The organism is Micromonospora sp. KC606 (assembly GCF_004348675.1).
Lineage (GTDB): Bacteria > Actinomycetota > Actinomycetes > Mycobacteriales > Micromonosporaceae > Micromonospora.
In genome coordinates, this window is sequence record NZ_SMKN01000006.1 from 1 (window position 1) to 88,292 (window position 88,292).

66 protein-coding genes are annotated in these 88,292 nt (G+C 72.0%); 41 read left to right on the top strand and 25 right to left on the bottom strand.

Translation table 11 applies throughout. The annotated features are described in order from the left end of the window. Nucleotides 1–75 precede the first annotated feature (75 nt). The 3 genes from E1193_RS02625 to E1193_RS02635 all read left to right on the top strand — a co-directional run bounded on the left by E1193_RS02625 (nucleotide 76) and on the right by E1193_RS02635 (nucleotide 2,540). Nucleotides 76–1,503, top strand: coding sequence for a condensation domain-containing protein (locus E1193_RS02625; protein ID WP_165945607.1), 1,428 nt, complete (start codon nucleotides 76–78; stop codon nucleotides 1,501–1,503). A gap of 172 nt (nucleotides 1,504–1,675) precedes the next feature. Beyond that, nucleotides 1,676–2,086: a spore-associated protein A gene (locus E1193_RS02630; RefSeq protein WP_207922525.1), complete on the top strand. Its 411-nt coding sequence runs from the start codon at nucleotides 1,676–1,678 to the stop codon at nucleotides 2,084–2,086. Between the two features lie 40 nt (nucleotides 2,087–2,126). After that, entirely contained in the window at nucleotides 2,127–2,540 is a 414-nt protein-coding gene (locus E1193_RS02635; RefSeq protein WP_132179848.1) for a spore-associated protein A, read from the top strand. Nucleotides 2,541–2,686: 146 nt separating this feature from the next. Here the strand turns inward: E1193_RS02635 and E1193_RS02640 are convergent, their stop codons facing one another. The 3 genes from E1193_RS02640 to E1193_RS02650 form a co-directional block, all read right to left on the bottom strand. Then, a complete protein-coding gene (locus tag E1193_RS02640) occupies nucleotides 2,687–3,517 on the bottom strand; it encodes an NBR1-Ig-like domain-containing protein (RefSeq protein WP_207922526.1) in 831 nt (276 codons plus the stop codon). Nucleotides 3,518–3,866: 349 nt separating this feature from the next. Next, complete coding sequence (locus E1193_RS02645) at nucleotides 3,867–6,815, bottom strand: glycoside hydrolase family 2 TIM barrel-domain containing protein (RefSeq protein WP_207922527.1); 2,949 nt, start codon at nucleotides 6,813–6,815, stop codon at nucleotides 3,867–3,869. Nucleotides 6,816–6,914: 99 nt separating this feature from the next. Beyond that, a complete protein-coding gene (locus E1193_RS02650; protein ID WP_132179852.1) occupies nucleotides 6,915–7,877 on the bottom strand; it encodes a hypothetical protein in 963 nt (320 codons plus the stop codon). Between the two features lie 263 nt (nucleotides 7,878–8,140). Here E1193_RS02650 and E1193_RS02655 point away from each other — a divergent pair, with 263 nt between their 5' ends. From E1193_RS02655 to E1193_RS02675, 5 genes are all read left to right on the top strand, one after another. Beyond that, nucleotides 8,141–9,646: an alpha-L-arabinofuranosidase C-terminal domain-containing protein gene (locus E1193_RS02655; RefSeq protein ID WP_132179854.1), complete on the top strand. Its 1,506-nt coding sequence runs from the start codon at nucleotides 8,141–8,143 to the stop codon at nucleotides 9,644–9,646. 114 nt (nucleotides 9,647–9,760) lie between these two features. After that, nucleotides 9,761–11,524 carry a hypothetical protein gene (locus E1193_RS31685; protein ID WP_165945608.1) on the top strand — a complete coding sequence of 588 codons (1,764 nt, stop codon included), beginning with the start codon at nucleotides 9,761–9,763 and terminating at the stop codon, nucleotides 11,522–11,524. Between the two features lie 167 nt (nucleotides 11,525–11,691). Then, nucleotides 11,692–12,987: an extracellular solute-binding protein gene (locus tag E1193_RS02665; protein ID WP_132179856.1), complete on the top strand. Its 1,296-nt coding sequence runs from the start codon at nucleotides 11,692–11,694 to the stop codon at nucleotides 12,985–12,987. Between the two features lie 103 nt (nucleotides 12,988–13,090). Next, nucleotides 13,091–14,056, top strand: coding sequence for a sugar ABC transporter permease (locus E1193_RS02670; protein WP_165945609.1), 966 nt, complete (start codon nucleotides 13,091–13,093; stop codon nucleotides 14,054–14,056). Between the two features lies 1 nt (nucleotide 14,057). Beyond that, nucleotides 14,058–14,942 (top strand): carbohydrate ABC transporter permease, encoded by an 885-nt coding sequence (locus E1193_RS02675; RefSeq protein ID WP_132179858.1) that lies wholly within the window; start codon nucleotides 14,058–14,060, stop codon nucleotides 14,940–14,942. 23 nt (nucleotides 14,943–14,965) lie between these two features. On the opposite strand, the gene E1193_RS02680 is transcribed toward E1193_RS02675, so the two are convergent. After that, nucleotides 14,966–15,703: a GntR family transcriptional regulator gene (locus E1193_RS02680; protein ID WP_132179860.1), complete on the bottom strand. Its 738-nt coding sequence runs from the start codon at nucleotides 15,701–15,703 to the stop codon at nucleotides 14,966–14,968. A gap of 197 nt (nucleotides 15,704–15,900) precedes the next feature. Here E1193_RS02680 and iolC point away from each other — a divergent pair, with 197 nt between their 5' ends. The 10 genes from iolC to E1193_RS02730 all read left to right on the top strand — a co-directional run bounded on the left by iolC (nucleotide 15,901) and on the right by E1193_RS02730 (nucleotide 31,511). Further along, nucleotides 15,901–16,848 (top strand): 5-dehydro-2-deoxygluconokinase, encoded by a 948-nt coding sequence (gene iolC, locus E1193_RS02685; protein WP_132179862.1) that lies wholly within the window; start codon nucleotides 15,901–15,903, stop codon nucleotides 16,846–16,848. Continuing rightward, nucleotides 16,841–17,743, top strand: coding sequence for a deoxyribose-phosphate aldolase (locus E1193_RS02690; RefSeq protein ID WP_132179864.1), 903 nt, complete (start codon nucleotides 16,841–16,843; stop codon nucleotides 17,741–17,743). The genes iolC and E1193_RS02690 overlap by 8 nt, the downstream gene beginning before the upstream one ends. After that, nucleotides 17,740–18,576, top strand: a complete 837-nt coding sequence (iolB, locus tag E1193_RS02695) for a 5-deoxy-glucuronate isomerase (RefSeq protein ID WP_132179866.1) — start codon at nucleotides 17,740–17,742, stop codon at nucleotides 18,574–18,576. Before E1193_RS02690 ends, iolB begins: the two co-directional genes overlap by 4 nt. Further along, complete coding sequence (gene iolD / locus E1193_RS02700) at nucleotides 18,573–20,438, top strand: 3D-(3,5/4)-trihydroxycyclohexane-1,2-dione acylhydrolase (decyclizing) (protein ID WP_132179868.1); 1,866 nt, start codon at nucleotides 18,573–18,575, stop codon at nucleotides 20,436–20,438. The genes iolB and iolD overlap by 4 nt, the downstream gene beginning before the upstream one ends. Then, on the top strand, nucleotides 20,435–21,931 hold the full coding sequence (locus tag E1193_RS02705; protein ID WP_132179870.1) for a CoA-acylating methylmalonate-semialdehyde dehydrogenase: 1,497 nt from the start codon (nucleotides 20,435–20,437) through the stop codon (nucleotides 21,929–21,931). The genes iolD and E1193_RS02705 overlap by 4 nt, the downstream gene beginning before the upstream one ends. A 77-nt stretch (nucleotides 21,932–22,008) precedes the next feature. After that, complete coding sequence (locus tag E1193_RS02710) at nucleotides 22,009–22,908, top strand: TIM barrel protein (protein ID WP_132179872.1); 900 nt, start codon at nucleotides 22,009–22,011, stop codon at nucleotides 22,906–22,908. Next, complete coding sequence (locus E1193_RS02715) at nucleotides 22,905–23,990, top strand: Gfo/Idh/MocA family oxidoreductase (RefSeq protein WP_165945606.1); 1,086 nt, start codon at nucleotides 22,905–22,907, stop codon at nucleotides 23,988–23,990. Before E1193_RS02710 ends, E1193_RS02715 begins: the two co-directional genes overlap by 4 nt. A 65-nt stretch (nucleotides 23,991–24,055) precedes the next feature. Further along, on the top strand, nucleotides 24,056–25,954 hold the full coding sequence (locus E1193_RS02720) for a phosphatase PAP2 family protein (RefSeq protein ID WP_132179876.1): 1,899 nt from the start codon (nucleotides 24,056–24,058) through the stop codon (nucleotides 25,952–25,954). 26 nt (nucleotides 25,955–25,980) lie between these two features. Continuing rightward, nucleotides 25,981–27,120 carry a Gfo/Idh/MocA family oxidoreductase gene (locus E1193_RS02725; protein ID WP_165945610.1) on the top strand — a complete coding sequence of 380 codons (1,140 nt, stop codon included), beginning with the start codon at nucleotides 25,981–25,983 and terminating at the stop codon, nucleotides 27,118–27,120. Between the two features lie 29 nt (nucleotides 27,121–27,149). After that, a complete protein-coding gene (locus E1193_RS02730) occupies nucleotides 27,150–31,511 on the top strand; it encodes a glycoside hydrolase family 38 C-terminal domain-containing protein (protein WP_132179880.1) in 4,362 nt (1,453 codons plus the stop codon). A gap of 33 nt (nucleotides 31,512–31,544) precedes the next feature. On the opposite strand, the gene E1193_RS02735 is transcribed toward E1193_RS02730, so the two are convergent. The 8 genes from E1193_RS02735 to E1193_RS02770 form a co-directional block, all read right to left on the bottom strand. Next, a complete protein-coding gene (locus E1193_RS02735; protein ID WP_132179882.1) occupies nucleotides 31,545–31,997 on the bottom strand; it encodes a MerR family transcriptional regulator in 453 nt (150 codons plus the stop codon). Then, nucleotides 31,997–33,496 (bottom strand): SulP family inorganic anion transporter, encoded by a 1,500-nt coding sequence (locus E1193_RS02740; protein ID WP_132179884.1) that lies wholly within the window; start codon nucleotides 33,494–33,496, stop codon nucleotides 31,997–31,999. Before E1193_RS02740 ends, E1193_RS02735 begins: the two co-directional genes overlap by 1 nt. A gap of 361 nt (nucleotides 33,497–33,857) precedes the next feature. Continuing rightward, nucleotides 33,858–36,044: a glycogen debranching N-terminal domain-containing protein gene (locus tag E1193_RS02745; protein WP_132179886.1), complete on the bottom strand. Its 2,187-nt coding sequence runs from the start codon at nucleotides 36,042–36,044 to the stop codon at nucleotides 33,858–33,860. Between the two features lie 4 nt (nucleotides 36,045–36,048). Continuing rightward, nucleotides 36,049–37,056 carry an SDR family oxidoreductase gene (locus E1193_RS02750; protein ID WP_132179888.1) on the bottom strand — a complete coding sequence of 336 codons (1,008 nt, stop codon included), beginning with the start codon at nucleotides 37,054–37,056 and terminating at the stop codon, nucleotides 36,049–36,051. A 312-nt stretch (nucleotides 37,057–37,368) separates the two neighbouring features. Continuing rightward, entirely contained in the window at nucleotides 37,369–38,205 is an 837-nt protein-coding gene (locus tag E1193_RS02755; RefSeq protein WP_132179890.1) for a carbohydrate ABC transporter permease, read from the bottom strand. After that, complete coding sequence (locus tag E1193_RS02760; protein ID WP_243707243.1) at nucleotides 38,202–39,182, bottom strand: sugar ABC transporter permease; 981 nt, start codon at nucleotides 39,180–39,182, stop codon at nucleotides 38,202–38,204. The genes E1193_RS02755 and E1193_RS02760 overlap by 4 nt, the downstream gene beginning before the upstream one ends. Nucleotides 39,183–39,223: 41 nt before the next feature. Beyond that, entirely contained in the window at nucleotides 39,224–40,456 is a 1,233-nt protein-coding gene (locus E1193_RS02765; protein WP_132179892.1) for an extracellular solute-binding protein, read from the bottom strand. A gap of 13 nt (nucleotides 40,457–40,469) precedes the next feature. Continuing rightward, nucleotides 40,470–41,561 (bottom strand): substrate-binding domain-containing protein, encoded by a 1,092-nt coding sequence (locus E1193_RS02770; protein ID WP_243707244.1) that lies wholly within the window; start codon nucleotides 41,559–41,561, stop codon nucleotides 40,470–40,472. Between the two features lie 63 nt (nucleotides 41,562–41,624). On the opposite strand from E1193_RS02770, the gene E1193_RS02775 reads away from it, so the two are divergent. Continuing rightward, complete coding sequence (locus E1193_RS02775; RefSeq protein ID WP_243707245.1) at nucleotides 41,625–43,745, top strand: glycogen debranching N-terminal domain-containing protein; 2,121 nt, start codon at nucleotides 41,625–41,627, stop codon at nucleotides 43,743–43,745. A gap of 103 nt (nucleotides 43,746–43,848) precedes the next feature. On the opposite strand, the gene E1193_RS31690 is transcribed toward E1193_RS02775, so the two are convergent. From E1193_RS31690 to E1193_RS02795, 3 genes are all read right to left on the bottom strand, one after another. After that, a complete protein-coding gene (locus E1193_RS31690; protein ID WP_207922528.1) occupies nucleotides 43,849–44,256 on the bottom strand; it encodes a hypothetical protein in 408 nt (135 codons plus the stop codon). A gap of 318 nt (nucleotides 44,257–44,574) precedes the next feature. Then, nucleotides 44,575–45,453: a sulfotransferase domain-containing protein gene (locus E1193_RS02790; protein ID WP_132179898.1), complete on the bottom strand. Its 879-nt coding sequence runs from the start codon at nucleotides 45,451–45,453 to the stop codon at nucleotides 44,575–44,577. A 141-nt stretch (nucleotides 45,454–45,594) separates the two neighbouring features. Continuing rightward, nucleotides 45,595–46,755 carry an MFS transporter gene (locus E1193_RS02795; RefSeq protein ID WP_243707246.1) on the bottom strand — a complete coding sequence of 387 codons (1,161 nt, stop codon included), beginning with the start codon at nucleotides 46,753–46,755 and terminating at the stop codon, nucleotides 45,595–45,597. A 1,084-nt stretch (nucleotides 46,756–47,839) separates the two neighbouring features. Here E1193_RS02795 and E1193_RS02805 point away from each other — a divergent pair. From E1193_RS02805 to E1193_RS02815, 3 genes are all read left to right on the top strand, one after another. Continuing rightward, nucleotides 47,840–49,444: a cellulase family glycosylhydrolase gene (locus E1193_RS02805; RefSeq protein WP_132179902.1), complete on the top strand. Its 1,605-nt coding sequence runs from the start codon at nucleotides 47,840–47,842 to the stop codon at nucleotides 49,442–49,444. Between the two features lie 512 nt (nucleotides 49,445–49,956). After that, complete coding sequence (locus E1193_RS02810; RefSeq protein ID WP_207922529.1) at nucleotides 49,957–51,507, top strand: family 43 glycosylhydrolase; 1,551 nt, start codon at nucleotides 49,957–49,959, stop codon at nucleotides 51,505–51,507. Between the two features lie 263 nt (nucleotides 51,508–51,770). Next, nucleotides 51,771–52,016, top strand: a complete 246-nt coding sequence (locus tag E1193_RS02815; protein ID WP_132179904.1) for a hypothetical protein — start codon at nucleotides 51,771–51,773, stop codon at nucleotides 52,014–52,016. Between the two features lie 20 nt (nucleotides 52,017–52,036). Here E1193_RS02815 and E1193_RS02820 read toward each other — a convergent pair whose 3' ends face one another. The 3 genes from E1193_RS02820 to E1193_RS02830 all read right to left on the bottom strand — a co-directional run bounded on the left by E1193_RS02820 (nucleotide 52,037) and on the right by E1193_RS02830 (nucleotide 54,339). Beyond that, a complete protein-coding gene (locus E1193_RS02820) occupies nucleotides 52,037–53,053 on the bottom strand; it encodes a TerC/Alx family metal homeostasis membrane protein (protein ID WP_132179906.1) in 1,017 nt (338 codons plus the stop codon). A 300-nt stretch (nucleotides 53,054–53,353) separates the two neighbouring features. Then, nucleotides 53,354–53,551 (bottom strand): DUF397 domain-containing protein, encoded by a 198-nt coding sequence (locus E1193_RS02825; protein ID WP_132179908.1) that lies wholly within the window; start codon nucleotides 53,549–53,551, stop codon nucleotides 53,354–53,356. Continuing rightward, nucleotides 53,539–54,339 (bottom strand): helix-turn-helix transcriptional regulator, encoded by an 801-nt coding sequence (locus E1193_RS02830; protein ID WP_165945614.1) that lies wholly within the window; start codon nucleotides 54,337–54,339, stop codon nucleotides 53,539–53,541. Before E1193_RS02830 ends, E1193_RS02825 begins: the two co-directional genes overlap by 13 nt. Nucleotides 54,340–54,747: 408 nt before the next feature. Here E1193_RS02830 and E1193_RS02835 point away from each other — a divergent pair, with 408 nt between their 5' ends. Beyond that, a complete protein-coding gene (locus tag E1193_RS02835) occupies nucleotides 54,748–55,023 on the top strand; it encodes a hypothetical protein (RefSeq protein ID WP_132179910.1) in 276 nt (91 codons plus the stop codon). Then, on the top strand, nucleotides 55,020–55,256 hold the full coding sequence (locus E1193_RS02840; protein ID WP_132179912.1) for a flavin reductase: 237 nt from the start codon (nucleotides 55,020–55,022) through the stop codon (nucleotides 55,254–55,256). Before E1193_RS02835 ends, E1193_RS02840 begins: the two co-directional genes overlap by 4 nt. 64 nt (nucleotides 55,257–55,320) lie before the next feature. Here the strand turns inward: E1193_RS02840 and E1193_RS02845 are convergent, their stop codons facing one another. Both E1193_RS02845 and E1193_RS02850 read right to left on the bottom strand, forming a co-directional pair. Then, complete coding sequence (locus tag E1193_RS02845; RefSeq protein ID WP_132179914.1) at nucleotides 55,321–57,087, bottom strand: ABC transporter permease subunit; 1,767 nt, start codon at nucleotides 57,085–57,087, stop codon at nucleotides 55,321–55,323. Between the two features lie 3 nt (nucleotides 57,088–57,090). Then, on the bottom strand, nucleotides 57,091–58,614 hold the full coding sequence (locus E1193_RS02850; protein ID WP_132179916.1) for an ABC transporter substrate-binding protein: 1,524 nt from the start codon (nucleotides 58,612–58,614) through the stop codon (nucleotides 57,091–57,093). A gap of 235 nt (nucleotides 58,615–58,849) precedes the next feature. On the opposite strand from E1193_RS02850, the gene E1193_RS02855 reads away from it, so the two are divergent. Both E1193_RS02855 and E1193_RS02860 read left to right on the top strand, forming a co-directional pair. Continuing rightward, complete coding sequence (locus tag E1193_RS02855) at nucleotides 58,850–60,340, top strand: ABC transporter substrate-binding protein (protein ID WP_132179918.1); 1,491 nt, start codon at nucleotides 58,850–58,852, stop codon at nucleotides 60,338–60,340. Further along, complete coding sequence (locus tag E1193_RS02860) at nucleotides 60,337–62,070, top strand: ABC transporter permease subunit (protein WP_132179920.1); 1,734 nt, start codon at nucleotides 60,337–60,339, stop codon at nucleotides 62,068–62,070. Before E1193_RS02855 ends, E1193_RS02860 begins: the two co-directional genes overlap by 4 nt. Nucleotides 62,071–62,077: 7 nt before the next feature. Here the strand turns inward: E1193_RS02860 and E1193_RS02865 are convergent, their stop codons facing one another. Beyond that, nucleotides 62,078–63,112 (bottom strand): LacI family DNA-binding transcriptional regulator, encoded by a 1,035-nt coding sequence (locus tag E1193_RS02865; protein ID WP_243707247.1) that lies wholly within the window; start codon nucleotides 63,110–63,112, stop codon nucleotides 62,078–62,080. A 278-nt stretch (nucleotides 63,113–63,390) separates the two neighbouring features. Between E1193_RS02865 and galT the strand changes: the two genes are divergently transcribed. Both galT and E1193_RS02875 read left to right on the top strand, forming a co-directional pair. Further along, nucleotides 63,391–66,825: a galactose-1-phosphate uridylyltransferase gene (gene galT, locus E1193_RS33920; RefSeq protein ID WP_347877008.1), complete on the top strand. Its 3,435-nt coding sequence runs from the start codon at nucleotides 63,391–63,393 to the stop codon at nucleotides 66,823–66,825. A 61-nt stretch (nucleotides 66,826–66,886) separates the two neighbouring features. Beyond that, complete coding sequence (locus tag E1193_RS02875; RefSeq protein ID WP_243707248.1) at nucleotides 66,887–68,356, top strand: FAD-dependent monooxygenase; 1,470 nt, start codon at nucleotides 66,887–66,889, stop codon at nucleotides 68,354–68,356. Nucleotides 68,357–68,372: 16 nt separating this feature from the next. Here the strand turns inward: E1193_RS02875 and E1193_RS02880 are convergent, their stop codons facing one another. Continuing rightward, on the bottom strand, nucleotides 68,373–69,395 hold the full coding sequence (locus E1193_RS02880; protein WP_132179924.1) for a LacI family DNA-binding transcriptional regulator: 1,023 nt from the start codon (nucleotides 69,393–69,395) through the stop codon (nucleotides 68,373–68,375). A 265-nt stretch (nucleotides 69,396–69,660) separates the two neighbouring features. Between E1193_RS02880 and E1193_RS02885 the strand changes: the two genes are divergently transcribed. From E1193_RS02885 to E1193_RS02935, 11 genes are all read left to right on the top strand, one after another. Next, entirely contained in the window at nucleotides 69,661–71,184 is a 1,524-nt protein-coding gene (locus tag E1193_RS02885; protein ID WP_132179926.1) for a sugar ABC transporter ATP-binding protein, read from the top strand. Beyond that, the gene (locus tag E1193_RS02890) at nucleotides 71,181–72,242 is read left to right on the top strand and encodes an ABC transporter permease (RefSeq protein ID WP_132179928.1); all 1,062 of its coding nucleotides are present in this window, start codon (nucleotides 71,181–71,183) and stop codon (nucleotides 72,240–72,242) included. The genes E1193_RS02885 and E1193_RS02890 overlap by 4 nt, the downstream gene beginning before the upstream one ends. After that, entirely contained in the window at nucleotides 72,232–73,293 is a 1,062-nt protein-coding gene (locus E1193_RS02895; protein ID WP_132179930.1) for an ABC transporter permease, read from the top strand. The genes E1193_RS02890 and E1193_RS02895 overlap by 11 nt, the downstream gene beginning before the upstream one ends. Nucleotides 73,294–73,328: 35 nt before the next feature. After that, on the top strand, nucleotides 73,329–74,408 hold the full coding sequence (gene rhaS / locus E1193_RS02900; RefSeq protein WP_132179932.1) for a rhamnose ABC transporter substrate-binding protein: 1,080 nt from the start codon (nucleotides 73,329–73,331) through the stop codon (nucleotides 74,406–74,408). Nucleotides 74,409–74,470: 62 nt separating this feature from the next. Then, the gene (locus tag E1193_RS02905; RefSeq protein ID WP_132179934.1) at nucleotides 74,471–74,827 is read left to right on the top strand and encodes an L-rhamnose mutarotase; all 357 of its coding nucleotides are present in this window, start codon (nucleotides 74,471–74,473) and stop codon (nucleotides 74,825–74,827) included. Beyond that, nucleotides 74,824–76,005, top strand: a complete 1,182-nt coding sequence (rhaI, locus tag E1193_RS02910) for an L-rhamnose isomerase (RefSeq protein WP_132179936.1) — start codon at nucleotides 74,824–74,826, stop codon at nucleotides 76,003–76,005. Before E1193_RS02905 ends, rhaI begins: the two co-directional genes overlap by 4 nt. Before the next feature lie 26 nt (nucleotides 76,006–76,031). Further along, on the top strand, nucleotides 76,032–78,074 hold the full coding sequence (locus E1193_RS02915) for a bifunctional aldolase/short-chain dehydrogenase (protein ID WP_243707249.1): 2,043 nt from the start codon (nucleotides 76,032–76,034) through the stop codon (nucleotides 78,072–78,074). A 62-nt stretch (nucleotides 78,075–78,136) separates the two neighbouring features. Then, nucleotides 78,137–79,657 carry a rhamnulokinase family protein gene (locus E1193_RS02920; protein ID WP_243707250.1) on the top strand — a complete coding sequence of 507 codons (1,521 nt, stop codon included), beginning with the start codon at nucleotides 78,137–78,139 and terminating at the stop codon, nucleotides 79,655–79,657. Further along, nucleotides 79,657–80,451 (top strand): (Fe-S)-binding protein, encoded by a 795-nt coding sequence (locus E1193_RS02925; protein ID WP_132179938.1) that lies wholly within the window; start codon nucleotides 79,657–79,659, stop codon nucleotides 80,449–80,451. Before E1193_RS02920 ends, E1193_RS02925 begins: the two co-directional genes overlap by 1 nt. Then, nucleotides 80,448–81,878 (top strand): lactate utilization protein B, encoded by a 1,431-nt coding sequence (locus E1193_RS02930; RefSeq protein WP_132179940.1) that lies wholly within the window; start codon nucleotides 80,448–80,450, stop codon nucleotides 81,876–81,878. Before E1193_RS02925 ends, E1193_RS02930 begins: the two co-directional genes overlap by 4 nt. Next, complete coding sequence (locus E1193_RS02935; protein ID WP_165945613.1) at nucleotides 81,875–82,477, top strand: LUD domain-containing protein; 603 nt, start codon at nucleotides 81,875–81,877, stop codon at nucleotides 82,475–82,477. The genes E1193_RS02930 and E1193_RS02935 overlap by 4 nt, the downstream gene beginning before the upstream one ends. Before the next feature lie 258 nt (nucleotides 82,478–82,735). Here the strand turns inward: E1193_RS02935 and E1193_RS02940 are convergent, their stop codons facing one another. From E1193_RS02940 to E1193_RS02950, 3 genes are all read right to left on the bottom strand, one after another. Continuing rightward, nucleotides 82,736–83,854: a Vms1/Ankzf1 family peptidyl-tRNA hydrolase gene (locus E1193_RS02940; protein ID WP_132179944.1), complete on the bottom strand. Its 1,119-nt coding sequence runs from the start codon at nucleotides 83,852–83,854 to the stop codon at nucleotides 82,736–82,738. A gap of 135 nt (nucleotides 83,855–83,989) precedes the next feature. After that, nucleotides 83,990–84,247 carry a hypothetical protein gene (locus tag E1193_RS02945; RefSeq protein WP_132179946.1) on the bottom strand — a complete coding sequence of 86 codons (258 nt, stop codon included), beginning with the start codon at nucleotides 84,245–84,247 and terminating at the stop codon, nucleotides 83,990–83,992. 293 nt (nucleotides 84,248–84,540) lie between these two features. After that, on the bottom strand, nucleotides 84,541–85,794 hold the full coding sequence (locus tag E1193_RS02950; protein WP_243707251.1) for an MFS transporter: 1,254 nt from the start codon (nucleotides 85,792–85,794) through the stop codon (nucleotides 84,541–84,543). 442 nt (nucleotides 85,795–86,236) lie between these two features. Between E1193_RS02950 and E1193_RS02955 the strand changes: the two genes are divergently transcribed. After that, complete coding sequence (locus E1193_RS02955) at nucleotides 86,237–87,025, top strand: hypothetical protein (protein WP_132179948.1); 789 nt, start codon at nucleotides 86,237–86,239, stop codon at nucleotides 87,023–87,025. Then, a partial coding sequence (locus tag E1193_RS02960; protein ID WP_132179950.1) for a CocE/NonD family hydrolase occupies nucleotides 87,022–88,292 on the top strand: 1,271 nt, incomplete at its 3' end. The genes E1193_RS02955 and E1193_RS02960, both read left to right, overlap by 4 nt.

The following is an 88,292-nucleotide window of genomic DNA, read 5'->3' on the forward strand; positions in this document are numbered from 1 at the left end:
GAGCTGGGCAGCTGCGTCGGGACGGCACGTGAAGGGCGGGGGCGCCGTATGGGATCGCCGGACAGGGTTGGCGCGGTGCCGCCGTCACCGATGGAGCACACCCGGCTCGGCGTCTGGTTCGCGGGCGCTCCCGCGCCGCCCGCACCGCTCACCTGGGGTCAGCAGGCGCTGTGGGCGGCGATCCGACGTCGCGGTCGCGAGCAGGCCCTGATGAGTCTGCGGCGGGTCGTCGCGACGCCTCGCCGGGGCCCGACCGACCTCGCGAATGTCCTGCGCGCGATCGGGGCCCTGGTGGGCCGGAACAGCTCCCTGCGGACCCGGATCCAGGTGGTCGACGGCGACCTGTGCCAGGTCGTCGCCGCGGCTGGCGAGTTGCCCGTCCTGGTGGCCGAAGCGGCGTCCGAGGATGACGCGACGGTGCGGCACGACACGGCGGCGGTGGCCGCGAAGGTCGCCGACCACCTGGCCGACACCCCGTTCGACCACTCCCGGGAGTGGCCTCAGCGGGTCGCGCTGGTTCGTGTCGGTGACCGGATCAGTCACGTCGTCGTCGTGTTCAGCCATGTCACCGTCGACTTCGAGGCCGTCGAGACACTGCTCCGCCAGCTGCGGCTGCTGCTGCTCCGCGGTGCCGTCGACACCCCGGCCGGGCCGCAGTCGGTCGACGTCGCCCGCCGGGAACGGGACGTCGACCGGCGGCGGTCGACGCGGGCCGTGGCCTACTGGGTACGCGGTTTCGCCCGGTTGCCGCCGCAGACACTGCCGTGGGTCGCCCCACCGGCGACGCCCCGGTTCCGGCGGACGGTGCTGGTCTCGCAGGCGGCGGCGACCGCCGTCCGGCTGGCCGCCGCACGCTGCCGCGCCACCAGTTCCACCGTGCTGGTCGCGGCCATCGCGGCGGTGCTGTCCCGGTGGTCCGGCACCGACGTCTGCGGTCTTCACTCGATGGCCAACAACCGGGCCGTCGACGGCTACGCCGACGCCATCGCCAAGCTCAACCAGGTCGGCCTGGTGGTGGTCGACTCGACCGGCCGGCCGAGCTTCGACGACCTGCTGCGCAGGGTATGGCGGGCGGCGCTGGAGGCGTACCGGCACTCCTACTACGACCCGACGGAGTTGCGTCGCGCGTTCGAGGCGGCGGGGCTGCCGTACGAGGACGCCGTCAGCCCGCACTGTTTCGTCAACGATGTCCGGCTCGCCGCCGACACCGACCCGTTCGCCCGGACGGTCGACGAGGCGCAGGTCCGGGCCGCGATGGCCGGCACGTCCGTCACGCCCGCCGAGAGCCTCGACCACTTCACGTGGCGGTTGCGCGTAGAGATCACCGACCAGGCTCGGGGCCTCGGCATCGCTGTTACCGGGGACACCAGCCATCTGCCGCCACCGTACGCCGAACGGTTTCTGCGCGACATCGAACGGCTGCTCGTCGAGGCGGCCTTCCGCGACCTGCCCTGGCCCTGGCTGCCGTGTCCGCCGGAGGAGGAGCAGGTGGCCCGTGGTTGAGCTGCCGCCGTCGGCGCTGTCCCCGGTGCCGCGTCCCCGGTGGCCGCTCACCTGGGGATCATTTCTCCGAAAAATCCACTGGAGCATCACTGGACGCAGATCGCTTGGTGCCGGCCGGCGCGGGATGCCAGCGTCATGCGCAACCACCCACAGCAGAGAGGGAGCACTCTTCGTGCGCATTTCGCAGAAGATCGCCGCGCTGGGACTCGCATCGGCCGCCGCGACCGCGGGAGCCCTGGTCAACGCCGCACCCGCACAGGCGGCGCTCTACGGCGGGCAGTGCGGCTCCGGCTACGGCGTCGTCAACCTGATCGACCTGCCCGACCTCCGGGGCACGGTGTACCTGACCTACAGCTCGTCCACCGGGAAGAACTGCGTCGTCACCCTGCGGGAGAAGCCGGGGACCGCCACGCTCATGGAGGCGTACCTGCGCCGGTCCGGCACCTCCTCCTGGGTCAAGGACAGCGGCAACTACACGACCTACGCCGGGCCGGTCTACGTGTCGGCAGCGGGCTCGTGCGTCGACTGGGGCGGCACCATCGGGACGGCCTCCAGGACCCGTACCGCCACCAACTGTGGCTGACCCGACCGACCCGACCGACAGCAAGCACCGGAGGAAACACATGAAGCTCATCAAGACCGCCGCCGTAACCGCCACCTGCACCGCCACCATGGTGGCCGGAGCGCTGGCCGTGGCGTCCCCGGCGTACGCGGCGACCTACGGGGGCGAGTGCGGGTCCGGCTACGGCGTCGTGAACTCCGCCGCGATCGGTTCCAAGGGAACGGTGTTCCTCACCTACAACTCCTCCACCGGCAGGAACTGCGTGATCGCCAAGCGGAACAGCGCCGGTTCGGCCGTGCTGATCGAGGCGGGGCTGGGCATCAGCCCGGTCGGCACCCACTGGCCGGCCTACGACGGCGGCTACTACACGTCCTATGCCGGTCCGATCTACCTGTCCGCCGCGGACAAGTGCGTGGACTGGATGGGCCGGATCAGCGGCACCGAGGGCGGCAAGCGCCGCACCAACTGCGGCTGACCCGTCTCCGACGCCCCGGGTGAGCCCGGCTCCGGCGAAATGTGCGGGCCGCACCGGCGCGGGAGCGGGGCAGTACCGGCGGAGCCCTGTTGGTGCGATGTCGCACCGACAGGGCTCCGCCGCCTCGAACGGGGGCGGCGCGGACGCTACGAGCTACCGACCTGCACGTCCAGGAAGACCGGACGTTTGAGCGGGAACAGCGTCCGCCCCTGCTCGTCGGCCATCTTCCAGTAGATCTTGCAGGTCCCGGGAGCGTTGGGGGTCCGGACGGCTACCGCGATGTCCACGACCTCACCCGGCCGGGTCTGGGGGATGGGCACCGCCTGCGGCGTCTGGCAGGGGTCGGCGTTGACCCGCGCCAGGAAGCGGTTGGCCCAGACCACCGTGCCCGTGTTGCGGATCCGCCAGATTTTCGTGAACGAGGAGTTCGGCGGCACCAGAGTCCCGTCGGGGTAGGTGATGTCGCCTTCGAACTGGGAGTCGTCCCGGTCCGACGTGACGGAGACAGCCGCTGGCACGCCGGCATCGCCACTGGCCGTCCGCCGGTGGCCCACGACGAACACGACGGCGCCGGTGAGGACAGCCAGGGCCCCGGCCACGACGGCGACGAGGTGCCGGTGACCCCGCAGCCGGATTGTCCCGAGCTCCGTTGTTCCGGGCGGCTCCGGCATCGTCCCGACCGCCGGTACCGCGTCAGCCGCCGGGGAACTGCCCGTCAGGTTCCGCGCGACCTTGACCCGGGTCCAGCGCTGCCGCCACTCCTTCTCGACGGCCACCGGATCGTGGCCCAGCCGGTCGACGGCGAGGACTCGGACGAATTCCCATGTCGTCTCCCAGCTGGGCAGACTCCGGCCCTGGGCGGCGGCGGCCAGCGACGACCTCGAGGCGGCCGCGCCCAGGTGTACGGACATCTCCTCGTACGACGGATCGCCTGCCTCCTGCTTCAACCGCCAGAGGCGGTCGGCGAACGCGCCCACCGGGCCCGAATCAGGATCGGGAGGTGTCGGCCGTCGCCCCCGCCGCCGAGGCACCCGATGCTGACCCTGCGCTTCTTTCTCCACTTTCTCCACCTTCGGCCGAACCGACCACGCACGCGTGACCGCGCAATTGGCGCAAGCGTCACCATATCGGTGTGGACGGCCGGCCCTTCCACAGTGGATCACCTGCCCCGGGGCTCGCCCACTGTCCCGCCGGTCGAGTCGGCACCCTCCGGGGGACCGCCGGTCTGTTGGCGACCGGCGGTCCCCCGACCCCGCGCACGGGGAAAAGCGGCGGCGGGGACGTCCCGCCGCCCGCGATGAGCGGGCAGGCAGCACGCCTGCCCGCTCATCGCAGGTGATCGACCTGCTGGAGGATCACGTGCAGTTGCTGCGTGGCGGGCGCCAGCCGGTACCCCGGCAGGACGCCCGGCCCGCACGAGGCGGTGCCGACTCCGCTGGCGGCCGCGTCCACCGAGATCCAGGTCTCGGTCGCCGCCGGCAGCTCGTGGTCGTGCCTGGTGGCGGCGACCACGGCCCGGGACCAGGGGCGGACGGTCAGCGGCAGACCAGCCCCGCGTACCCGTAGCGCCCGAGCCCCCAGGTCCACCGTCGCGTCATCCACGCGGCGCGCCCCGTGCTCCTGGGGGCGGACGGTCCGCACCGCGTAGTCGTCCCGACCGGCGACGAACGAGCCGTAGCGGGCCGCCTGACCGGTGTCCGGATACTGCGGGCCCGGTCCCCAGCCGGTCCAGCGCACCCCCGCCGTCGGCTCGGCGAGGCGCAGGTCGATTCCGGCCCGGCCCCAGTCACACGGCCACGTGCCGTAGGGAGCGAGGGTGAGGTCGAGCGCCAGGGAGGTGCCATCGCTCGTCCAGCGCCAGGTCACGTCGACCCCGGCGTCGAGCACCGGGGGCCCGGACCTCGTCCGCACGACGAACGCGGACCCGTCCTCGGATACCTCGAGCAGGCGGGTGCGCAGGTCGTCCAGGCGGGCCGCGGCCCACCGGTCGGCGACGGACGGCAGCTCCGGCTCCTCCCAGGCGACGCCTCGATCGTTCTCGGTCGGCGCCCGCCACAGGCTCACCGCCACGTCGTGCAGGTCGAGGGCGCCGAGCCGTACGGGCATGCCGGTGCGCTCGTCGAACGAGGCGGGCCCCAGCTGGACCAGGCCGTCGCCGGTCCGTCGCGGCGCGACGCGGTGGGCCTCGAGCGCGGCGACCGGACGGGCCGCGATGTGCTGGGTCCAGGCGACCACGTGGCCGTCGGCGCATCCGTCGCCGGCCGTCCGCCGGCGCAGCAGCACGGTCACGGTGGCAGCCAGGGCCGACGGCGGCAGCCGAAGCGGGACGACGGCGCTGGTGCCTGCGGGCACCTCGGGCAACGTGACAGGCGTGGCTGCCCCGTGCCCGACGCCGTCGGTCGTCCAGACCGCCTCCAGGTGCGACAGGTCCAGGCTGTGATAGCGGTTGACCACCGTGAGCGTCGACAGGTCCGGGGCCAGTTCCAGGCCCACGGGAGAGAACACCCGCGCCAGGTCAGCCAGGGCGGGCCCCGGTGACCGATCGGCGTGGACCAGGCCGTCCACCACGAAGCTGCCGTCGTGCACCCGCTCGCCGAAGTCGCCCCCGTACAGCTGCACGGGCCGCCCGCCGTCGGTGGTTCCGCCGTCGAGGGCATGCTCCACCCATTCCCAGACGAATCCGCCGGCCAGGCGCGGGTACCGGTGGAACAGGTCCTGGTACTCGCTGAGGCCGCCCGGACCGTTGCCCATGGCGTGCGCGTACTCGCACAGCAGGAACGGCAGTCGACGCCGGTGCTGCTCGTCGGGGTCGGTGAAGGTCTCGGCGGGCGGCTCGGTGGCGATCGCCGCCACCTCGTCGACGGACGCGTACATCCGCGAGTACACGTCCACGTGGCGGGAACGGAGGTCGCCCTCGTAGTGCACCAGGCGGTCGGGGTCGCGGTCCCGCGTCCACTGGGCGATCGCGTCGAGGTTCGCGCCGGTGCCGGCCTCGTTGCCCAGCGACCACACCAGGACGCTGGGGTGGTTCTTGTCCCGTTCCACCGTCCGCCGCATCCGGTCCCGGTAGGCCGGCAACCACTGCGGGTCGTCGCTCGGGTTGCCCCGCCAGCCCACCAGCACGAAGCCGTGGGTCTCCAGGTCGTTCTCCAGGATGACGTAGAACCCGAGTTCGTCGGCCAGGTCGAGGAAGTCCGCCTGCGGTGGGTAGTGCGACGTCCGTACGGCGTTGATGTGGTGCTGCTTCATCAGCAGCAACTCGGCCCGGGCCGTCGTCAGGTCCACGACCCGGCCCCGGCGGGGGTCGTGCTCGTGTCGGTTCACGCCCTTCAGCAGCAGCGGGGTGCCGTTCAGCAGGAGCGTGGCGTCCTCGACGGCGACGGTACGGAAGCCGATGCGCAGGTCAACGGTCTCGGTCGGGGTGCGCACCTGCGCGTCGTGCAGCACGGGCGTCTCGGCGGTCCACGGCGCGACCGACGGCACGTGATGCTCCACGCCGACGGCGACCTCGTGCAGACCGAACGCCGGCACACTGATCGTCGCCGGCGCCTCGGCGCCCTCCTCGAGCTCCACGTCGATCCGCAGCGTTCCCGAGCCGTCACGGTGGTCGTAACCCGCGTGGACGAAGACGTCCCGCACCCCGCCGTGCGGGCGGGCCAGAAGCGTGACGCCGCGGAAGATGCCGGGCATCCACCACATGTCCTGGTCCTCGAGGTAGCTGTGGGCGGACCACTGCGCCAGGCGAACCGCCAGCACGTTGGTTCCCGGCCGGAGTACGCCCGTGCACGGCAGCTCCGTGGTGAGGCGGCTACCGCGCAGCGTGCCCAGTTCCACACCGTTCAGCCACACCGTCGCCGCGCCGTCGACGCCCTCGAACCGCAGCACCGAGGGGTGGGCGAGCACCTCGGGCGAGGCCACCAGCTCCAGCCGGTGGTCGGCGACGGGATTGTCGTCCGGTGGGAACGGCGGGTCAACGGGGAACGGGTAGGCGACGTTCGCGTAGATGGGAGAACCGTGTCCCTGCAACGGAAGGTGCCCGGGCACCGCCAGCGGGGACCAGTCCGCGGGGTCGAGTCGTGCATCGACCTGCTGCCAGCCGTCGTCGGCGACGTGGCGCGGTGACGGGCGCAGCCGCACCTGCCACGTGCCGTCGAGCACCTGCCGGGGAGCGTCGGAGTGCAGGTGCGCACGCGGCGGCAGGGCCCCGCGCCCGGGCATCGGGGACGCGAGGTCGGCGGGCAGCGGGATCGACGAGGGGGTTGTCCGAGGGGTCACGGTGAGCATGCTCCTTGTTCGTCGGGGCGTGATGCGGGGTGCGGGCGGTGGCCGTGGCGTCCCGGCGGCGGGTGCGGTGTGGGTGAACGGGCCGGCGGCTCACAGCGCGGCGGCGAGGACGAGGGCACCGTCGACCGGGGGAGCGGTGAGCACGCGGAGGGTCAGGTCCGGCGCGTGTACGCGCAGGCGCCCCCGCACCCGGGTCTGCAGCAGGGGCTGTGCGGTGAGCACTCCGCCGGCGCCGACGACGACCGACCCCCGCGCGCCGCGACGCCGGACGGCCGCCAGGTTGCGGGCCAGGACGTCCGCTGCCTCCTCGACGACCGCGAGGGCCACCGGCGAACCCCGGTGCAGCGCGTCGAACACCAGCTCCGCGTGCCGCCCCCAGGAGTAGACGTCCTCCCCGGAGACCGCCAGCGCCAGGTCCGCCGGCGTGCGTGCGCCGTACGCCGCGCAGAGCAGCGCCACCGCCGGGTCGGCGGTGGCCGCGTCGGGGCCGTCCTCGTCGGCCATCCGCAGCCCTCTCCGCACGGTCTCCCGGACCAGGGCGGGGGCGCTTCCGTGGTCGGCGAGCAGGGCACCGTACCCGTCGGCGGTGATGGCCGTTCCCTGGTCGTCGGTCCCGATGGCGATCGCGCCGGTGCCGACGATGAGCTGGAGGCAGTGCTCCAGCCCGGCGGCCGGACCCAGCAGCTCCGCGTCGTTGACGACGCGAACCGTGCCCGGCAGGCGGCTGGTCAGCTCGGTGGCGGCGATGACGCGCTGCTCGGCCGTGTCGAGGTCGTGCAGACCGACGACGACCCGGGTGTGGCGGTGCCCGGGGGACACGTCGCCGACGAGGGCGGCGAGGCGGTCGAAGTTCGCAGGGTCGGAGAACATCGGCCCCCGGCGCCAGTCGGCGGAGGGGACCACCACGTCGTGCCGCCGCCGGTCGGGGCCGACGACGGCCAGGTGCGTCTTGGTGCCGCCCACGTCGACGCCGACGAGCGAGAGGCTGGCAGGGTCACGTCGCGCCCGGGGGGTGGGGGGCACGGTGGCGACCTCGGGGAGGTCTTCGGACACGGCAGCGGGAACCCTTCGTGCGATGGACCATCAGTCTCGCCGACGCCGGCCATCGACGTGACAGGGCCCCGACGACGATGCGCACGGACCAGAGACACGACCACGCCGCAGCGGTGTGCTCTGGTGGGCAGGTTCCGAGCGGAGCCGCTGGCCCGCCGTTTCGACCAGCTGTGATCCCGATCATCCCGCTGGTCGTGTTGTCGCCGCTCGCCCCGCCCTACATCATGGGCTCCGACCTGAATCCCGGCCTAAGGACTGCCGCCATGGCCCGTGCGCACCTCACCCTCAACCCGGCCTTCACGATCGGACCGGTCCGCCGGCGACTGTTCGGCGGGTTCGTCGAACACCTCGGCCGCCACGTGTACGACGGCATCCACGAGCCTGGACACCCGAGCGCCGGCCCTGACGGTTTCCGGCGGGACGTCATCGAGCTGGTCAGGGAGCTCGGCGTGACGACGGTCCGATATCCGGGTGGCAACTTCGTGTCCGGCTACCACTGGGAGGACGGCGTGGGCCCGGTGGCCGAGCGTCCCCGCCGGCTCGACCTGGCGTGGCACTCCACCGAGACGAACGAGGTCGGTCTGCACGAGTTCCAGGACTGGCTCGATCAGGTGGGCAGCGAACTCATGCTGGCGGTGAACCTCGGCACCCGGGGGCCGAAGGAGGCCCTCGAACTCGTCGAGTACGCGAACGTCCCGGCGGGCACCGCGCGTACCGCGCAGCGTGCCGCCAACGGCAGGCAGGAGCCGTTCGGCATCACCATGTGGTGTCTCGGCAACGAGATGGACGGCCCCTGGCAGCTCGGGCACCGCAACGCCGAGGACTACGGCAAGCTCGCGTCGATGACCGCGAAGGCGATGCGCCAGGTGGACCCGCGCCTGGAACTGGTGGTGTGCGGATCGTCGTCGCGGAGCATGCCGACGTTCGGCGAGTGGGAGCGGATCGTCCTGGAGCACACGTACGAGGACGTCGACTACATCTCGTGCCACGCCTACTACGAGGAGCGGGAGGGTGATCTCGCGAGTTTTCTCGCGTCGGGTGTCGACATGGACGCGTTCATCGAGGCGGTCGTGGCGACCGTCGACCACGTGCGGGCGCTCAAGCGCTCGGACAAGCGCATCGACATCTCGTTCGACGAGTGGAACGTCTGGTACCTCAGCAGGTGGGCGGAGCAGGCCCGCACCTTCACCATCGACGACTGGCCGGTGGCGCCGCGCCTGCTGGAGGACGTGTACTCGGTCGCGGACGCGGTGACTCTCGGCGGTCTGCTCATCTCGCTCGTCAACCACGCCGACCGGGTCGCGTCGGCCAGCCTCGCGCAGCTCGTCAACGTCATCGCGCCGATCATGACCGAGCCCGGCGGGCCGGCCTGGCGGCAGACGACGTTCTTCCCGTTCTCGGAGACCTCGCGGGCGGCGCGGGGGACCGCGCTCCAGGTCGCCCTCGACGCCGACACGACGACCACGGCGAGGTTCGGCGCCGTACCCGTGGTCGCGGCAGCCGCGACCTCCGACGGTGCCTCGGTGTCGGTGTTCCTGCAGAACCGGCACACGACGGAGGCGACCTCGGTGACGGTCGACCTGAGCGCGTTCGGGCCGCGCCGCACGGTCTCGGCCCGCGGCGTCTGGGACGAGGACGTCTACGCCGTGAACGACCTGCGCGACACCGAGCGGGTGGGGCTCCGGACGAACGACACCGTCGCCCTCTCCGACGGCGTGCTCACCATCGAGCTGCCCCCGGTGTCGTGGACCGCGGTGACGGTCGCGTGACATCGAGGTTGCCCACCTGGGTAGCGTTCCCCGCGCACCACCGCACCCAGGAAGATCGTTTGAGGGGGCTCCGATGACGCGGACGACCTGCCAACCCGGATCGAGGCGCGCCCGGTGACGGCGCAGCTCGACGTCACGTTCGTCACCCGGGTGCGCGCCGCCCTGGCCGAGCAGGTCCGCTCGGTGGTGCGGGAGGCCGAGGGTGACGCGTGGCGGGACCTCCAGCACCGCCACCTCGCTGAGCGGATCAAGGCGCTGGTGGCGGCGACGCACCCGGTGAACGACCCCGACGGGTCGTGGGCCGGAGTCGGCCTGCTCGATCACGCCCTGCGGCTCGCGTTGCGGCTGGCGGAGCTGCAGGGCCCGAGCGGCCTGTTCACGGGCGGGGACAACGTCGACTCCCCGCCCGACTCCGCCTTCAGCGTCAACGACCTCGCCGACGCGCTCCTGCTGCTGCGCGCCGCCTCCCCGAACGACGACCGGGCCCTCGCGGCGGTGCTGGAACGACTGCTGGCCGCCGCTGTCCCGGCGTTGACCAGCGGCGGGGTCCACACGCCGAACCACCGCTGGGAACTCTCCGCCGCCCTCGCCCGGCTGTTCCTGGTGGCACCGCGGCCGGCGCTGGCCGAGCGGGTCGACCAGTGGCTGGCCGAGGGCGTCGACATCGACGGCGACGGGCTCTACTCCGAGCGCAGCGCCAACTACGCGGCGCACGTGTCCAATCCGTCCCTGCTCGTCCTCGCCGAGGTCTTCGACCGCCCGAGCCTGGTCGACATCGTCGAACGCAACCTGGACGCCACCCTGGATCTGCTCCTGCCGGACGGGTCGGTGGAGACCGTGATGTCCCGCCGGCAGGACCAGCACCGGCCGATGCCGCTGGCCGTCTTCCTGCTTCCGCTGCGCCGGGTGGCGCTGCTGCGGGGCCGTGGTGACCTGGCCTGGGCGGCGGGCCTCGCGCTGGAACAGGGGATCGCCTCGCCGGCGGACGCGGCCGCGCGGTTGGTGCTGGATCCCGACATCGCGCGGGTGCTGCCCGCGCCGGTCGAGCCGCGGCGGCCACGCCAGCGGGTGTTCGCCGCCACCGGCCTGCTGGTGGACCACCGTCCTGCCGCCACGACCGTGCTCTTCGGCGGCACGGACTATCCGCGCCACGGGCGGATTCGTTCCGGGCTGGCGAACTCGCCGACGTTCCTTCGCCTGTTCGCCGGGGCGGCTGTCTTGGAGAGCGTCCGTCTTTCGCGTACTTTCTTCGGTAAGGGGCCGTTTCGTGCCGATGGTCTGCGCATCGAGCGGGGCCGGCCGGGGGAGACGACCGTGACCCTGGCGGAGACCGTGACCGCGGCCTACTACCAGCCGCTGGCGCACCAGGACCGTGACCCGGGCGGGGACTACCGGCTCGGCGACGAGGGCCGGTTCAGCGCGGCGATGGACTTCGACCGGCGTGTCCGGGACGACATCACCCTGCACACCGCGGTCCGCGCACGGCTCACGGCGGCCGGGGTCGAGTTGACGATCGACCTGACCGGCGCCGTGGTGGACTGGGCGCTCGAGCTGGCGTTCCGGCCCGGGGGCACGCTGACCGGGGCCCACCCGCTCGGTGAGCGCAGGTGGCAACTGGACGCGGCCGCCGGCGCCGAGGCGGCACCGGCCGCCGCCAGTTACCGGTGCGGCGACGACGTGATCAGGGTCGAGCTGGCCGAGACGTCGGACGGGCAGGGCAACGCGCTGCCGGCCGCCAGCTGCGCGCCGGCGTACGAGCCCGGCGAGGAGTACCGGTTCCTCGGGGGCACGGATGCCGCGACCGGGACGCGGCTGTACGTGGCGGGGCGGGTGCCGGCCCGCGTCCGGATGCTCGTCAACGCCGACAGGTTGCCCTGAGACGGGGCTCGGTGTCGCGGGCGACGGCAAGTTGTTATGCCGATGTGACGTGCGTATGTCAGGACAATAGAGCAACTGTCGAGAGCTGTATGTCCTGCCATTGACGGGTAAGCGCTTGCCCGTTAACGTCCGTCGCCACCAGGGCGCTGATCATCAGGGAGACGAAGATGAATATTTCGATAACGGCCGGGAGAGGACTGCGGCGCTGGCGGTGGCTGTCGCTGGGCGTCGCCATGACGGTCGCCCTCACCGCCTGCGGCTCGGACACCGACAGCGGCGGTTCGGGCGCCAAGAAGATCACCTTCTGGCTGTCGACCTCGGCGCAGCTCCAGGGCTACAACGACCTCGCCAAGGAGTTCGAGGCCAAGGAGGGGGTGAAGGTCGAGATTGTCAACGTCCCCTACGACGGGTACCAGGAGAAGCTGCGCCAGTCCGCGCAGGCCAACTCCCTGCCCGACGTCGCCAGCGTGCCCCAGCTGGAAACCCTCTGGATCAACCAGCTCCAGGACCTGAGCGCGACCGCGAACAACGATACTAACAAGATCCGCAAGGACCTGGTCACCGAGCAGGACGGCAAGGTTCTCGCCATCCCGTCGGACCTCACCGCGGCCGGCCTGTTCATCAACAAGAGCCTGTTCGACAAGGCCAAGGTCACCTACCCGACCGACCCGGCGCAGACCTGGACCTGGGACGAGTTCCTCGCGGCGGCGACGAAGGTCCGCACCGCGACCGGCGCCAAGTACGACCTGGTCTACGACAACTCCCCGGCGCGCATCCGGGCCTTCATCTACACCCACGGCGGCAAGGGCTTCCAGCTCGGCTCGGACGGCAAGTACGCCACCCCGGACGCCGCGACGGTGCAGGCGCTGACGAAGTTCAAGTCGATGAACGACGACAAGGTCATGCCGAAGTCGGTGTGGACCTCCGGCGCCGACCCGAACGCCCTGTTCAAGAGCGGCCAGGTTGTCGCCTACTACTCCGGCGTGTGGCAGGTCGCAGACTTCGCCGAGAGCATCACCAACTTCGAGTGGGCCAGCGCGCCGACTCCGGCCCAGCCGGTGCACGCCACCGACATCAACCTCGGTGGCAAGGTGGTCGCCTTCAACAACGGCGACGCCGCGGCGCCGGCCAAGAAGTGGGTGGACTTCATCTTCCAGCGGGACAACTACACCAAGCTGGCCGCGGCCAACGGCTACCTGCCCGTCGAGTCCGGCCTCACCGTGACCTACCCGTTCAAGAAGCAGGCCGCGCTGGACGCGTTCGCGCTCTACACCAAGGAGATCGAACTCGCCGACCCGATCTCCTCCTCGGGCCAGGCCGCCCAGACCACGCTCATCCTTGACGGCAAGGCGATCCAGAAGGACCCGACCAAGGACGAGATGGCGAAGTTCGTCAACGGCGAGCAGGACGTCCAGAAGACCGTCGACAACATCGTGAACGGCCTCAACGAGCAACTGAGCTGAAGCCTCGTCGCGGGATCCGCCGGCATCGTCCGATGCCGGCGGTCACCGCACGTCGGCTCAGTTGGTCGGACTTCGCGTGAGCGCTCAGTCAAAGGAGAGCACCATGGTGGACAGCATCCACCCGCCGGCCGAGGCGCCGGGCATCGACGTGCGGCGAGGGCCGGAGCCGATGCGGCCGCGCCAGCGGGGTTGGCGCCTGCGCGGCCGGAACCGCTACGTCGGAGCACCCCTGGTGCTCATCTCGATCAACCTCCTGCTGTTCGTCACGTTCTTCGTCTGGCCGGCCGTCACCGGGCTGATCTACTCGTTCACCAGCTACACCGGGGTCGGCACGGCGCCCTACGTCGGGCTGGACAACTACCAGCGGCTGCTGCAAGACGAGGCGTTCTACGCCGCCCTGATCCGTACGCTGATCTTCACCGCGTGCGCGGTGCCGCTGACGGTCCTCCTCTCCCTGGGCACCGCCGTCCTGCTCGTCACTTCGTACACCAAGGGCAAGTCGCTGGCGCGGGTGGTCTTCTTCCTGCCGTGGCTGATCTCGCCGATCATCGCCGGTGTCATCTGGCGCTGGATGTTCGGCGAGAACTTCGGGCTGGTGAACTACCTCATCGTCTCGCTGGGCGGCGAGGAGGTGCCCTGGCAGTCCAACGCGAACCTGTCGCTGATCGTCGTCATCGTCGCCGCGGCGTGGAGCTACACGGCGTTCAACATGCTGCTGTTCGTCGCGGCGCTGAAGAACGTGCCGACCGTGTACTACGAGGCGGCGTCGCTGGACGGCGCGGGCTCGTGGGCCAAGTTCCGCAACATCACGCTGCCCGCGATCGCGCCGACCACCTTCATCGTGGTGCTGCTGAGCGTCCTGCACTTCATGAAGGAGTACGCGCTGATCCGGGCGCTCAACGAGGGCGGCCCCGGCACCGCGAACAACCTGCTCGTCCAGTACATCTTCAAGATGGGCTTCGAGCGGGCCCAGGTCGGCTATGCGAGCGCGGCCTCGTTCGTGCTCATGCTGATTCTCATGATCGTCGCGGTCGTGCAGCTCCGCATGAACCGTCGGAAGGAGTCCTGACATGGCTCTCACCACCAGCACGCCGCGCCCGCCGGCCCTGCGCCGCGGCAAGCGGCCCGCCGCACCGGGCGAGCTGTCGAAGAAGGTCTGGGCGACCGCCGTCATGTGGCTCCTGGTCGTCGTGTACGGCTTCCCCGTGCTGTGGTTCCTGCTCAGCTCGTTCAAGCCCGCCGGCGAGCTGTTCTCCTATCCGCTGACGCTCCTGCCGAAGAACCCGACCATCGAGGGCTTCACCCAGGCCTGGACGAGCTTCGACTTCGCCCAGTACTTCCTCAACACGCTGATCGTCGCGGTCGCGGCCACCGTCCTCACCATCGTGGTCAGCGCCGCCTGCGGGTACGCCCTGGCGAAGTACCACAGTTGGTGGGTGAAGGCGTTCATGATCTGCGTCCTGGCGACCACGATGCTGCCGGCGGAGGTCATCCTCTCGCCGTTGTTCCTCGTCGTGCGCGACCTGGGCCTGTACAACAGCCTCTCGGCGGTCGTGGTGCCGGCGGTGATCACCGCGACCGGCACCTTCATGTTCCGGCAGTTCTTCCTCACCGTCCCGAACGACCTGCTGGAAGCGGCCCGGATCGACGGCTCGGGCGAACTGTCGACGTTCATCAGGATCATGCTGCCGCTGTCCCGGCCCATCATGCTGACGCTGGCCATCTTCTCGTTCCAGTGGCGTTGGAACGACTACATCTGGCCGCTCGTGGTCCTCAACGACCCCAACAAGTTCACCCTGCAGATCGGCGTCGCGACCATCGTGGGCGCGGACAACGTCAATTGGTCGGTCCTGCTGGGCGCCTCGGTCCTGTCGATGATCCCGCTCGTCGCCATCTACCTGCTGCTCCAGAAGTACGTGATGAACGCCGACATCAACGCCGGGCTCAAGGACTGACCCGTGACCGGCGGGGCACCCGGTCAACGGTTGTAGACGGTGACCTCGATCGCGTAGTGGTCGGCCCGGTACAGGTGGTCGGCGTACTCGACCGCGCGCCCTTCGGCGTCGAACGCGGTGCGCTGCATGCTGATCAGGGGGGCGTTGTGCCCGGTGTCCAGCAGCCGGGCCTGGGTGGCGCTCGCGGACCGTGCGGTGATCTTCTGCCGGGCCACCGTCGGGCGGCCGTTGCGCTCCCCGAGCAGCTTGTAGAGGCCCTCGTCGGCCAGCTCGGCGGCGGTGATGTCGTCGAACCGGGCGGGTAACCAGTTGCGCAGGATGGCCAGCGGCACGCCGTCGGCCAGTCGTAGCCGCTCGCAGTGCAGCAGCCGGTCGCCGTCCGGCACGCCGAGTTCCCGGGCGGCGTGCCGGTCGAGGCAGGCGGGGTCGAAGCGCAGCACCTGGGTGCGCGGCTGCCGCCCGGCCGCGGCCAGGTCCTCGTGCAGGCTGGTCAGGGCCACCCGCCGGCGCACCGGAGTGTCGTTGACCCGGGTGCCGACCCCCCGCTTGCGGGTGAGCATCCCGTTGACGACCAGTTCCTCGATGGCCCGGCGCATGGTCGGTCGGGACACGTTGAGCGACGCGGCCAACTCGATCTCGTTGGGCAGCAGTTCGCCGGGGACCAGGTCGCCCGCTTCCACGGCCTCCGTCAGGCGGCGGGAGATCTGGAAGTACAGCGGGACGGGGCTGTGTCTGTTGATGGGGATGCGGGGGATGGGCATGAGCGTCACCTTCCCGACCGGGCTGACAATCGACGCACTTTGTCATCTACTTCGGAAGAATGTCAAGACAAACTCTTGACTTGCCTCGTCGTCAGGGCCGAAGCTGCTCGAACACGCGCCGCGGCCCTCGGCCGCAACCGCTGCCACGACCCCGGCGCACCCTGTGTGACCTGTGAAAGAACCTCCTGGGGAGTCCGATGGAACGCTTCGACGTCATCTCGATGGGCCGGGTGGGGGTGGACCTCTATCCCCTCCAGGTGGGCGTCAGCCTGCCGAACGTATCGACGTTCGGCAAGTTCCTCGGCGGCAGCGCCACCAACGTCGCGGTCGCGGCGGCGCGGCACGGCCGGCGGGCGGCGGTGATCACCAGGACGGGTCGGGACCCGTTCGGCGAGTTCGTCCAGCGCGCCGTGGCCGAACTGGGCGTCGACAACCGTTACGTGACCAGCGTCCCCGGACTGCCCACGCCGGTCACCTTCTGCGAGATCTTCCCGCCGGACCACTTCCCGCTCTACTTCTACCGGGAACCGAAGGCCCCCGACCTGGTCATCGAACCCGACGAACTGGACACCGTGGCGATCGCCGAGGCGGGCGTGTTCTGGTCCACCGTGACCGGCCTGTCGCAGGAACCCAGCCGCACCGCGCACCACGTCGCCTGGGCTGCCCGCGAGCGGCGCCCGCTGACCGTGCTCGACCTGGACTACCGGCCGATGTTCTGGGCGTCGGCCGAGGCCGCCCGCGCCCAGATCCGGCAGGCGCTCCCGCACGTCACCGTGGCCGTGGGCAACCAGGAGGAGTGCGCGGTCGCGGTGGGCGAGACGGACCCGGACCGGGCCGCCCGGGCGCTGCTGGACGCCGGCGTGGAACTGGCGGTGGTGAAGCAGGGCCCTCGGGGTGTGCTGGCCCGCACCCGGCACGAGTCGGTCGAGGTGCCACCCACCCCCGTCGACGTGGTCAACGGACTCGGCGCCGGCGACGGGTTCGGCGGCGCCCTCTGCCACGGCCTGCTCGCCGGCTGGCCGTTGGAGCAGACCCTGCGCTTCGCCAACGCGGCCGGCGCCATCGTCGCCTCCCGGCTGGAGTGCTCGACCGCGATGCCGACCACTGCCGAGGTGGAGGAACTGTTGGGAGTGCGACATGGCTGACGACCTGGACTTCACCGAGCTGCGCCGGCTGCGCGCCACCCGACCGGAGGTCGTCCGGGAGGCCGCCGCCGCCCGCATCCGGCGGCCGTTGCTCGGCCCGGACGGCCGGCTGATGCTGGTCGCGGCGGACCACCCCGCGCGCGGTGCGCTCGGCGTCCGTGGCGACGGCGCCGCCATGGCCGACCGGTACGACCTGCTGCGCCGGCTGTCCACCGCGCTGCGGCGCCCGGGTGTCGACGGCGTGGTGGGCACCGCCGACGTCCTGGAGGACCTGCTGCTGCTCGGCGAACTGGACGACAAGGTGGCCATCGGTTCGATGAACCGCGGCGGCCTGCAGGGCGCGGTCTTCGAGCTGGACGACCGGTTCACCGGGTACGACGCGGCCGGGCTGGCGGCGATGGGATTCGACGGTGGCAAGATGCTCACCCGGATCGACCTTGACGACAACGCGACCGTGAGCACCCTGGAGGCCAGTGCCAACGCCGTCTCCGAGCTGGCCGCGCACCAGCTCATCGCCATGGTCGAGCCCTTCCTGTCCCGGCGCGACTCCAACGGTCGGGTGGTCAACGACCTGAGCCCCGCGGCGGTGGCCCGGTCGGTCGCGATCGCCAGCGGCCTCGGCGGCACCAGCGCGTACACCTGGCTGAAACTGCCGGTCGTCGCGGACATGGCAGCGGTGATGGCGGCCACCACGCTGCCGGCACTGCTGCTCGGCGGCGACCCGGTGGAGTACCCGGAGGAGACCTACGCCCGGTGGCGTTGCGCCCTCGCCGTGCCCGGGGTGCGTGGCCTGGTGGTCGGCCGCGCCCTGCTCTACCCGCCCGACGGTGACGTGGCCGCCGCGGTCGACGCCGCGGTCGGCCTGGTGCGCGCCGACGCGGAGGTCGCCGCATGACGCGTGAGGTGACGCCGGAGAGCGCCGGCTGGGGGTACTCCGGTCTGCGCGTCGTCGACCTGCCGCCCGGCGGGACGTTCCACTGGGACACCGGCGAGGACGAGGTGGTGGTGGTGCCGCTGGCCGGGTCCGCCACCGTGACCGCGGACGGCGACCGCGCGGACCTCGCCGGCCGGGAAAGCGTCTTCGCCGGCCCCACCGACGTCGCGTACGTCCCCCGGGACAGCAGCCTGACCCTGACCGGCACGCCGGGCGGCCGGTTCGCGTTGGCCACCGCCCGGGCCCGACGTCGGCTGCCGTTCCGCCACGTGCCGCTCGCGCAGGTGCGGGTGGAGCTGCGCGGAGCCGGTTCCTGCTCCCGCCAGGTGAACAACTTCGCCACCCCGGACGTGCTGGAAGCCGACCGCCTCATCGCCTGCGAGGTGCTCACCCCCGGCGGCAACTGGTCGTCGTACCCGCCGCACAAGCACGACGAGGAGCGTCCGGGCGAGTCGGTGCTGGAGGAGATCTACTACTACGAGGTGGCCGGCGGCGGGATGGGCTACCAACGGGTGTACGGCACCGACGAGCGTCCGATCGACATCCTGCGCGAGGTCCGCAGCGGCGACGTGGTGCTGATCCCGCACGGCTGGCACGGCCCGTCGATGGCCGCGCCCGGCTACGACCTCTACTACCTCAACGTGATGGCCGGGCCCGGCGCCCGGTCCTGGCTCATCTGCGACGACCCGGCCCATGCCTGGGTCCGCGACACCTGGGCCGAGCAGGCGATCGACCCACGACTTCCCTTCACCCCGGAGGGCGGTTCCCCAGCGGTGGACGGAGGAGGACGATGAGGCTCACCGTCGGCCAGGCGATCGTGCGGTTCCTGGCCGCCCAACGTACCGAACGCGACGGCGTCGAGCACCGGCTCTTCGAGGGCTGCTTCGGCATCTTCGGCCACGGCAACGTCGCCGGCCTCGGGCAGGCGCTGCTGGAGGCGGAACTCGCCACACCCGGCGCGCTGCCGTACCGGCAGGCCCGCAACGAGCAGGGCATGGTGCACGCCGCCGCGGGTTTCGCCCGGATGCGCAACCGGCTCGCCACCCTGGCGTGCACCGCGTCCATCGGGCCCGGTGCGACGAACATGGTCACCGGTGCCGCCCTGGCCACCGTGAACCGGCTGCCCGTGCTGCTGCTGCCCGGCGACGTGTTCGCCACCCGGGTGGCCAACCCGGTCCTGCAGGAACTCGAGGACCCGCGCGGCGGTGACATCAGCGTCAACGACACCTTCCGCCCGGTGTCGCGCTTCTTCGACCGGGTCTGGCGGCCCGAGCAGCTCCCGGCGGCCCTGCTCGGCGCCGTGCGGGTGCTGACCGACCCGGCCGAGACCGGGGCGGCCACCATCGCCCTGCCGCAGGATGTCCAGGCCGAGGCGTACGACTGGCCGGAGGAGCTGTTCGCCACGCGGGTCTGGCACGTGCCCCGCCCGGTGCCCGAGCCGGCCGCCCTGTCCCGCGCCGTCGAGGTGCTGCGTGGCGCCCGGCGACCGCTGATCGTCGCCGGTGGCGGGGTGATCTACGCCGAGGCCACCGAGGTGCTGCGCCGCTTCGCCGAGGCGACCGGGATTCCGGTGGCGGAAACCCAGGCGGGCAAGGGCGCGCTGCGCCACGACCACCCGCTGTCCGTCGGCGCGATCGGCGCCACCGGCACCACCGCCGCCAACGCCCTTGCCCGCGAGGCCGACGTCGTGCTCGGCATCGGCACCCGGTACAGCGACTTCACCACCGCCTCCCGTAGCGCCTTCGGCGCACCAGGGGTCCGCTTCGTCAACGTGAACATCGCCGCGTTCGACGCCGCAAAGCACTCGGGAGTCGCGCTGGTGGCCGACGCCCGGGCCGCGCTGGAGGCGCTGACCGAGGCGCTGTCCGGGTACCGCACGGACGCCGCGTGGCAGGAGACGGCCGGTCGCCTGGCGGCGGAGTGGGACGCCGTCGTGGACCGCGCCTACCACCTCGGTCACGGCCCGCTGCCGGCCCAGTCGGAGATCATCGGGGCGGTCAACGACTGCGCCGACGATCGCGACGTGGTCGTCTGCGCCGCCGGGTCGATGCCCGGTGACCTGCACAAACTGTGGCGAGCCCGGGATCCGAAGAGCTACCACGTCGAGTACGGCTACTCCTGCATGGGCTACGAGATCGCCGGCGGCCTCGGGGTTCGGCTGGCCGCCCCGGACCGGGACGTGTTCGTGCTGGTGGGCGACGGGTCCTACCTGATGATGGCGCAGGAGCTGGTCACCGCCGTGCAGGAGCACGTGAAACTGATCGTGGTGTTGGTGCAGAACCACGGCTTCGCGTCGATCGGCCGGCTCTCGGAGTCGGTGGGCGCCCAGCGGTTCGGCACCGCCTACCGCTACCGCGGCGACGAGGGCCGACTCGACGGCGACGTCCTCCCGGTCGACCTGGCGGCCAACGCGGCCAGCCTCGGGGCCGACGTGCGGCGGGTCACCACGGTGGCCGAGCTGCGGGACGCGCTGGCGAAGGCCAAGGCGACCGACCGGGTGACGGTGATCCACGTCGACGCCGACCCGACGGTCGACGCGCCGTCGAGCGACGCGTGGTGGGACGTCCCGGTCGCCGAGGTGTCGGACCTGGACACCGTGAGATCCGCGCGGACCGCGTACGTGGCGGCCAAGAGGGCGCAGAGGAGCTACCTGTGAGGACCATCCAGCACTGGATCGACGGCGCGGCGACGGCGGGACTGTCCCACCGCACCGCCCCGGTGTTCAACCCGGCGACCGGCGCGCCACAGGCCGAGGTCCTGCTCGCCGAGGAAACCGACGTGCGGACCGCGGTCGCCGCGGCGGCCAGGGCGTTCGAGGACTGGCAGGACGCCTCGCTGTCCCGCCGCACCGGCATCCTGTTCGCCTTCCGGCAACTCATGTACGACCACCTGGACGAGCTGGCGGGCATCGTCTCCGACGAGCACGGCAAGGTGCTGGCCGACGCCCGTGGCGAGGTGCAGCGCGGGCTGGAGGTGGTGGAGTTCGCGTGCGGCATCCCGCAGCTGCTCAAGGGCGACTACTCCGACCAGGTCTCCGGCGGGGTGGACTCGTTCACCTTCCGGCAGCCGCTGGGGGTCGTCGCCGGGATCACCCCGTTCAACTTCCCGGTGATGGTGCCGAGCTGGATGCACCCGGTCGCCATCGCGTGCGGCAACACCTTCGTGCTCAAGCCCAGCGAGCGGGACCCGTCGGCGTCGCTGCTGATCGCGCGGCTGTGGGCGGAGGCCGGACTGCCCGACGGCGTCTTCAACGTGGTGCACGGCGACAAGGTGGCGGTGGACGCGCTGCTCGACGCGCCGCAGGTGGCCGCCGTGTCGTTCGTGGGCTCCACGCCCATCGCCCGGTACATCCACAGCCGGGCGTCCGCCGGCGGCAAGCGGGTGCAGGCCCTCGGCGGGGCGAAGAACCACGCGGTCGTGCTGGAGGACGCCGACCTGGAGTTCGCCGCCAACCACCTGACCGCGGCGGCCTTCGGCTCCGCCGGTCAACGGTGCATGGCCATCTCCGTCGCGATCGCGGTGGGTGCCGCCGGTGACCGCCTCGTCGAGGTGCTGCGCCGCAAAGCCGCGCAGGTCCGGGTCGGTCCCGGCCGGGACGACAGCAGCGAGATGGGCCCGGTGGTCACCCGGGAGGCGCGCGACCGCATCATCGGCTACATCGACTCCGGTGAGGCGCAGGGCGCCACCCTGGCGGTGGACGGGCGGGACCTGACCGTTCCCGGGCACGAGGACGGCTTCTTCGTCGGCCCCACCGTGCTCGACCACGTCACCGTCGACATGGACGCCTACCGGGACGAGATCTTCGGTCCGGTCGTGGTGGTCGTCCGCGTCGACACCCTCGACGAGGCGATCGCGCTGATCAACGCCAACCCGTACGGCAACGGCACGGCCATCTTCACGGCCAGCGGCGAGGCGGCCCGACGGTTCCAACGGGCGGTCACCGTCGGCATGGTCGGCATCAACGTCCCGATTCCGGTGCCGATGGCCTACCACTCCTTCGGCGGGTGGAAGGACTCGCTGTTCGGCGAGTCGCACGTCCACGGGCCGGAGGGCGTGCGGTTCTACACCCGCTCCAAGGTGGTCACCGCCCGCTGGCCACACGTGGAGCACCCGGTCGTGGCGAGTCTCCAGTTCCCGACGGCCAGCTGACGGCGTACAACGGCACCCCCACCCCGCCTCCGGCGGGCACCCCTTCCGCGACGCGGACCCCTCAAGGAGACGACGGTATGACGAACTTCGCCGACCGGATCGGCGGCGCGCCCATCTCGTGGGGCGTGTGCGAGGCCCCGGGCTGGGGCGTCGAGCTGCCCGCCGAGCGGGTCCTCGCCGAGATGGCCCAGCTCGGTTTCCGGGCCACCGAACTCGGGCCGACCGGCTACCTCGGCGCCGCGCCCGCCGACGTGCGGGAGACACTGCGGGCCAACGACCTGCTCCTGATCGGTGGATTCCTGCCCGTCCCGATGCACGTGGCGACCGACGCCGACCTCGACGAGGCGGCCGCTGCCATGGACACCCTGGCAGCTGGCGGCTCCGAGGTCGTCGTGCTCGCCGCGCGGTCGACCGACGGCAGCTACGACCGCAAGGTCCGCCTCACCGACGCGGAGTGGGACGCGCTGTTCGCCACGCTCGACCGGTTGCAGGCGATGGCTCGCGAGCGCGGTCTGACCCCGACGCTGCACCCGCACGTGGGCACGGCGGTGGAGGACCGTGCCTCGGTGCTGCGGCTGGTCGAGCGCAGCGACATCCTGCTCTGTCTGGACACCGGGCATCTGCTGATCGGCGGGATGCAGCCCGCGGAGCTGATCGGGCTGGCCGCCGACCGGATCGCCCACGTGCATCTCAAGGACGTGAACGCGCGGGTGGCCGCGGCCGTGGCGGCGGGGGAGACGAGTTATCTCGCGGCCGTCCGCGCCGGTCTCTACACGCCATTGGGGGACGGGGACCTCGACATCGCGGCCATCGTCGGCGACCTCGAGGCGGCCGGGTACGGCGGATGGTACGTGCTGGAGCAGGACGCGGCCCTGTCCGCGCCGCCGGAGGCGGGCGCCGGCCCGGTGCACGACGTGCGGCGCAGCCTGGACTTCCTGGTCGCGGTCGGCGGCGAGCTGCCCGGGGTGGCACGGTGAGCCGGGCCGGTTGGGCCGGGCACTCGCCGGCGGTCGAGGTATCGACGGCGCGGCCGTGGCACACCCGGCCGGTCACGGTCGGGTTGGTCGGCGCCGGTGTCATGGGCGCCGACCACGCCCGGCTGCTCAGCGGCTCGGTCTCCGGCGCACGGGTCGGCGGGGTCTGCGACGTCGACGAGGCACGGGCCCGCCAGGTGGCGGGGGCGACCGGGGCCCGGCTGCTGTCCGACCCGTTCGCGCTGATCGCCGACGACGACATCGACGCCGTGCTGGTCGCCTCGTCGGACCCGACCCACGAGGCGTACGTGCTGGCCGCCATCGCCCTGGGCAAGCCGGTGCTCTGCGAGAAGCCGCTCGCCCCGACGGTGGACGGCTGCCAGCGGATCGTCGACGCCGAGACCGCGTTCGGCAGCCGGCTGGTGACCGTGGGCTTCATGCGGCGCTACGACCCCGGCTACCTGGAGCTGAAGCGGGCGCTGGACGACGGCGAGATCGGCGCGCCACTGGTGCTGCACTGCGTGCACCGCAACCCGACCAACACCCCCGGCCAACCGAGCGCCGCCGTGATCACCAACTCGGCCGTGCACGAGCTGGACGTCAGTCGATGGCTGCTGGGCGAGGAGGTCGTCGAGGCGACGGTGCACACGCCTCGGCGGGCAGCGGCAGCAGGCGGCACGGCCGATCCCCAGTTGCTGGTCCTGCGTACCGCCTCGGGAGTGCTGGTGGACGTCGAGGTCTTCGTCAACGCGGGATACGGCTACGAGGTGCGGTGCGAGCTGGTCGGCGAGGCGGGGACGGTGGAGCTGGACCGGCCCTCGGCGACCGTGCAGCGGCGCGGTGGGGTCATCGCCAGGCCGCTGGCGACGGACTGGCGGCCCCGGTTCGCCGAGGCGTACCGGCGTGAGTTGCAGGACTGGGTGGACGGCGTACGGCTGGCGGCGCCGCCGGCGGTCTCGCCCGCCGCGACGGCCTGGGACGGCTTCGCCGCCACCTACCTTGCGCAGGCCTGCGTCCGGGCGCTCGAAACCGGGGCACCGGCCACGGTCGATCTTCCGGCCCGCCCCAAGCTGTACGAGCCGTAACCGGCGCGCGGAATCCGCACCGGCCCCCACTGTGCGACCCCCGATCCCACTGGAGTGATCAGCTGATGCCCGAGCCCGTCATCGCGCCCCGCCCCCACCCGGTGAGCCGCCGGAGCCTGCTGCGCCACACCGCCGCCCTGTCCGCCGGACTGCTCGGCGGGCCGGCGGTCCTGTCCTGGCTCGCCGATCCCGCGGTGGCCGACGCGGCGAAGGCGTTCGTCGACGACTACCGGAGCAACACCACCGCCAACCTCACCGCCGACACCAACGCCGCCGTGCGCATCCTCTCGGGCGTGCAGCGGCTGTGGCAGACCGGCGCCACCTGGGACACCGGCGTGCCGGTGGCGCCCGAGGTGCTGCGGGCCAACATGCGCTACTGCGCGGCCGTGACCGCCGCCCGCACCGAGGCGCAGGCCGCCCGGGCGTTCATCTGCGACCGCCAGCACCAGAGCTACGCGGTGATCGCCGGTCTCGGTGTGCTCGCCGACGTGTACAGGGCCGGGGCGCTGGCGGTCACCAGCATCACCGAGGCGCCGACCGGCACCCCGGCGACCACGATCAGCGACGCGGTGCCGCCGGACGCGCCGCCCGGCGCCGCGATCGGCGCCGGCTCGCCCACCTCGGCGCTGGGCGCGGTCGTCACGCTGGTGAACACCGTGCGCGGCCCGTTCGCCTCGAGCAACCCCAGCAAGTTCGCCGTGCAGTATCCGCGCCCCTGGCGGATGACCGAGGACAGCGAGGTCATCGACACCGGCGCGGTCGACGACCTCGGCTACCCGGTCTACCGCACCGACGTCACCGTGGCGGCGCAGCTGCTGCGCCAGCGCAGCCGTACCCCGGCCGACGACGGCGGTTTCCCCAGCGGGCACACCAACGCCCTGCACCTTGCCGCGCTCGCGTTCGCCTACGCCGTACCGGAACGCTTCCAGGAGCTCGTCACCTGCGCGTTCGACCTGTCCGACACCCGGATCACCGCCGGGATGCACTCGCCGGTGGACGTCGTGGGCGGGCGGGTCCTGGCCACCGCGCTGGCCGCCGCGGCCCTCAACGACCCGGCCAACGCCGAGCTCAAGGCGACCGCCCGGGAACAGGCCGCCGCGTACCTGCGGGAGCGGACCGGCACCACCGCCGACACCCTCCTCGCGTACGCGCACCGCGCCGACAGCATCGTCGACCCGTACGCCGACCGGGCGGCGAACGAGCGGCTGGTGACCCCGAAGCTGACCTACATCCTGCCCCGGCAGGGCCGCGACGAGCCGCTGACCGTCCCCAAGGGCGCGGAGGTCCTGCTCGAGACCCGCCAGCCCTACCTGTCCGCCGAGCAGCGGCGGGCGGTGCTGCGGACCACCGCGCTGCCGGCCGGCTACGCGCTGCTCGACGGGCCCGAGCAGTGGGGCCGGCTCAACCTGTTCGCCGCGGCCGACGGCTACGGCGCGTTCGAGGACGACGTCGAGGTCACCCTCGACGCGGCGCGGGGCGGTTTCCACGCGGCCGACACCTGGCGCAACGACATCGGCGGCCCGGGCGGGCTCACCCTGCGCGGCACCGGCACCCTCGGCCTGACCGGCAAGAACCGCTTCCGGGGTGGCGTCCGGGTGCTGGGCGGCGCCCTGGCCGCCGGCTCGCCGGGCGCTCTCGGCGCCGGCGACGTCGAGGTCCGCGCGGCAACGCTGCGGCTGGCCCAGGCCACCGTGCTGCACGGCGGCTACCGCCAGCGCGGCGGGGTTCTCGCCGTTGCGGGCTGCCAGGGTGGGCGGGCGGCGCTGACCGTCGCCGGAACGGCCGAGATCGGCCGGGGCAGCACCCTGGAGCTGACCGTGGAGGCCGGCGCGCACCTCGTCCCGGTGCTGCGCGCCCGCCGGGTGGTGGGCCGCTTCGACACCATCACGGTGCGCACCCCCGGATACCGCGCCGAGCCGGTCTACACCCGCAACGCCCTGCTCGTCCGCGTGCGGCGCGGCTGACCCGCGACGGCCTTCGGAAAATGGTGATGACACCCGGACGCGCCGACCAGCCCACCGTCGTGCTGGTCGGCGCGCACGGCTACGGCCGCGGTCACCTGGACCGCCTGGCGCGCCTGCACGCGGCCGGGCGGCTGCGCCTGGTCGGGGTGGCCGACCCGCAGCCGCTGGACGCCGCGCAACGCGCGCTGTGCGGCGCCGCCGTCCACCACCGCGACGCGGCCGCGCTCATCGCCACCGTCGCACCGGATCTGGTCGTGATCGCCACACCGGTACACACCCATGTGGACCTCGCGCTGCTGGCCCTGCGCGCCGGGGCGCACGTCCTGCTGGAGAAACCACCGGCGCCCACCCTCGACGGCTTCGCCCAGCTGCTCGCGGCCCAGCGCGACACCGGCCGGGTCTGCCAGGTCGGTTTCCAGGCGTTCGGCTCCGCCGCCTTCGGCGAACTCGCCCGGCAGATCCGCGCCGGCGTGCTGGGCCAGGTGCGCCACATCGGGGTGACCGGGCTGTGGTGGCGCGCCGACGACTACTGGTCACGGTCGGCGTGGGCCGGCCGGCGGTGGCTGCACGGCCGTCCGGTCAACGACGGCGCCCTGACCAACCCGTTCGCGCACGGCGTCGCCCTGGCGCTGCGGCTGGACGGCTCCGGCGGCGACCAGCCGATCGGCGAGGTCGAACTGGACACCTACCGGACCCGCGCCGTCGAGGCCCACGACACCGCCAGCGCCCGCGTCCGCACCGCCCTCGGCACCCCCGTCACCATGGCCGTCACGCTCTGCGCGGAGCAACCCGTCGAGCCCGTCATCGAGGTGTTCGGCAGCGCCGGCACCGCCGTGCTGCACTACACCGAGGACCGGTTGTGCACCCCGGCCGGCGAGAACACGTACCCCCGGACGGAACTGCTGGAGAACCTGCTCGACCATCTCGCCGACCCGGGCGTCCCGCTGCTGGTCCCGCTGGCGCACACCCTGGGCTTCACCCAGGTCGCCGAGGCGGTCCACCGCGGCCCGGCGCCGGTGCCGGTCGCGCAGGAGTCCCTGGCCGACCTGCCGGCGCTGACCCGCCGGGCGGCGGCGACCGGCCGGCTGTACCGCGAGCTCGGCGTGGGGTGGGCCCGCGCCGAGCCCTTCCGGTGGACCCCGCCGCCGCATCCGCCCACCCGGTGACCGCGATCGGCGACGACGAAGGACAGCACATGCGAATCAGCCAGATCGAGGGCACCGACCTGTTCCTCGGGCCCGAAGACGCGCCACGGCAGGTGGTCCGGGTCACCCTCACCGCCGACAGCCCGAGCCCACCGGCCCGGGTACGCGTCGAGGGGCCCACCGTGCGCACCCCGGAACCGGCCGTCACCCCACCGCTGGCCCCCGGAGAACCGGTGACGGTCGAGGTCGGCGTGCACGTCGCCGCCCCGGCCCCGGAAGGCTCCCGGCACCGGGTCACGGCGGTGGCGGAGACCGCGACCGCGCGGGTCACCGCCGGCGGCGATCTGCGTGCCGCCGCCACCGGCTGGACCGTGTGGATGGTCTCGCACTTCCACTACGACCCGGTCTGGTGGAACACCCAGCGCGGATTCACCGAACTCTGGCAGCAGTTGCCCGACGTGCCGGGTGCCGACCGGCTGCGACCGCCGTTCGTCCGGACCGCCTTCGACCTGGTCCGTGCCCACCTCGACGCCGCCCGCCACGACGACGACTACCGGTTCGTCCTGGCCGAGATCGACTACCTTCAGCCGTACTGGAACGTCTTCGTCGACGACCGCGCGGACCTGCGCCGGATGCTGCGCGACGGCCGCATCGAGCTGGTCGGCGGCATGTACAACGAACCGAACACCAACCTGACGCACCCCGAGTCGACCATCCGCAACACCGTCCACGGCATCGGCTACCAGCGAGACGTGCTGGGTGGCGACCCGCGTAGCGCCTGGATGCTCGACGTGTTCGGCCACGACCCGTCCTTCCCGGGCCTGATGGCCGACGCCGGCCTCACCTCCAGTGTGTGGGCGCGCGGCCCGTTCCACCAGGTCGGGGCCAAGCGGCACACCGGCGACATCACCCGCATGCAGTTCCCCAGCGAGTTCGAGTGGGTGTCGCCCACCGGCCGTGGACTGCTCACCGCCTACCTGGCCAACCACTACGTGGCCGGCTGGGACATGGAACGCAAGGAGACCCTCGACGAGGCGATGGCCGAGGCGTACGCGCAGTACCGCGAACTGCGCAAGGTGGCCGCCACCCGCAACGTGCTGCTCCCGGTCGGCCATGACCACAACATCCCGTCCCGGTGGTGCACCGAGATTCACCGCGCCTGGCCACGGCGCTACCAGTGGCCCCGGTTCCGGATGGGTCTGCCCCGCGACTTCTTCGCCGCCGTCCGCGCCGAACTGGCCGGTGGCCCCCGTCCCGGCGGCCGGCCGGTGTCGTCGCAGACCCGGGACATGAACCCGGTCTACACCGGCAAGGACGTCTCCTACATCGACACCAAGCAGGCGCAACGCGCCGCCGAGACGCTGCTGCTGGACGCCGAACGCCTCGCCACCCTGGCCATGCTGCTCGGCGACCGCTACCCGAGCGAGGCGCTGGACAAGGCCTGGCGGCTGCTCGCCTACGGCGCCCACCACGACGCCGTCACCGGCACCGAGTCCGACCAGGTCTACCTCGATCTGCTGGCCGGCTGGCGGGAGGCGCACGAGCTGGCCGACGCCGCCTGGCGCCGTGCTGCCGCCGCGCTCGCGGACCATGCGGACACCACCGGCGACGGCCGCGCCCTGCTGGTGGTCAACTCGCTGTCCTGGGCCCGGGGCGGGATCACCCGGGTCCGGCTGCGCTATCCCGCACCCGGCCCGTCCGGGGTCGCCGTCCGCGACGACGACGGCACAGCGCTGCCCGCGGTGGCCGAGGGCGTCACCCGCCACGACGACGGCGGCATCGCCGAGATCGATCTGTCGATCCCGGCCCGCGACGTGCCGGCGTTGGGCTACCGGGTGCTCCGCGTGGCCGACGCCGGGACCGCACGACCGGTCACCGGCTGGACGGCCACAGCCGGCTCCCGCTCCATCAACAACGCCGTCTTCGAGGTCGACGCCGACCCGCGCCGAGGCGGTGCCCTCTGTCGGATCCTCGACCGCCGCACCGGACGGGAGCTGCTGCGCCCGGACGGGCTCGGCGGCGAGCTGGTCGTGCAGGACGAGTACCCCGAGCACCCCCACCACGGGGAAGGCCCCTGGCACCTGCTGCCGACCGGGCCGGGTCGCGGCTTCGACGGCGACCCCGCGGAGGTACGGGTCGAGCACAGCGCGGCCGGCAGCCGGCTGGTCAGCGTCTGCGCCTTCGACGACCTGCGGGTGACCCGCGAGGTCGTCCTCTGGCACGACACCGACCGGATCGACTTCCGCACCCACGTCGACGGGTCCATCGGCCGGGACCGGCTGCTCCGTGTCCGCTTCGACCTCGCCCTGCCCGGCGCCCTGCCCGTCGCGGAGGTCGGGTTCGCGGCCATCGGCCGTCCCTTCGGCTTCCCCGAGGCCGACACCGCGCAGCAGCTCTGGACCCTCGACAATCCCGCACACACCTGGGCCGGTCTGTCCTCGACCGCCCGGATCCGGCTGCACGACGCTGACGGCGGCGTCCACCAGCACGCCATCGGTGTCGCCGAACTCGTCGCCGACGACGACCCCGAGCACAGCGGCCCGGTACGTGGGCTGCTCACCGCGCTGGCCCGGCAGGGCGTCACCGCCAGCCGCACCTACCCGGACGGACCGCGTTACGGGGCCCTCGACGCCGACTCGAACCTGCCCGACGTGCGCATCGTGCTCGGGGCGCACACCTCGTTCGCCGAGGCCGTCCTCACCGCGGCCGGCGACGCCTACCGCGCCGTGCTGGCCGCGACCGGGCGGGTGTTCGTCCCGGCTGCCCGCCCCCGCTCGCAGGTCTGGGTGCCTGGCGCGGACCTGCGCGCCCCGCGTGACCTGCCGGTGCTCATCGTCGCCGCCGCCGATCTCGGCCGGGCCGTCGGCTCCCTCGCCGAGGATCTCGACGACGCGACGATCGAGGTGCGTCAACCGGCCCAACTGGCCGGCGTCGACGATCCGCTCACCGACTACTCCGTGGCGCTGGTCAATCACGGCACGCCCAGCTATGTGGCCCGCCACGACGGCACGCTCTACCTGTCGCTGATGCGGGCCTGCACCGGCTGGCCGAGCGGAGTCTGGATCGACGGACCCCGTCGGGGGACACCCGACGACGCCGGGTTCGCCCTGCAACACTGGAGCCACACCTTCCGGTACAGCCTCCTCGCCGGCCCTGGTGACTGGCGGCGGGCCGGCTTCGTGCGCGCCGCGCAGGAGCTGAACCACCGGCTGCGGGCCGAGAGCGTGCCGGCGACACCCGGCCCGCTGCCCCGGGTGGCAAGCCTGGGGTCGGTCGAGCCCGGCACCGTCATCCTCTCCGCGCTCAAGCCACGCGGCAACCCGGTCGCCGCCGGCCAGCCCGGCGCCGTCGACCCCGCCAACGGAGTCACCCTGCGCGTCTACGAGTCGTCCGGAACTGCGGTGCCGGCCCGGATCCGGCTGCACGGCGGGCTGTGCGCCCCGGCCGTCACCGACGTGGTCGAACAGGGCCCGGCGGTGTCGGCGGAGCAGCCGCCGGTCGCCACCGACGGCGACGACCTGACCGTCGACCTGGACGCCACCGACGTGGTCACCCTGGCGGCGCTGCCGGCGCGTTCCCTGTCGGCCCGTCGGGACCTGGCCGCGCACGGCCAACCGGTCACCGAGGTGGTCCAGCCCGTGTTCACCCGCTACTGGTTGCACAACAAGGGGCCCGCGCCGGTGGGCAATCTTCCCGTCAGCGTGCACGTGCACCCCACAACGGCCCTGCTGCCGGGCCCCGGGGCGACGGCCGCGCTCCGGGTCACCGTGGGCTCCGCGACTGTCGCCGCGGCCGGGTCGGTCGACCTCGACGTCCCCGCGGGCCTTGCGGTCACCCCGGCCGGTCCGCACCGGTACGCCCTGGAAGCCGGGGAGTTCCAGCACGTCGATCTTCGTGTCACCGCGCCCGGAGCCGCGCCCGGACGGCACTTTCTGGCCGCGCAGATCCGTGACGGGCTGGGTCAGGTCCTCGAGGATGTCCTGACCGTCACGGTGGGCGCTGAGTCCGAGAACCCTGCCCCGGCGGGGGAGCCGTCAGCCGACATCGACGCGGTGCTCGAACCGGCCGAGGTGGCGGTGGCGCCCGGGGCCGGTGCGCGCCTCACCCTGCGGTTGCGCAACGGCGCCGCCGGTGCGGTCCGTGGCGAAGCCCAGCTGCTCAGCCCGTACGGCACCTGGGGCGGACCCGACGACGAGCTGTCGACGGTCCCGTGGACCCAGGGGTTCGTGCTGCCCCCGGGAGGCACCGGCACGCTCGACTTCACGGTGAGCGCACCGGCCGGCGCCCGGCCCGGGGGAACGTGGTGGGCCCTGGCCAGGATCACCAGCTTCGGGCAGGTCTGGTACACCCCGACCGTGTCGGTGACCGTAGTCCCGCCGGCCGCACCACCCGACCCCGCCGGCAAGCCCTGAGCTGACTCCTGCGGCACGCCCGGGGCCATCCGGTCAGGCCGGGTCGTCCCGGGTGTGCTGGTGGAGGTGGTGCCGCAGGGTGTCGGCGAAGCCCTCGGCGGTGGCGAGCTGTTCGCGTAGCGCGTCCACCCGGGCGGTGGCGTCGGTGTGGAACATGCCGAGCCGGTCGCGCAGGGCGGCCCGTTCGCCGTCGCCGGCGGTGGGTAGGGCGTCGAGGACGCCGAGCAGGTCGCGCATCTCGTCGAGGGTGAACCCGAGGGGTTTCATCCGTTTGACGACGGCGAGCCGGTCGAGGTCGGGTTCGGTGTAGAGGCGGAATCCGCCGTCGCTGCGCGCGGACGGGACGATCAGGCCGGCGTCCTCGTAGTGGCGGATGGTGCGGATGCTCAGGCCGACCCGGTCGGCGGCCTCGCCGATCTGCATGAGTCGCCCGACGGCCGGTCCGCTGGTGTGCTGCGGCCCGGCGCCACGCACGGCGTCTGACATCAGTGGCCGCCGCTGAGGGTGCCGGCGAGGGTGCCGTGGATGGCGGCGCTGGGCTTGTTCAACTCGACGATCTCGACGGTCTTGCCGCGCGCGGCGTACTTGGTGGTGATCGCGTCGAGTGCGGCGACGGACGAGGCGTCCCAGACGTGGGCGTGGGACATGTCGATGATCACGTGCTGCGGGTCGTTCGCGTAGTCGAACTGGTGGACGAGGTCGTTGCTGGAGGCGAAGAACAGTTCGCCGTGCACGGAGTAGATGCGGGTGCCGCCGTCGGGGTCCAGCACGCTGGTGACCTCCACCAGGTGCGCGACCCGGCGGGCGAAGATCACCATGGCGGTGAGCACGCCGGCGATGACGCCGATGGCGAGGTTGTGGGTGGCGAGCACGGCGCCGACGGTGGTGACCATGACGAGGGTCTCGCCCAGTGGCATCCGCCTGAGGGTGGCGGGGGCGACGGAGTGCCAATCGAACGTCGACACCGCAACGATGATCATCACGGCGACCAGGGCGGCCATCGGGATCGTGGCGACCACGTCACCGAGACTGACGACCAGGATCAGCAGGAACACGCCGGACAGGAAGGTCGACAGGCGGGTCCGGGCGCCGGATGCCTTCACGTTGATCATCGTCTGGCCGATCATGGCGCAGCCGCCCATGCCGCCGAAGAAACCGGTGACGATGTTGGCCACGCCCTGGCCCCAGGACTCGCGGGTCTTGCTGGAGTGGGTGTCGGTGATGTCGTCGACGAGCTTGGCGGTCATCAGTGATTCCATCAGCCCGACCAGCGCGATGCCGAGGGCGTAGGGGGCGATGAGGATGAGGGTGTCCGTGGTCCAGGGGATCTGGGGCAGGCCGAGGGTCGGCAGGCTGTCGGGCAGTTTCCCCTGGTCGCCGACGGTGGGCACGGTCACGCTGGCGGCGACGGTGATGACGGTCAGCACGACGATCGCCACCAGGGGAGCCGGCACGACGTTGGTGAGCCGGGGGAGTCCGACCATGATCGCCAGGGCCAGGGCGGCGAGCGGGTAGACCAGCCACGGCACGCCGAGCAGGTGGGGGACCTGCGCGGCGAAGATCAGGATGGCCAGGGCGTTGACGAAGCCGACCATCACGCTGCGCGGGATGAACCGCATCAGCTTCGCCACCCCGAGCACCGCGAGGAGCACCTGGATGACCCCGCCGAGGATCACCGCCGCGACGAGGTAGTCCAGCCCGTGCTCCTTGGCCAGCGGCGCGACGACCAAAGCGATCGCGCCGGTCGCGGCGGAGATCATCGCCGGTCGGCCTCCGCAGATCGCGATCACCACGGCCATGGTGAACGAGGCGAACAGCCCGACGCGGGGGTCCACCCCGGCCAGGATCGAGAAGCTGATCGCCTCGGGAATCAGGGCCAGGGCGACGACCAGACCGGCGAGCACCTCGGTGCGGAACACCTTCGGCGACAGCCAGGACGGGCGGGACAGACGCGGCCGAGTGACCGCGGACAGCACAGAAGACATACAGCCGTTTCCGCTCAGGGCGTGCGCGCCGGGCGCACACACGAAGCCGTGTGCCCGCTCGGGGACACGGCACCATTGGACGTGCAGATCAAGACCGGCCGGAGGGCTCCGAACCGCTCTTTCGGGCGCCATCGCCCGGGCGAAGACCACGAGGGCCGTAGCCGCACCTCGACGACCTGCGCCCAACCTACCCTCCGGTGAGGGTAGGGTTCGTCCATCGTGATGATCATCACCGGTGTGGGTCGGAGTGTGGCAGGTGCCCGTCAGGGTGCGGGTCGCGGCATCGGCCCAAGACGCCGGTACCGGCGACGAGCTGCTGGCGCGAGGGCCCGGTCACCGGGGCGGGCACCGGTCCGGCTGGTCACCGGGTCAGCAGCCGCTCCATACCCTGGGCGACGCGGGCGCGGGGGTCGCGCAGGGACGGGGTCTGCCGCACGAACAGGTGGCCCCGCCGTACCCGGTGGCGCCAGTGGGTGCGGTCCCGCTGCCGCCAGACGTGCAGGTCGACCACGGCGTCGCCCACGCGAAGCCCCCGCAGGCGCAGGTCGGGCAGCCAGTCGGGCAGGTGGGGGTCGAGCAGCAGCAGGTGGGCGGGGGCGAACGGGCGCAGGCTGAGCATCGCCTGGATCATCAGGACCACCGCGCTGGCCGACCAGGACTGCGGGGCGTTGGCCTGCGGGTAGACGCCCGGGTGTGGATGCTCGGCGTCGCGGGCCAGCCCACCGACGGCCTCCGGCACGCGGTGGGCGGTGAACAACTCGGCGAGGTCGAAGAAACCACGGGCGAGGTCGTGCAGTTGCGGCCAGCAGCCGTAACGGCTGAAGCCGGCGGCGATGCTCGCCTGTTCGACGGCCCAGACGCTGCCGAGGTGGTAGCTGAACGGGTGGTAGGCCGGGTTGTCGGTGCTCAGGGTGCGGATGCCCCAGCCGGAGAACATGTCGGGTCGCATGAGCCGCCGCGCCACCCGCTGCCCCTGCTCCGAGGTGGCGACGGCGGTGAGCAGCAGGTGCCCGGCATTGCTCGACACGACCCGCAGCAGCTGGCCGTCCGGGCCCAGCCCGAGGGCGTACACGTCGAGGTCGTCGAGCCACAAACGCTGGTTGACCCGCTGACGCAGGCGGGCGGCCTGGGCCAGCAGCCGGCGGGCCTGGACGCGGTCGCCGGCGGCGACGAGGACGGAGATGATGTTGCGCAGCGCGGCGTACCAGTAGCCCTGCAGCTCGCAGGTGACGATCGGGTCCTTCTGTTGGCGACCGTCGGCGTCGACGATGGCGTCGGGGGCGTCCTTCCAGCCCTGGTGGCGCACCCCCCGTGGTGAGCGTTGCCGGTATTCGAGCAGCCCGTCGCGGTCGAGGTCGCCGTAACGGTCCAGCCAGGTCAGGGCACGTCGGGCCGCGGGGAGCAGCTCCAGCGCCGTGGCGGTGTCACCGGTCCACGCGTGGTACTGCCCCAGCATCGCCACGTAGTCCACCGGCGTGGCGTAGTCGCCGTAGTACCGGTCGAACGGGTTCTCGCCGAGCGCGGAGGAGGGCGGGTCACCGGCTTGGTGGATCATGGCGCCGGGTTCCTCGTCGCGCCAGTCGTCGATCCGGGTGCCCTGGAGTACGGCGTTGGCCCGTAGCGCGTCGCGCAGCGGGCCGCGCAGGGCGAGCAGGGCCTGCCATCCGGTGGTCAACGTGTCGCGGCCGAAGAACTGGTCGTACAACGGGACGCCGGCGATCAGCGCCGACGGTCCGCCTGGCTGGCCGAGGGGCAGGCTGGCCAGATCCTCGATCGCGGTGTCCCAGGTCCGCTGCACACCGGGGTCGCTGACGCGCACCTCGGGTGGTTCCTCGCCGAGGCGTTCGGCGACGACGTCGGCCAGCGGGCCCATGGTGAACCGCCCGGGGCCGGGAGCGCACTCGTGGCCGTCCAGGATCGCGGCCACGGTGATCTCGACCCGGCGGCGACCGCGTCCGGGCACCGACAGCGACACCCGCAGGGCGTCGCCGTCCCAGTCGCAGACCGCCTCGGTCTCCACCCGCACCCGCACGGCTCGCCCCAGGTGGGGATGGTCGAGGCGCAGCCGCACCTGCCGACGCCGTGGCTGCCATTCGACGACGGTACGGCCGAGGCGTTGCGGGCTGCCGGCGTCGGCTTCGGCGGTGCCGGTGAAGTCCGCCGCGAGGTGTAGTCCGAGGGTCAGCGGCCGGTCGGCGTGGGTGTGGTTGACGAGGTCGGCGCGCAGCCGCAGGCCGCCGTCGAGGAACGCCGCGAGTTCGAGGTGCACGCCGCTGGCCTCGCGGTAGACCTCGGTCCCGTGCCGGGCCTCGGCCTCGGCGTCGGGCGCTTCGGCGTAGGCCAGCAGGGCGTCGTGGCCGACCTCGCTGACCGCGAACGGCAGCACGGGGTGCCCGTCGACGCTCCAGGTGAGCCGGGACAGCAGCCGGCTGTTGTGGACGTACAGGCCCTCGGCGCCCTCACCGGTCACCAGCCCGAGCGGGTTGGTGACCAGCATCGTTGTTTCGCGGTAGACGAACCGCTGGTGGGGGCGGGTGCGTAGCGCCACGGTGTCACCGCCCTCGACGCCGCAGGGCGGCCACGGCGAGCAGCGCGGCACCGGCCGCCAGGGCACGCAGACGGTGGGGGTGGTGTTCGAGGAGGGTCGTGTAGAGGCTGGTGGACTTGGCGCGCTGCCCGAACGCGCCGTCGGTGCTGCCGGGGCCGACACTCGCGGTGAACAGGTTGTCGGCACCGTCGTCGGGGCGGTCGGAGTGCTGTTTGTCCACGATCCTGCCGGCGGTGAGCAGGATGGTGCCGGCCAGGCGGGGTGCGGCCCGGTGCACCAGCTCGAGCAGTTTCGCGCCGCCGCCGACCACCACCCGAGGCTGCGGGTGGGCGATGGCGTGCAGCACCGCCTCGGCGACCACCCGAGGTTGATAGACCGGCGGTATCGGTTGTGGCAGCACCCCGAGTCTCGACCGGGCGTGCTGGAACAGTGGGGTGTTGATCGACGACGGCAGCAGCGTGCTGACGGTGATCGGGCTGCCGTCGTGGCGCAGCTCCAGGCGCAGCGACTCGGCGAAGCCGAGGACGCCGTGCTTGGCGGCCACGTACGCCGCCTGGAGCGGCACCGCCTGCACCGACAGGGCGCTGGCCACGTTGACGATGCCGCCCTCGCCCTGGGCACGCATCTGGTCGAGGGCGGCTCTCATCCCGTACACCTGCCCGAGCAGGGTCACCTGGATGGCCCGGGTGATCTCCTCGGGCGCCAGCTGGTGGACCCGGCCGTAGAGGGAGGTGGCCGCACAGTTGACCCAGGTGTCGATCCGCCCGAACCGACCGACGGCCGTGGTGGCGAGGCGGCGCACCTGCTCCCACTCGGCGACGTCGGTCGGGCACACCAGGGCGGTGCCACCGAGGCGTGTCACCTCGTCGTGCAGTGTGTGCAGCGCCGGGGCGTTCCGGGCGGCCAGCACCACCGTGGCGTGCTGCTCGGCCAGCAGCAGCGCGGTCTCCCGCCCGACCCCGGACGACGCGCCGGTGACGACCACGACCTGCTCGGACAGTGAGCGGGGCACAAGGCGCTCCCTTCCTGGGCCGGCACAGGTGCCGAATGCCTGTGCGATGGGTGCTGCCACCGGTCTCAGGTCGTCCGGTTCCTCCTCGTGGGGCCGGCTGTCCGCCGGGTGACTTCCCCGCTGCCGGTCGGGCACACCAGCGAGCCGGACGATCTGGGTGACAATCAGCCGGGGGAGGGGGAACCGGTGCCGGTGAGGCGCGGCCGGGCCGGATTCATCCACGGTCGCGGCAGATCTCGGTCTCCGGCGCGGCGGAAGCCACGAAATGCCGCAAGCCGCCTTGTTCTTCCCCGGCACCGCCTGCGCACCGCTCTAGCCTTTGTCGGCTCCCTCCGTCGCGCCTCGGACGAAGTAGCGTTGGAACACCACGAAGATGATCGCTACGGGGATCGTGGCGAGCAGCGCCGCGCCGAGCTTGAGCGGATACTGCGTGCCGGACCCGAGCGAGCCGCTGACCAGGTCGGCGAGACCGCGCGGGAGCGTGAAGAGGTTCGGGTTCTGCACGGCGACGAGGGTGTGTGTGAACTCGTTCCAGGAGCCCTGGAACGACAGGATCGTGAGCGTGATCAGGGCCGGTCGGGCCATCGGCAGCACGACCGACCAGTACCTGCGGAAAACGCCGGCCCCGTCGATTCGCGCCGCCTCCTCGATGCTGACGGGCACCGATTCGAAGAACTGCTTCATGATGAACACGCCGGCCGCGTCCGCGATGAGCGGTAGGATCAGCGCGGTGTAGCTGTCATAGATGCCGAGTTGGTTGAGCACCAGGAATTTCGGGATGAGCAGCACCACGCCGGGCACGGCCAGCAGGGCGATGATGCTGGCGAAGATGGCCTGCCGGCCGGGGAAGCGCAGGCGGGCCAGTGCGTAGCCGGCCATCGAGTCGAGGAGCACCCGCCCTGCGGTGATCACCACGGCTACCAGGACGGAGTTGCCCAGCCAGATCGGGAAGCTGGTGCCCTCGAAGATCCGCTCGAACCCGTCCAGCGAGACGGAATCGGGTATCGGTGAGAGCGGACTGGCCGCCGCGTCGGACTCGGTCTTGAACGAGTTGCCGATCTGGATCACGAAGGGATACAGGAAGACCAGCGCGAAAAAGACCAGGATCGCGTACCCGACGAAGGTGTTCACCAGCGCGCGAGGTCTCATGAGGGCCTCCTTTCCCGCAGGATCCAGCGCTGGAACAGCGTCATCGCCACGATGATCAAAAACAGGACGAACGAGATCGCGGCGCCGGAGCCGTACTCGAACTCCCGGAAAGCCGTGCGGTATGACAGGAAGGCCGGCGTCAGCGTGGTCTTGGCCGGGTTGCCCTGGCTCATCACGTAGATCTGGTCGAAGACCTGCCAGGTGCCGATCAGCCCGAGCGTGAGGACGAGGAAGAAGGTCGGACGCAGCTGGGGCAGCGTGACGTAGCGCAGGTGCTGCCACCGGTTCGCGCCGTCGATCAGGCTCGCTTCGTCCAGTTGCTTCGGCAGGTTCTGCAGGGCGGCGAGGAACATCAGCATGAAGGTCCCCGACGTGGTCCAGATGACCAGCGCGATGATGGCGCACATGGCCACGCTCGGCCCGGACAGCCAATCCCACCAGGTCAGCCCGAACGGGCCTACGCTGTCGTGGGCGGCTGGCGCGGTGTCCACGCCGACCGCGCCGAGCAGCACGTGCACCACGCCGCGGGAGTCGGCGAACCATTGCGGACCATCGATGCCGAAGGCGCCGAGCAGGCTGTTGACGGCACCGGAGTTGGCGAACATGAAGAGGAAGACCACGCTGATCGCCACCGAGCTGGTGACCGAGGGGAAATAGAACGCGGTCCGGAAGAACACCTTCCCCTTGAGCATCCGCTTGTCGATCACGAGCGCGAGGGCGAGCGCGAGCGCGGTCTGCGCCGGTACGACGAGCAGGACGAAGTACAGGTTGTTGCGGATGCTCGTCATGAAGTCCTGGCGGGCCAGCCCGTCCTCCGTGAAGAGCCGGGTGTAGTTGTCCGTCCCGACGAACGGGACGTCGCCGGTGAACGGGCTGCCCTGGCCGTTCCAGCCGGTCAGGCTGACCCACAGGGCCATCAGGATCGGTAGCAGCAGGAACACCCCGAGGATCAGCACGACCGGGGCGACGAAGAGCAAGCCGGCTCGTCCTTCGCCGCCCCTGACGGCACTGCGACTGCTCACTGGCCGAGGACCGACTCGGTGTTCTTCTGCACCCGCGCCAGCAGCGCCTTGGGGTCGCCGTTGGCGAGGCCCTGCAGGCCGGTGTCGAAGTCGCCCAGGACGCTGTCCATCTTGGGTGCGTTGACTGGGCCGTGGGCGTACGCGGCTCCGTCGATGAACGGCTTGTCGGCGGGGAACAGTTGGATGTACTGGGCGCTGGCGGACTGCCGGGACGGCATGACGCCGAACGCCTTGGCGGCCGTCATCTGCTGGTCCACGGTGGTCATGGCCTCGACGAACTTGATCGCCTGGTCCTTGTACCTGCTCTTGGCCGAGATGCCCCAGCATTGCGTGAACGACAGCGTGCCCTGTGCCTTGGGACCGGCGGGCAGCGGGTGCACCGTGTACTTGATGTTCGGGTAGTCGGCCTGCAACGCTCCCTTGATCCAGTTGCCCTCGATGGTCATCGCCGTCTTGCCCTTGCCGAACGCCTCGCCGGACCAACCCGCGTCGAGCTGCTTGGGGTACTGGGCCAGCCCCTGCTTGAGCAGGCTCTGGACGTACTGCAGCGCCTGGAGGTTCTCCGGGGTGTCGGCGGTGGCCTGCTTGCCGTCCGGGCTGATGATCCAGCCACCGGCCTGCACCATGAACGCGCCGATCCGGTCGCGGGTGTCACCGAGCGCGAGCGGCACGATGCCTGCCGACTTGATCTTCTGGGAGACTGCGGTGAGCTGGTCCCAGGTGGTCGGCACGTCGCCGTCGCTCAGGCCCGCCTTGGTCCACAGGTCGGTGTTGATCTGCAGGGCGAGGGTGGAGAAGTCCTTGGGCGCGCAGTAGAACTTCCCGTCGTAGGTGAACGGGGTGCGCAGGCTCTGGTAGAAGTCGTCCGGGTTGCTGAGCTTGTCGCCGTACGGCTCCAGTGCCCCGACCTTGGCGTAGTCGGCGAACCGGAAGGCGTCGACGTAGAACACGTCGGGTGCGCTGTCGCCGGCGAACGCCTGGCCGAGCTGCTGAGCGATGTCCTGCGCCGGTGTCACGGTCGCGGTGTTGCCGGAGGAACTGGCCCAGTCCGCGGCGGCGTCCTGCACGGCCTTGGTCTCGGCCTGCCCGGACGAGGCGATGAGGATCTGCAGGGAGGCGGGCCCGGTCTGCTGACCCGCGTCCGCGGAGTCGTCGAAGCCGCCGCCGCAGGCCGTGGAAGCAAGCAGCGCACCGGCCGCCACGGCGGCGAGGGCTGTTCTACGTATCATTTTCGGTCTCTCCTTATGCTGATTCGCGGATTACGAGGGTGGGTTGGAGGAGTACGGGCTCCGGCGTGATGCCCCCGTCGAGCACGCCGGTGAGAAGGTCCATGCACCGGGCCGCGGCCTCGGTGAGCGGCTGCGCGACGCTGGTGAGGCCCAGTACGCCTGCAACGGGGGTGTCGTCGAAGCCGATGACGGCGACGCCGGTCCCGCGTGTGGCGGCGAACGCTCCCGCGGCCAGCGAGTCACTGGCGCACACGAGCGCGGTGGGCGCATCCGGTATCGAGAGGAGGTCGCGGGCGGCGGCCTCGCCCTCGGCTACGTCGTCTGCGGTGAAACGCGATAAATCGGCGAATTCCGGCCCGACGGTGCTGGCCCAGCCGGCACGGCGGTCATCGCCCACCGCGTTGCCGGGCGGCCACCCGAGGAATCCGATCCGCTCGTGGCCGATGTCCAGCAGCCGCCGCGTGGCTGCCGCGGTGCCGGCGGCGCCGTCCACATCCACCCACGGATGGCTCTCAGGTGCGCCCCACGGCCGGCCGAACGTCACGAACGGCACGCCCCGCTCGGCCAGCCATGACGTGCGAATGTCGCCGTGGTGCGTGTCGGTCAGCACGAAGGCGTCCAGGTCGTACGCCGCGAGCAGGTCGGCGTAGGTGGCGACCTCGGCGTCGTCGTCGGCCGCCGCGTAGAGCATCACGCGGTAGCCGACCGAGGCGGCCGCGACGGTCAACCCGTGCAGGAAACGGTCGAGCACCAGGCTGTTGATGCCGTCGCGGGTGGGCTCGATTCGCACGGCCAACGTCTGCGACCGGCCGGTGCGCACCTGACGCGCCGCCTGGTTGGCCCGGTAGCCGAGCTCCTCGATCGCCCGGCGTACCCGCTCCCTGGTTTCTTCGCGGACCAGATGAGGGGTGTTCAGGACGTTCGAGACGGTCTGCCGGGACACCTGCGCACGGCGGGCCACCGTAATGATCGTCACGTTGTCAGCCATTACAACTTTTACTACCTTCCGAGGTCTTGAACGTTCAAAGTCGCTCGTGCGATGATTGGATCGTTCAAGTTGTGTGATTGTTTCGACACTGTGCCCCCCTCCGGCGCCGACTGTCAAGAGGTGACTTTCTTCACCGAAGGCCGCGGGACCGCGCCGGTCAGACCAGCAGGAGCCCCCACCGTGCCCAATCCGCCAAACGTTGAGAGCGTCGCGCCGCAATCGTCAGCATCGCAGCCGTCGATACCGCAACGGCGCCTTCAACCGCTGCTGCACGACCTTGTCACGACGACGTCGGCGCCGACGACCGCGCTCAGCGCGGCGGACGGGCAAATCGGCGCCGGGGGCGTTCAGGGCGTTTTCCACGCCGATGCCCGTGTGCTCGCGCGGGCGGTCCTGTTGGTCGACGGCCGGGAGCCCGAGCCCATCGGGTACACGCCGGCGGGACCCGGCGCCAGCCGCTTCGTCTCCCTCGCACGGTGGCTCGGCGACCCCACGCCGGACCCGACCGTGCGGATCGACCGGCTCCGGCGGGTGATTCCCGGCGGGATGGACGAGAAAATCGTGATCACGTCGACAGCCGACGTGCCGGTCCGCGCCACGGTCACCCTGGACGTCGCCTGCGACCTGGTGCCGATCGAGGTGGTGAAGTCCGGCGACTCGGCCGCGCTGCTACCGCCCCTTAACGGACTGACGTGGACCGCGGCTGGCACCACCGTGACGGTGACCGGCGATGGCACCATCGTCGAAACCGGTCTGCGGTGGACCGTGGACCTGCCCACACGCGGCAGCGCCACACTGCACTGGCAGCTACGGATCCACGATTTCCGGGCCGTCGTCGCCGCGCCGAGCGGGCCGGTCGAGTGGTCCCGCCCCGAGGTGACCGCCGACGACCACCGCCTCGTACGCCTGCTGGACCAGTCCCTCGACGACCTGTCGACGCTGAGGCTGACCGACGGTGAAGACACCTTCCTCGGTGCCGGCGTGCCATGGTTTCTCACGCTCTTCGGCCGCGACAGCATCTGGGCCGCCCGCATGCTGCTACCCATCGGCACCGACCTGGCCGCGGGTACGTTGCGGGTGCTCGCTCGCCGGCAGGGACGGCGGGTCGACGACCGCTCGGGCGAGGCCCCCGGCAAGATCATGCACGAGCAGCGCCGGGGCGAGTTCCGCGTCGAGAGTGACGGGGACGACCTCGCCCTGCCCGCCGCGTACTACGGCACGGTGGACGCCACTGCCCTCTGGGTGAGCCTGCTGCACGACGCCTGGCGGTGGGGCATGCCGGCTGACGAGGTGGCCGCGCTGCTGCCCTCCCTGGAGGCGGCGCTCAACTGGCTCGCCGGCCACACCGGCTTCCTGCGCTACATCGACACGACCGGTCGCGGGCTGGCCAACCAGGGATGGAAGGACTCCGGCGACGCGGTGCGCTTCCGCGACGGCCGCCGCGCCGAGCCGCCGATCGCGCTGGCCGAGGTGCAGGGTTACGCATACCAGGCCGCCGTGCACGGCGCCGCGCTGCTGGACGCGTTCGACCGGCCGGGCGGCGAGCGGTGGCGCGAGTACGCCGAGCGGCTCGCCGTGCGGTTCCGCGCCCAGTTCTGGGTAGACGGCCCACAGGGGCCATATCCGGCGCTGGCCGTCGACGGCCACGGCCGTCCGGTCGACGCGCTGACCAGCAACATCGGACATCTCCTCGGCACCGGCCTGCTGTCCGCACAGGAGTCCGCAGCCGTGGCCGAGGCGCTGTCCTCCCCGGCCATGTCGAGCGGGTACGGGTTGCGCACCATGTCGGCACAGGACGCCGGATACAGCCCGCTGTCCTACCACTGCGGGTCGATCTGGGCGCACGACACTGCCATCGCGATCGCCGGGCTGGCAAAAACCGGGTTCGGGGCCGCCGCCGCGCGCCTGGCCGACGGCATGCTGGCCGCCGGCGAGGCCTTCGACTACCAGATGCCCGAACTGCACAGCGGCGACGACCGCGCCGAGGTGAGCCGGCCCATGCCGTACCCGGCGGCCTGCCGGCCCCAGGCGTGGTCGGCCGCCGCCGCCGTGGCCATCCTCCAATCCGCGCTGGGCCTCTACCCCGACGTGCCCGCGGGCCACGTCACGCTGCGCCCCGGCGTCCCCCTTGGCGCGATCACCGCGGGCGGCCTACGGATCGCAGGCATCGACGTCACAGCGAGCGTCGACGCCTCGGGCAATGCCAGGGTCCTATCCCTGCCCGACACGATCCGCATCGCTGAGCACACACACGTACCAGCGCAACGCCGTGCGGCCAGCGACGCCGTGGGTCATCGCTAAGGAGTCGCGAGAAGCTGATCCACCCGCCGCCAGACAAGCGCCCGGGCAGGCCGACCACTGTGCCTACAGCGGCCACCTGGCCACGTGTTGACTGGCAAGCTCGTCATCGTCCTGGCGCCCTGTCCTGTGGATTTAGGTAGCCAACCCGACCATTCCGCGCCTCGATTTCGAGGGCCGCGTCTTCCAGCAACCTGGCGAGGCGGTCCGGGTTCGCGAGCGCGGTGATGTGGCCGGCCCTGGGCAGGCGGACGACCCGGCCGTCCCGGCACGCGGCAAGGAAGGTCGGCTCGGCCGCGCGGAACGGGTCACGGTCGCCGTTGACGAGCCACACCATTCCCGGGTACGCGCGCAGGGCAGCGATCGGGTCGTGCCCGGCGATGGCGCGCACGACGTCGGGCATCGTCTGGCAGTTGAAGCCACCGGCGAGGTACCGCTGGTGGCCGTCCAAGGCGGCGCTCGTCGCCGAGGCCCTCATCGAGGCCCGCGCTCTCAAGATCACCGTGCCCGACACCGGCAGTTTCGAAGGTGACCTCATCTGGCAGCGTGCAGTGTTTCGCGGACTGCCCACCGACTCAACTTTCACCAGCGGCGTCGTCCGCACCCTTCTCCACGGCATCAGCCGAACCGCTACCACGAGACAGTGGACGAACGGAAGTTAGTCCGGCCGTGCTCGGCCACGGGCCCGTGGCTCGCCAGACGCGGAGAGCCCTGAGCTTACGGCGGTTGCCGCAGCTACCGCCTCGGTGGGAGGGGTGCGACGCGCGGCCCGGGCGTGCGCCGCGGCCCAGATCGTCCGGCGAGGGCTGCGGTCGGATGGCGGGGCGACGCCTCAGGTGACAACCGACCCGCGATGGACCCACTCGGCCAGGTCCGGTGCGAAAAGTTCGCGGACGCGCGTTTCGTAGCGTCGCAGGTCGTCCTGGTCGAGCAGGTCGCGCCACTGGCCGCTGGTGCCTCGATGGAAGAAGCGGTGCGGATCGCGCCACAGGGGAAGCTCCGGCGCCAGGTCGTGCGCCCGGGCGCGCATCGCCTCGAAGCTCGCGGCGTTCAGCAGTTCCGGCCACCGCTGCTCGGGGATTTCGATGCCGAGGCGCGCCGCGAGCCCGCGCATCTGCCCTTCCAGATCGGTCTTCATCTCGCCGTAGTGGAGCAACAGGACATTCGGCTCGTCCCTCACCTGCCAGAATGTGGACAGGTGATGGCACAGCGCCGAAAGACCGACCAGCGTTCCGTCGTTGTCGATCCACGACCAGAACCGGTCGCGCGCGGACTCCGACCGCTCCGGCAAGCCGGTGGGCGTCGACGGGTCAAGGTCGTCCATCCCCACCGCGGCCGCACGCATGGCCATGGCCACATCGAGATCGGCGTTGTCGATGTGGTTGTCCCAGGAGATCGCGACGTCTCGCGGGTCGCGGGCCACGCAGATGTAGGTGACCCGGTCATCGAAGGGCAGGCCGTCCAGGGGTGTGTGGGTCTTCATGAAGCGCCGATGCGGCTGTTTTTCCAGGTCGGCCAACACATCGTCGAGGCGATGGGTCAGAGCGTCCGGCCAGGGTGAGATGGCGTCCAGGGGGCGGGGAAGTTCGGTCGTCTGGAAAATCAGCAGAGCGCAGATCATTTGCGTCCACGTCGTGCCGCATTTCGGTGGTGTGGAAATCACGATATCTCCGGCACGAAACGGTACGTGGTCCCATCGCTCGGTGTCCATCAGTATCGTCCGATACCTCGTCACGGATGGCCGCACCTGCACCTCGCCTCGACGCTGTGAATCATCAACAGCTAGGAATGTAGCGACGCTCCTGTTCGCCGACAAGGAGCCGATTCCGCCAGGGCGTCTCGGATCGAGAACTCACCGCCACGGTGGTCGCCTGTCTACCGCAACCGCGCGCACGGGTTCGGCAAGGCTGGATGGCCTCGCCGCGACCAGCGCGACGAGCAGGGCGGGGATCGAGCCGTACACCATGAGCACCGACGGTGACGTCGCGTCGACCACGACGCCGCCGAGCACCGCCCCGAGCGCGATGGTGGCCTGGAACGACGACGTGAACAGCACGGACGCGGCCTCGGTCGGGCAAGTGGTCGACGCCGCGAACCAGGACTGCGAGCAGACTGGCACGGCCCCGTAGGCGAGGCCCCATACGGCGAGCAGTACAACCGCTCCGATCGTTGCGGTGCCGAGCGCGGGCAGCAGCCCGGTGGCGCAGGCGAGCGCGACGGTGCTGGCAATCAGGGTGGCTCGCAGGTGAAGCCGCACGGTCGCGCCGGCGATGAAGTTGCCCACGACGCCGGCGATGCCGTAGACGAGCAGGAACGGGGTGACCGAGCCGACGCCGGTTACGTGCTGCAGGAACGGGGTCACGTAGGTGTACGTGCCGAAGTGCGCGGTCACGGTGAGGACCGTCAGGATCAGTGCGGCGCGGCCGGTGCGACTACGCACCAGATCTACCAACGCGGCGAGCCGGACCGGTTGGGCGGCGGGCAGCGGCGGTAGCACCGCGACCAGCGCCAGCAGCACGACCACGGTGAGCGCGCCGAGCACGATGAATGCGGTGCGCCAGCCACCGAACTGGGCGATGAAGGTTCCGGCCGGAACGCCGAGGACCGATCCCAGCGGTACGGCCGAAAAGATCACCGCGGTTGCCACACCGACGCGTTCGCGTCGCACCAGCCGTGGGGCGAGGCCCGCGCCGATCGACCAGAAGCCACCGATCACGACGCCGACGAGTGCCCGGGACGCCACCATCACGGGGTAGGACGTCGCGGTGGCAGCGACGATGTTCGCCACGGCCAGCAGCAGGATCAGCCCGCACAGCAACATCCGCCGGTCGAGCCGGCCGACGGCCACAGTGACGGTCGGCGCCGACACGGCCGCCAGCACGCCCGGCATGGTCATCGTCAGACCAGCGACACCGTCAGAGACGCCGAACGTGGACCCGATCGAGGTCAACAGGCCGATCGGCAGGATCTCGGCGGTGACGATGACGAAGATGCCCAATGCCACCGAGACCACGGCCGACCAACCGAGGAGAGGCGATCTGCTGACGGCCTGATGCGCGGTGGTGGTCGAAATGGAATGAGTCGGCATTCGTTGAGCCAACAGCGATCGACGGGCGACTGCTGGCGGCTTTCAGCCGCGAACGCAGGCGGGAGTCGCCTGTCGCGGTCGGGGCCGCGCCTGTCGCGGTCGGGGCCGCGCAGCTCGGCCAGCGACCAGCAGGAGGCTGCGGCCGTACGGTACCGGCCGGTGCGTGCGCCGGCGTGGTCGAAGTCGCCGGCCGGGGTGACGCGACCAGCCAATCCAGCCCGGTGGCCGCAGCAGGCGACGTGTCCGCCCCGGCCGCATGCCCCGGGTGGAGGAGGCGGTACTCCTGCGGCGGGCTCGCCACCAGCGCCACCCCGGACGTGGTTCTGCGCCGGACGCCGGGCCAACCACGATGAGTCGGCCACCGCCGTCCCTCGTCAGCCCGTCGAGCACGGCGGTGAAGGTCGACCATCCCTTGTTACCCAATGCATTGATGTCTATGATTCAGTCACCCCTGAACCTCATCTCCGAGAAACGCTCGGGGGGACATTGTCGAAGCGCTTCGGCAACTCAGTGTAACGATCGGCCAGACCCGTCGACCGTCTCCTTCGCATGCCCGCACGCGGTCGGCAGACATCGGCCTCGGACAGAAAGGCGCTGCGACGCAATATTCCGAGCCACCGTTCAGCTGTCGCTGCTGCCGCTGGTCGCGGCTGCGCCGGTGGCCACACTGAGCGCCGGCCCCGCGTATGCCGCGCTTCGGCGGTCGTGCGACGGATGAGGGTCGGTTGGTCCAAAGGTGGCTGCACCGTCCACGGCGACGTGTGCGGCAGGGGCGGTCCCGTAACCAATCATCTCGGCAACTTCCATGGCGACTGGGATGTGGGCCGACCAACCGGCCGCGATGAGGATCAGCTCGTACGCCAACGCTGCTGACTCGCGGAGCTTCGTCGGGAGGTGTTCTCGTTCGCCCGGAACGGCAGCACACGATCGGGCAGTGTCGACACATGCGTGATCAGCCAAGTGAATCTAGTTGCTCCAACGCCTTAGGGCTGGAAGAGAGGAGATACCTATGGGTTCAGAAGTGAGGAAGGTCGGGCTCACTTTCCTTGCCGCTATGTTGGCGTTCGCCGGATCTGTATCCGGCGTGACGAGTCCGGCATCGGCCGACGTCTCGGCTCAGCTGAACGCTTCGCAGCTTGTTGCCGACATGGGTGCGGGCTGGAACCTGGGAAACTCGCTGGAAGCCAACGTCAACGGAGTTCCCAGTGAAACGGCATGGAACAACCCGGTCGTGACGCAGGCTCTTGTCGACAGGGTGAAGGCGGCGGGATTCAAAACGATCCGTATCCCGGTCTCCTACCTGGGGCACATAGGTTCCGGCCCGAATTACACGATTAATTCTTCCTGGTTGAACAGAATCCAGGAAGTCGTCAACTACGCCTACAACCGAGGCCTGTACGTGCTGATCAACATGCATGGAGACGGCTACAAAACTGTCTCCGGCTCCTGGCTGATCTGCGACTCGTCCTCTCAGGCGACGATCAGGGACAAGTATCAGAAGGTCTGGCAACAGATCGCGACCAGGTTCCAGAGTTACAACGAGCGCCTGATCTTCGAGTCCATGAACGAGAACTTCGACGGGCAGTACGGTCGTCCGACCCAACCGTGCTACTCGAACATCAACGCCTACAACCAGATCTTCGTGGACACCGTGAGAAGAACTGGCGGAAACAACAGTTCAAGATGGCTGCTCGTCCCCGGGTGGAACACAAACATCGAATACACCGCCGGCAACTACGGATTCGTGCTTCCGACGGACCAGTACCGATCTCCCTCCATTCCCGGCAATGAGCGGCGGATCATGATCTCCGTCCATTACTACGACCCGTGGGACTTCACGGGAACGGAGGACGGCACCATCACGCAATGGGGGCGGGCCGCGACCAATCCGTCAAAGAGGTCGACCTGGGGGCAGGAAGACTATCTGGACGAGCAGTTGAAGAAGATGTACGACACCTTCGTCTTGCGAGGGTATCCGGTATTCGTCGGTGAGTACGGTTCGATCGACAAGACGTCGTTCGACTCATCGAACAACAGGTATCGTGCGGACTTCGCGCGTACCCTGGTGGCCACTGCCAAGAAGTACGGAGCAGCCACCGCTTACTGGGATAACGGCGTAAATGGGCGCTACGGGTTCGGGCTGTTCAACCGGAGCTCTGCCACGGTGACCCAGCAGAGCATTATCGATGCCATCATGAGCGCCGTCGGCAGCGGCCCAGGCCAACAGCGGTACGAGGCGGAAACCGCGCCCGCCGTGTGCCAGGGCACAGTCGACTCCAACCACGCTGGCTTCTCCGGCTCCGGGTTCTGCAACGGCAACGGCGCTGTCGGCGCCTACGCCCAGTTCACGGTGAACGCGTCCGCGGCCGGCCCGGCCACGGTCGGGATTCGGTTCGCCAACGGCACGGCCAGCGCACGGCCGGCGAACCTGATCGTCAATGGAACCACGCTGTCGACGGTCTCGTTCGAGTCCACCAGCACGTGGACAGGCTGGACCACCAAGTCTCTGGCGGTTCCGCTGAACGCCGGTACCAATACCATCCGACTGGATCCGACCACGACAGCCGGACTAGCCAACATCGACCGCCTCGACGTCGCTGTGGCCTCCGCCTGACGTTCAAGCTCTCACGAGGGTGTTCACGTAAGCGATGGGAACGCTCTCGGGCCGTGAACACATGTAAGGAACATCGGCCCGTGAGGTGAGATGGAACACGCCAGCTACCGACGCCAGCACGGTCTGGGCCTTCGAGCCCAGGTGATCCGCGAATAACGAGAGCAACCCGGGCCGGCCATCGCGATGGTCGGCCCGGGGCATGCCGTGTGGTCGGCTGCCTGGGGCTACTGGTCGCGGCGGCACCTGCCGTCCATCCACGATCGCAGGGATGGCCTGGACGGCGGACGCGGCTGAGGGTGGCCGGGTCCGCCGCCGGCTCCGACCAACGCTGTGGTCAAGCGGAGGAGGCGGGTCGCGACCGCTTGTTCGGCGCGGCTCATCGCTGGCGGCGGTTGTGGCGAGGGTGGGACGGTTGCGAGCTTGAACCCGGGACGGGATCGCCTTTAGTGTGAACGATAACAGTTATGGCCGCCAATATTGAGGTTGATTGACCCCTACCGAAAGGGCCTGACATGTCCCGAACCCGCTCTCGGGTCTGGCTCGCCGCGGTGACGACGCTGTTCATGGCGCTGGCCGTCGGCGTCGCGCAGCCGGCCTCCGCCGCCCAGCCGGCGTTCGCCGCGCCGGGCCAGCCGGCATCCGCCGCGCAGCAGGCGTTCGCCGCGCCAGGCCAGCCGTACACCAACCCGATCAAATCGCAGAAAGGGGCCGACCCGTGGGTGGTGTGGCACGAGGGCAGCTACTACCTGATCACGACGACGTTCACCAACAAGCTGCTGATGCGTAGGTCGCCCACCCTGGCTGGCCTGGCGACCGCGCCGAGCGTGCAGGTCTGGGAGGACACCACGTCCTCACGCGGGACGAACTTCTGGGCCCCTGAGCTCCACTTCATCGACAACCGGTGGTACCTGTACTACTCCGGCGCCCGGGTCGGCGCCGCCTGCTGCGACACGCAGCGCACCCACGTTCTGGAGAGCGCCGGTACGGACCCGATGGGGCCGTACACCCACAAGAACATGCTCGCCGGCTCGAACCTCACCCCCGGACCCGGCTGGCTGATCGACGCCAGTCCGATGCGGCTCAACGGCTCGCTCTACCTGCTCGGTAGCGGGTTCATCGGCGGCAGTGCGCAGAGCCTGGTGATCGCGCCGATGAGCAACCCGTACACGCTCGCGAGCAACACGTTCAGCATCATCTCGCGCCCCACCCACGCCTGGGAGCGGTCCAGCGACCCGGTCAACGAGGGTCCGGTGGCGCTGCAGCGCGACGGTAGGACGTTCATCGTCTTCTCCGCCAGCCAGTGCCAAACCCCCGACTACAAACTGGGCATGCTGACCTACGCCGGTGGCGATCCGCTGTCGGCCTCATCGTGGACCAAGACAGCCAACCCGATCTTCCAGCGCAACGACGCGAACCGCGTGTACGGGCCCGGCCACAACGGCTTCTTCACCTCGCCGGACGGCACGGAGAGCTGGATCGTCTACCACGCCAACTCCTCCTCCAACGGTGGTTGTGGCAACGGGCGCACCACCCGGGCGCAGAAGTTCACCTGGAACGCGGACGGCACGCCGAACCTGGGCACGCCGGTGGCGACCGGAGTGAGCCTGAACGGGCCAGCCGGCGAGACGGCGACCACCCCGACGGCGTACCGGATCGTCAACCGCAACAGCGGCAAGTGCCTGGACGTCTCGGGCGGCGGCACGGCCGACGGCGCGGACGTCATCCAGTGGACCTGCCACAACGGCACGAACCAGCGGTGGCGGTTCGAGGATCTGGGCGACGACAACAGCCGGCTGGTCAACGTCGGCAGCGGCAAGGTGCTCGACGTCAACGCCTGCGGCTCCGCCGACGGCGCCAACATCCAACAATGGTCGTGGTCGAACAACAACTGCCAGAAGTTCCGTCCGGTCGTCGCCGATCAGGGCGGCTGGGTGCGGCTGGTGAACCTCAACAGCGGCAAGGTCGCCGAGGTGGCCAACTGCGGCACCGCGGACGGGGCCGACGTACGCCAGTGGAGCCGGATGAACAGCAACTGCCAGCAGTGGCAACTGCAGCCGGTGTAGGGCATGTGTGGGCGTGCCGTCCTCGCGACGACCGCCGCCTGATGACACGCTGATCCCGCAACGGGGCTCGCGAAGGTCCGAATCTTGGTTGGGCCACCCGAGCCCCGTTGCGTCTGGTCGGCCCGGCCACGGCAACAGCCCGCTCCTGGGCATCGGCCGCCACCTGCGGCGACAGGCCCCGTCTGCGGACCGCGCGCGGTGTGGGATTGTGGCGGCGCTCGAACGGTGGTATCGACGATCCATGACCGCTGGCGAGCCGTTCGGTGACCCAGCGGGGCAATCCGATCACCGCACTGGAATGGACGATCCGCTGTGCCGCGCTGTTTCCGTCTTTCCCCCATTCCGCCACGGGGCCTGCGCCGTGGAACCTTGCGCAGCTCACCGACAAACTCGGATGGCACGCGCTCCACGCCGCCGGGCAGCGGGTGACGGGCGAGGCGACGCCCGCGCCCGTGGTCGATGCCATCCGCGCCATCCAGAACAGGGGCAACCAGGCACCGGACGAATAGTGGCCGGGGCCGTCACGCTTCTACTGCCGTTCGGTGACGACCTCCGTCGAGCCCGGCGCCGCGTTACGGGTCGCGCGCAGGCTGGTGATCGTGACGGTGACCAGGACACCGACGATGACCAGGAGTGAGACCTCGGTGGGGATCTCCGGCACCCCGGACCAGATGCCGTGCGCCCAGTGCAGGCCGAGCTTGACGCCGATGAAGGCCAGGATGACGGCCAGGCCGTAGCTGAGGTGCACCAGCCGGCTCAGCGCCGCGTGCAGCACGAAGTACAGCGCCCGCAGGCCGAGCAGCGCGAAGGCGTTGGTGGCGAAGACGAGGTACGGGTCCTCGGTGATGCCGTAGACGGCGGGCACCGAGTCGATGGCGAAGACCACGTCGGTGGCGAGGATCGCGACCACCACGAGCGCCAGCGGGGTGAGCGTCCGTCGACCGTCGACCCGCACGACCATCTTCGTGCCGTGGTACTCGTGGACCACCGGCATGACGCGACGCAGCAGGCGCACCGAGCGCATGCCGCCGATGTCCACCGTCTGCTCGCGCCCGGTGACCGCGTCGCGCAGCAGCTTGGCCGCGGTGAACAGCAGGATCAACGCGAAGATCAGGAAGGCGAAGTCGAGGGTCTGCAACGCCGCGTGGCCCAGGGCGATGAAGACGCCACGCAGCACCAGCGCGCCGGTGATCCCGAACAGCAGCACCCGCTGGGCGAGCACGCTCGGCACCGCGAAGGCGGCCAGCAGCAGCATGAAGACGAAGAGGTTGTCGACCGACAGCGACTTCTCGACCAGATAACCGGTGAGGTAGTCGAAGCCCCGTTCCGAGCCGAACTCGAACCAGACCCAGGCGCCGAAGGTCAGCGGCAGCGCCACGTAGAAGGCCGACCAGCCCAGCGCCTCTTTCAGCGACACCTCGTGCGGGCGGCGGGTGACCGCGAAGTCGAGCACCAGCAGGGCGATCACACCGGCGATGGTCACCGCCCAGAGCGACGGCGTACCCACCGACCCCGGGCCGGCAGCGGCAGACGACAGTTCGGGCATGAGTCCTCCTCGAACACCTGTCACATTGTTCGAGGTCTCCTTCACCCACGTGTCGTGGGCAACCACCCGAGGCGCACTCCGGGTGCGCCGTACTGACCGGCATGGCTCGTGGGAAGTACTCCCCTCGCACTGACAAGGTTAGGGCAGCCAGACTCCGCCCGCTCTGGTCCGGGCACTGAACGACGCCGGTGCTGCGGGTGACCGTGGCCGTTGAGCCAACGGTTGCCATGCACAACGCTCGGCCGGGATACCCCATCGAGCGCCTCGCTCAGCTCCTCGCCGTCGCCGACTTCGTGCTGATCAGGCCAGGTCGGTTACCCGGGCGACGAAGGTCCGCCAGGACTGGCGGGAGAAGGCCAGCACCGGCCCGGCTCCGACGTCCTTTGAGTCGCGGACGTAGACCGCCGCCGAGAGGTTGTCGGCGACCTCCACACAGGTGCCGCCGTTGGTGGACGAGCGGGACGACTTCCGCCAGTGAGCACCCGTCAGGTTGTCCATGTCTTCGCCACTTCCTTGAGTACGTCGAGTGTCTGGCCGAGCGGGAGGGCTTCGCCCCGGACCGCGTCCCACGACAGTCCCAGATGAGCGATCGAGTCGGGCTGCCCTACGGTCTGCGATTTTAGCTGGTGGTCCGCGCACCCGGCGCGTGATCCGTCGGGCATGTCGGCCAGGATGAACGCCCCGGCGAGACCTGAGTAGATGCCAGCGGACAGCGGCACGATGTGCAACTGGATATGGGGCTGCTCCGCGCAGGTCAGCAGGTGCTCGATCTGCTCGGCCATCACGTCGGGGCCGCCGCAGGCCCGCCGCACGACCATCTCGTCCAAAACCACGAAGAGCTGTGGGCCGGGGTCGCGAGCGAGGACCGACTGCCGTTCCAGCCGTGCCGCGACACGCTGGTCAAGCTCCGAGACCGGCACCCGCGCCGCGCGGAACGTCGCCCGCGCGTACGCCTCGGTCTGTAGCAGGCCCGGCACGAAGGCGTGTTCGTACCAGCGCAGCGCCGTTGCTTCCCGCTCGATCTCCATCCACTCGCGCAGCCAGACCGGCGCGGCGTCGGCCTTGACCAGCTCGTTCCAGAGCGTCGTGAAGTACTCACCGGTGTGTAACGCGGTGTCAACGGCGGTCAGGTAGGGCAGGGTCGGCGGCTTCGTTCCGGTCTCGATGGCGCTCACCTGAGAGTCCGAGCAGAAGACCAGCTCGCCGAGCTGCGCCTGAGTCAGCCCGGCGGTCGTGCGGCGTCGCCTCAACTCGCGCAGCAGAAACTCAGACGGCGAGATTCCCACGGTTTCCACAACCTTCCACGGTGCTCCGCACGGTTCCGCGTTGGCCCGCATCCGAGGGCTGCGTTCCGTGATCACGCGGTAACTATTCCGAACCTGTTGGGTCCGCGTCCAGGGTGGAAGAACAAGCGGCGCGAGCCGGTGGAGGCATCCGAAGCCCGCCGGTCGCGCTGTCGGGGGCCGTCCATGGACGACGCAGACCGGGGTGGCCCCATCCACACCTTCGACGGATTGGGGAAGCTCCGTGCCCGACAAACCGGACCCGAGGCCCGCGCCGCAGGACGATCCGCCGGCCCGGCCGATCGTCCCGGGACCGATCGGCCCGCTGATCCCGCCGTGGCGTGGCCCTGGTCGGGTGACGAACGTCGTTCCCGCGGCTCGCTGGGCCGCCGGCCGCAACCGGGGGCAGGCGTGACGGACCGGACGATCACCGCCGGTGACGTGCTCCGGCTGGCCCGCGAGGCGTCGCCGCAGTTCGCCACACCGATCCGCGTCCGGGTGATCCGGGTGCTCGACTGGCCGACCTACCACGGCTGGCGCTGGATCGACGCGTACGAGTTGAACCGGGCGGGCGACGCGACCCGCCGGCGGACGCTGTACGTCCGCGTCGAGGGCGTCCGCCGGCTGACCGTGCCGGCGACGCGAGCCCGCCGCCGGCCGCAGCATTGGGCGGCGGTCACGGCATGACCGCCCACACGCCGCTGCGCCCGACCTGGCTGTGCCGGGTCGACGCCCACCCGTGGCCGTGCGGCGCGGCGAAACTCGCGCTCCTCGACCACTACCGCGAGCACCCTGCCGAACTGGTCGCCCACCTCGACGCCCTGCGGGAAACGGCCCACCACGACCTGACCGACCTCGACGGCGGCCGCGAGCCGAACCTCACCGACCGCTTCGTGACCTGGGCACGCACCCGGTCCTGACCCCTCCCGGCCGCGCCCGCGAGCCGGCTGCGCCTTCGCGCGGACGCCGACGAGGACGAAACTGCTACCCGGGCAGCGACGCGCGGCGTCCCGAGGCCACCCCGGACACGGCGAGCACGGAGAGCAGGACGAGCGCGCAGGCCGGACCGAGCACCGTCCAGGGCGCCAGTTCCGCGTACGGCTGGTTCTCCAGCAGCAGGCGGCCCCACTCCGGGGTGGGTGGCTGCTCGCCCAGGCCGAGGAAGCCGAGCGAGGCCAGCACGAGAATGGTGGTGGGCAGGCGTAGCAGGGCGTTGCGCAGAACGGCGGGCAGCACCGCCGGCAGCAGGTGGCGGCGCAGCAGATGTGCCGGGCCGGCGCCGAACGCGATCGACGCGTGCAGGTGACCGCTCGCCCGTTCCTGCTCCAGCAGCGCCGCCGCCTGGGCGGCGTACGGGGTCCAGGCGACCAGGCACACCGCCCCGGCTGCACCCCACACCGACGGTCCGGTGACCGCGGTCGTCAGCAGCCCGACCAGCACGGCCGGCAGGGTCGACATCACCTCGGTCAGGCCGGCGCTCACCTTTCCCGCCGTGGCGAGCAGCAGCCCGACGACGATGCTGACCACCGTCACCGCGACGGCCACGCCCGTCGTGCGCACCGCGCCGTGGCCCAGTCGGGCCAGCAGGTCACGACCGAGCGCGTCCGTGCCCAACGGGTGCGCGGCCGAGGGGGACAGCAGGCGGGCCGCCGTGTCCACGTGCAGCGGGTCGCGCAGCAGCCCGGCCACGACCAGCGTGAACAGGGCCAGCGCGCAGAATCCGGCGGCCCGGCGGGCGGCGCGTGAGCGCGGCAGGGCCGGTGGGTGCAGGGCGGGCAGCGCTCCGTCCCGCAGGGCGGGGCCGAGCAGGGCGCGGCGCACGGCCTGGATGAGCAGGCCGGCGGCGACGCCGAGCAGGACGAGGACCAGGGTCGCGGTCTGCAGCGGCGGGAGGTCCTGCGCCACGGCGGCGTCCAGGGCGAGCCGGCCGAGCCCCGGAATGTTGAAGATCTTCTCCACCGCGACCGCGCCGCCGACCAGGGCGACGACGGTGGGCAGGAGTTGGGGGAGCACCCCGGCCAGCGTGCGACGCAGCGCATGTCGGGCGAGGTAGCCGGGCGGGAACCCGCAGCCGTGCCAGGTCCGTACCCATGTCTCGTTGAGGGTGGCGGGCAGCGACTGGTCGAGCAGGCCGCCAATCATCGCCCCGGACGGCACACCGAGGGCGAGCGCCGGCAGCACCATCGACCCCGGTCCCTCCCAGCCGCTGGACGGGAACCAACCCAGCCACACCCCGAACAGGGTGGCGAGCAGCGAGGCGAGGAGAAACTTGGGCAGCGCGGCGACCGCGGCGGCCCCGGTGCCCGCCCGGCCCCGCCGCAGCCGCCGCCGGGATCCGAGGTACAGGGTCCGGGCGCTGATCAGCGCGGCCACCGCGATGGTGACCACGAGCGCGCCGAGCATCAACGTGACGGAAACCCCCAGCGCGGTCGTCACCTGTGGCAGGACCGGTTCACCCGAGACCCAGGAGACACCCGCGTCGCCGCGCGGCAGCCCAGCCAGCCAGGTCGCGAGATGCCTGACCGGCCCGGCGTCCAGGCCCAGTTGCTCCCGTACGGCAGCCAGCTGCGCCGGGGTGGGGTCCTGGTCGGCGGAGCGGGCCCGCAGCACCGTCAGCGCCGGGTCGGTTCCCGACAGCCAGGGCAGCAGGGCGACCGCCGCCAGCAGGGTGGTCCCGGCGACGACGCGGCCGACACCCGCCCGCCACCGGGCGGAGCGGGCGTCGGCGCCAGTCGACGGGGCGTTGCTCATCCGCTACTTCAGGCGGGTGTCGACGTCGATCAGCGAGCGTTCGCGGGGGTCGAGAAGCACACCCTCGACGTCGGCGCTGATGCCCTGCACGACTTTTTCGTGAACCAGCGGCACGACGGCGTCGGTGCGTAGGATCTCCGCCTCGGCCCGCATGATCAACTGCTGCCGCTTCGCGGTGTCGCCTTCCTTCGCGGCCGACGCGATGGCCTGGTCGACCCTGGTGTCCTTCAGGCGGGCGATGTTGTAGACGCCGTTGCTCGTGAAGTCGCTGGCCAGGAACGCGACCGCGTCTCCGGTGTCGAGGAGCGTCACGCGGGAGAAGACGAGCGCGTCGTACCGGCCCGCGAGCAGGTCGGCCTCCATCTGCGTGTACTCGCGCACGTCCTGCCGCACCGTGAACCCGGCCTTCTCCAACTGCTGCTGGAGGACGGTCGCGGCCTCGGGCAGTTCGGCCCGGTTGGTGTACGTGGCCAGGCGTACCGTCCGGCCGTTGGTCAACGATCTGACCTGCGCGGGAGTCGCGGCCTTCGCTCGGCCGGTCACCTCGACCCGCTTGTCGGCCGCCCAGGCGACAGCCGGCCCGAACAGGCCCTGCGCGGGGTCGGCGTACCCGCCGAAGACCGAGTCGACGAGGGCGGAACCATCCACCGCCTCGCGGGCCGCCGCGCGCAGCGAGGGGTCGGCGAAGACGCCGCCGGCGGTGTTGAGGACCAGGCTGTCGGTCCGCACCGAGGGCACCTCGTGGCGGGTGTCGGGGTCCAGTAGTTTCGCCTGCGAGGTGGGGATCCACTCGGCGATGTCGACCTCGCCGGAGCGCAGGGCGTTGGCGCGCGCGGTGCCGTCGGCGATCCAGGTCACGTCGATGCCGGACGCCTTGGCCCGGCCGCCCCAGTAGCCGTCGAAACGGTTCAGGGTGGCTCCGGTCTTCCCGGTGAGCTTGGTGATCACGAAGGGGCCGGTTCCGGTGCCGACCGGGCTGACGGTTCCGTCCGCCGCGTACGCCTTGGCGGAGAGGATGGCCAGCGCGGGGCTGGCGAGCCGCAGCGGGAGCACCGGGTCGGGGGTCTTCGTGCTGATCGTGACGGTGTCGGCGTCCTCGGCCTTGGCGGTCAATGTCACGTCGCTGAGCACGCGGGGCTTGGTCTTGGCCGCGTTGGCGTGGTCGAGGGCGTTGACGACGGACTCGGCGGTGACCTCGCTGCCGTCCTGGAAGGTGGCCTTACGCAGTTCGAAGACCCAGGTGGTGGCGTTGGTCTGGGCCCAGGAACTCGCCAGCGCCGGCGCGGCGGCTCCGTCCCCGCCCAGTGCGGTGAGGCCTTCGGCCACGGAGAGCTTGCTCAGCACGGTGGCGTCGTTGCTGTACGGGGAGAGGGCCTGCACCGGTGGCACCGCGAGGGCGACCCGCAGGCGGCCGGCCGGGCCGGCTCCCGCGCCCGGGGACGAGCCATCCTCGCCCGAGGCGAAACAGCCGGCCAGCAGCGGGGTGACGGCGATCGCCGTGAGGAGGGAACGGAAGGTCGTGCGCATGGTGGGGGAGCTTATAAGGATAGCCTTACCAAAGCCTCCGCACGTGAGTGACATCTCAACCTGCCGTCGGTGGTGAGGGCGGCTTCGCATCGATCACCGCCTGTGGCTGCGGTCACCGCCGGCGCGGGCGTGCGTGCGCGACGGCAGGCGAGGGCGTGGCTGGTCCGATGTGAGCGGGCTTACAGCCGGAACCCCTTGGATGCGAATGAAAACCGATCTCAATAAGCTGCCCGCCATGATTGCTGCACCAGCCGTCCGACGCGCCGGCCTTGTCGCGTCCGTGTTCGTCCTCCTGTTGCCCACCGGCTGCTCCGGCGGGAGTGCCGCCGGCGAGAACGGCGGCGACCGGCTGCGGGTGGCGATGCTCCAGCCACCTCGTTCCGGGCTGTCGCCGTTCAGCGACGACGCCTTCAAGCTCTCCCGCCTGGGCATCGCCGAAACGCTGGTCAGCCTCGACGAGGGCGGCGCACCGCAGCCGGCGCTGGCCACCGCGTGGTCGCAGGTCGACCGCACCACCTGGCGGTTCACCCTGCGGGAGGCGGTGCGGTTCCACGACGGCACGACCCTGGACGCGGCCCGGGTCGTCGACGTGCTGCGGCGGGCCGCCGCGACCAAGCCGAAGCCGCGCATCCTGGACGGGGTCGAGCTGTCCGCCGAAGCGGAGCAAGGGGCGGTCGTCGTCCGGACCGCCGTGCCCGATCCACTGCTGCCGCAGCGGCTGTCCAGCCCGCAGCTGTCGATCCTGGCCGCGGCGGCGTACCAGGCAGACGCGGTGAACCCGGTCCGGACCGGGACCGGCCCGTTCGTGCTGACCCGGCTGACCGGCACGCAGGGCGCGACGCTGGACCGGTACGACGGGTACTGGGGTGGCCCCGCCGCCGCATCCGGCATCGACGTCTCGTTCGTGCCTGACGGCACCGCCCGGGCCGCCGCGCTGCGCACCGGCGCCGCCGACATCGTCGAGGCCGTGCCGGCGTCGCAGCTGGCGGTGCTGGACAAGCAGCTGTACCGCACCGTGTCGATGCCCCGCACCAACACGCTCTACCTGAACAGTCGCACCGGCGCGTTCGCCGACCCCGCCGTCCGGGCCGCGGCCCGCGCAGCCGTCCAGCGCGACCCGCTGGTCGCCGGCGTGTACGAAGGGAACGCCGACACCGCCCGCGGCCTGCTCGGGCCGGCGGTGCCGTGGGCCGCGCAGCGGCCGGCACGCACCGAACGGCCGGCCGGATCCGCGACCGGCAAGAAGATCGTGCTGGCCACCTTCAGCGACCGCCCGGAACTGCCCGAGGTCGCCGCGACGGTCGCCCAGCAGCTCGAAGCGGTCGGCTTCGTGGTCCAGCAGGTGGTGCGCGAGTACGCCCACATCGAGGCCGACGCGCTGGCCGGGCGGTTCGACGCGTTCATTCTCTCCCGCGCCACCATGCTCGACTCCGGTGACCCGGTCGCGTACCTCGCCAGCGACTTCACCTGCGACGGCGGCTTCAACATCGCGCAACTCTGCGACCCGGCGGTGGACCAGGCGATCGGGGCGGCCTCGGTGGAGGGCGACCTGACCAGGCGGCGGGCCCTCATCCTCGCCGCCGAGAGGGCGGTGCTGGAGACGGACGCCGCGGTACCGATGCTGCACGAGCGGGTGGCGCAGGGCAACGCCCCGGGAGTGGTCGACGCACGGTTCGACCCGCGGGAGCGGTTGCTCGTCGGCCTGAAGACCCGCCGAACCGGATGAGCCGCGCCAACGGCCTGCTCCTGGCCACGTGCTCGCGGCTGGTCGCGCTGCTCGCCCTCCTCGCCCTGGTCGGTGCGTTGCCGTGGTTGTCCGGGCGTGACCCGGCCCGCAGCATACTGCGCGCCCAGTACGGCGAGAGCGTTCCCGACCCGGCCGCCTTGGCCGCGATCCGGGAGAAGCTGCGGCTCGACGACGGGCCACTGGTGCTGTTCGGCAGATGGCTGGCCGGCGTGCTCCGTGGCGACCTCGGCACGTCCTGGGTGACCGGCACGCCGGTGGCGCCCACCGTCTGGTCGGCGCTCGGCGTGTCGCTGACCCTGATGGGCGCGGCCCTGGCGGTGGCGCTGGTCGTCGCCGCGCTGCTGGTGCTGCGCGGGCTGTGGCGCGGGCGTACCACCCGGCGCGGTGGCGCGCTGGGCGCGGCGCTCACGTCGATCCCCGAGTTTCTCCTCGGAATCGCGTTGCTGCTGGTCGTGGCGGTGTGGCTGGAGTGGGCGGACCCGTACGGCTGGTCCGCTGCACACCATGCGGTGCTGCCGGCGCTCGCGCTCGGGATCCCGGCCGGTGGGCTGCTCGGCCGGTTGGCCGACGACGCGATCCCGGGTGCCTTCCGGGAGCCGTGGGTGCGTACCTGGGCCACCGGTGGGCTGCCCCGGCGCACCATCGCGTACGGGGTGCTGCGCCGCAGCCTGCCGGCACTGTTTCCGCAGTTCACGATCGTCGTGGTGGGCCTGACCGGCGGCGCGGTCCTGGTCGAGGTGCTGTTCGCCATCCCCGGCCTGGGCCGGCTCGCGCTCGGCGCCGCGGCGGCCCAGGACCTGCCGGCGGTCCAGGGCGCGGTGCTCGCCCTGGCCGTGCTCGCCGCGGCGGTGAGTGTCCTCGCCGCCGTGGCGCAGCGGCTGGCCGTGGGGCCGGCGCTGGACGCCGCCGGGCTCCAGCCGCCACCGCCGGACCCCGGGCCGCGGGTCCGCCGGGTCTGGCTGGTTCCCGGCGTCCTCGGGGGAGTGCTGCTGGCGGTGGTGCTGGCCGGGCTGCTGCGTGATCCGACCCATGTGGACACCGGGCTACGGCTCGCCGCGCCGTCGTGGGACGCCGCGCTGGGCCGCGACGCGCTCGGCCGCGATCTGCTCGCCCGGCTCGGGCACGGCGCCCTGCGTACCGTGGGCGTCGCCGTCGCGGTCAGCGCTGTCGCGTTCGCGCTGGGGGTGGCGGCCGGCCTGCTGCCCCGGCTGACGCAGGGCGCGGCCGAGCTGGTCAACGCGGTGCCGCCGGTGCTGGTCGGGCTGATCACCGCGGCGGCGTTCGGCCCGAGCACCGGTGGGGCGGCGGTGGCGGTGGCGGCGACCGCGTGGGCGCCGCTCGCCCTGCACGTGGCCGCCCTCGTCCGCGAGGAGCTGGCCAGCGGGTACGTGCAGGCGTGCTGGTTGCTGGGGGCGAGTCGGATCCGGGTGCTCGCCGTCCACGTGCTGCCCGGTGTGCTGCCACCGGTGATCCGGCACGCGCTGCTGCGCCTCCCCGGCGTCGCGCTGGCCATCGCCTCGCTCGGTTTCGTCGGCCTCGGCACCCAACCGCCCACGCCCGAGTGGGGCCGCATCCTCGCCGAGGCGATGCCGTACGTGGAGCGCGCCCCGTGGGCGGCGCTCTCCGGGGCGGCGGCACTCGCGCTGCTCGGCGCCCTGTCGATCACCGCGTCGACCGCCCTCGGCGTCGCCCGGGCGCACCGTCGTTGAGGCGCCTCTAGGCAGGGGAGGATCTGCGGACGACGAGCGTCGTGGGCACGGTGATGGACAGCGGGTTCCGCCCGGCGGTGATGTCGGCGAGCAGCCGGACCATCTCCTCGCTGATCCGCTCCAGCGGCTGGCGCACCGTGGTCAGTGGCGGGTCGAGCGTGGCGGCCAGCCCGGAGTCGTCGAAACCGACGACGCGCACGTCGCGGGGCACGTGGCGGCCGGCCTCGCGCAGCACCGGGAGAGCCCCGGCGGCAAGGGCGTCGGAGGCGGCGAAGACCGCGTCGAGGTCGGCGGCCCGGTCCAGCAGGGCGCGCATGGCCGTCTCGCCGCCTTCCCGGCTCCAGTCGGCGTGCGCGATCCGGGCCGGCTCCACCGCGAGCCCGTGCGCGGTCAGCGCGTCGGTGTAGCCGTGCAGCCGGTCCACTCCGCCGGAGGTGTCCTGCGGGCCGGTGATCGTGGCGATCCGCCGGCACCCGGCGGCGAGCAGGTGTTCGACCGCGGACCGCGCGCCCGATCGGTCGTCCGCCGCCACCGAGCTGATCACCTGCTCGTAGCCGAGCACCCGGCCGCAGGCCACGATCGGCACCTCGGCGCGCACCAGCTGGCCGAGCAGTGGGTCGCCGGAGTGCGGGGAGACCAGCAGCACGCCGTCGACGTGGCCGCCGGACAGGTACGACACGGCCCTGTCGCGTTCCGTGGCGGTCGCCGCGATCATCAGGATCAGCGTCTGCTCCCGCGCGGAGAGGGCCTGGGCGACGCCGCGCAGCAACACGGCGAAGTTCGAATCCTCGAAGAGCAGGTGCTGCGGTTCGGTGAGCAGGAAGGCGATCGATCCCGACCTGCCGGTGGCCAGGGACCGCGCGTGCGGGTTGGCGGTGTAGCCGGTGCGGGCGATCGCGTCGCGCACCAGCCGGACCGCCTCGGGGCTCACCCAGTCGTGGCCGTTGAGGACGCGGGAGACCGTGGCGTACGAGACCCCCGCCACCCGAGCGACGTCGCGGATGGTGGGCCGCTTACGCCCAGGCCCGGACGGGTTCGGCACGGGCGTGATCATACTCTGCGTCGTTCCGTCACGCCGTGACCGCGCTGGCGGCCACCGGTGGCAATGGTCCTTCGTGGTCGGGCTGACCGGTACGAGGACCGGCCGAGGCCCGCGCCCGTCCGGGACGGGGCGCCGGAGCGGAACATGTAACCGGTTACAGTGAGGGCGCAGGGGCGGGTGCCATGACCTAGATTCCCTCCCGTCAGGCGCCTGTGTCCCGGGCCTCTCAGGGGCACCGTGGCCTGTGACCGATTACAGTCGAAGTACCCGGAGGGCTGATGACCACCGATCCGCTGCCGTGGCCCGATCCGCTCTCCGTGCGCCATCACCCCTGGGTGGCCCCGTCACGCCGACCCCGGATGAGCAACGACGAGGACGCCCGCCCCGGGCTGTCGCTGACCAACCGGTACCTGACGCGCGACGGCGCACCCGTCATCCCCGTCTCCGGCGAGCTGCACTACAGTCGCGTGCCTCGGCACCGCTGGGCCGAACGCCTCCGGCAGATGCGCGCGGGCGGAATCACCGTGGTGGCCACCTACGCCTTCTGGATGCACCACGTCGAACACCGCGGCGCTCCACGTTTCGACGGCAACCTCGACGTGGCCGCCTTCGTCGACCTCTGCGCCGAGGCCGGCCTCGACGTGGTCCTGCGGATCGGCCCCTGGTGCCACGGGGAGGTACGCAACGGCGGCTTCCCCGACTGGGTCCAGCGGGCCCCGGTACGGCACCGCACCGACGACCCCGGCTACCTGGAACTGGTCCGGGCATGGTGGGGTCAGCTCGCCGCCGCCCTGGCCGGCCGCTGCTCACCGGCGGGCACGGTGCTCGGCATCCAGTTGGAGAACGAGCTGTACGACCAGCCGGGGCACCTGATCACGCTCAAGCGGCTGGCCCGCGAGGCCGGGCTGTCCGCGCCGCTGTGGACGGCGACCGCCTGGGGCGGCGCCGACCTGCCCGAGGCCGAGGTGCTGCCCCTGTTCGGCGGCTACGGCGACGGCTTCTGGGTGGACGCCGACGCCCCCTGGGACCCCACCTTCCGGGACCACTACTTCTTCTCCCACGTCTGGGACGACCCCGGCATCGGCGCCGACGTGCGCCGTGCGCAGGAGACCGGCCCGGCGCACGCCCCGGCGCGCACCCCCTCGCCGCTGTTCCCGGCCGCGACCTGCGAGCTGGGCGGTGGCATGGCCACCGCCTACCACCGGCGCCCGCGCCCCACGGCACTCGACATCGCCGCCATCGCCCACTGCAAGATCGGCAACGGGTCGGCCTGGCAGGGCTACTACATGTACGCCGGCGGCACCAACCCGCCCGGCGAGAGCGGGATGCAGGAGTCACACGAGACGGGCTACCCCAACGACATGCCGCGCCTGGGGTACGACTTCCACGCCCCGATCGGCGAGGCCGGCACCCTCGCCCCCAGCCATGCCGAGCTCCGGCGCCAGCACGCCTTCCTGGCCGCCTTCGGGCCACGACTCGCCGAGATGCCCTCCAGCCTGCCGGACGTCCGGCCGTCCGGCGTGACGGACGACCGGACGCTGCGGTGGGCGCTGCGCAGCGACGGCCGCAGCGGCTTCCTCTTCGTCGCCTGGCACCAACCACACTGTCCGCTGCCCGCCTACCACGGCGCCCGCTTCCGGATCACCCTCGACGACACCGAGCTGGTGCTGCCGTCGCGCCCGGTGGACATCCCCGCCGGTACGCTGGCCCGCTGGCCGATCAACCTCACCGCCGGCGGCGTGCGCCTCGCCTGGGCCACCGCCTCGGCGTTGACCCTGCTGCCCGGCGCGGTACCGACGCTGGTGCTGGTGGCCGACGCGGGCATCGAAGCCGAGCTGGCCGTCGAGGACGGCGGCGTACGGGTCCGGCAGGTCGCGCCCGGCCTGTCCCCGGTGCGGCTCACCACCGACGCGGGCGTCCTGGACGTGCTGGTCCTGCCGGCCGAGACCGCCGGCTCGACCTGGGTCTGCGAGGACGGGGGACGGCGGCTGCTGCTCAGCGACGACGAACTGCGGTGGGGACCGGACGGCCGGGTCACGGTCAGGGCGACCGGAACCCCCCGCGTGCAGGCGTACGACCCGCACGCGCGTGCCTTCACCGAGCTGGCGATCCCGTCGGGGCCGGCGCCCGGCGCCGTGGACGCCGCCGTCGAACCCCGCCGCGCGGCGGCCGCGACGGTCCCGGTCACCTACGGCAAGCACGACGGCCGTGAGTCGGCGCCGACGCCCGAGGTGTTCGACGACCTCGCCGCCGTCTACCGGCTCGGCCTGCCGGACTGGGCGGCCGACCCGACGCACGACGCGCTGCTGGAGATCGACTGGGCCGGGGACGTCGGGCAGCTGCGCGTCGACGGGCGTCCGGTCACCGACCGGTTCTGGGACGGTTCCCGCTGGATCGTCAACCTCCACGACGCCGGCTACCGCGACGGCGGCGAGGTGACGCTGCACCTGCTTCCGCTGGCGGCCGGTTCCCCGGTGTCGCTGCCGCCCGCCGCCCGCGACCGCCTGGTCGGCACCGGCAGCCAGCTGCTCGCCGTCGACCGGGTGCGTGTGGTCGGGCACCTTACGACCGCGGAACCGGAGCGGGTCCACCGGGTCCGCAAGACGGTGCGGTGGATGGCCGACGGCCGGGAGATCATCTACTTCGACGACACCGAGCCGTACCTCGGCGGCGGTGCGGTCCGAACGGCGGCCGACACCCGGGCGTTGCCACCCGCCGACGAGGTGGTGCGGGGCGCCTCCCAGATCCGGTACGACCCGCTGACCGGCGAGTGGATCGCCATGGCGTCGCACCGTAACGACCGCACCTTCCTGCCCGCCGCCGACCAGGACCCGCTGGCGCCGACGGTGCCGGGCGGTTTTCCCACGGAGGTCGCCGAACCCACGTACGACGTGGTGGTCTTCGAGAACCGGTTCCCGTCCTTCTCTCCTCGGGTCGGCGGCGAACCCGGCCTGCTGGACGGGGATCCACTCTGGCCGGTACGCCCCGCGAACGGCCGCACCGAGGTGGTCTGCTTCTCGGCGGCGCCGGAGGGCTCGTTCGGGTCGCTCAGCCCGCACCGGGCCCGCACCGTGATCGAGGCGTGGGCGGACCGGACCGAGGAACTGGGCCGCCTGCCCGGCGTCGAGCACGTCTTCGTCTTCGAGAACCGGGGGCGGGAGATCGGCGTGACGCTGCCGCACCCGCACGGGCAGATCTACGCGTTCCCGTTCCTGCCGCCGAAGGTGGCCCGGATGCTCGAGATGGCCGCAAGGCACCGGGAGGCCACCGGCGGCGTTCTCTTCCGCGACGTGCTCGACGCCGAGCGCCGCGCCGGCACCCGGGTGGTCCTGACCTCCGCGCACTGGACCGCGTACGTGCCAGCGGCTGCCCGCTGGCCGGTCGAGGTGCACCTGGCGCCGCACCGGGACGTCCGCGACCTGCCCGAACTGACCGGGCCCGAACGCGACGACCTGGCCCGGATCTACCTGAACGTACTGGGCCGGCTGGACCGGTACTTTCCGGGGCCGGAGCCGCTGCCGTACATCGCCGGCGTCCACCAGGCGCCGACCCGCACCGGACGTGATCTGTTCCGCCTGCACCTGCAGGTGTTCTCGATCATGCGGGCGCCGCAGCGGCTGAAGTACCTGGCCGGGGTCGAGTCGGCGATGGGCGCCTGGATCAGCGACACCACGCCCGAGCGCATCGCGGCCCGGCTGCGCGAGGTGGGTTGACCCGGCTGGCCCGGCCGGGGGTCCGGTCGCGACCGGCCATTGTGCGACGATCGTCTCCGTCATGCCGAGCGGCCCCGTCGGCAGGTCTGCCCCGGCGTACGGTCGCCGGCGGGTCGGCGAGGAGCCCCGTACCTCGTACCTCTTGGAGAGCAGGATGTCCCTCTCCCCGGCTCGGGTCTTCGCCGCGCTGAACGCGGTGCCACCGCCCGAGCAGGCGTCCCCGGTCATGGGCAGAGCCGTCGTGATCGGCGGCAGTGTCGCCGGGTTGCTGGCCGCCCGGGTGTTGTCCGACCACGCGGAGCGCGTCGTCGTCATCGACCGGGACGACCTGCGGGTCACCGGCGTGCGGCCCGGCGTGCCACAGGGAACGCAACTGCACGCGCTGCTGCCCGGCGGCCTGCTCCACCTCGAGCGGCTGTTCCCCGGCTTTCGGGAGCGAGCCCTGGCCCGAGGGGCGGTCGAGGCGCCGCCCGAGGCCCGGCGCAGCTACCTCGACGGCCGCCTGAAGGTCGTCGTGCCCGGGGACGCGGACAGCCTGTCGGGCAGCCGGCCCCTCCTGGAAGGGCTGATCCGTCAGCAGGTGCTGCGCCTGCCCAACGTCACGACGGTCACCGCCCGCGCCACGGGCCTCGTGTTCGACGACGGCGGAGCCGCCGGGGTCCGCTGCGACGTCGACGGGGTGCCCGGAATCGAGAGCGCCGACTTCGTGGTCGACGCGATGGGACGTTCGAGCAGGCTGTCCGACTGGCTGGAGCGTGGCGGTTGGGACCGGCCCGCCGCCCGGCGGATGACCGTGCGCCTCAACTACGCGACGGCCCTGTTCCGACGCCGGGAACCCAACCCGGAGTTCCCGGTGGTCCTGGCACTGCACAGTCCGGGCGGGTCGTCGGACGTGGCCGGCGCCGCGTTCTTCGCCGTCGAGGATGGCCGGTGGATGGCCATGATGGCCGGTTACGGGGACAACCGCCCGGGGCGGACCGCCGAGGACTTCGTACGCCGGTTGCGCGACCAGTTCCCGCCGGAGTTCGGCGACGTCGCCGGCGACGAGATGCTCGGTGAGGTCCAGACGTACCACCACGCCGACAGCCGGCGGCGGGACTTCCATGCGCTGAAGCGCTTTCCGGCCCGGCTCGTCAGCGTCGGCGACGCGGTGGCGTCGTTCAACCCGGTCTACGGGCAGGGGATGACGGCGGCGGCCCTGCACGCGGCCTGCCTGTCGACGCACCTGCGTTCCCGCCCGGCCCTGGGCGTGCCCGCGCGCCGGTTCCTCGACCTGCAGCAGGTCGTGGTCGAGGCCGCCTGGTCGACCTCGACCTCCGCGGATCTGGCGCTGCCGCATGTCGACGGGCCCTACCCGCGCGGCTACCGGCTGTCCAGCTGGGTCAGCAGGCAGATCATCACGGCCACCGTCACGGACGTGACGGTGGCGCGGCGGTTCAACGACGTGGTCTCCATGTGTGCACACCCGAGCTCGTTGGCCACACCCGGCGTGGTACTGGCTGCCCTGCGTGCCAACCGGCGGGCCCGGTGACCGGATGGCGCGGCGGTCAGCGCCGGGCCTGGTCGCTGGAGTGGCGGACGACGAGTTCCGGTTGGAAAACGACGTGCCGGTGCCGGTGCGTCGCGCCGGCCTCGGCCTCCTCCAGCAGCAGTTGGGCGGCCGTACGCCCCAGCTGCTCACGCGGCTGGCGGACCGAAGACAGCGGAACCGCGGCCGCCCCGGCGAACTCGATGTCGTCGTAGCCGACGATCGCGACATCGTCGGGCACCCGCAGCCCGCGCGTGGTCAGCTCCTGGAGCACGCCGAGCGCGATCAGGTCGTTGGCGCAGAACACGGCGGTCGGACGCTGGGCGGCGGGCAGGGCGACGAGTTCCGCGGCGGCCCGGCGGCCGGCGGACACCGTCAGGGTGTCGGTGGGGGCCACCCGCAGCTCGCTGGTGTCGCCGTGCGCGGCCAGCGCCGCCGCGGCACCGGCGTGCCGGTCGGCCACCTGCGGGATCGTGAAGGGCCCGCCGAGGTACGCGACGTGGCGGTGGCCCCGCTCCAGCAGGTGCTCCATGGCCAGCCGGCCGCCCAGCACGTCGTCGACGGCGACGGAGCAGCAGCTGGCCCGGCCGGATTCGCGATCGACCAGGACGACCGGAATGCCACGGTTGTGCAGGCGTTCCAGGTCGGGTTGGCCGCCATGGCCGACCGGTGTGATGAGGACCCCGCGTACCCGCTGCTCCTCGAGCAGTTCCAGGTGCCGGCGCTCCCGGGCGCGGTCCTCGCCGCTGTTGCAGACGACGAGCATGGCGCCTGCCTCCTCGACCACCTGCTCCGCGCCGCGCACGACGTCGGTGAAGAAGGGGTTGGCGACGTCGAGGACGACGATGGCGATCGTGCGGCTGTGCCCGGCGCGCAACTGGCGGGCGGAGTCGTTACGGACGTAGCCCAGCTCGGCGATGGCGTCGAGGACCCGCTGCCGGGTGGCGGGTGCGACCCGGTTCGGCCGGTTGAGCACGTTGCTCACGGTGCCCAGGGAGACGCCGGCGTGCCGTGCCACCTCCTTGATGCTTGCGGCTGACATGGCTCCCTCCCTCGGCGCGCGGCGCTGGTGTCCGACACCGCCGGGCCGCCCGGCGATCGGGGCAGTCTATAACCTCTGAAATGTTTCACCGAGCACGATGGCGGACCGTCGGAGTGTTCCGCGCCCGCCGGCAGGGCTGTGGTGGCTGCGTGGAGCCCGGTTCCGCAAACCCGAAGGGAAAGGGCCTCGAAAGTCTTGACGCCTCGGATGGTCAGCCCCTAGCGTGCTAGCGCAAGCTGCATGAAACGATTCAGAAGGGGGTCGGATGAGCCCCGACGCAGGTGAGAGCACCTCATCCCCGCTGCTCGTCCTCGACGACATCGCCAAGTCCTTCGGCGCTGTCGCGGCGCTGCGAGGGGTGCGCCTCGCGCTCCACCCCGGCGAGGCCCACGCCCTGGTGGGCGAGAACGGAGCGGGCAAGTCCACCCTCGTCAAGATCCTCGCCGGCGCCCACGCCCCGGACGCCGGCCGGCTGACCCTGGCCGGCAAGCCACTGCTGCTGCGGGGGCCCGCCGACGCCCGTGCCGCCGGGATCGCCGTCATCTACCAGGAGCCGACGCTGTTTCCGGACCTGACGGTCGCGGAGAACATCTTCATGGGCCGGCAGCCCCTGCGGAGCCTGCGTCGCGTCGACACCCGGGCGATGAACCGTGCCGCCGAGCAGTTGTTCGCGCGACTCGGCGTCCGGATCGACCCCGCCCGTCCGGCACGCGGGTTGTCCATCGCCGACCAGCAACTCGTCGAGATCGCCAAGGCGCTCTCCTTCGACGCCCGCGTCCTGGTGATGGACGAGCCGACCGCCGCGCTCTCCGGCGTCGAGGTCGACCGGCTCTTCGGCGTCGCCCGCTCGCTCTGCGAGCGCGGCGCGGCGGTGCTGTTCATCTCCCACCGCTTCGACGAGGTGTTCGACCTGTGCCAGCGGCTCACCGTCCTGCGCGACGGGACCTGGGTCTCCAGCGACCGGACGGCTGACCTCACCGTCGACGAGGTCGTGCGGCGCATGGTCGGCCGGGACGTCGACTCGCTGTTTCCGAAGCAGGACGCCGTGCTGCGCGACACCCTGCTGGAGGTGCGCGGGCTCACCCGCACCGGCGTCTTCTCCGACGTGACCTTCGGCGTCCGTGGTGGGGAGATCGTCGCCCTCGCCGGGCTGGTCGGGGCCGGGCGCAGCGAGGTGGCCCGCGCCGTCTTCGGCGTCGACCGCTACGACGCCGGCGAGGTCCGGGTCGCCGGCCGGGCCCTGCCGCCGGGCAAGCCCGGCAAGGCGATCGCCGCCGGCTTGGCGCTCGTGCCCGAGGACCGCCGCCAGCAGGGCCTGGTCATGGAACTCTCGGTGGAGCGCAACGCCACCCTGGCCCGCCGTGGGGCGCTGGCCCGGCTGGGCCTGCTCCTCGGCGGCGCGGAGCGGGCCGAGGCACGACAGTGGACCCGCCGGCTGCGGGTGAAGACCGCCCGGCTCACCGCCGCGGTGGGCACCCTGTCCGGCGGCAACCAGCAGAAGGTCGTTCTGGCCAAGTGGCTCGCCACCCACCCGCGGGTCCTCATCATCGACGAGCCCACCCGTGGCATCGACGTCGGCACCAAGTCCGAGGTCCACCGACTGCTGTCCGAGCTGGCCGGCGAGGGAATGGCCATCCTCATGATCAGCAGCGAGCTGCCGGAGGTGCTCGGCATGGCCGACCGGGTGCTGGTCATGCACGAGGGCCGCCTGGTCCGCGAGTTGTCCCGCGACGAGGCCGACGAGACGTCCGTCATGTTCGCCGCGACCGGTCAAGGAGCGATCGCATGAGCCGCACCGACGCCGGCGTCACCGAACGGCCCACCGGCGCCCCGCCCGCCGGCGCGGGCCGGCCCGGCCGCGGTCTCACCGAGCGACTGCTCGCCGTCCGGGAGTTGAGCCTGTTGCTCGCCCTGGGCGCGCTGGTCCTGGTCACCACGCTGCACAACGACCGCTTCCTCAGCAGCCAGAGCGTCAAGGACCTGCTGTTGGGCTGCGCGATCCTGGTGATCCTCGCGGTCGGCCAGACCCTGGTCATCGTCACCCGCAACGTCGACCTGTCCGTCGGGTCGATCCTGGGGCTGGTGGCGTTCGCCACCGGCGAGCTGTTCCTCGCCGCGCCCGGCACCCCGTGGCCGGTCGCGCTGGTGACCGGCGTCGCGCTCGGCGCGGTGTGCGGGGCCGTCAACGGCGGCCTCATCGCCGTGGCCAGGGTTCCCGCGTTGGTCATCACCCTGGGCACCCTGTACGCGTTCCGTGGCGTCGACTACTACTGGGCGGCCGGTCAGCAGATCAATGCCGCCGACATGCCCCGGTCGTTCCTGCGGCTGGGCAACCAGACCCTGCTGGGCGTACCCGTCCTGTTCCTGGTCGCGCTGGTCGTCGTCGCCGTCGCCGGCTTCTACCTGCGCTCCTTCCGCAGTGGTCGCGAGCTCTACGCCATCGGCTCCGAGCCGACCGCCGCCCGGCTGTCCGGCATCCCGGTCGGCCGGCGGGTGTTCGCCGTCTTCGTCGCCAGCGGGGCACTGGCCGGTCTCGCCGGCGTGCTGTACGCGGCCCGGTTCGGCACGCTCGACGCGGCTGCCGGCACCGGCCTGGAACTTCAGGTCGTCGCCGCCGCGGTCGTCGGCGGCGTGGCCATCTTCGGCGGCAGCGGCAGCGTGTACGGCGCGGCGCTGGGCGCCGTCCTGCTGACCATGATCGGCAGTTCACTGGCAGTCCTGCGCATCGATCCGTTCTGGCAGCAGGCCGTGGTCGGCGCGCTCATCCTCGCCGCCATCGGCCTGGACCGGCTCCTGGCCCTCCGGATGGCGGCCCGGCTCCGAGGGAGAAGCGCCCATGGCGCATGACAGCCTGACCCCCGCTCCGCCGGCCGGCGGGGGTGCCGTGCGCGAGCCGGGCCGCCGGGTCGGCCTCGGCGCGCCGCTCGGCTCCTGGGACGCGGCGATCGTCGCCGGGCTGGTCGTGGCCGTGCTGGTGGCCGGCGCGGCGGTGCCGAACTTCGCCACCGGCCGCAACGCCCAGTTCCTGCTGCTCGACCTGGTGCCGCTGGCCCTGCTCGCGCTGCCGATGACGTTGATCGTCGTCACCGGTGAGATCGACCTGTCGGTGGCCAGTATGGTCGGCCTGTGCAGCACCCTGATGGGGCAGTTGTGGCTGTCCAGCGGGCTGTCGCTGGAGCTGATCTGCGTGTTGGTGGTGCTGCTGGGAGCCCTGCTCGGCGCGGTCAACGGCGTGTTCGTCACCGGCTTCGGCCTGCCGTCGCTGGCGGTGACCATCGGAACGCTCGCGCTGTACCGGGGGCTGTCGTTCGTCGTCCTCGGCGACCAGGCGGTCGCGGACTTCCCGGCCGGCTGGACCGCCGCCGTGGTGCGGCCGATGCCCGGCACGTCCATCCCCGTCATGGTCGTCCCGGTGCTCCTGCTGGCGCTGGTGTTCGGCGTCGTCCTGCACGCCACCCCGGTCGGGCGGGCGTTGTACGCCATGGGCAACAACGCCGAAGCCGCCACCTTCGCCGGGGTGTCGGTGGCCCGGACGAAGTTCTGGCTGTTCGTGGCCTCCGGAGCCGTCTGCGGGTTGGCCGGCCTGTTCTGGACCCTGCGCTACGCCAGCGCCCGTGGTGACAACGCCACCGGCCTGGAGCTGACCGTGGTGACCGCCGTGCTGCTGGGCGGCGTGTCCATCTTCGGGGGCCGGGGCCGGCTGCTCGGCGTGGTGGCCGGCGTCCTGTTGCTCGGGGTCGTCCGCAACGCGCTGCAACTGGCCGACGTCGATGCCAACGCGCTGACGATCGTCACCGGCACCCTGCTCATCGCCTCCGTGGTCCTGCCCAACGCGGTCGGGGACGCCCGCGCCCGGCTGCACCGACGACGGCAACGCGCGCAGGTCGCTGCGCCGTGACCGTCCCCACCCCCACCTCCCCCGGAAGGATATCGATGGTCACCCTTTCCCGGCTCCGCCTCGGAGCCACCGCGCTGACCCTGACCGCTCTGGTGCTGGGCACCGCCGCCTGCGGCGGCACCACCCGGGACAACGCCGGCAGTGACTCCGGCGGCAACCAGGCCGGCGGCACCGCGAACCCGCAGGCCCCGATCAAGGAGGGCCTCAAGATCGCCTTCCTGCCCAAGCAGGTGAACAACCCGTACTTCACCACCGCCGACAACGGCGGCAAGGAGGCGGTCACCGAGGTCAAGGGCGAGTTCAAGGAGGTCGGCCCGTCCGAGGCCAGCGCCTCCTCCCAGGTCAGCTACATCAACACCCTGTCCCAGCAGGGCATGGATGTCATTGTGACCTCGGCGAACGACCCGAACGCGATCTGCGGCGCGCTGAACCAGGCCAAGGCGGCCGGCGCGAAGATCGTGACCTTCGACTCCGACACCAAGCCGGAGTGCCGGCAGATCTTCGTCAACCAGGTGACTGCCCAGGGTATCGCGGAGAACCAGGTCAAGCTCATCTCCGAGCAGATCGGCGGCGAGGGTGAGATCGCCATCCTGTCGGCGACCGCCAACGCCACCAACCAGAACGCGTGGATTGAGCTGATGAAGGAGGAGCTGAAGAAGCCCGAGTACAGCAAGATCAAGCTGGTCACGGTGGCGTACGGCAACGACGACGACCAGAAGTCCTTCCAGGAGATGCAGGGCCTGCTGCAGGCGTACCCGAACCTGAAGGGCGTCATCTCCCCGACCACCGTCGGTGTCGCCGCCGCCGCGCGTTACCTCAGCGGGTCGCAGTACAAGGGCAAGGTCAAGCTGACCGGCCTGGGCACCCCGAACCAGATGCGCGAGTACGTCAAGGACGGCACCGTCGACGCGTTCGCCCTGTGGAACCCGGCCGACCTCGGCTACCTCGCCGCGTACGCCGGCGCGGCGCTGGCCTCCGGCCAGATCACCGGCGCCGAGGGCGACAAGTTCACCGCCGGCAAGCTCGGTGAGTTCACCGTCGGCAAGGACGGTGTGGTCGTCCTCGGTCCGCCCACCGTCTTCGACAAGAGCAACATCGACAAGTTCAATTTCTAATCATCTCCGGTCGGTGCCGCCCGTTCTGGCGGCGCCGGCCGGGGCCTGTCGATGGGAGAGCCATGCCCCGTGTCTGCTTCACCCTGCAGGTCGATCCGGCCCGGCTGGACGAGTACCGCGCCCGCCACGAGCGGGTCTGGCCCGAGATGTTGACCGCCCTGGCCGAGAGCGGGTGGCGCGACTACTCGCTGTTCCTCCGCGAGGACGGCCTGCTCGTGGGGGTCCTGACCACCGACGACTTCGCGGCGGCCCAGGCCGCGATGCAGGACCGCGACGTCAACGCCCGCTGGCAGGCGGAGATGGCGCCCTTCTTCCTCAACCTCCACGACGACGAGACCGCCGACCGGGCCATGCGACCGCTTGACGAGGTCTTCAACCTCGACGCGCAGCTCGCCGCCCAGAAGGGAGAGCAGGCATGACGCAGCCCGACGCAGCGACCCGGGAGCGGATCACGCAGGCCCTGCGCGGCCAGCGCATCGAAACCCCCTCGTGGGCGTACGCGAACTCCGGCACCCGGTTCAAGGTCTTCCCACAGGAGGGCGTGCCCCGCAACCCGTACGAGAAGATCGCCGACGCGGCCGTGGTGCACCGCCTCACCGGCGTGGCGCCGACGGTGGCCCTACACATCCCGTGGGACCGCGTCGACGACTACGCCAACCTGGCGGGGTACGCCGCCGACCAGGGCGTCGCCCTCGGTGCGATCAACGCCAACGTTTTCCAGGACAACGACTACAAGCTGGGCAGCGTCACCAACCCCGACCCGGCGGTGCGCCGCAAGGCGATCGACCACCTGCTCGACTGCGTGGACATCATGGACGCCACCGGTTCACGCGATCTCAAGCTGTGGTTCTCCGACGGCACCAACTACCCCGGCCAGGACGACTTCCGGGCCCGGCAGGACCGGCTCGCCGTCGCCCTGCGCGAGACCTACGACCGGCTCGGCGACGACCAGCGGATGCTCCTGGAGTACAAGCTGTTCGAGCCGGCCTTCTACACCACCGACGTGCCCGACTGGGGCACCGCGTACGCGCACTGCCTCGAACTCGGGCCGAAGGCGCAGGTGGTCATCGACACCGGGCACCACGCGCCCGGCACGAACATCGAGTTCATCGTGGCGTTCCTGCTGCGGGCCGGGAAGCTGGGGGCCTTCGACTTCAACTCCCGCTTCTACGCCGACGACGACCTGATGGTCGGCGCCGCGGACCCGTTCCAACTGTTCCGCATCATGTACGAGATCGTCCGGGGCGACGCCCTGCGCCCGGAGGCCGGCATCGCGTTCATGCTCGACCAGTGCCACAACATCGAGCCCAAGATCCCCGCGATCATCCGTTCGGTGCTCAACGTGCAGGAGGCCACCGCCAAGGCGCTGCTCGTCGACGCCGACGCGCTCGCCGCCGCGCAGCGGGCCGGTGACGTGCTCGGCGCCAACGCGGTGCTGATGGACGCGTACCACACCGACGTGCGACCGCTGCTCGCCGAACTCCGCGCCGACCTGGGCCTCGACCCGGACCCGATGGCCGCCTACGCCCGCTCCGGCTACTTCGAGAAGATCCGCGCCGAACGCGCCGGCGGCCAGCAGGCCGGCTGGGGCGCCTGACCACACCCAGAACGCAGACAGGGGACATGAGGACGATGCACTCCGAGGTTCAGGCGCTCGTCGCCCGCAGCAACCGGCTCGGCGCCGACCCGACCACGACCAACTACGCCGGCGGTAACACCTCGGCCAAGGGCGAGACCACCGACCCGGTGACCGGCGGGCCGGTGGAGCTGCTGTGGGTCAAGGGCTCCGGTGGCGACCTCGGCACCCTCACCGAGGCCGGCCTGGCGGTGCTCCGGCTCGACCGGCTCCGTGCTCTGGGCGACGTCTACCCAGGTGTCGAGCGGGAGGATGAGATGGTTGCCGCGTTCGACTACTGCCTGCACGGGCGGGGCGGCGCGGCACCGTCGATCGACACCGCCATGCACGGCCTGGTCGACGCCCCACACGTCGACCACCTGCACCCCGACGCCGGCATCGCCATCGCCACCGCCGCCGACGGACCCGAGCTGACCAAGGAGATCTTCGGCGAGCGGGTGCTCTGGGTGCCGTGGCGGCGGCCCGGCTTCCAGCTCGGCCTCGACATCGCCGCCGTCGCGAGGGCCAACCCGCAGGCGATCGGCGTCATCCTCGGCGGGCACGGCATCACCGCGTGGGGGGCGACCAGCGAGGAGTGCGAACGCCACTCGCGGGAGATCATCCGCACCGCGCAGGCGTACCTCGACGAGCGGGGTCGGCCGGAGCCGTTCGGCGCGGTGGCCGCCGGCTACGAGCCGCTGCCGCCGGCGCAACGGCGGGCCCGGGCCGCGGCGCTGGCGCCGGTCCTGCGCGGCCTGGCCTCGACCGATCGTCCGCAGGTCGGGCACTTCACCGACAGCGACGTGGTGCTCGACTTCGTCGCCCGCGAGCGGCACCCCGCGCTCGCGGCGCTCGGCACCTCGTGCCCGGACCACTTCCTGCGTACCAAGGTCCGTCCGATGGTGCTCGACCTGCCGCCGACCGCGCCGCTGGCGGACACCGTCGCGCGGCTCAGGGAACTGCACGCCGTCTACCGGGACGACTATCGCGCCTACTACGAGCGGCACGCCGGCCCGGACAGCCCGCCGATGCGCGGCGCCGACCCGGCCGTCGTCCTCATCCCGGGCGTGGGCATGTTCAGCTACGGGGCCAACAAGCAGACCGCCCGGGTCGCCGGGGAGTTCTACGTCAACGCGATCAACGTGATGCGCGGCGCCGAGTCGGTGTCGCGGTACGCGCCGATCTCCGAGGCGGAGAAGTTCCGCATCGAGTACTGGGCCCTCGAGGAGGCCAAGCTCGCCCGGATGCCCAAGCCGAAGCCGCTGGCGACCCGGATCGCCCTGGTCACCGGGGCCGGGTCCGGCATCGGCCGCGCGATCGCCCACCGGCTCGCCGCCGAGGGCGCCTGCGTGGTCGTCGCCGACCGGGACGCCGCCGCCGCCGAGACGGTCGCCGGTGAGCTGGGCGGCGGCGACGTCGCGGTGGCCGTGCCGGTGGACGTCACCGACGCCGAGGCGGTGGCCGCCGCGGTCCGCGCGACGGTGCTCGCCTACGGCGGGCTCGACCTCGTCGTCAACAACGCCGGGCTGTCGCTGTCGAAGTCGTTGCTGGAGACCACCGAGGCGGACTGGGACATCCAGCACGACGTGATGGCCAAGGGTTCCTTCCTGGTCTCGCGCGAGGCCGCCCGGGTCCTCATCGACCAGGGGATGGGCGGGGACATCGTGTACATCTCCAGCAAGAACTCCCTGTTCGCCGGCCCGAACAACGTCGCGTACGGCGCGGCAAAGGCCGACCAGGCCCATCAGGTCCGCCTGCTCGCCGCGGAGCTGGGCGGGCACGGCATCCGGGTCAACGGCGTCAACCCCGACGGTGTGGTGCGCGGCTCCGGCATCTTCGCCGGCGGCTGGGGCGCCCAACGCGCCGCCGTCTACGGCGTGCCGGAGGAGAAGCTGGGGGAGTTCTACGCCCAGCGCACCCTGCTCAAGCGGGAGGTGCTGCCAGAACACGTGGCGAACGCGGTCTTCGTGCTCACCGGCGGCGACCTGTCCCACACCACGGGTCTGCACGTCCCCGTGGACGCCGGCGTCGCCGCGGCCTTCCTCCGCTGACCGGGCCGGAGCGGAGCCATGAGGAGCAGGGGAGGTTCGATGGGTGACGGGCAGGGTGCGCGGTGGCCCGAGGTGGTGACGGGGCGGGCAGGCGGGCGCGGGCCGTCGCTGGGCAGCCGGCCCCGCCGGGCCGGGCGGGGTACGCGGTGAGCGGCGCGGTCACCGTCGCCGCCGTCGACCTGGGCGCGTCCAGCGGCCGGGTCATGGTCGGCCGCGTCGACGCCGGGCGGGTGGAACTCACCGAGGCGCACCGCTTCACCAACGAGCCCGTCCGCGTGGGCGACACCCTGCACTGGGACATCCTCCGCCTGTGGCAGGGCGTCCGCGCCGGCCTGCGGGCCGCCGGTCCGGTGGCGAGCATCGGCGTCGACTCCTGGGCCGTCGACTACGGGCTGCTCGACGCCTCGGGGGCGCTGCTGGGCAACCCGGTGCACTACCGCGACGCGCGCACCGACGGGGTGGCCGATCGGGTGGCGACGCAGCTCGGCCGGGAGCGCCTCTACGCCACCACCGGCCTGCAACAGCTGCCGTTCAACACCCTCTACCAACTGGCGGCGGCGGCCGGGACCCCGCAGCTGGCCGCCGCCCACCGGCTCCTGCTCATCCCGGACCTCATCACGTACTGGCTCACCGGCCGGATCGGCGCCGAGCGCACCAACGCCTCCACGACCCAGCTGTACGACCTGCGCCGGCGGGCCTGGGCCACGGAGCTGATGGCAGACGTGGGCATCCGTGCCGACCTGTTCCCGCCGCTGCAGGAGCCGGGCAGTCGGGTCGGACCGGTCCGACCCGACCTGGACCTGCCCGGCACGCCCGAGGTGGTGGCGGTCGGCTCCCACGACACCGCGTCCGCCGTCGCCGGTGTGCCGGCGGCGGGGGAACGGTTCGCCTACATCTCCTGCGGGACCTGGTCCCTCGTCGGGGTCGAACTGGACGCTCCGGTGCTCACCGAGGCGAGCCGGCGGGCCAACTTCACCAACGAGTCCGGCGTCGACGGCACGATCCGCTACCTGCGCAACGTGATGGGCCTGTGGCTGTTGCAGGAGTCGCTGCGCACCTGGGGGAACGCCGACCTGCCCGAGCTGTTGCGGCAGGCCGCCCGGGAGCCGGCCCTGCGCTCCGTCGTCGACCCGGACGACCCGGTCTTCCTGCCCCCCGGCGACATGCCGGCGCGGCTCGCCGACGCCTGCCGGCGCGCCGGCGAGCCGGTACCCGACAGCCGGGCCGCCACTGTCCGCTGCGTCATCGACAGCCTGGCGCTGGCACACCGGCGGGCCGTGCGCCAGGTCCAGCAGCTCTCCGGCCGGGACGTCGAGGCCGTGCACGTCGTCGGCGGCGGCGCCCGCAACGAGCTGCTCTGCCAGTTGACCGCCGACGCCTGCGGGCTGCCGGTGATCGCCGGGCCGGTCGAGGCCACCGCGCTCGGTAACATCCTGGTGCAGGCCCGGACCGCCGGCGTCGTCGGCGGTGACCTGGCGGCCCTGCGGTCCCTGCTGCGCGAGACCCAGCGCCTCGACCGGTACGAACCGCAGGGCGACCAGCCGACCTGGCAGGCCGCCGAACACCGGATGGGTGGTGGGTGATGCGTGTCGCGTTGTTCGTGACGTGCCTGGCCGACACGCTGTTCCCGCAGGCGGCGATGGCGACGGTACGGCTGCTGGAGCGCCTCGGCCACGAGGTCGTCTTCCCCGAGGGGCAGACCTGCTGCGGGCAGATGCACATCAACACCGGCTATCCACACGACGCGCTGCGGCTGGTGCGCCGGCACGTACGGGTCTTCGCCCCGTACGACGTGGTCGTGGCCCCGTCCGGCTCCTGCGTCGGTTCGGTGCGGCACCAGCACGCCACGGTCGCCCGGGGCGCGGGGGACGAGCGGCTGGCCAGCCGGGCCGAGGACGTCGCCGCCCGCACGTACGAGCTGTCGGAGTTCCTGGTGGACGTGCTCGGGGTGACGGACGTGGGGGCGTACTACCCGCACCGGGTGACGTACCACCCGACCTGCCACTCGCTGCGGATGCTGCGGGTGGGGGACCGGCCGTTGCGGCTGCTGCGCGCGGTGCGCGGGCTGGACCTGGTGGAGCTGCCGCAGGCGGAGCAGTGCTGCGGTTTCGGCGGCACGTTCGCGGTGAAGAACGCCGACACCTCGACCGCGATGCTCGCTGACAAGATGCGTCACGTGCTGGCCACCGGGGCCGACGTGTGCACCGCCGGGGACGCGTCCTGCCTGATGCACATCGGTGGCGGACTGTCCCGGCTGCGCGCCGGCGTCCGGACCGTCCACCTGGCCGAGATCCTGGCCAGCACCGAGGCCGGCGTCGCCGGCACGCCGGACGGCGGAGCGGTCGCGCCGGCACCGACCACGGGAGGTACGAGATGACCCGGTCCTTCCTCGGCATGCCGGCCACCGCGCCGCCCGGCGTCGGGCACCTGCGCGGCTCCGAGCCGTTCCCGGTCGCCGCCCGGCGGGCGCTGTCCGACGCCCAACTACGCCGTAACCTCGGTCACGCCACCGCCACCATCCGCAGCAGGTCGGCCGCCGTGGTCGGCGAGGTGCCGGACTGGCCGCAGCTGCGGGCCGCCGGGCGGGCCATCAAGACCGACACCATGGCCCGCCTGCCCGAGTTGCTGGAGCAGTTGGAGGCGGCGGTCGCGGCGGCCGGCGGCACGGTGCACTGGGCCGCCGACGCGGTGGAGGCCAACCGGATCGTCACCGACCTGGTCCGGGCGGCCGGCGCGGACCGGGTGATGAAGGTCAAGTCGATGGTCACCCAGGAGATCGGCCTCAACGAGGCCCTGCTCTCCGCCGGGATCGAGCCCGTCGAGACCGACCTCGCCGAGCTGATCGTGCAGCTCGGCGACGACCGGCCCAGCCACATCCTGGTGCCGGCGATCCACCGCAACCGGGCGGAGATCCGGGAGATCTTCCTGCGGGCGATGCCGGGCGTGGACCCGGCGCTCACCGACGAGCCGGCGGCCCTGGCCGCCGCCGCGCGGCGGCACCTGCGGCAGACGTTCCTGAGCACGCGGGTGGCCGTCTCCGGGGCGAACTTCGCCGTCGCCGAGACCGGCACCCTCGCCGTGGTCGAGTCCGAGGGCAACGGGCGGATGTGCCTCACCCTGCCGGAGACCCTGATCACCGTGATGGGTATCGAGAAGGTCATCCCCACCTGGCGGGACCTGGAGGTCTTCCTCCAGCTGCTGCCCCGGGCGTCCACCGGGGAGCGGATGAACCCCTACACCTCGATGTGGACCGGTGTCACCCCGGGTGACGGACCGCAGACGTTCCACCTGGTGTTGCTCGACAACGGGCGCAGCGCGGTGCTCGCCGACCCGGTCGGCCGGCAGGCGTTGCACTGTATCCGCTGCTCGGCCTGCCTGAACGTCTGTCCGGTCTACGAACGCACCGGCGGGCACGCGTACGGGTCGGTCTACCCGGGGCCGATCGGGGCGGTGCTCTCCCCGCAGCTCACCGGCGTCGAGGACAACGCCTCCCTGCCGTACGCGTCGTCGCTCTGCGGCGCCTGCTACGACGCCTGTCCGGTGATGATCGACATCCCGTCCATCCTGGTCCACCTGCGCGGCCGGGTGCCGCACCCGAAGGCCGAGGCGGCGGCGATGGCCGCCGCCGCCTACACGATGGACCATCCGGCGTTGTACGCGGCCGCGCAGCGCGCCGCGCGGCTGGGCCGGCTCGCCGGCCGGCGGGGGCGGGGCCTGCCGCCGCCGCTGTCCGGCTGGACCGCCAGCCGCGACCTGCCGGAGCCGCCGCCGCAGACCTTCCGCCAGTGGTGGGCCGAGCGGTGACGGCACGTGAGCTGATCCTCGGCCGCCTCCGGGCCGCGCTCGGCGGACCGGAGCCGGTGCCGGTCGAGGTGGCCCGGGACTACCGGGGCGCCGGCTCCGTCGCCGCCGATCTCGACGTGTTCGTGGGCCGGCTCACCGACTACCGGGCCACCGTGCACCGGTGCGTCGACGCCGACGTCGCCCGGACCGTCGGCGGGGTGCTCGGCGGCCGGCAGATCGTCGTGCCGCCCGGACTGCCCGGACACTGGCTGCCCGACAGCGTCACCGTGGTGCCGGACGACGACCTCGGCGTCGAGCGGATCGCCGCCGCCGACGGCGTGGTGACCGGCGCGGCGGTAGCGGTCGCCGAGACCGGCACCATCGTGCTCGACGCGGGACCGGACCAGGGCCGCCGGCTCATCACCCTGCTGCCCGACGTGCACGTCTGCGTGCTCCGCGCCGACCAGGTCGTCGCCACCGTGCCGGACGCCCTCGCCCGGGTCGACCCGCACCGGCCCCTGACCTGGATCAGCGGCCCCTCCGCCACCAGCGACATCGAACTCAGCCGGGTCGAGGGCGTCCACGGTCCCCGCAACCTGCATGTCGTCCTCGTCCTGTGATCCACCCCTGGTTGCGCCGTATGGCGCTGACCGCCGTCGCCGAAACCGCCACCTGACGCAACCGGAGGTCGATCACCGGCCGGCACCACCCGACCCACCAGCTGTCCTCGAACCTGGACGGCGGTGTGTGGCGGCGATGAGCGACGGCCCGCGATGACGGCGACACCGGGCGAGGCAGCGGCATCCGTCCGTGCGCGGGCGGAAGGTCGTGGCGGCGGCCGGGCAGGCCGACCGCCGCCGAACGGCCGGGCAGGCGGGTCAGGCGGTGCTGGCGTCGGCGTAGCGCAACACGGCGCCGACGCCGTGGGCCAGTGGCACCTCGCCGGGACCGACGAGGACGAGTTCGGCGTCGGTGCCGGCGATGGCCCGCAGGAGCGCGGCGTCGGCGCGTACCCGCTGGGGGTCGTGCACGCCGAGGGCGCGCAGCGTCTGCTCGTCGGCCGCGACATGGGTGGGGTTGTCGGGGCCGATCCAGAGCGTGTCGGTGGAGGAGGTGTCGTTGACCAGCAGCACGGTGTCGACCTGCCCGCGCTGGAGTCCGGCCACCACCTCGGCCAGGCCGGTCGGCGCCGTGCCGTCGACGGCCTGCGCCCGGAAGCGGTCGACGACCTCCCGGTCGTGTCGGTCGGCCACCTCGGCGATCGCCTGCACGGTCACGTCGTCGAGGGCGGTGTTGTCGGCGCCGGCGTGCCGGGATCCGGCGTCGGTGCGTACCGTCCGGTCGCGCCACCGAACGGGCAGCCGCTCCCGGAACAGTTGTGCTGCCCGGACGTCACCGCCCACCACGATCACCTCGGCGCCCACGGACTCGGCCAGGTCGGCCGCCGCGGCGGCCACGTCGCCGGCGTTGCGCTCCCAGGACACCTCGGCCGCCTGCTGGTAGCGCCGGTGCGACCAGCCTCCGGCCTGCACCTTGGTCAGCGGGAAGCTCTCGCCGCCGTGGACGGTGCGCTGGCGGGGCGTGCCGTCGACGGTGAGCCCCGTGAGGTCGGCGCCGGTGCGGTCCGCGAGCACCCGGACGTGGGGTACCTCGCCGCCGCGTTGGGCGAGCAGCGGCATGGCGTGCGGCAGCGCGCCGACGTGCGCCTCGTCGGTCGGGGGCGGAGCCGGCAGCGGTTCCACCAGGGCTACCTCCCCCGCCCGGGCGAACAGGGCCAACCCGTGCCGGCCGGGCTCGGTGGGACGGTTACGGACGGCCTCGTCCAGCGCGGCCAGGGTGGCGGCGTCGGCCCCCTGGCCGGCCAGCGTCGCGCGCAGCGCCCGCCAGCGCAGCTCGACCTCGTGGTCGGCGTTCGCGCCGACCCGGCTGGTGTCCAGGTAGACCGACGCCCAGGAACCGGGGCGGTTGAAGAGCGGTCGCAGGAAACGCAGGTTCATCAGCTCACCTCTCGTCGTTCGTCCCGGTAACTCCTACCCCGACAGCCCCGGGCGTCACGTCGTCGTCCCGATCGCCACGTCGTGGCGGACCGGTTCGGCGGTCACCGACGGGTGTGTGCCGGCGGGCGTCGCTGGTCAGTCCGGCATGAGCCGGCGCAGGACACCCTTGGCGGTGGCGACGGTGCGGTACGACTGCACCGGGCCGAAGCGGCTCCACGCCGACTCGGCCACCCGGATGCGGTCGATGCCCTGGGCCAGGTCGCTGCCGGACCTGTTCACCCCGGCTACACCCATGACGGTGCCGCCGAACCACAACGCCGACCCGACGTCGTGGACCGCCTGGGCGACGGCGTGGTTGTCGGTCGCGGTCATCATCTGCATGATCGGGCTCATCCGGATCGGTGTACGGGCGTCAGGTCGATAACCCACCGTAGGATTCCGAAAGTGTCTCTGGACCATTTTTCCACCCAAACCATCTTTCTTCGCGACGGGGTTCGGCGACGCTGGCGAGGACGGGCCGACCCCGCCGCGCCGGCCCTCGGCGGATGTGAGGGGCCGGGGGAGGAGGTGGCGCCCCCCGGGATGGACCGACTCGGTCCCGGAGGCTGGCTCCTGGTCGCGTTCGCCGTCGCGGTGGTGCTGCTACTCCGGCCGGTGGTGCTGGCGCTGTGGCCCGTGCAGCGCGCTCACGCCGCCCGCGCGGACGGATCGAGGCGGCCCCGGCGCAGCAGCGCCAGCCAGGTGGCGCCGGCGATCACCATGAGCATGCCGGCGGCGACGGCCACCAACCCGGGTGGGTGCCGGTCGACCAGGATGCCGCCGGCGAGCGAGGACAGGGCCAGGGCCCCGGTGGCGGTGGCGCTCCACAGTGCCATGAGCCGGCCACGTACGGCGTTGTCGGCATGGTGCAGCAGGATGGCGATGGCCACCGGACCGTACAGGACGTCGACGGCCGAGGCGATCGCCCAGCAGGCGAGGGCGAAGCCGACCCCGGGGGCCAGTCCGAACGCGATGGTGGCCAGCCCCTCCCCCAGGCAGGACAGGCCCAGCACGGTCAGCTGCCGCCGGGTGGGCAGCCGCTGGATGCGGGCGGCGGCCCACAGCAGGACGGCGGCTCCGGTGACTCCCTGCGCCGCGTAGAACCAGCCGACGCCGCCGTCCCCGAGCCGGTAGGTCCGGGTGGCGAGGAAGGTCATGGTCACGATCGCCGCGCCGAGGCCGAGGCAGAACAGGGCTTCGACGATCAGCAGGGCGCGGACCTGCCGGTGGCGCAGCGCGTGCCGGACGCCGGCGGCGAGGGCGGTGAGGATGCTGTCGCGGCGGGTCGCCTCGGTGCCACCGCGGCGCTGGCCACCGCGTGCCCGCAGGGTGCACCAGGTGGAGGCGAGGAACGACGCCGCGTTGATGACGAACGCCCACCGCCAGCCGAACAGACTCACCGCCGCCGCGCCGGCCAGCCCACCCACCGCCTGGAACAGCAGGCCGTTGACCTGGACCAGCGCGCCGAACAGCACGTACTCGTCCGGCTCGACCAGGCTCGGCATCCAGGCGTTGCGGGCGGCCTGGAAGGTGAAGCCGGTCGCGGCCGAGACGAACGTCAGCGGGTAGACCAGCCAGATCCACCGGGGGCTGTCGGCGAGCAGGAAGGCGCCGGCGAGCCCGGCGAGTGCCAGGTCGGTGACCACCATGAGGGTACGCCGGTCGATCCGGTCGGCGAGGACACCGGCGAAGCCTCCGACGAGGACACCGGGCAGGTACCGCAGGGCGAGGGTGGCGCCGGCGGCCAGAGCGGCGCCGGTGTGGTGGTAGACCATCGCGAACACGGCGACCGCGCTGAACCACCCCCCGCACACGCTGATCAGGTTGCCCAGCCACAGCCAGCGGAACTCGGTGCGGTCGGAGAGGACGCCGAGCATCCCGGGCGGCGCTGTCGTGGTCACGTCCGGAGCCTAACGACATCGGCAATCATCACCAAGAGCGTTGACAACCATTTTCATCTGATGACATGGTGTGTGCGGTCCACGGTCGGTGACCGAGGGCTCACCCAGCTGAGGAGCGGGTGCTGATGGAGCGCTGCGCCAGCTACGCCGCGCTCGTCGCGAGCCAACGGGACGCCGGCGCGCTTCTGGCCGCGGCCCCGTCGGAAAGTCGTTCCCGAGTCCGGAGGGGAGGTGACATCCATGAAGGTCGAGAAGCTCACGGTGCAGACGGTCCGCGCCTCGGTGCACACGTCGAACCACGCGACGCTGCGCAACGCCAGCGTCGCCTGGCGCAAGCGGTGACGCCGCTGAGCCGGCCCCCGGTGGGCCGGTGAACCGGGGGTGCGTGGGCGGATGTGGCGCCCACGCACCCCTCCCAAGGCTAGATCCCTGATGAGGAGCTATGGACTGGTCCCTGGCCGACCGCCCGCTGCGTCTCGCGCCCGGCGCCGCCGTCGTCCCCACGGCGGACGGCTTCCTGCTGGTCACGCCGACCGAGGACTTCATCACCATCGACGTCGAGCCCGGACGCCGGGACCTGGTCGCATCCCTGCTCGCCGGGGACCTCACCCCGCAGGCGGCGCTCGCGCGGGCCGCCGACGCCGCCGGGTTGCTCGACGCTCTGGCCGACGAGGGGCTTCTCGCGGGGGAGGAGGAAGCCGTTGCCGGGCCGGTGGTGCTGCTGGGCGACGGCGTCCTGGTCGAGCACCTGGGCCACCTGCTGGACGCCGAGCACACCGACGACATCGGCGGCGCGGCGCTGGTCGTCGCGTGCGCCGACTGGCTGCCCGACGCCCGCTGGCGTCGCCTGGACGCCGACTGCGCGGCGGCCGGAGTCGCCTGGCACCGCGGCTACGCCGAAGGTGGGCGCTGGTACGCCGGGCCGCTGTCCGTACCGGGTGCCGGGCCGAGCTACGCCGACCTGCGGTTGCGGCGGCTGGCCGCCAGCCCGTTCCCCGACCAGTTGCTGGCCTACTGGGCCTGGCTCGACTCCGGTGGGCGACCGGCAGGTTCGCCCGAAGCGACGGGGGCGGCGGTGGTGGCGGGCCTCATCGCCGCGGACGTGCGCGCGTACCTGGCGGGCCGTCCCGTTCCCGGGGAGCGGACGCAGTACGGGGTGGACGTCACCGACGGGGTGCTCCGGCGGCACCCGGTGCTGCCGGTGCCGCCGGACGTGATGGTGCACGCGTGACCATCCGGGTCGGCACCGACGTGTGCGGGCTGGCCACCGACGTGTGGCTGCCCGACGGACCGGCGACGGCGATGCTGGTGCGCACCCCGTACGGCACGCCGGGGCTGTGGCCGGAGGCGGCGGCGTACACGGCGGCCGGGTACGCCGTGGTCCTCCAGGACGTGCGAGGCAGGTTTCGATCCTCCGGCGACTTCGCCGCCGGGGCCGACGAGACCGCCGACGGGCACGCCGCCGTCGACTGGGTCACCCGCCAGCCCTGGTCGGACGGGCGGGTGGTGCTCGCCGGTACCGGGTACGAGGCGTACACCGCGTGGTGTGCCAGCGGCCATCCGGCGGTGGTCGGGGTGGTGAGCCGGCAGCCGTGGCCGGCGGGCGACGGGTTCCCGCCGGTGGACGCCGAACTGTGGTGGCGTACCGAGCACGGCAGCGGCCGGGTCGGCCACCCGGGCCTGACCCCACTGGCGACGGCCGTCGCCGATCTGCCGCTGGACGACGAGAAGCTGCCCGACGGGTGGCCGGTCGACGTCCGGCCCTGGCCGCCGAGCGCCGCCGACGTCGCGGTGCCGGGACGACGCGTCGACGAGGCGGTGGCGGCCTGCCGGGCGCCGTCGCTGCACATCGGCAGCTGGTACTGCCGGTCGGCGGCGGCGACCCTGCGGCACGCGGTGCTCGCCGCCGACGCCACCTGTGTGGTCGGTGGCTGGGTGTCGCCGTTGACCCACGAGTTGTCCGCCGAGTGCGCGATCGACGTGCCGGTCGATCCGGACCCGTCGATCATCACGCTGCGGTGGCTCGCCGGCACGCGCGACGGCTGCCGGACGCTCTGGCTGGGCAGCGGAGCCTGGCGCGCGGGCTCCCCGGTGCCCGCGCCGACCGGCACCCGGACGCTGATCTCGACCTCCGACCCGGCCGAGCTGACCGCCGACCCGGCGCGGCCGTACCCGTCGCTGCCGCACTCGGCGGACCTCGGCCAGCTCACGGACGTTCCCGGCGCGCTGGTCACGACGGCGGCGGGCCCACTGGCCTTCCACGGTCACGCCACCTGTCTGCTCTCCGGCCGGGCGGACGCCCCGTCGCAGCTCGTCGCGACCCTCGTGCACGACACCCCGACCGGGGTGCGCACGGTGCTGACCGACGGCGTCACGCAGGTGCCCGACGGGTCGTGGACGGTCGAGATCACCTGCCACCCGGTCGCCGTCGACCTTCCCCCGGGGCACCGCCTGCGGCTGGAACTCACCACCAGCCGGTATCCCCGGCACCCCCGCCC

Coding starts and splice junctions, on each gene's coding strand:
- E1193_RS02635 (WP_132179848.1), top strand. CDS start 2,127: ATGAAGCTCATCAAGACCGCCGCCGTAACCGCCACCTGCACCGCCACC.
- E1193_RS02655 (WP_132179854.1), top strand. CDS start 8,141: ATGGCCCGTGCGCACCTCACCCTCAACCCGGCCTTCACGATCGGACCG.
- E1193_RS02665 (WP_132179856.1), top strand. CDS start 11,692: ATGAATATTTCGATAACGGCCGGGAGAGGACTGCGGCGCTGGCGGTGG.
- E1193_RS02670 (WP_165945609.1), top strand. CDS start 13,091: ATGGTGGACAGCATCCACCCGCCGGCCGAGGCGCCGGGCATCGACGTG.
- E1193_RS02675 (WP_132179858.1), top strand. CDS start 14,058: ATGGCTCTCACCACCAGCACGCCGCGCCCGCCGGCCCTGCGCCGCGGC.
- E1193_RS02680 (WP_132179860.1), bottom strand. CDS start 15,703: ATGCCCATCCCCCGCATCCCCATCAACAGACACAGCCCCGTCCCGCTG.
- iolC (WP_132179862.1), top strand. CDS start 15,901: ATGGAACGCTTCGACGTCATCTCGATGGGCCGGGTGGGGGTGGACCTC.
- E1193_RS02690 (WP_132179864.1), top strand. CDS start 16,841: ATGGCTGACGACCTGGACTTCACCGAGCTGCGCCGGCTGCGCGCCACC.
- iolB (WP_132179866.1), top strand. CDS start 17,740: ATGACGCGTGAGGTGACGCCGGAGAGCGCCGGCTGGGGGTACTCCGGT.
- iolD (WP_132179868.1), top strand. CDS start 18,573: ATGAGGCTCACCGTCGGCCAGGCGATCGTGCGGTTCCTGGCCGCCCAA.
- E1193_RS02710 (WP_132179872.1), top strand. CDS start 22,009: ATGACGAACTTCGCCGACCGGATCGGCGGCGCGCCCATCTCGTGGGGC.
- E1193_RS02720 (WP_132179876.1), top strand. CDS start 24,056: ATGCCCGAGCCCGTCATCGCGCCCCGCCCCCACCCGGTGAGCCGCCGG.
- E1193_RS02725 (WP_165945610.1), top strand. CDS start 25,981: ATGACACCCGGACGCGCCGACCAGCCCACCGTCGTGCTGGTCGGCGCG.
- E1193_RS02730 (WP_132179880.1), top strand. CDS start 27,150: ATGCGAATCAGCCAGATCGAGGGCACCGACCTGTTCCTCGGGCCCGAA.
- E1193_RS02735 (WP_132179882.1), bottom strand. CDS start 31,997: ATGTCAGACGCCGTGCGTGGCGCCGGGCCGCAGCACACCAGCGGACCG.
- E1193_RS02740 (WP_132179884.1), bottom strand. CDS start 33,496: ATGTCTTCTGTGCTGTCCGCGGTCACTCGGCCGCGTCTGTCCCGCCCG.
- E1193_RS02755 (WP_132179890.1), bottom strand. CDS start 38,205: ATGAGACCTCGCGCGCTGGTGAACACCTTCGTCGGGTACGCGATCCTG.
- E1193_RS02765 (WP_132179892.1), bottom strand. CDS start 40,456: ATGATACGTAGAACAGCCCTCGCCGCCGTGGCGGCCGGTGCGCTGCTT.
- E1193_RS02790 (WP_132179898.1), bottom strand. CDS start 45,453: ATGGACACCGAGCGATGGGACCACGTACCGTTTCGTGCCGGAGATATC.
- E1193_RS02805 (WP_132179902.1), top strand. CDS start 47,840: ATGGGTTCAGAAGTGAGGAAGGTCGGGCTCACTTTCCTTGCCGCTATG.
- E1193_RS02810 (WP_207922529.1), top strand. CDS start 49,957: ATGTCCCGAACCCGCTCTCGGGTCTGGCTCGCCGCGGTGACGACGCTG.
- E1193_RS02820 (WP_132179906.1), bottom strand. CDS start 53,053: ATGCCCGAACTGTCGTCTGCCGCTGCCGGCCCGGGGTCGGTGGGTACG.
- E1193_RS02825 (WP_132179908.1), bottom strand. CDS start 53,551: ATGGACAACCTGACGGGTGCTCACTGGCGGAAGTCGTCCCGCTCGTCC.
- E1193_RS02840 (WP_132179912.1), top strand. CDS start 55,020: ATGACCGCCCACACGCCGCTGCGCCCGACCTGGCTGTGCCGGGTCGAC.
- E1193_RS02845 (WP_132179914.1), bottom strand. CDS start 57,087: ATGAGCAACGCCCCGTCGACTGGCGCCGACGCCCGCTCCGCCCGGTGG.
- E1193_RS02850 (WP_132179916.1), bottom strand. CDS start 58,614: ATGCGCACGACCTTCCGTTCCCTCCTCACGGCGATCGCCGTCACCCCG.
- E1193_RS02855 (WP_132179918.1), top strand. CDS start 58,850: ATGATTGCTGCACCAGCCGTCCGACGCGCCGGCCTTGTCGCGTCCGTG.
- E1193_RS02860 (WP_132179920.1), top strand. CDS start 60,337: ATGAGCCGCGCCAACGGCCTGCTCCTGGCCACGTGCTCGCGGCTGGTC.
- galT (WP_347877008.1), top strand. CDS start 63,391: ATGACCACCGATCCGCTGCCGTGGCCCGATCCGCTCTCCGTGCGCCAT.
- E1193_RS02875 (WP_243707248.1), top strand. CDS start 66,887: ATGCCGAGCGGCCCCGTCGGCAGGTCTGCCCCGGCGTACGGTCGCCGG.
- E1193_RS02880 (WP_132179924.1), bottom strand. CDS start 69,395: ATGTCAGCCGCAAGCATCAAGGAGGTGGCACGGCACGCCGGCGTCTCC.
- E1193_RS02885 (WP_132179926.1), top strand. CDS start 69,661: ATGAGCCCCGACGCAGGTGAGAGCACCTCATCCCCGCTGCTCGTCCTC.
- E1193_RS02890 (WP_132179928.1), top strand. CDS start 71,181: ATGAGCCGCACCGACGCCGGCGTCACCGAACGGCCCACCGGCGCCCCG.
- E1193_RS02895 (WP_132179930.1), top strand. CDS start 72,232: ATGGCGCATGACAGCCTGACCCCCGCTCCGCCGGCCGGCGGGGGTGCC.
- rhaS (WP_132179932.1), top strand. CDS start 73,329: ATGGTCACCCTTTCCCGGCTCCGCCTCGGAGCCACCGCGCTGACCCTG.
- E1193_RS02905 (WP_132179934.1), top strand. CDS start 74,471: ATGCCCCGTGTCTGCTTCACCCTGCAGGTCGATCCGGCCCGGCTGGAC.
- rhaI (WP_132179936.1), top strand. CDS start 74,824: ATGACGCAGCCCGACGCAGCGACCCGGGAGCGGATCACGCAGGCCCTG.
- E1193_RS02915 (WP_243707249.1), top strand. CDS start 76,032: ATGAGGACGATGCACTCCGAGGTTCAGGCGCTCGTCGCCCGCAGCAAC.
- E1193_RS02925 (WP_132179938.1), top strand. CDS start 79,657: ATGCGTGTCGCGTTGTTCGTGACGTGCCTGGCCGACACGCTGTTCCCG.
- E1193_RS02930 (WP_132179940.1), top strand. CDS start 80,448: ATGACCCGGTCCTTCCTCGGCATGCCGGCCACCGCGCCGCCCGGCGTC.
- E1193_RS02940 (WP_132179944.1), bottom strand. CDS start 83,854: ATGAACCTGCGTTTCCTGCGACCGCTCTTCAACCGCCCCGGTTCCTGG.
- E1193_RS02945 (WP_132179946.1), bottom strand. CDS start 84,247: ATGAGCCCGATCATGCAGATGATGACCGCGACCGACAACCACGCCGTC.
- E1193_RS02955 (WP_132179948.1), top strand. CDS start 86,237: ATGGACTGGTCCCTGGCCGACCGCCCGCTGCGTCTCGCGCCCGGCGCC.